105 protein-coding genes and 6 tRNA genes (1 of these 111 running past the window's edge) are annotated in these 115,343 nt (G+C 45.4%); 93 read left to right on the plus strand and 18 right to left on the minus strand.

What is annotated here, in order from left to right; genetic code table 11:
- Window positions 1-122: 122 nt before the first annotated feature.
- Genes ACODJP_RS08260 through recN form a run of 3 tightly spaced genes read left to right on the plus strand, consistent with a single transcriptional unit; the run spans window position 123 to window position 3,681 of the window.
- Window positions 123-1,154: a DegT/DnrJ/EryC1/StrS family aminotransferase gene (locus ACODJP_RS08260; protein ID WP_422480406.1), complete on the plus strand. Its 1,032-nt coding sequence runs from the start codon at window positions 123-125 to the stop codon at window positions 1,152-1,154.
- 9 nt (window positions 1,155-1,163) lie between these two features.
- Complete coding sequence (locus tag ACODJP_RS08265; protein WP_422480408.1) at window positions 1,164-2,033, plus strand: NAD(+)/NADH kinase; 870 nt, start codon at window positions 1,164-1,166, stop codon at window positions 2,031-2,033.
- Complete coding sequence (recN, locus tag ACODJP_RS08270; protein ID WP_422480410.1) at window positions 2,026-3,681, plus strand: DNA repair protein RecN; 1,656 nt, start codon at window positions 2,026-2,028, stop codon at window positions 3,679-3,681. The genes ACODJP_RS08265 and recN overlap by 8 nt, the downstream gene beginning before the upstream one ends.
- A 25-nt stretch (window positions 3,682-3,706) precedes the next feature.
- Here the strand turns inward: recN and ACODJP_RS08275 are convergent, their stop codons facing one another.
- On the minus strand, window positions 3,707-6,052 hold the full coding sequence (locus tag ACODJP_RS08275; protein ID WP_422480412.1) for a DUF3536 domain-containing protein: 2,346 nt from the start codon (window positions 6,050-6,052) through the stop codon (window positions 3,707-3,709).
- Window positions 6,053-6,201: 149 nt separating this feature from the next.
- On the opposite strand from ACODJP_RS08275, the gene ACODJP_RS08280 reads away from it, so the two are divergent.
- Together ACODJP_RS08280 and ACODJP_RS08285 are read left to right on the plus strand one after the other, a co-directional pair.
- On the plus strand, window positions 6,202-6,939 hold the full coding sequence (locus ACODJP_RS08280; protein WP_422480414.1) for a DUF4912 domain-containing protein: 738 nt from the start codon (window positions 6,202-6,204) through the stop codon (window positions 6,937-6,939).
- A gap of 2 nt (window positions 6,940-6,941) precedes the next feature.
- Window positions 6,942-8,552, plus strand: a complete 1,611-nt coding sequence (locus ACODJP_RS08285) for a glycoside hydrolase family 57 protein (RefSeq protein ID WP_422480416.1) — start codon at window positions 6,942-6,944, stop codon at window positions 8,550-8,552.
- A gap of 6 nt (window positions 8,553-8,558) precedes the next feature.
- Here ACODJP_RS08285 and ACODJP_RS08290 read toward each other — a convergent pair whose 3' ends face one another.
- Complete coding sequence (locus ACODJP_RS08290) at window positions 8,559-8,798, minus strand: hypothetical protein (protein WP_422480418.1); 240 nt, start codon at window positions 8,796-8,798, stop codon at window positions 8,559-8,561.
- 268 nt (window positions 8,799-9,066) lie between these two features.
- Between ACODJP_RS08290 and mraZ the strand changes: the two genes are divergently transcribed.
- The 15 genes from mraZ (at window position 9,067) to ACODJP_RS08365 (ending at window position 24,033) form a co-directional block, all read left to right on the plus strand.
- Window positions 9,067-9,528 (plus strand): division/cell wall cluster transcriptional repressor MraZ, encoded by a 462-nt coding sequence (gene mraZ / locus ACODJP_RS08295; protein ID WP_422480420.1) that lies wholly within the window; start codon window positions 9,067-9,069, stop codon window positions 9,526-9,528.
- Between the two features lies 1 nt (window position 9,529).
- Window positions 9,530-10,471, plus strand: a complete 942-nt coding sequence (rsmH, locus tag ACODJP_RS08300) for a 16S rRNA (cytosine(1402)-N(4))-methyltransferase RsmH (RefSeq protein WP_422480422.1) — start codon at window positions 9,530-9,532, stop codon at window positions 10,469-10,471.
- Window positions 10,464-10,784 carry a hypothetical protein gene (locus tag ACODJP_RS08305; protein WP_422480424.1) on the plus strand — a complete coding sequence of 107 codons (321 nt, stop codon included), beginning with the start codon at window positions 10,464-10,466 and terminating at the stop codon, window positions 10,782-10,784. The genes rsmH and ACODJP_RS08305 overlap by 8 nt, the downstream gene beginning before the upstream one ends.
- A gap of 4 nt (window positions 10,785-10,788) precedes the next feature.
- A complete protein-coding gene (locus ACODJP_RS08310) occupies window positions 10,789-12,162 on the plus strand; it encodes a UDP-N-acetylmuramoyl-tripeptide--D-alanyl-D-alanine ligase (protein ID WP_422480426.1) in 1,374 nt (457 codons plus the stop codon).
- Between the two features lie 8 nt (window positions 12,163-12,170).
- Window positions 12,171-13,205: a phospho-N-acetylmuramoyl-pentapeptide-transferase gene (mraY, locus tag ACODJP_RS08315; protein ID WP_422480428.1), complete on the plus strand. Its 1,035-nt coding sequence runs from the start codon at window positions 12,171-12,173 to the stop codon at window positions 13,203-13,205.
- 26 nt (window positions 13,206-13,231) lie between these two features.
- Window positions 13,232-14,428, plus strand: a complete 1,197-nt coding sequence (locus ACODJP_RS08320) for an FtsW/RodA/SpoVE family cell cycle protein (protein ID WP_422480430.1) — start codon at window positions 13,232-13,234, stop codon at window positions 14,426-14,428.
- A complete protein-coding gene (locus ACODJP_RS08325) occupies window positions 14,421-15,314 on the plus strand; it encodes a hypothetical protein (RefSeq protein WP_422480432.1) in 894 nt (297 codons plus the stop codon). The genes ACODJP_RS08320 and ACODJP_RS08325 overlap by 8 nt, the downstream gene beginning before the upstream one ends.
- A gap of 165 nt (window positions 15,315-15,479) precedes the next feature.
- Window positions 15,480-16,724, plus strand: coding sequence for a cell division protein FtsA (ftsA, locus tag ACODJP_RS08330; protein ID WP_422480434.1), 1,245 nt, complete (start codon window positions 15,480-15,482; stop codon window positions 16,722-16,724).
- 33 nt (window positions 16,725-16,757) lie between these two features.
- On the plus strand, window positions 16,758-18,008 hold the full coding sequence (gene ftsZ, locus ACODJP_RS08335) for a cell division protein FtsZ (protein WP_422480436.1): 1,251 nt from the start codon (window positions 16,758-16,760) through the stop codon (window positions 18,006-18,008).
- A complete protein-coding gene (locus ACODJP_RS08340) occupies window positions 18,008-18,925 on the plus strand; it encodes a tyrosine recombinase (protein WP_422480438.1) in 918 nt (305 codons plus the stop codon). Before ftsZ ends, ACODJP_RS08340 begins: the two co-directional genes overlap by 1 nt.
- Before the next feature lie 32 nt (window positions 18,926-18,957).
- Window positions 18,958-19,920 carry a DNA-processing protein DprA gene (locus tag ACODJP_RS08345; RefSeq protein ID WP_422480440.1) on the plus strand — a complete coding sequence of 321 codons (963 nt, stop codon included), beginning with the start codon at window positions 18,958-18,960 and terminating at the stop codon, window positions 19,918-19,920.
- 36 nt (window positions 19,921-19,956) lie between these two features.
- Window positions 19,957-20,895, plus strand: a complete 939-nt coding sequence (locus ACODJP_RS08350; RefSeq protein WP_422480442.1) for a tyrosine-type recombinase/integrase — start codon at window positions 19,957-19,959, stop codon at window positions 20,893-20,895.
- Window positions 20,870-21,421 (plus strand): ATP-dependent protease subunit HslV, encoded by a 552-nt coding sequence (gene hslV, locus ACODJP_RS08355; protein WP_422480444.1) that lies wholly within the window; start codon window positions 20,870-20,872, stop codon window positions 21,419-21,421. Before ACODJP_RS08350 ends, hslV begins: the two co-directional genes overlap by 26 nt.
- Window positions 21,422-21,423: 2 nt before the next feature.
- Window positions 21,424-22,785 (plus strand): ATP-dependent protease ATPase subunit HslU, encoded by a 1,362-nt coding sequence (gene hslU, locus ACODJP_RS08360; protein ID WP_422480446.1) that lies wholly within the window; start codon window positions 21,424-21,426, stop codon window positions 22,783-22,785.
- Between the two features lie 15 nt (window positions 22,786-22,800).
- Window positions 22,801-24,033 (plus strand): hypothetical protein, encoded by a 1,233-nt coding sequence (locus ACODJP_RS08365; RefSeq protein WP_422480448.1) that lies wholly within the window; start codon window positions 22,801-22,803, stop codon window positions 24,031-24,033.
- Here ACODJP_RS08365 and ACODJP_RS08370 read toward each other — a convergent pair.
- The gene (locus ACODJP_RS08370) at window positions 23,984-25,693 is read right to left on the minus strand and encodes a peptidoglycan D,D-transpeptidase FtsI family protein (RefSeq protein ID WP_422480450.1); all 1,710 of its coding nucleotides are present in this window, start codon (window positions 25,691-25,693) and stop codon (window positions 23,984-23,986) included. The two genes, ACODJP_RS08365 and ACODJP_RS08370, sit on opposite strands and share 50 nt — an antisense overlap.
- A gap of 55 nt (window positions 25,694-25,748) precedes the next feature.
- Here ACODJP_RS08370 and ACODJP_RS08375 point away from each other — a divergent pair, with 55 nt between their 5' ends.
- Entirely contained in the window at window positions 25,749-26,873 is a 1,125-nt protein-coding gene (locus ACODJP_RS08375) for a peptidoglycan DD-metalloendopeptidase family protein (protein WP_422480452.1), read from the plus strand.
- A 161-nt stretch (window positions 26,874-27,034) separates the two neighbouring features.
- Here ACODJP_RS08375 and secA read toward each other — a convergent pair whose 3' ends face one another.
- On the minus strand, window positions 27,035-29,770 hold the full coding sequence (gene secA, locus ACODJP_RS08380; RefSeq protein ID WP_422480454.1) for a preprotein translocase subunit SecA: 2,736 nt from the start codon (window positions 29,768-29,770) through the stop codon (window positions 27,035-27,037).
- 112 nt (window positions 29,771-29,882) lie between these two features.
- Between secA and ACODJP_RS08385 the strand changes: the two genes are divergently transcribed.
- Genes ACODJP_RS08385 through ACODJP_RS08410 form a run of 6 tightly spaced genes read left to right on the plus strand, consistent with a single transcriptional unit; the run spans window position 29,883 to window position 37,325 of the window.
- Window positions 29,883-31,004 carry a UDP-N-acetylglucosamine--N-acetylmuramyl-(pentapeptide) pyrophosphoryl-undecaprenol N-acetylglucosamine transferase gene (locus ACODJP_RS08385; RefSeq protein WP_422480456.1) on the plus strand — a complete coding sequence of 374 codons (1,122 nt, stop codon included), beginning with the start codon at window positions 29,883-29,885 and terminating at the stop codon, window positions 31,002-31,004.
- Window positions 30,997-31,512 (plus strand): CvpA family protein, encoded by a 516-nt coding sequence (locus tag ACODJP_RS08390; RefSeq protein WP_422480458.1) that lies wholly within the window; start codon window positions 30,997-30,999, stop codon window positions 31,510-31,512. The genes ACODJP_RS08385 and ACODJP_RS08390 overlap by 8 nt, the downstream gene beginning before the upstream one ends.
- Window positions 31,513-32,691, plus strand: a complete 1,179-nt coding sequence (locus ACODJP_RS08395; protein WP_422480460.1) for a hypothetical protein — start codon at window positions 31,513-31,515, stop codon at window positions 32,689-32,691.
- Window positions 32,688-33,884, plus strand: a complete 1,197-nt coding sequence (locus tag ACODJP_RS08400) for a two-component system sensor histidine kinase NtrB (RefSeq protein WP_422480462.1) — start codon at window positions 32,688-32,690, stop codon at window positions 33,882-33,884. Before ACODJP_RS08395 ends, ACODJP_RS08400 begins: the two co-directional genes overlap by 4 nt.
- Window positions 33,881-35,242 (plus strand): sigma-54-dependent transcriptional regulator, encoded by a 1,362-nt coding sequence (locus ACODJP_RS08405; RefSeq protein WP_422480464.1) that lies wholly within the window; start codon window positions 33,881-33,883, stop codon window positions 35,240-35,242. The genes ACODJP_RS08400 and ACODJP_RS08405 overlap by 4 nt, the downstream gene beginning before the upstream one ends.
- The gene (locus ACODJP_RS08410; protein WP_422480466.1) at window positions 35,229-37,325 is read left to right on the plus strand and encodes an ATP-dependent DNA helicase; all 2,097 of its coding nucleotides are present in this window, start codon (window positions 35,229-35,231) and stop codon (window positions 37,323-37,325) included. Before ACODJP_RS08405 ends, ACODJP_RS08410 begins: the two co-directional genes overlap by 14 nt.
- A gap of 56 nt (window positions 37,326-37,381) precedes the next feature.
- On the opposite strand, the gene ACODJP_RS08415 is transcribed toward ACODJP_RS08410, so the two are convergent.
- The gene (locus ACODJP_RS08415) at window positions 37,382-37,645 is read right to left on the minus strand and encodes a co-chaperone GroES (RefSeq protein WP_422480468.1); all 264 of its coding nucleotides are present in this window, start codon (window positions 37,643-37,645) and stop codon (window positions 37,382-37,384) included.
- Window positions 37,646-37,808: 163 nt separating this feature from the next.
- Between ACODJP_RS08415 and ACODJP_RS08420 the strand changes: the two genes are divergently transcribed.
- The 3 genes from ACODJP_RS08420 to ppdK all read left to right on the plus strand — a co-directional run bounded on the left by ACODJP_RS08420 (window position 37,809) and on the right by ppdK (window position 42,211).
- Entirely contained in the window at window positions 37,809-38,345 is a 537-nt protein-coding gene (locus tag ACODJP_RS08420) for a hypothetical protein (RefSeq protein ID WP_422480470.1), read from the plus strand.
- A gap of 196 nt (window positions 38,346-38,541) precedes the next feature.
- Window positions 38,542-39,411 carry a sigma-70 family RNA polymerase sigma factor gene (locus ACODJP_RS08425; protein WP_422480472.1) on the plus strand — a complete coding sequence of 290 codons (870 nt, stop codon included), beginning with the start codon at window positions 38,542-38,544 and terminating at the stop codon, window positions 39,409-39,411.
- A 100-nt stretch (window positions 39,412-39,511) separates the two neighbouring features.
- On the plus strand, window positions 39,512-42,211 hold the full coding sequence (gene ppdK / locus ACODJP_RS08430) for a pyruvate, phosphate dikinase (protein WP_422480474.1): 2,700 nt from the start codon (window positions 39,512-39,514) through the stop codon (window positions 42,209-42,211).
- 99 nt (window positions 42,212-42,310) lie between these two features.
- Here ppdK and ACODJP_RS08435 read toward each other — a convergent pair whose 3' ends face one another.
- Window positions 42,311-43,654, minus strand: a complete 1,344-nt coding sequence (locus tag ACODJP_RS08435; RefSeq protein WP_422480476.1) for a dicarboxylate/amino acid:cation symporter — start codon at window positions 43,652-43,654, stop codon at window positions 42,311-42,313.
- A gap of 328 nt (window positions 43,655-43,982) precedes the next feature.
- Here ACODJP_RS08435 and ACODJP_RS08440 point away from each other — a divergent pair, with 328 nt between their 5' ends.
- The 8 genes from ACODJP_RS08440 (at window position 43,983) to ACODJP_RS08475 (ending at window position 51,603) form a co-directional block, all read left to right on the plus strand.
- The gene (locus tag ACODJP_RS08440; protein WP_422480478.1) at window positions 43,983-45,011 is read left to right on the plus strand and encodes a DctP family TRAP transporter solute-binding subunit; all 1,029 of its coding nucleotides are present in this window, start codon (window positions 43,983-43,985) and stop codon (window positions 45,009-45,011) included.
- Window positions 45,012-45,077: 66 nt separating this feature from the next.
- Window positions 45,078-45,617, plus strand: coding sequence for a TRAP transporter small permease (locus tag ACODJP_RS08445; RefSeq protein WP_422480480.1), 540 nt, complete (start codon window positions 45,078-45,080; stop codon window positions 45,615-45,617).
- Between the two features lie 15 nt (window positions 45,618-45,632).
- A complete protein-coding gene (locus ACODJP_RS08450) occupies window positions 45,633-46,916 on the plus strand; it encodes a TRAP transporter large permease (protein ID WP_422480482.1) in 1,284 nt (427 codons plus the stop codon).
- 239 nt (window positions 46,917-47,155) lie between these two features.
- Window positions 47,156-48,142: a phosphate/phosphite/phosphonate ABC transporter substrate-binding protein gene (gene phnD, locus ACODJP_RS08455; RefSeq protein WP_422480484.1), complete on the plus strand. Its 987-nt coding sequence runs from the start codon at window positions 47,156-47,158 to the stop codon at window positions 48,140-48,142.
- Window positions 48,143-48,231: 89 nt separating this feature from the next.
- The gene (gene phnC / locus ACODJP_RS08460; protein WP_422480486.1) at window positions 48,232-49,014 is read left to right on the plus strand and encodes a phosphonate ABC transporter ATP-binding protein; all 783 of its coding nucleotides are present in this window, start codon (window positions 48,232-48,234) and stop codon (window positions 49,012-49,014) included.
- A complete protein-coding gene (gene phnE / locus ACODJP_RS08465) occupies window positions 49,011-49,832 on the plus strand; it encodes a phosphonate ABC transporter, permease protein PhnE (RefSeq protein ID WP_422480488.1) in 822 nt (273 codons plus the stop codon). Before phnC ends, phnE (ACODJP_RS08465) begins: the two co-directional genes overlap by 4 nt.
- The gene (gene phnE, locus ACODJP_RS08470) at window positions 49,829-50,656 is read left to right on the plus strand and encodes a phosphonate ABC transporter, permease protein PhnE (protein ID WP_422480490.1); all 828 of its coding nucleotides are present in this window, start codon (window positions 49,829-49,831) and stop codon (window positions 50,654-50,656) included. Before phnE (ACODJP_RS08465) ends, phnE (ACODJP_RS08470) begins: the two co-directional genes overlap by 4 nt.
- Window positions 50,657-50,901: 245 nt before the next feature.
- Window positions 50,902-51,603, plus strand: a complete 702-nt coding sequence (locus ACODJP_RS08475; RefSeq protein WP_422480492.1) for an SGNH/GDSL hydrolase family protein — start codon at window positions 50,902-50,904, stop codon at window positions 51,601-51,603.
- A 223-nt stretch (window positions 51,604-51,826) separates the two neighbouring features.
- Here ACODJP_RS08475 and ACODJP_RS08480 read toward each other — a convergent pair.
- A tRNA-Thr gene (locus ACODJP_RS08480) sits at window positions 51,827-51,898 on the minus strand.
- 177 nt (window positions 51,899-52,075) lie between these two features.
- Between ACODJP_RS08480 and ACODJP_RS08485 the strand changes: the two genes are divergently transcribed.
- The 7 genes from ACODJP_RS08485 (at window position 52,076) to ACODJP_RS08515 (ending at window position 56,613) form a co-directional block, all read left to right on the plus strand.
- Window positions 52,076-52,264, plus strand: coding sequence for a hypothetical protein (locus tag ACODJP_RS08485; protein WP_422480494.1), 189 nt, complete (start codon window positions 52,076-52,078; stop codon window positions 52,262-52,264).
- Window positions 52,264-53,277: a tRNA (adenosine(37)-N6)-threonylcarbamoyltransferase complex transferase subunit TsaD gene (gene tsaD / locus ACODJP_RS08490; protein ID WP_422480496.1), complete on the plus strand. Its 1,014-nt coding sequence runs from the start codon at window positions 52,264-52,266 to the stop codon at window positions 53,275-53,277. The genes ACODJP_RS08485 and tsaD overlap by 1 nt, the downstream gene beginning before the upstream one ends.
- 11 nt (window positions 53,278-53,288) lie before the next feature.
- Window positions 53,289-53,819 (plus strand): adenine phosphoribosyltransferase, encoded by a 531-nt coding sequence (locus tag ACODJP_RS08495; protein ID WP_422480498.1) that lies wholly within the window; start codon window positions 53,289-53,291, stop codon window positions 53,817-53,819.
- A gap of 150 nt (window positions 53,820-53,969) precedes the next feature.
- Window positions 53,970-54,040: transfer RNA gene (locus tag ACODJP_RS08500), tRNA-Gln, on the plus strand.
- 9 nt (window positions 54,041-54,049) lie between these two features.
- A tRNA-Glu gene (locus tag ACODJP_RS08505) sits at window positions 54,050-54,121 on the plus strand.
- A 75-nt stretch (window positions 54,122-54,196) separates the two neighbouring features.
- Window positions 54,197-55,834: an ABC-F family ATP-binding cassette domain-containing protein gene (locus ACODJP_RS08510; RefSeq protein ID WP_422480500.1), complete on the plus strand. Its 1,638-nt coding sequence runs from the start codon at window positions 54,197-54,199 to the stop codon at window positions 55,832-55,834.
- A 14-nt stretch (window positions 55,835-55,848) separates the two neighbouring features.
- Window positions 55,849-56,613, plus strand: coding sequence for a type III pantothenate kinase (locus ACODJP_RS08515; RefSeq protein ID WP_422480502.1), 765 nt, complete (start codon window positions 55,849-55,851; stop codon window positions 56,611-56,613).
- Window positions 56,614-56,644: 31 nt separating this feature from the next.
- On the opposite strand, the gene ACODJP_RS08520 is transcribed toward ACODJP_RS08515, so the two are convergent.
- Window positions 56,645-57,880, minus strand: coding sequence for an aminopeptidase (locus ACODJP_RS08520; protein WP_422480504.1), 1,236 nt, complete (start codon window positions 57,878-57,880; stop codon window positions 56,645-56,647).
- A gap of 35 nt (window positions 57,881-57,915) precedes the next feature.
- Window positions 57,916-59,109: an aminopeptidase gene (locus tag ACODJP_RS08525; RefSeq protein ID WP_422480506.1), complete on the minus strand. Its 1,194-nt coding sequence runs from the start codon at window positions 59,107-59,109 to the stop codon at window positions 57,916-57,918.
- Between the two features lie 135 nt (window positions 59,110-59,244).
- Here ACODJP_RS08525 and ACODJP_RS08530 point away from each other — a divergent pair.
- Together ACODJP_RS08530 and ACODJP_RS08535 are read left to right on the plus strand one after the other, a co-directional pair.
- A tRNA-Gly gene (locus ACODJP_RS08530) sits at window positions 59,245-59,315 on the plus strand.
- Between the two features lie 274 nt (window positions 59,316-59,589).
- A complete protein-coding gene (locus ACODJP_RS08535) occupies window positions 59,590-59,832 on the plus strand; it encodes a DUF3276 family protein (protein WP_422480507.1) in 243 nt (80 codons plus the stop codon).
- Here ACODJP_RS08535 and ACODJP_RS08540 read toward each other — a convergent pair.
- Window positions 59,822-60,376 (minus strand): ribonuclease HII, encoded by a 555-nt coding sequence (locus tag ACODJP_RS08540; protein ID WP_422480509.1) that lies wholly within the window; start codon window positions 60,374-60,376, stop codon window positions 59,822-59,824. The genes ACODJP_RS08535 and ACODJP_RS08540 overlap by 11 nt on opposite strands.
- A 138-nt stretch (window positions 60,377-60,514) precedes the next feature.
- On the opposite strand from ACODJP_RS08540, the gene ACODJP_RS08545 reads away from it, so the two are divergent.
- The 13 genes from ACODJP_RS08545 (at window position 60,515) to rnc (ending at window position 69,576) form a co-directional block, all read left to right on the plus strand.
- Window positions 60,515-63,355, plus strand: coding sequence for a chromosome segregation SMC family protein (locus ACODJP_RS08545; protein ID WP_422480511.1), 2,841 nt, complete (start codon window positions 60,515-60,517; stop codon window positions 63,353-63,355).
- Window positions 63,356-63,390: 35 nt separating this feature from the next.
- Window positions 63,391-64,722, plus strand: coding sequence for a signal recognition particle protein (gene ffh / locus ACODJP_RS08550; RefSeq protein ID WP_422480513.1), 1,332 nt, complete (start codon window positions 63,391-63,393; stop codon window positions 64,720-64,722).
- Window positions 64,723-64,744: 22 nt separating this feature from the next.
- Window positions 64,745-65,011: a 30S ribosomal protein S16 gene (gene rpsP, locus ACODJP_RS08555; RefSeq protein ID WP_422480515.1), complete on the plus strand. Its 267-nt coding sequence runs from the start codon at window positions 64,745-64,747 to the stop codon at window positions 65,009-65,011.
- A 15-nt stretch (window positions 65,012-65,026) separates the two neighbouring features.
- Window positions 65,027-65,260 (plus strand): KH domain-containing protein, encoded by a 234-nt coding sequence (locus ACODJP_RS08560; RefSeq protein WP_422480517.1) that lies wholly within the window; start codon window positions 65,027-65,029, stop codon window positions 65,258-65,260.
- Complete coding sequence (gene rimM, locus ACODJP_RS08565; protein WP_422480519.1) at window positions 65,260-65,763, plus strand: ribosome maturation factor RimM; 504 nt, start codon at window positions 65,260-65,262, stop codon at window positions 65,761-65,763. The genes ACODJP_RS08560 and rimM overlap by 1 nt, the downstream gene beginning before the upstream one ends.
- Window positions 65,760-66,521 carry a tRNA (guanosine(37)-N1)-methyltransferase TrmD gene (gene trmD, locus ACODJP_RS08570; protein ID WP_422480521.1) on the plus strand — a complete coding sequence of 254 codons (762 nt, stop codon included), beginning with the start codon at window positions 65,760-65,762 and terminating at the stop codon, window positions 66,519-66,521. The genes rimM and trmD overlap by 4 nt, the downstream gene beginning before the upstream one ends.
- Window positions 66,499-66,852 carry a 50S ribosomal protein L19 gene (gene rplS / locus ACODJP_RS08575; RefSeq protein WP_422480523.1) on the plus strand — a complete coding sequence of 118 codons (354 nt, stop codon included), beginning with the start codon at window positions 66,499-66,501 and terminating at the stop codon, window positions 66,850-66,852. The genes trmD and rplS overlap by 23 nt, the downstream gene beginning before the upstream one ends.
- An 84-nt stretch (window positions 66,853-66,936) precedes the next feature.
- Complete coding sequence (locus tag ACODJP_RS08580; RefSeq protein WP_422480525.1) at window positions 66,937-67,302, plus strand: YraN family protein; 366 nt, start codon at window positions 66,937-66,939, stop codon at window positions 67,300-67,302.
- On the plus strand, window positions 67,303-67,788 hold the full coding sequence (locus tag ACODJP_RS08585; RefSeq protein WP_422480527.1) for a hypothetical protein: 486 nt from the start codon (window positions 67,303-67,305) through the stop codon (window positions 67,786-67,788).
- Entirely contained in the window at window positions 67,785-68,291 is a 507-nt protein-coding gene (coaD, locus tag ACODJP_RS08590) for a pantetheine-phosphate adenylyltransferase (RefSeq protein ID WP_422480529.1), read from the plus strand. The genes ACODJP_RS08585 and coaD overlap by 4 nt, the downstream gene beginning before the upstream one ends.
- Before the next feature lie 55 nt (window positions 68,292-68,346).
- Window positions 68,347-68,535, plus strand: a complete 189-nt coding sequence (gene rpmF, locus ACODJP_RS08595) for a 50S ribosomal protein L32 (protein ID WP_422480531.1) — start codon at window positions 68,347-68,349, stop codon at window positions 68,533-68,535.
- Between the two features lie 35 nt (window positions 68,536-68,570).
- Window positions 68,571-68,813 carry an acyl carrier protein gene (acpP, locus tag ACODJP_RS08600; protein WP_422480533.1) on the plus strand — a complete coding sequence of 81 codons (243 nt, stop codon included), beginning with the start codon at window positions 68,571-68,573 and terminating at the stop codon, window positions 68,811-68,813.
- A 13-nt stretch (window positions 68,814-68,826) separates the two neighbouring features.
- Complete coding sequence (gene rnc, locus ACODJP_RS08605; RefSeq protein WP_422480535.1) at window positions 68,827-69,576, plus strand: ribonuclease III; 750 nt, start codon at window positions 68,827-68,829, stop codon at window positions 69,574-69,576.
- Here rnc and ACODJP_RS08610 read toward each other — a convergent pair.
- The gene (locus ACODJP_RS08610) at window positions 69,552-70,937 is read right to left on the minus strand and encodes a CCA tRNA nucleotidyltransferase (RefSeq protein ID WP_422480537.1); all 1,386 of its coding nucleotides are present in this window, start codon (window positions 70,935-70,937) and stop codon (window positions 69,552-69,554) included. The genes rnc and ACODJP_RS08610 overlap by 25 nt on opposite strands.
- Before the next feature lie 189 nt (window positions 70,938-71,126).
- Between ACODJP_RS08610 and ileS the strand changes: the two genes are divergently transcribed.
- The 3 genes from ileS to ACODJP_RS08625 are packed head-to-tail and all read left to right on the plus strand — an operon-like array spanning window position 71,127 to window position 75,470.
- A complete protein-coding gene (ileS, locus tag ACODJP_RS08615; RefSeq protein ID WP_422480539.1) occupies window positions 71,127-74,261 on the plus strand; it encodes an isoleucine--tRNA ligase in 3,135 nt (1,044 codons plus the stop codon).
- A gap of 13 nt (window positions 74,262-74,274) precedes the next feature.
- Window positions 74,275-75,219, plus strand: a complete 945-nt coding sequence (locus ACODJP_RS08620; protein WP_422480541.1) for a hypothetical protein — start codon at window positions 74,275-74,277, stop codon at window positions 75,217-75,219.
- The gene (locus tag ACODJP_RS08625) at window positions 75,219-75,470 is read left to right on the plus strand and encodes an FmdB family zinc ribbon protein (protein WP_422480543.1); all 252 of its coding nucleotides are present in this window, start codon (window positions 75,219-75,221) and stop codon (window positions 75,468-75,470) included. The genes ACODJP_RS08620 and ACODJP_RS08625 overlap by 1 nt, the downstream gene beginning before the upstream one ends.
- Here the strand turns inward: ACODJP_RS08625 and thiI are convergent.
- The gene (thiI, locus tag ACODJP_RS08630; protein WP_422480545.1) at window positions 75,465-76,631 is read right to left on the minus strand and encodes a tRNA uracil 4-sulfurtransferase ThiI; all 1,167 of its coding nucleotides are present in this window, start codon (window positions 76,629-76,631) and stop codon (window positions 75,465-75,467) included. The two genes, ACODJP_RS08625 and thiI, sit on opposite strands and share 6 nt — an antisense overlap.
- 1 nt (window position 76,632) lies before the next feature.
- Window positions 76,633-77,808, minus strand: a complete 1,176-nt coding sequence (locus tag ACODJP_RS08635) for a cysteine desulfurase family protein (protein ID WP_422480547.1) — start codon at window positions 77,806-77,808, stop codon at window positions 76,633-76,635.
- Window positions 77,809-77,887: 79 nt separating this feature from the next.
- Here ACODJP_RS08635 and ACODJP_RS08640 point away from each other — a divergent pair, with 79 nt between their 5' ends.
- On the plus strand, window positions 77,888-78,925 hold the full coding sequence (locus ACODJP_RS08640) for a 3-dehydroquinate synthase (protein WP_422480549.1): 1,038 nt from the start codon (window positions 77,888-77,890) through the stop codon (window positions 78,923-78,925).
- On the opposite strand, the gene ACODJP_RS08645 is transcribed toward ACODJP_RS08640, so the two are convergent.
- Window positions 78,922-81,417 carry a helicase-related protein gene (locus ACODJP_RS08645; protein ID WP_422480551.1) on the minus strand — a complete coding sequence of 832 codons (2,496 nt, stop codon included), beginning with the start codon at window positions 81,415-81,417 and terminating at the stop codon, window positions 78,922-78,924. The two genes, ACODJP_RS08640 and ACODJP_RS08645, sit on opposite strands and share 4 nt — an antisense overlap.
- A 12-nt stretch (window positions 81,418-81,429) precedes the next feature.
- Window positions 81,430-82,734 carry a histidine--tRNA ligase gene (gene hisS, locus ACODJP_RS08650; protein ID WP_422480553.1) on the minus strand — a complete coding sequence of 435 codons (1,305 nt, stop codon included), beginning with the start codon at window positions 82,732-82,734 and terminating at the stop codon, window positions 81,430-81,432.
- Window positions 82,735-82,834: 100 nt separating this feature from the next.
- Here hisS and ACODJP_RS08655 point away from each other — a divergent pair, with 100 nt between their 5' ends.
- A complete protein-coding gene (locus ACODJP_RS08655) occupies window positions 82,835-84,088 on the plus strand; it encodes a poly(A) polymerase (protein WP_422480555.1) in 1,254 nt (417 codons plus the stop codon).
- Window positions 84,089-84,173: 85 nt separating this feature from the next.
- Here the strand turns inward: ACODJP_RS08655 and ACODJP_RS08660 are convergent, their stop codons facing one another.
- The gene (locus tag ACODJP_RS08660) at window positions 84,174-85,034 is read right to left on the minus strand and encodes a hypothetical protein (RefSeq protein WP_422480557.1); all 861 of its coding nucleotides are present in this window, start codon (window positions 85,032-85,034) and stop codon (window positions 84,174-84,176) included.
- A gap of 117 nt (window positions 85,035-85,151) precedes the next feature.
- On the opposite strand from ACODJP_RS08660, the gene rsxC reads away from it, so the two are divergent.
- From rsxC to ACODJP_RS08735, 15 genes are all read left to right on the plus strand, one after another.
- The gene (gene rsxC / locus ACODJP_RS08665) at window positions 85,152-86,462 is read left to right on the plus strand and encodes an electron transport complex subunit RsxC (protein ID WP_422480559.1); all 1,311 of its coding nucleotides are present in this window, start codon (window positions 85,152-85,154) and stop codon (window positions 86,460-86,462) included.
- Complete coding sequence (locus ACODJP_RS08670) at window positions 86,462-87,568, plus strand: RnfABCDGE type electron transport complex subunit D (RefSeq protein WP_422480561.1); 1,107 nt, start codon at window positions 86,462-86,464, stop codon at window positions 87,566-87,568. Before rsxC ends, ACODJP_RS08670 begins: the two co-directional genes overlap by 1 nt.
- A complete protein-coding gene (locus ACODJP_RS08675) occupies window positions 87,565-88,122 on the plus strand; it encodes an FMN-binding protein (RefSeq protein ID WP_422480563.1) in 558 nt (185 codons plus the stop codon). Before ACODJP_RS08670 ends, ACODJP_RS08675 begins: the two co-directional genes overlap by 4 nt.
- Window positions 88,122-88,751, plus strand: coding sequence for an electron transport complex subunit RsxE (rsxE, locus tag ACODJP_RS08680; protein WP_422480565.1), 630 nt, complete (start codon window positions 88,122-88,124; stop codon window positions 88,749-88,751). The genes ACODJP_RS08675 and rsxE overlap by 1 nt, the downstream gene beginning before the upstream one ends.
- A 6-nt stretch (window positions 88,752-88,757) precedes the next feature.
- Complete coding sequence (gene rsxA, locus ACODJP_RS08685) at window positions 88,758-89,348, plus strand: electron transport complex subunit RsxA (protein ID WP_422480567.1); 591 nt, start codon at window positions 88,758-88,760, stop codon at window positions 89,346-89,348.
- Between the two features lie 6 nt (window positions 89,349-89,354).
- On the plus strand, window positions 89,355-90,152 hold the full coding sequence (locus tag ACODJP_RS08690; RefSeq protein ID WP_422480569.1) for an RnfABCDGE type electron transport complex subunit B: 798 nt from the start codon (window positions 89,355-89,357) through the stop codon (window positions 90,150-90,152).
- Window positions 90,153-90,155: 3 nt separating this feature from the next.
- Window positions 90,156-92,120: an alpha-amylase/4-alpha-glucanotransferase domain-containing protein gene (locus ACODJP_RS08695; RefSeq protein WP_422480571.1), complete on the plus strand. Its 1,965-nt coding sequence runs from the start codon at window positions 90,156-90,158 to the stop codon at window positions 92,118-92,120.
- Window positions 92,117-93,215, plus strand: a protein-coding gene (gene prfB, locus ACODJP_RS08700; RefSeq protein ID WP_422480573.1) for a peptide chain release factor 2 whose coding sequence is annotated in 2 segments (ribosomal slippage) — window positions 92,117-92,185 and window positions 92,187-93,215 — 1,098 coding nt in all. Because the reading frame shifts where the segments join, the coding sequence is not laid out codon by codon here. The genes ACODJP_RS08695 and prfB overlap by 4 nt, the downstream gene beginning before the upstream one ends.
- 51 nt (window positions 93,216-93,266) lie before the next feature.
- Window positions 93,267-94,520 (plus strand): PEGA domain-containing protein, encoded by a 1,254-nt coding sequence (locus ACODJP_RS08705; protein WP_422480575.1) that lies wholly within the window; start codon window positions 93,267-93,269, stop codon window positions 94,518-94,520.
- A 20-nt stretch (window positions 94,521-94,540) separates the two neighbouring features.
- Entirely contained in the window at window positions 94,541-95,416 is an 876-nt protein-coding gene (gene ftsY, locus ACODJP_RS08710) for a signal recognition particle-docking protein FtsY (RefSeq protein ID WP_422480577.1), read from the plus strand.
- Window positions 95,413-96,483 (plus strand): hypothetical protein, encoded by a 1,071-nt coding sequence (locus ACODJP_RS08715; RefSeq protein WP_422480579.1) that lies wholly within the window; start codon window positions 95,413-95,415, stop codon window positions 96,481-96,483. The genes ftsY and ACODJP_RS08715 overlap by 4 nt, the downstream gene beginning before the upstream one ends.
- Complete coding sequence (locus tag ACODJP_RS08720; RefSeq protein ID WP_422480581.1) at window positions 96,483-97,718, plus strand: ABC transporter permease; 1,236 nt, start codon at window positions 96,483-96,485, stop codon at window positions 97,716-97,718. The genes ACODJP_RS08715 and ACODJP_RS08720 overlap by 1 nt, the downstream gene beginning before the upstream one ends.
- Window positions 97,711-98,397, plus strand: coding sequence for an ABC transporter ATP-binding protein (locus tag ACODJP_RS08725; protein WP_422480583.1), 687 nt, complete (start codon window positions 97,711-97,713; stop codon window positions 98,395-98,397). The genes ACODJP_RS08720 and ACODJP_RS08725 overlap by 8 nt, the downstream gene beginning before the upstream one ends.
- Window positions 98,394-99,617: an ABC transporter permease gene (locus ACODJP_RS08730; protein ID WP_422480585.1), complete on the plus strand. Its 1,224-nt coding sequence runs from the start codon at window positions 98,394-98,396 to the stop codon at window positions 99,615-99,617. Before ACODJP_RS08725 ends, ACODJP_RS08730 begins: the two co-directional genes overlap by 4 nt.
- A gap of 20 nt (window positions 99,618-99,637) precedes the next feature.
- The gene (locus ACODJP_RS08735) at window positions 99,638-100,561 is read left to right on the plus strand and encodes a ribonuclease Z (RefSeq protein ID WP_422480587.1); all 924 of its coding nucleotides are present in this window, start codon (window positions 99,638-99,640) and stop codon (window positions 100,559-100,561) included.
- 10 nt (window positions 100,562-100,571) lie between these two features.
- Here the strand turns inward: ACODJP_RS08735 and ACODJP_RS08740 are convergent, their stop codons facing one another.
- A complete protein-coding gene (locus ACODJP_RS08740; protein ID WP_422480589.1) occupies window positions 100,572-101,684 on the minus strand; it encodes a hypothetical protein in 1,113 nt (370 codons plus the stop codon).
- 98 nt (window positions 101,685-101,782) lie between these two features.
- On the opposite strand from ACODJP_RS08740, the gene ACODJP_RS08745 reads away from it, so the two are divergent.
- The 4 genes from ACODJP_RS08745 to mmsB all read left to right on the plus strand — a co-directional run bounded on the left by ACODJP_RS08745 (window position 101,783) and on the right by mmsB (window position 106,458).
- Window positions 101,783-102,298, plus strand: coding sequence for a hypothetical protein (locus tag ACODJP_RS08745; protein WP_422480591.1), 516 nt, complete (start codon window positions 101,783-101,785; stop codon window positions 102,296-102,298).
- A 220-nt stretch (window positions 102,299-102,518) separates the two neighbouring features.
- Entirely contained in the window at window positions 102,519-103,616 is a 1,098-nt protein-coding gene (locus tag ACODJP_RS08750) for a sugar ABC transporter substrate-binding protein (RefSeq protein ID WP_422480593.1), read from the plus strand.
- A 112-nt stretch (window positions 103,617-103,728) separates the two neighbouring features.
- A complete protein-coding gene (locus ACODJP_RS08755; RefSeq protein ID WP_422480595.1) occupies window positions 103,729-105,255 on the plus strand; it encodes an ATP-binding cassette domain-containing protein in 1,527 nt (508 codons plus the stop codon).
- A gap of 9 nt (window positions 105,256-105,264) precedes the next feature.
- Complete coding sequence (gene mmsB / locus ACODJP_RS08760) at window positions 105,265-106,458, plus strand: multiple monosaccharide ABC transporter permease (RefSeq protein ID WP_422480597.1); 1,194 nt, start codon at window positions 105,265-105,267, stop codon at window positions 106,456-106,458.
- A gap of 69 nt (window positions 106,459-106,527) precedes the next feature.
- Here the strand turns inward: mmsB and ACODJP_RS08765 are convergent, their stop codons facing one another.
- On the minus strand, window positions 106,528-107,850 hold the full coding sequence (locus tag ACODJP_RS08765; protein WP_422480599.1) for a DUF1015 domain-containing protein: 1,323 nt from the start codon (window positions 107,848-107,850) through the stop codon (window positions 106,528-106,530).
- A gap of 113 nt (window positions 107,851-107,963) precedes the next feature.
- Between ACODJP_RS08765 and ACODJP_RS08770 the strand changes: the two genes are divergently transcribed.
- The 9 genes from ACODJP_RS08770 to ACODJP_RS08810 all read left to right on the plus strand — a co-directional run.
- A complete protein-coding gene (locus ACODJP_RS08770) occupies window positions 107,964-108,308 on the plus strand; it encodes a hypothetical protein (protein ID WP_422480601.1) in 345 nt (114 codons plus the stop codon).
- 17 nt (window positions 108,309-108,325) lie between these two features.
- Window positions 108,326-108,706 (plus strand): chorismate mutase, encoded by a 381-nt coding sequence (gene aroH / locus ACODJP_RS08775; protein ID WP_422480603.1) that lies wholly within the window; start codon window positions 108,326-108,328, stop codon window positions 108,704-108,706.
- 152 nt (window positions 108,707-108,858) lie between these two features.
- Window positions 108,859-109,779, plus strand: coding sequence for a hypothetical protein (locus tag ACODJP_RS08780; protein ID WP_422480605.1), 921 nt, complete (start codon window positions 108,859-108,861; stop codon window positions 109,777-109,779).
- A 43-nt stretch (window positions 109,780-109,822) separates the two neighbouring features.
- Window positions 109,823-109,896, plus strand: a tRNA-Thr gene (locus ACODJP_RS08785).
- Window positions 109,897-110,013: 117 nt separating this feature from the next.
- Window positions 110,014-110,095: transfer RNA gene (locus ACODJP_RS08790), tRNA-Tyr, on the plus strand.
- A gap of 54 nt (window positions 110,096-110,149) precedes the next feature.
- Window positions 110,150-110,602 (plus strand): YkgJ family cysteine cluster protein, encoded by a 453-nt coding sequence (locus tag ACODJP_RS08795; protein ID WP_422480607.1) that lies wholly within the window; start codon window positions 110,150-110,152, stop codon window positions 110,600-110,602.
- A gap of 10 nt (window positions 110,603-110,612) precedes the next feature.
- A complete protein-coding gene (gene dnaG / locus ACODJP_RS08800; protein ID WP_422480609.1) occupies window positions 110,613-112,415 on the plus strand; it encodes a DNA primase in 1,803 nt (600 codons plus the stop codon).
- A complete protein-coding gene (gene rpoD, locus ACODJP_RS08805) occupies window positions 112,408-114,543 on the plus strand; it encodes an RNA polymerase sigma factor RpoD (RefSeq protein ID WP_422480611.1) in 2,136 nt (711 codons plus the stop codon). Before dnaG ends, rpoD begins: the two co-directional genes overlap by 8 nt.
- 24 nt (window positions 114,544-114,567) lie before the next feature.
- A protein-coding gene (locus ACODJP_RS08810) for a zinc ribbon domain-containing protein (protein ID WP_422480613.1) crosses the window boundary here: on the plus strand, window positions 114,568-115,343 show its 5' portion. 31 nt of this gene lie beyond the right edge of the window; 776 of the gene's 807 nt are visible here — the first part of the coding sequence; it begins with the start codon at window positions 114,568-114,570; its stop codon lies beyond the right edge, outside the window.

Genomic DNA, 115,343 nt, shown 5'->3' on the forward strand with positions numbered 1-115,343 from the left:
ACACGGAAGTCAAGCCCTCCCACGCCGATGGTACTGCGTTCGTCGCGGGAGAGTAGGTAGCTGCCGGACCTTTTTTTGTTTATTCACTTGCGCAACTTGCGTAACTTACTTATCCTAACATCATGATTATCCAACTGGAAAAACCCACATTGCGTAGAAAAGATATGGATGCTGTCTTGCAAACCATGGCTGATGAGAAAATCGGTCCAGGAGAGTTAACTCAACAGTTCATAACTCTTTTGAAAAACTATATGGGTGATGTAGATTTTGTTTTCGCTTTACGCGATAGGTATCATGCACTCTCTTATGCCTTAACAGCAATTGGAGTAGGTAAAGGTTCTGTTATCGGAGTAAGTGCACTCTCTCCTAAATTCTATGTAGATGTAGCGAACACCTTAGGTGCTACTTTGCAGATATTCGATGTCGATCCCGAAACTGGTGTTCTCTCATTTGAAGAGATATCGAGATACGATACCAGCATGCTTTCAGCTTTACTTCTGTATGAACCATATGGGAATATACCATCAGACTCAGCTTGGAATTCATTAGGCCTCCCTATAGTTGAAGATATTACTGAAAGCTTTGCAAGCGTCTACAATCTTCGTAAAGCTGGTTCAGTCGGTAATATTGTCGTCTGTTCATTTGAGGAATCATGCATAGTATCTACCGCTGGCGGTTCTGCAATCTTGACCGATGATGCCGAAATCGGGTCTTCTCTCGAGACATTGCTCGAATATAGTTATCCCTATCTCGCATTACCGAGTATGAATGCCGCACTAGGAGTAGTACAGTTATCCCAACTTGATAAGAATCTGAAGAAACGGCGATCGATTCTCGATACTTACCGTAATGCCCTTATGAAAACACGTCATACACAATTCGGAATTCAGGATATAGATTTTGAGATTAATGGCTACGGCTTCGTCGCCATCTTGGATTCAAAACCCTCTATAGCTCAGCAGTTCGCATTGCGATACGAGGTCGCTACAGAGATGGCTTTTCCCCAAACAGTAATATCGGATTCATTGGAAGCCTTTGAAAGGTTCCCGTATGCAATTCCTTGTGCAACACGAGGGGTCAGGTTTCCACTTTATCCTTTCTTAGGTAATCAACAAATTATACAGATAGAAAAGGTCATTTCCCATCTGCCGTAGGAGGCGTACATGATACAAGTACAAGCCAGGAATATCCGAAGGGTAGTCATTCTGGCCAATAAGAACAAAGTTGAAGCCGAAACCTTGGTCTCAGATATCCAAAACTATCTGGATGAATTGGGAATTCCCAATGATTGTATCTACACAGTAGATGCGGATGAATCTATTGCTTTGCATACAGATTCTGATCTCGCTATCTGCCTTGGTGGTGATGGTACTGTACTCTCATGTGCACGGTTACTGCATCCCTATGGAATTCCTATGTTGGCTGTGAATTTGGGGACCTTCGGTTTTATAACTGAAGTCTGTAAGGATGAGTGGAAAGAGGCATTTGAACATTACCGCTCGGGAACTGCCGAAGTATCCAGACGATTGATGGTGAGAGTTTCCGTGTTTCGTGACGGGAATCGGGTATTCCAAGGACATGGTTTGAATGAGATGACTATTGCTGCGTCTGGTATTTCAAAAATGGTATCGCTCGATCTGCTGATCAATGGAACGAATGCGGGAAAGATCCGTAGTGATGGAATTATCGTGGCGACCCCTACCGGTTCTACTGGATATAGTCTCGCAGCCGGCGGTCCAATCCTGGATGCTGATCTGGATGCACTGATCATCAACCCAGTATGTCCATTCACTTTATCGAACAGACCGTTGGTTATTGCAGGTGAGGATGTTGTTGAAGTGGTCGTAAGAGAGAAGCAGAAAACTCAAATTTCACTCACTGTAGATGGACAGGTCTTCTTCCCATTGATTGAGGGAGATCGGGTAGTAGTTGAGAAAGCCCGTTCAAAAGCCCTATTGGTTGTCTCTCCTATGAGAAATTACCATGAAGTCATCCGTGATAAGCTGAACTGGTCAGGAGGCATGCATGCTTGACCGTATCGATATCGTTAATCTTGCTTTGATCGAGGATATTCACATCGATTTTCATGAAGGTTTCAATGTACTCTCAGGAGAGACCGGTGCAGGTAAATCGATAATTCTAGGAGCCATGAGTCTTCTCATGGGAGAAAAGGCAGATGGTTCCTTGGTAAGGACGGGAGCCTCGGAAGCAAGTGTTGCTGCAATGGTCTCGATTGCACAGAACCATTCAATCTTATCTACATTGGTAGACAAGGGAATCGCCCCAGAGGATGGGAGTCTTCTCATTAGGCGTGTGGTGAAAAAAAGTGGCCGAGGATCTATCTATATCCAGTCCATACCGGTGACTAGAAGCGATTTATCTGAAATTTCCGATGTGCTGTTTGATATGCATGGGCAACATGAACACCAGTCTCTCTTAAGTAGTGATAGACAGAGAAGGGTTCTCGATAGTTATGGGAATTTAGGAGAAGATCTCCAAGCATATGCATCAGAGTACAGGATTTTAGAGGAGTTACATCAGGAATATCTTCGTGTACAGCAGGAATTGGCGCAAGCATCGAAAGAGGAGGATTATCTCTCTTTTGTGGTGGAAGAATTGGAAAAAGCTCAACTGAAATCGAACGAAGATGAAGAACTTGAGGCTGAAATCGGTGTGTTGAGCCAATATGAGACGATTCATGAAAGTCTTGAGTTGGTACATGACAATCTGAAGAACTCAACAGGAGAAGGTGCGGTAAATACCCTTGCCCTGGCAGTTCAGGCAGCGAAAAAGGCTGCTAGATCTGACATTTCCCTCGAAGAGTTATCCAGCCGATTGGAAACATCACTTTTAGAAGTCCAGGATATTGCAGAGTCTATCCGTGATCGGTTGTCCACTATGAGTTTCAGCCAAGCACGATTGGATGAACTGCAATCCAGACTTGCCCAGTTGCAACGATTGAAGAAGAAATATGGTCCCTCGTTGGAAGCTGTGATCTCATTCAGGGATGCTTCCAAAGCAAAATTACAGCAAAGTTCCGTTGCAGATGACTATATGCATGATCTATCGAAGAAAATCGAAGTCCAAGAAACATTAGTTGGTCAACTGGGACTGCGGTTACGGGATAAACGGATAGCAGCCGCTAACAGACTTCAGGAGCAGATAGCAACGCGACTTTCACACCTTGGGATGCCTCATGTAGTATTCTCTATCGATATCACAGAACGACAACGTACTGTCCATGGATCCGATCAAGTCGATTTCCTGTTTTCGGCGAACTTGGGAGAGCCAAAGAGGAGTCTCAAGGAGATCGCCTCTGGTGGTGAACTCTCGCGTGTGATGCTTGCAGTGAAGACGGTTCTTGCACAAGATGATGATGTGGAGACTTTAGTCTTTGATGAGGTGGATGCTGGAATTGGGGGTGCTGTAGCTATCGCTGTGGGTGAACAAATGGCAGAATTGGCAACTACCAGACAGGTCATAGCAATTACTCATCTCGCATCGATTGCGGCAAAGGCCGACAAGCATTTTGTGGTACACAAGGAGACGGATGCTGGAAGGACATTCACTAAGATACGACCGGTAGAGAACGATGAACGAGTACAGGAAATAGCGAGGATGCTCAGCGGTCATGGCAATGACGAGAAAGCCATTGCCCATGCCCGCTCCCTATTATCGTAAGCACCCTTTAGCTTTTAGTCCCGTATCAATCAGCCGAGAAATTCAGTGCTATATGCAGGTTATCCAGTAGATTCATGGTGAGAGGGGTAGTGTAGTCCCTTCTCTTCGTTCCAATGATATATGGATAGAGCGCTTCTTGTGCTTGTGTTATGATTGGTTGGATCTGTTGCTCCCGAGCCACATTCAAGACTTCAAGAAGATACGATCCCCGCTCATAGGTGAAACCTTCATTGTGGATAAGAACCGAAACCCTTGCCAATTCTTGGGAGAAGATGCTGTGTACTATATCGTACTCTTTCTGTCGTCCCTTTCGCTTAATAAACCCCAGTAGGTGGGATATACTCTCGCGCTTATGTTCCCATGGCAAGGTGTCAGGTGTTGTAAATATTGACCGCAAAGCCCTGAGACATGTTCCCATATTTTCAATATACAGAGTTTCTGAAGGTGCCGTCCGGCCATTTTTTACCAACATGGAGTAGTGGCGAATATCATTGGCTATATGATCCAGTTCTTCATCGGAAATCCGACTCAACGAGTGGTCTATCCATGTATATACCTCATCAAGCATCCGAGGAGGTATGTGGGAAGTCGAGAAAGTATATTCACAGGTGTGCTCCGAAGCGTTGTCGGTTATCTCCATTTGGACCTTATAACCGTCATCGGGAATGATATCTACATGGGCGACAATAGTATCCTGTTTCAATGTAGTGGTATCGAGTACCTCGAATGTGAATGAGCCATCATTTTCAGAACGGTAGGCTGTTAGGGCGTACTTTCCGTATGTGGTCTTCTGGTCTTCTGAACGGGCAAAATTCTTATTCATCAAGAAATAGGCACCGGCTTCAGCTTCCCCTCCGACCCCAGTCGCATAACTTTTGGCGATAGTTCTGCCAGAACCTTCTGAGCGTTTGTTGCTCTTGGCTTCTTTTAGCAAAGGGTAGACCATTTTTTCCAAGTCCGTTTCGGAGAAGCGCTGGTATAGCTCTATGGTACGTACAGCGTAATTGATGTTTTGTCTCGGTTCTATTCCAGAAAGATCGCTGAAGAACCAACCGCAGGATGTAAAGATGTAGTGTTTATATTTCTGGCCTTCCAACAATTCTGCAAGCATGCGGTGATCTTCTATTGTTACTCCAGTACGTGCTTCCCAACGGGAGATGAAGTTTTCTATCGATTCATGCTTGGAAAGGACAGCGGCATAGTCTTGCAGCAAATCATCCCCTTTCACCTTTTGCAGGAACAATTGATCGACCTTTTCCTTGAACAAAGTGTCCACAGTATCCCCTAGGACGGTAAATGCTTGTCGAAGAGGAGTTCTCCACTTTTGGTTCCATCCCTGTTCGCCACCGGTATGGCATCCACAATCCTTGTACCACCGTGAAACCCCATGTGAACAACTCCAGCTGGTTCCTCTATTGTCCTCACCATCATGCAATATCGCTTTCAGGGTTGCAGGATGACGCTCCAGATACGTTGCATAGTTAGAGAGGGTAAAACGGTCATTGTCATTTACTTTTCGGATAAGCGCAGCTAGCGCCATATCCCCGAAGGGTTCATGGTGTCCATATATTTCGCCATCTGTAGCGGTATGGATTAATGAAGGATGCTGGTCCTTGGCGATATGCACCAATTCCTTGTACATCGCATCAGCATCCCGGAGCATATGCCCAAAGCTGATCGAAGAGGCTAATTGTGGATGGTAGAAAAAGGCTGAGACCTTTCCCCCCTGTTCTCCTTCCAGTATATAAGGTGTATCGAAGGGCACCGAATTTCCATCGACTTGCCTCATCTTACCATCGGTTGTCTCCACTTGGGAACACTGCCATGGTGAGAGGATAATAAAAGAGATTCCCGCCTCTGATAGCAAGTCGACCACCATGGGGTTTATCGCCGTCTCTGGCAACCAAATTCCCTCTGGTTCTCTGTCAAATCTTCTTACAAAGTCGTCTATTCCCCAAAGTATCTGTATCCGAGCATCTTCTCTCGTAGAGAGGGGTAAGATGGTGTGGTTATATGATTGGGCTATCGCGTTTCCATGTCCAAGTCGTTCTATGCTTCTCTTATCTGCTTCAATAATCTTCCTGTAGGTTGCCTCATGGTGTTTTTCCAGCCAACTGAGGATGGTCGGTCCGAAATTGAAGGATATATATTCATAGTTGTTCACTATATCTCGTACATGCCCATAACCATCGAGATACCGGCTGAATGCATTTGCCCGATAGCAATCGTCATATATTCTCTCATTCCAATCGGAGTAGGGTTTTGCCGATGGTTGTTTAGGTATAATATCGACCAATGGATTCTCTCTGGGCGGTTGGTAGAAATGTCCGTGAAGAATCAGGTCGCAGTGGGTTTCCCAAGTATTTTTCATGTTCCTATAGTACCATATTAGTCCTTCACTGGTAATAGGGCCTACACGTCCAAAGGGGTGTTGTGTTGACTAATTGTTTCAATTTCTCTACGATTAAATTGCTTGTATATGATACGAGTTGCATTTCAGCAGACCAGGGAGCGTTTTTCATGATCACACCCAACATTGAAGCCTTATCTCTTGGAGAGTTGCGGTATATAGCGCGCAAACAAGGAGTTGAGGATGCTGAGATGATGGACCGGGAAGACCTTCTGGAGGCTCTTCAGGAGCTCTATGAAGAGAATGAAAGTGGCATAACGGGGGAGGGCGTGTACTATTCTCCCTCTACACAGCGACGGTTCATGAATACATTGGTCGAACATGAAGACCATAATGGCAACAATGCTCTACCTGGAGTAGAACAACTTCCGGAAAGTTATTCGGAAACACGGATACACTTGCTACTCAAGAATCCCTATTGGGCACATGCCTATTGGAGTGTCTGTACGCAAGATTTGTTGAAACTGGACCAGACATGCGAATCATTTGAGTTCTTCTTGCGTGTGACCATGCATGAATCAGCCGACCAAAGATTACCGGAAGACAGTTACGATATTGAGATTGGTAAAAGCGATACAAGTTGGAATATCAACCTTCCGGAGCGAGGGCGCGTATATAGCGTCTCATTGCATTACCAGGATCTTCAGGATGGCACGGGTTTACTTTGCCAGTCTGATACGATAGCGACTCCGAAAAGCTATTGGCTCGATCATGCACAAAATCTTGCTCAAGATGATGAGAAATTCTCCCTTTTGTTCTCACCGCTTGTTACCAAAGGTGGTGTAATGGTCGATAATCCCCTTCTCAACGAAGTCGTGGAACATATGGACGCAAGGGTGGGAGGTTGATCATGGCAAAGAACTCTATTGGACTCATACTGAATGCACATATGCCCTATATCCGTCATCCCGAATATCCGAGATTCCTAGAAGAAGATTGGCTATTCGAGGCAATTAGCGAAACCTATCTGCCCATGCTACGAATGTTTAAAAAATTACGTTCAGAAGGGGTGCCATTCAAACTTACTTTCTCCCTTTCTCCAACTCTTTGCAGTATGCTCACAGACCCGATTCTCCAAGGTCGTTTTACCGATTATCTTAGGTTGCACCAGGAATTGGGTGAGAAAGAGATTGCGCGGTGTGGAGCTGAAGATACCGAATGTAAGCAACTTGCCCAAATGTATCTTGAAAACATCACTAAGAACCTAGAAGAATACTTTGAAACATATCAATGTGATATATTAAGTGGTTTTAGAGATCTCGAAGAGTCGGGACATCTAGAGCTCATTACAACTACGGCCACCCATGCCTTTCTTCCCCTTTTCAGTGAATATCCCTCCGCGGTAGGAGCCCAAGTCGAATTGGCTGTCCAATCGCATATAAACTATTTCAAAAAGCGGCCAAAGGGTTTTTGGCTTCCCGAGTGCGGTTACTATCCTGGAGTTGAGGAATATCTGCAAAGGGAAGAGATAGAATTCTTTCAATTGTCGGCACAATCGCTCGTCCTCGCTGAAGAACCAGTTGAGCGCGGTAACTACGCTCCCGTAGCATGTCCAAATGGTGTTTTTGGGTTTGCCCGCGATTTCCATCTGACCAATTTGGTCTGGTCAAACTTGGAGGGCTATCCAACTGACCCCGCGTATAGAGAATTCTATCGCGATATCGGTTATGACCTTCCTATGGATTATATTAGACCATATATCCATGAGCCAGAGGTACGGGTTTTTACCGGTTTTAAATATTTTGCGATCACCGGAAAGGGCGTCCATAAAAATTTCTACAGACCAGAAGAGGCCAAGAAACGGGTTTCAGAACATGCCGCGAATTTCTTATACACAGCGCGTAAGAAGGGTGAGGATCTTGATAAAATTCTCGATCGCGATCCTTTCTTTACCTTGGCATTTGATGCCGAGTTGTTCGGGCATTGGTGGTTCGAAGGTGTCGATTGGTTGGAAGCCGTATTACGAAAGGCCGCCAAATCAGATGATATCACGTTCGAAACACAGTTGGACTACCTGAAGCGTTATCCAGAGTCCCAAGTCTTGCAACCATCGTTCTCCAGCTGGGGTGAGGGTGGCTATAGCGATGTATGGACCGATGGTGCCAATGTCTGGATATATCGTCATCTGCACAAGGCTATAGAGCGTATGGAGGAGTTGGCTTTACGGTTCCCTGACCAGAGTTCCCTCAAAAAACGGTTCTTGAACCAAGCAGCAAGGGAAGTTCTCTTGGCCATGGCTTCCGATTGGCCATTCATTATCCACAATGGAACATCGGCAAATTACGCTGAGAAGAGACTCCGGAACCATCTTGGTAATTTCAATGTAGTATATGAAAACATGTGCAAGAATGCGGTAAATACCGAGTGGTTGGTGAAGGCTGAGAAGAAAAATATCGTATTCCCCGATATCGATTATAATATGTTCAATCTCCAAAGTACAAGGAATCGATACAACGGTTAAGATTTGCTATTGACGGAGATTGCGCCCCCACCTCTTTAAGATTGCCGCAGCTTCTTCTAGATCCAGCCTCTCGTAGAGCGCTGGGTTTGATTGGGCTTCGTCTGCATAATCGTTATCCTTATCCCAATCATCGATGGGGTCGGTGATGAAGCAGCCTGCCGCTTCGATGCACACAATCCAATCATATCCACCTTTTTTTGACCGCCGTCCATAGTATGAACTGCCAACTATATCTTTCTCGTACATAAACGATCTCCTGGCTGTACAGTACCCACTTTTTGCATCTTGGGCAACAGGTGAGTTTTATTCTGTTTTTATACAGATATTGTATATATTGTCAAAATAAATACACCTTTTGGGCTACATCTGTATAGTATTTACATGTATTGCAAGAGAAACCATCCCATATTCCGTCGTATTCAAGGTTGTTCCCTGGTGGGAAGAAGGGTATAGTTTGTGGTAAGAAGTGGTAAAGATTCCCAGATTGTGCCACTTTTAATGAGGATGGTGGGAAATGTTGACGGGAGAGTATCGCAACACAATTGATGAAAAAGGGCGGATCCTTATTCCTTCCAAGCTCCGTGCGGCGCTTGGAGACAACAATGCCCTGATCATTACCCGTGCTGTAGAAAGCTGTCTTTGGCTCATGTTGCCTCCCTTCTTCGAGAACATTCGGAAAAAGATCATGGACGGTCCTGGTGCCATGTTCGATGCGAACCTACGACTCTTGCAACGTCGGATTATCGCTCCTGCAATGGAATGTGAGATCGACAAGTCGGGTAGATTGCTCATTCCACCGCAACTACGTGATGGTGTAGGGCTTGCAGTGAAAGAGGAGTCGGTTCTCTTGGGAATAAGCACCTACCTTGAACTCTGGAGTGTCCCTTCCTATGAAAAATTCCTTAGTGATAGTGAACCTTCCTTCTCCGCTGCATCTCAAAGCTTGAGCTCCCTTTTGCAAGATGGGGGGTACTGATATGGATTACGTCCATACATCAGTACTTGCCCAGGAAGCCCTCGAGTACCTCAATCCGATGGGTCCAAACCCCTTGATGATCGATTGCACTCTTGGTGAGGGTGGTCATTCATTCGCTTTCTTGTCCACATATCCTCAGTTAAGGGTTATTGGGTTGGATAGGGATCCTGTCATCATCGGGAAGGCAAAACATCGGTTGTCAATCTTTGGAGATCGATTTGAGGCAGTCAATACGTGGTTCGACGACTACTTGGCAAACTATGAAGGAGAAGCCCCAGCGATAATCCTGTTTGATCTGGGGATATCGGTATTCCACTATGAAGAGTCAAAAAGAGGATTCAGTTTCAACAAAAGTGAAGATCTCGATATGCGTCTGGATACCTCTTCTTCGATCTCGGTGGCAGAATTGATCAATACCTATCCTGAGAAGGAAATAGCCGACATCATCTACAATTATGGTGAAGAACGGTATAGTCGGCGCATCGCTGCAGCTATATGCAATGCAAGAAAAACGCAGGCAATTATCCGGTCCGATGAACTGGCTGATCTGATACGCCGATCGGTTCCCTCCTCCTATCGTTACGGCCGTATCCATCCCGCCACAAGGAGTTTCCAAGCTCTCCGTATCGCGGTGAACGGTGAATTGGATCGGATAGTTCCTGCTGTAGAACGAGCCATAGATTTATTACGAACTGATGGAAGGGTTGGAGTGATCAGCTTCCACTCGTTAGAAGACCGTCCCGTCAAATACTTGTTCAGAAGAAAAGCCGACGGGTGTATTTGTCCTCCCGAAGCTCCACGATGTACCTGTAATGGGAAACCGGCTATCAAGATCATAACCAAGAAGCCGGTTGTTCCTACCGAACAAGAGTGTAAGGAAAATCCTCCTTCACGGAGTGCGAAATTTCGGGTAGCACAAAAATTGGAGACTAGCGATGAGTGAAAACGACCAAGGAATCATACATACAGCAAGTATCAGCATAAAAGAGAAGGCTATGGCTATTTCCATGCTTGTTGCGATTTTCTTAGCTCTCGTTGTTCCGGTATCGCAATCGGCACGGCGTCGGGAACTGCAACTACAACAGAACCAGATTGCGTCCCAGTCGGTACTTATAGATGAAGAGAGACGACTGCTCCAATCGCAACTTACCGAGATGAGTCTACCGGAAGTCACACTACGACAATCGGTATTACAGGGACTTTCGCTCGAGAAGATCTTCTTCGATGAAGCCAAGATCGTAGTGGTGCAGGAGTGAGATCATGAAAAAAATGGACTGTAGAAAATTAGCGAAGATGGCAGAAGGATCTATTCTGGGTGATGGCCACTTTCCTCCAATCTCATCCATCACGATCGATTCAAGGAAGGCTGGCTCGGGTTCGCTATTCGTCGCACTCTCTGGACAATTACAGGATGGTCACGACTATGTAATCGATGCATTTGCCAACGGAGCTTCTTGTGCGCTCGTCTCATCAAAACATGCTCATCGAATAAAGGCCAAAATTACAGATCCCTCTAAGGTGCTAATTGTAGTAGAAGATACACTTTCAGCATTACAGCAAATGGCCAAGGCTCACGTTACTGAGCATGGATCGGTAAGACGAGTAGGAATTACCGGGAGTTGTGGTAAGACAACAACCAAAGAGATGGTAGCATCTATCCTATCGCAGATGGGAAAAACAGCAAAGACACCAGGAAATTTCAATAGCGAGATAGGATTGCCTATTTCAGTTTTCGAGATTGATGGAGAAACACAATACGGTGTATTTGAAATGGGTGTCGATCATGTCGGTGAGATGGATAGGATGATCGATATCTGGCGTCCTGAGGCCGCAATCATCACTAATATCGGAATTTCTCATGTTGGGAAGATGGGTTCCATGCAGGTGATTGCAAAAGAGAAGAGCAAATTGTTTCATCCCGATATCAGCGCACCATTTATTGCAGAAAACAGCTCTTGGTCACGCTATATTGAAAAGTTGAGAAAGATAAATCCTCTTCCGTTCGGTATAGCAAGTACAGAAGGTGTCGGTGAAATCGAATCCTTGGGGTTAGATGGTTGGAAGATTGTCTATCATAACCAAGCGATTCATATACGTGCAGTCGGTAAGCATAATCTGATGAATGCCTTGGCTGCCATTTCCTTAACCCAGACCATGGGTGCCAATGTAGATGATGTGATTGGTGGCTTAGAAAGATTCTCTTCTGTCCCTGGACGTAGCAGGATTGTAGGTGGTCCCGTTACGGTAATCGAGGATTACTATAATTCGAGTGTCGATTCGACAGAAACTATCCTCGACTACATGGGTACACTTCCCTGGAATGGTCGTAAGTTGGCTGTCTTGGGGTCCATGAAGGAATTGGGAGCATCATCCGATGCAGCTCACCGTCAGGTTGCAAGAAAACTTATTAGCTGTGGGCTTGATGATATCTACCTCTATGGAAGCGAGATGGAGAGTGCCTGGCAGGAGTTGAAAAAGTTGGGTTTCGATAGACATCTGTTCTTCACAGATGATTACGAAGTCTTACAAAGAAAGATGTTGGAAGATACCCGCAAAGGGGATCTCGTATTGGTGAAAGGCTCAAGGGCTATGGCAATGGAACGGTTGGTTCCAGTCATATCTTCAATTGCCTAGGGGGCTCGATGCAGACACGGATGGTACTCACAGCATTATCGGCTCTCTTGGTTTCTTGGGTCCTTTCCATGGTACTCGGATACCTCTATATCGGTCGGATGAAAGCCCATGGTGTCAGTCAGCCGATCAATCCGGATGGACCGAAATCTCATTTCGCCAAGGTCGGGACTCCCACCGCTGGAGGATTGTTCTTTCTCATTGGCACTACGGTCTCGGTCTGGTTGTTTGGAACTATGAGCGAGCCATATACCTATATCCCATTAATTGCTATGTGGGCATTCGCGATTGTCGGACTTATGGACGATATCGCTAAGCTTACAAAAAAAGAATCCCAGGGTCTCAGATCTTCCCGAAAGTTGGGAATGCAGATACTTACTGCAGCACTCATTTTGTGGTTACTCTCAAAAAGTTCCGGTCTGGTATCGACTGTCGTCGCCCATCCTTGGAATCCTGCGATATCATGGGATATTGGTGTGTGGTATCCCATCGCGTTCCTGTTCTATATGGTCATGTTCGTAAATGCAGTGAATATCACCGATGGGCTTGATGGTCTAGCTACTGGGGTATCGTTCAGTCCGCTTATCCTTCTCGCCATACTAGCTGCCCTTTTTGGGACTGGGATGCATGGAGAATTCATCCAGAATCCAATCAGTGCCGGAGGTTCCGATTTGTTCATCGTTTTATCGGCTTCCTTTGGTGGACTATTAGCTTTCCTATGGTACAACGGACCGAAAGCCCAGGTCTTCATGGGGGATGTTGGTAGCCATGCAATTGGAGCTTTGATTGCGATTTCCGCATTGCTGATGAAAATTGAGCTCACCATCCTTGTTGCTTCGGGAGTATTCATAATTGAATGTGTCTCCTCATTTATGCAGATAATTTCGATTCGTATGTTCAATAAAAAGATATTCAAGATGGCGCCTATGCATCATCATTTTGAGAAGAAGGGGGTATCGGAGAGTAGGATTGTAACCCGGTTCCAGATTGCCAGTGCCGTCCTTACGGCCTTCGCTGGCATTCTGTTCATGATTAAGTATCGGTGATTCTCTCTTTCCGTAGAGCAATCGCAATGGCAACGTACCAATACGATGACATCCAGACACAACCGACTGTTGCTTTCAAGGGAAAACAAAGCGAAATTCAAGGGTCTTCCTTGGGTGCGTTTCTCTTCGTCTGTGTCACGATTGCCTTGGTCGCCTATGGATTGATCACCCTCTATAGCGCATCGTATGATGAAGCGCTTAGGAACAATCTCCCCTCTGGATACTATTTCATTAGACAAGCGATATTCGCCTTATTGGGATTCACTGCATTTGTGGTGATTCGCTATTTCCCCATGCGTTGGATACAAGTTGCCATTCCCTGGTTCCTGGTGCTGTCGATCCTCTTGATGATAATTACCTTGACCACAGGTTTTGGTATAGAACGTTTGGGGGCAAAAAGGTGGCTGCAAATTGGGCCACTACCATCTTTTCAACCTTCTGAGCTTCTTAAAGTATCCATGGTTCTTTTTCTTGCTACCATGATGACAAAATGGAAAAGACAAGACAGTACGAAGGTTCCTTTGTTTGTTACCGCCATTGGTGCAATCGTGATCTCTGCATTACTCATTGTCATGCAACGTGACTATTCAACTGCATTGGTCTTTCTCCTCGTCTCACTTGCGATGCTTCTTGCAGGAGGAATTAGGTTCCGCTACATTGGAATCTTCGCTTTTGGCATGGGAATACCTGCAGTAGTATTCCTTTTCTTAGAGCCGTATCGGATCAGAAGAGTCGTGAGTTTTCTCTTTCCCTCAATTGATCCGACAGGATTGAATTGGCAAGTACAAAATTCACTCAAAGCGATTGGTTCGGGAGGTATTTTTGGAAAAGGGTTGGGAAATGGGACGTTTAAACTTGGCGTAATCCCAGAAGTCCAGAGTGACTTTATCTTCGCTTCCCTTGCAGAGGAGTTGGGGTTTATCGGTGTTCTGCTTTTCTTTCTCCTCTTCATTGCTTTCGCAGTATTAGGTTTTTCCACTGCCTACCGTTATGGACGGAAGAAAGAATATTTCATAGCCTATACTTCATTTGGGATCACATTCATGATCGTATGGCAAGCTTTGGTAAATCTCTCTGTAGTGACATCGTTGCTTCCTCCCACGGGAATTCCGCTTCCGTTCTTCAGTCAGGGGGGTACAAATCTGTTTATGATCCTGTGTGAATGTGGACTTCTCTACAAATGTATGATCCAAGACGAGAAGGAGAGCTCCTACTATGGATAATGCCTACTTGCATGGATTCGACTACGACTCTCATCGAAACAGTCTTCGCGAACCGAACTATGCTGGGCAGGTCTTTGCAGCTGATGGAAATAGAAGAGGACGTCACAAGACAAAGACCCTCACCTTGGTTACTTTGATCGTTCTTGTGATCTTGGGATTGTTTTTCTTCTCGTTGCGATTTATTCCCCTTTTCGATATTGAATCTATTTCTTTCACTGTCACCGGTGGTTTTTCACATATTCCGAGACAAGCCCAAGAAATGGCAGATGGGATTGTCGGAGAATCCTTGATGACCGGGGAACCAAAACGGTTAGAAGAAGAACTTTCCTCACTAGCCGTTGTCTCTCATGCTAAGGTAAAGCGGGGGCTCTTCTCCTCAATCTCAATCGATTTGCAAATCGCGCAACCTGCGACATTTGTTGCGGTAGTGGATGAATCTGATTCAGTCGAAGGGATTTATATCGTGGAGAACGATACCTTGCTCCCCATAGATATCGAAGATTTCAAGGCCTATGGTAATAGAGTCTTCGTTGTCGAGGTCGGGTCGTCCTACGGAGAACACCTGAGATCCTATGGGCTCGATGAAGGTATAGGACAGGCAATTGCCCTTGCTTCGGGGATGGGAATGGATGAGGATGGAAGATTTCGTATCATCGGCAGAGTGAAATACGAAGAAAGTCTTGGAAAGACCTTCGGACATATGGTCTTGGATATGCCGGCATACAATAGTAAACTGTATATTCGTGAACCGGTTTCCGAATCACGGTTGCACGATGCCCTGCGATTGATTAGACTGGAACATGAGCATGATTGGACTCGCAATATTGCCCTTATAGGCCAGTTGCGATATGATTTGTATGCTCAGTCGTTGGTGAGTAGAAATTGACTCGGCAACGGAACAACTGGAGAGGTCGCAAGACAATAGAACTTCTCCTAAGCGATTGTAGGGAACGTAAGGTACCATACCTCGTCCTTTTGGACGGTTCGGGTCGTAGAGCTCTCCTTTGGGCTTACTCCGGGGTATTGAGGCCTTCCATTCGGAGGTATTACTTTGGGCACAGATAGGATCATGATGGGACTGGATATTGGAAGCTCTTGGGTACGTGCCGTGATCGGAACGGTTGGTGCTGATGGGACCGTCATGGTTGACAGTATGTGCGAACGGCCTTCGGAGGGCGTTCGTGGTGGTGCAATCGTCAATATCGAGCAGACTATAAAGACCATCACTTCGGTGATTTCAGAGGCCGAATTGCAGGCCGGAGCCGATATCCAGCAGATTATTATTGGAATCGGTGGAGACCATATTGAAGGAATCCCATCCCAGGGTGTGGTAGGAATCAATGCCAAGGATCAAGAGATTAAACGGGAGGACATATTCCGCTCCCTTGAGGTAGCCCGTGCTTTTGAGATGCCTTTGGATAGAGAAATTCTCCACACACTGGTTCAGGATTTCCGTGTCGATGGAAGGGATGGGATCAAAGATCCTATCGATATGCTTGGCCATCGGCTTGAAAGTAGGGTCTTAGTCGTCACAGGCTCCTCTTCTGTCTGCCAGAATGAACGCAAATGTATCCAGAGAGCGGGATTTCAGGTCCAAAGGCTGGTCGCTCAACAGTTGGCCGATGCAGAGGCTGTCCTCAGTCTAGAGGAGAAGGAGATGGGTACAATTCTCATCAATATCGGCGGTGGGACTACGAATATGATTGTCTACGCCAATGGTGCTCCTGTCTTCACTGGTGGAGTCAACCTCGGAGGATCCCATGTCACGAGTGATATTGCCTACCTGTTAAATAAACCCAAAGTGATTGCCGAACAGGTGAAGTGTGAATATGGGAATTGCCATATACCTTCGGTATCGGATGAAGATGCAGTGCTCATTCCACAGATAGGTGGATTACCCTCTATAAAGATGCCAAAGAAGGAATTGAGCAAGATTATCGAGCCGAGAATGGCGGAGATATTCTCACTCTTGCAGGTGGAACTTGAAAAGAAACAGGTCAGAGGATCATTTGGTGGTGGCGTAGTATTGGTCGGAGGTGGCGCACTCCTCTCCGGTGCGACAGAATTGGCATCAGAAATTTTCCGATTGCCTGCTAGGATCGGTTTCCCGGAAGCTTTGCATGGATTGGACCGGACCTACATTAATCCGCGGTATACCACTACTTTGGGATTAGTAATGACTGAAGCTAGACGGATCAGGGACCAGTATGCTTCTGGTGGTACCAAAGTTGAACATACGAAAAGGACCGGTTCCTTCGGAAAGAAAGTACGCGGTTTCTTCCGTACCATATTCTAGGATTTGCGAGAAACTCGCTGGAGGATACTATACATGGATTTCGATATGCTAGAAGATTTGCTGCAGAATGAACAGACTCCACCTACCGATATAAAAGTCGTCGGAATCGGCGGTGCTGGAGGCAATGCGATCAACCGGATGATTGCCAGTGGACTGAAGAAAGTCACATTCGTTGCTATGAATACCGATATCCAGGCTCTTCAACGATCAAATGCCCAGATCAGAATGCCCTTGGGTAGGGAGCTTACCGGAGGTCTCGGAGCTGGGGGAGTTCCAGATGTAGGTGAAAAAGCTGCCGAAGAGAGTCGTGAAGAAATCAAAAAACTTCTCACCGATACGGATATGGTGTTTATAACCGCCGGAATGGGTGGTGGTACCGGTACCGGTGGTGCATCGGTAGTGGCAGAGATTTCACGTGAGGTGAACGCCCTTACTGTTGCTGTAGTTACCACTCCATTCGCTTTCGAGGGTAAAAAGAAACTCCAGCTTGCACTTGAAGGAATAGAGAAATTACGCAAACAGGTCGATACCTTGATTCTCATTCCTAACCAGTATCTCCTAAAGGTTGTGGAAAACAACACGCCGATTAAAAAAGCTTTCCTCCTAGCAGACGATGTCTTGCGACAGGGAGTTCAGGGAATTAGTGAACTGATTACCGAACCTGGGGAGATCAATATTGATTTCGCCGATGTAAAGACGGTAATGAAAGGGCGTGGTGACGCTCTCATGGGAATCGGTGTGGGTGAGGGGACTACCCGGGCTGTGGATGCCGCACGTGCCGCTATCAATAATCCATTGCTCGAGAATGCAAGTATTGATGGAGCTAAATCGGTATTGGTAAACCTCGCAGGTGGTGATGGTCTCACTTTGCAAGAGTACCAGGATGTAGTCGAATTGATTACTGAGAATTGCGCAGAGGATGCTTTAATCATTGCAGGACAGGCATACAATCCTGAGTTGGGGGAAAAGATCAAGGTAACGGTTGTAGCAACTGGTTTTGAACGTCCACACGAAGATTTCGAGGAACAGATCGAAGTGATCGACTATAAGAGAAGAAAAGCCGAGGGACCGACTCTACAACCAAAGCAGCCTCCACAGGGTGAAAGACAGCAACCTGCAGCATCCGCGAGGACAGGGAAAGACGAACAAGATGAGGAAGTCATCACCGTCAATCGTTGGCAGGACCTGCAACAGCAATTGGGAAACCGACAGCAATCGAACGATTATAGTTTTCCTGCTGTACTCCGATACCAGCGGGGTGAGGATGGGGATTCCCAAGGATAATGCATCCTATTGATTCGGCATTGCTAGAAGAGTTTCGGGATTATCTCGTTGTTGACAGACGAGTTTCGTCGGCAACGATTGCGGTATATACTGCAGAGATCACACGGTATCTTACATTTCTTCGTTCCCGTAAAATTACTGTTGAAGAGGCATCTGCGGAGCACATAACCTCATTTTTGATCCAGCGCTCTACACAAGACGGTATTTCCCAAAGGACCCAGGGGAAAAATATGAGTGCGCTCAAATCTTTTCATCGATACCTCAACGATGTCTCCATCAGAGAGGATGATCCCACTGTTTTGATTGATATGCCGAAAATGCCCCAAACCTTGCCAATAAGTGTATCGTACGATGCGGTGGATGCCATACTGGCGGTTATTGATACGACCGATAGCGCTGGATTGGGTATACGGGACAAAGCATTGTTTGAATTGGTCTATTCCTGTGGATTGCGCGTATCGGAAGTATGTAGCCTCCAGATATCGGACTATCTTCACGATGATCGATTACTCAGGGTTGTAGGCAAGGGCGACAAGGAGCGCATGGTTCCTGTCGGTGACTATGCACAGAAAGCGTTAGATACCTATCTTATGGAATCACGCCCCAAATTATTGGGTGTCCATATTCATGAGAGATCTCTCTTTATCGGGAGACGAGGTAAGGGGCTCACCCGTGCGCTTGTCTGGAAACGTTTTAAATCTTATTGCGAACTAGCTGGGGTAGATGCAAAGGTACATACGTTGAGACACTCATTTGCCTCTCATCTTCTCAGAGGTGGAGCTGATCTGAGGATTGTCCAGGAATTGTTAGGCCATAGTGATATCCGAACTACCCAGATCTATACACACTCCGACACCGAAGATCTATTGCAGACCTACAGGAGATTCCATCCGGAGGGAGAACCGGACAAGAAGTGAAGTAGTGTTCCTCTTGCAGACGTTAATCAGGCATGGATGATAGAGAAAAGTATATTGCGATTTCCTGCCTGCCGAAGTTGAATACAGCCCAGCGACTTAAATTGGTCTCTCTTCCAGTGGATATCGATCAATTGTTGTCATTGGATGCCGATATACTTAAAACTGTCCTTGATATGAAGGATATTACGTCACTAAAACGCAAAGCAGCTCCTCAGTGGTATGAAAGTTTCCTCTCCTGGTATGAAAAACCTGGAAATCGGGTTACGTGTTATGGAGAACCCGCATATCCAAAATCTTTGCTGCATATCCAAAATCCGCCATTTCTCCTTTGCCACAAAGGTCCTCTTACTTTTAGAGAACCCTCTTTATCGATCGTAGGTACGAGAAATGCATCGGAAAGAGCATTGATCGCAGCGTTCTCTTTAGGCTTGGAATGTGGTGATTCTGGTACTCCAGTAATCTCTGGTTTTGCGAGAGGAATAGATAAGGCCTCTCATGAAGGATGTATAGCCGCAGAAGGGAATACCATGGCCGTGTTGGGTGGAGGGTTGGGGAATTTGCCGATCCGTGATGAACTCTTGATCGATCGGATATTGGAAAACGGCGGATCCTGTGTGAGTGAGTTTCATCCTTCCTCAGCACCCATTGCATGGCGCTATCCTTTGAGGAATCGGATTATCTCCGCTCTCTCACCCGTTACGATTGTTATTCAGGCTCCATGTGGTTCTGGAGCTCTGCTTACGGCTGATCTCGCTCTTAGACAGGGGAGGGATGTTATGGTGCATGAGGCAGGAGTTATGGGCAACGGTAGTGCTGGGACGAAAAAGCTTTCGGAAGATGGAGCTATAGTGGTAAGGGGGCTTTCAGATATAGCGAAGCATGCAAGTGTCGAATACAAAGCCTCAAGAACAGTCATTGTATCAAGTCGGAATGACCATGGATGGTATCCTTTTCGATTGGGGTGCCATACCTTTGGGTTCGCTGACTTTCCATAATTGTAATGACAGCTGTGAGCATGATATACTAAGCATATGGGACACTCGTTGCATACCAATAGAGCTGTAGTAGAATCGTATCTTCTTTATTTGAAGGAGATTAGAAGACTTTCTGAATTGACTGTGACTTCTTACAGACACGATTTGAAGCTGTATTTGGATTTTCTTGCACTACGAGCAATAGATATCCATGAGGTTACCTCCCATGACGCAAGACACTATAGTGCGAGAATAATTCAAGAAAAAAAATATTCTATCACTTCGGTTAACAGGATGCTCTCGACCCTTCGAGGGTTGTACCGTTTCCAGATCAAACAAGGCAATTGCACCATAAATCCCTTTGCTCGCATAGAGGGAAATACCCGCTATAGACGGTTGCCGCAAGTCCTCTCTAGGAACGATATGGTGAGAATCCTCTCCATACCTGTGATTACGTTTGACGATCTTCGCAATTCAGTGATGTTCCACCTGTTCTATTCAACCGGTTGCCGTCTATCGGAACTGCTTTCTGCCGATATCGAGGATTTGGACATTCAGCAAGAACGGTTGTTGGTGAAAGGGAAAGGAAACAGAGAGCGATATGTCTTTTTGAATCCCTCGACTATTATCCTTCTACAACGATACCTCAAACAGAGATCGGAATTCCTTTTATCGTTGAAAGATTCCGAAAAAAGCGATTCAGGGGCAATTTTGATAGGAAAACGGGGGAAACGGTTGTCGGCTTCGAGTGTGCATAGTATCTTTGGACAATATAGGTTGAAGCTAGGCTTGCATGCTCGGTTCACACCCCACATGATCCGCCACAGCTTCGCTACACATTTGCTTGATAACGATTCAGGTATACGGATAGTCCAAGAACTGCTTGGCCATGCGTCGATATCAACAACCCAGATATACACACATATATCTCACGGGCGGTTGCGATCCGTATATGAGAAGAGTCATCCACATGGAAGGAAGAACGATGGAGATTAGAGGAACAACGATCATAGCTGTCAGAAGGAATGGCCAAATTGCTATTGCTGGAGACGGCCAAGTTACCGCTGGAGATGCGATACTGAAAGGGAATGCCCGTAAAGTTCGTATGATGATGGATGGAACAGTATTGTCCGGATTCGCTGGAGCTACTGCCGATGCCTTCACCTTATACGAAATTATCGAAAAGAAGTTGAAGCAGTACCATGGAGATCTCACCCGTGCCGCAGTAGAGATGGCTAAAGAGTGGCGTATGGACCGCAATTTGAGAAAACTTGAGGCAATGCTCTTAGTTGCCGATAGGCAAAAGACATTTTTAATTTCCGGTGTCGGAGATGTCATTGAGCCTGAGCACGATGTGATTGCCATAGGTTCCGGTGGTAATTTTGCGCTTGCGGCAGCCCGAGCCTATATGGATGGCTCTCAACTTACTGCAGCTGAAATCGCCCAAAAATCGTTGGAGATAGCGAGTGAGATCTGTATCTATACCAATGGTTCCATTCTTGTTGAAAAGCTTGAGGAGTAGTTATGAATTTGGATGAAATGACCCCCACTGAGATTGTGCGGGAGCTTGATAAATATATAATCGGACAACAGGAAGCAAAACGGACTGTTGCTATAGCACTACGTAACCGTGCTAGAAGGAAACGTCTTCCCGAAACTATGAGAGATGAGGTTTCACCTAAGAATATCATCATGATGGGACCAACTGGTGTTGGTAAGACGGAAATCGCTCGGCGAATTTCACGTTTGTCCAATACTCCATTCGTAAAAGTCGAAGCAACGAAATATACCGAAGTTGGATACGTTGGAAGAGATGTCGAATCGATGGTGAGGGATCTTATGGGAACCGCTGTCCAGATGACCAAGAAGGAGTTGGCTGAGGCAAGAAGAGCCCAAGTTGAGAAACAGGTTGAGGAACGCCTTCTCGATCTTCTGTTGCCAGCGGAATCAAAACCGAAACCGGGACCTTCAGATCAAGGGACGACAGCATTGGAAGACGCTACCAAAAATACCAGAGAGAAGTTCCGTCAATTTCTTGCAGAGGGACGTTTTGAGGATCGAGAGGTGGAGATTACCATCTCCCCGAAGGGGCCTGCCCAAGGCATTGAACTTCTAGCCGGTGGTAATATGGAGGATCTGGAGAATACTATTCAAAGTCTGGGTAGTATCTTTGGCAATCGTGGTAAAAAGAGGCGAGTTCCTATCAAACGTGCTAGGGAAATCTTGACCGAAGAAGAGACCGAGAAGAGTGTCGACCAGGAACAGGTAGTTGAGATAGCAAAAGAGCGCACTGAGCAGATGGGAATCATCTTTATTGATGAGATCGATAAGGTTGCCGGCAACAAAGGTGGTCATAGTGGTCCAGATGTCTCTCGTGAGGGAGTACAGCGGGATATCCTGCCAATTGTTGAAGGAAGCAAGGTCAGTACCAAATGGGGTATGATAGATACTACCCATGTCTTGTTCATTGCAGCAGGTGCGTTCCATGTATCTAAACCTAGTGATTTGATTCCTGAGCTTCAGGGGCGATTCCCTCTACGCGTGGAGTTGGATGAATTAACCAGTGCCGATTTTCTCAGAATATTGCAGGAACCTGAGAATGCGATCATCAAACAATATATCGAACTGATGAAGACAGAGGATGTAGAGCTGGTTTTCACCGATGGTGCTTTGTCAAGAATAAGTCAGATTGCATACTCTGTTAATTCCAATACAGAAAATATCGGTGCTAGAAGACTCTATACGATTATGGAACGCTTGTTGGAGGATATCTCCTTTAATGCCTCCGAAATGTCAGGACAGACATTCACCGTGGATGAGTCCTATGTAAATGAACGGCTTTCGGATATACTGGAAAACGAGGATCTAAGTAGATATATCCTTTAGGGAGGATTGCGAGATATGAAATACATCACGATTGTCGCTAAGGATTTTGAAGAGGCTGTCAAAAAAGCCCGTGACCAATACGGGCCGGCTCTCCGTATCCATAGCCGTCGTGACGTCATTGGGAGGGGTGGCTTCCTATGGTTGGGAAAGCGAACACACGTTGAACTCACCTGTTATCTTGTAGATCCAGTTAAACAAGAGTCACCATCAAGTGAAATAAAAACTCCGCTAACCGAGGAAACTACTTCCCCTGTCGATCAGGAGGAAGTGTCCGAAGGGTTCGAAGATCCAAAGAAAGACGATCGGGAAGAGCTAGACGGGATATCTGATGAGCCATCGGTAGAGGCTGATGAAATCCAATCATCTCTCAAACATGAGCAGTTGTTAGAACATGCACATGTATTGCTACGGGAAAACGACTTCTCTGAAGGCTTTACCAGTGAAGTCTTAGACATGCTCCGTAGTTCCCTCGATGAATTCGAACCAGAGGAGCCCTTAACTGAAGAGTTCGAGCTCATGTTGGTTGATAAGATCGTGTCACTGGTGACAATAGACCATGAAACACAACTGCGGCCTCCTAAGATTTTCATTCTTTTGGGTCCCACAGGCATAGGGAAGACCACTACAACAGCAAAAATCGCAGCTCTGTATAACCTCCAGCAAGATCCTGAATTCCATAAGAGTGTCCATATGATAAGTATAGACTCGTTCAGGGTGGGCGCCTTCGAACAATTGGCAGCCTTTGGATCGTCTCTTGGCATACCGGTGGGAAAAGTCTCAGATGAGCAGGAGTTCTATCATGCGCTCTCAACGGCAGCAGGTGCGGACCTCATACTGGTCGATACGATAGGGAAAAGTCCAAGAGACAAGGATTTGGCCATAAAGATGAAGGCTTTATTGTCTGTTCCCGATAAGGACGAATGTGGATACTATCTAGCGATTTCCGGAGCGATGAAGACACAGGATGTCGCCAGAACAATAGATCAGTACACTTCATTCGGAATAACGAGCATTATCATCACAAAAATGGATGAGACCGAAACAGTAGGTAATGTACTCAGTGTCTGTCATGATCGGGGACTTCCCATCCTTTTCTTTACGGATGGTCAACGGGTTCCCAAGGATATCCACAAGGCATCAGCCTCTACCATGCTCGGTCAATTGCGAGGTTTTTCACTCGACTTTCAACATCTTTGGATTAATCAGGCCGGTCCTGACCCGGTAGTTGATCCTGGGACCCAAGAGTAACGCGCTCCATATCCGATGATTTCAGCCGTCCCAATCTGACCATATCGGCAATGATTGAGCCAATTGCTGGTGCGGCGATATTGCTTCCCCAAATAGTCGATCCCTTAGGATTCAAAACCCCAATATAGATGATATATTGCGGATCTTGGATCGGCACCAGTGCGAGCGTACTAGCCATGAAATTATCCTGATCGTAGGTTCCTGTAACCGGATCGGCCACTTGAGCAGTCCCTGTCTTGGCACCGACTCGGACACCCGATACCGCTGCCTTGGTCGCGGTTCCTCCCTCCTGGGTGGCCAACTCCATTCCCGTAAGAATCCGATTTACCACTTCCGGCTTAATCACATTTCTCCTGGCTATAGTAGGCTGGTTTTCCATAATTTTTCCACCCGACTGATCAACGATCGAACCTATGATATACGGCTTTATTACATTGCCGTCATTTGCCAACGCAGTAGCAGCTGTGGCGATCTGCAGAGGAGTAACGGCGATCTCCTGTCCAAACGATATGGTAGCCTTGCTTCTGCCGGACCAATTTTCCACCTCAGAAACTAAGCCTGCAATAGATCCTGGCATTCCAGCATCCCATGCAGTTCCGAAACCGAAATCCATAAGGGTGTTCCTGAAATCCTCACTGTCGGTTTGAAGAGCCCAGTGGGCGACGGCACCATTACATGAATATTTGATCATTGTTTCCGGTTCTACAGAACCATGGGCGGATACACATTGAATGGTTGTCTCATTGCCGTTTGGCATGGTGAAGGTGTAGGATCCATCGCAATAGAAAGGTTCCTCGAGATCAGCCTGGTCGGCTTGGAGTTCAGCAGCCAAAGAGAATACTTTGAAAACCGAGCCTGGTTCATACATGGAAGTAACTACCTTGTTCTGACGTTGCTCAACTTCTGATAATTGATATGAATTAGGATCGTACCAAGGAAATGTTGTGGCTGCAAGGATTTCTCCAGTTTTTGCTCCCATTACTATTCCCACGATACTATCAGGATAGTGGGTACGGTCAATGGTGACGACTTGGTCATCTAAGAGATATTGGAGATCCATATCGAGTGTTGTGGCTATCTGGGCTCCATAGGAGATTGTCTTACCAATTTCAGGGTATGGGAGTAAGTAGGTTTCGTATGCGAGCTCCAAGCCCTCTATACCCCGATTTTCGGTATTGGTGAATCCGATAACCTGTGCTCCATGGTAGTGTTGGGGAAAACTTCTTCCGTAACGTTTCTCCAAGAGTACTCCTTCTAGATCTGAGGCTTTCACGACAGCTGTCAATTGCTCATATTCTGTTAGCGACAGTCTTCTCTTCACCAGATAGTAGATGGAACGACGAGAGGCCTCTTCAATGATGTTTTGTGCGTCCAAGGAGAGAATTGGGGCGATGACTTTGGCCGTAGTGGTAAGATCTCCAATTTCCCTCAACAATAATGCGCATGAGTAGTATGGAGTTTCAATGGCGAGGATAGTACCATGCTTATCCACTATCGTACCTCGTACTATTCTCTCTGAAACTATAGGATTCACATAGTCGTGTTGCCCAGGTACAGCTGTCATAACGATGAAAAGGATACGTATTAGCACTATCGCAGAGACGATTGCGGTTATAATCGGTAGTAAGAGGGGGATTACACGTTTTTCTCTGGATACCATGGTGCAAATATAGTAATATGTAACAGCATCGTTGTCGAGAGCAGGTGATAATAGTATGGGTTTTACGGATAAGCATAGTTACGATGATATGGGCCGTGGCGGCAATTCACGACGTCAAGGCAATGAGAGGATGGACAAAAGGAGTCTACGGATCATTGTTTCCGTTGTCATTGTCGGTGTGTTGTTGTGTGCAGCTGTAATTATTCTTTGGTTGCTCTACTTTTCCACCACGGAACCACAACAGCGGCGATCCGAGGAATCACTCATAGTCGAACCCATTGAGACCGATAAGCCTAACCAATCGGAAGAAATTGTTACCGATGCACCAATTTCTACCAATGCCCCTGACCAAATCGCTACAGGTGGTGATACATTGGCAAGGAATTCAGTCGTTCAGATCGATACACCTGTGCAAACTGTAAGGACACAAGATCCTGCTCCTTCATCACGTGCTGTATGGTATACAGAGCATGAGGTAAAGGAGAATGAAACGATCGATTCTATTACAGAACAGTATGGGGTCTCTAGGGAAACGATTCTCAGCGTGAATGCGATAAAGAATCTTTCTTCAGTCCAACCAGGAGTTATATTACGTATACCCGACCGCAACGGTCAGTTGTATACCGTCCAATCGGGAGATTCTCTCAGCATCATCACAAACCGTTTCAATCCCTCGTTAGGCTGGAAAACCCTTCAAGAGATCAATGGGCTGAAATCCGAAGTCATCTACCCCGGCCAGAAACTCTTCATTCCCAGTGCTCAGGTAGAGGATGACGGTTCTTTCGCTTATTATGATCGTTTCGTCCGACCAGCAGAGGGACGAATTACCGGTCTTTATGGACAAACTGTAGTCTATGGAAATTCTGAAGAAATTGTTGTGCTTCAGGGTATCTGGATAGAGGGTCCGGCTGAGTCGCCCGTCAAGGCGTCGGCTACTGGTGTGGTTGTCGATGCTGGTAACAATCCTGAAGGTATGGGGCGTTTTGTCGTACTATCACATGAAGATGGTTATAGAACCAGTTATGCCCATCTGGATCAAATCTCCGTAAAAGTGGGAGATCCTGTAAGACAAGGAGATGCCATCGGTATCATGGGATCGACAGGAAGCATCGGGAAACGGGCACTCTATTTCTCAATCGAACAAGATGGTACAGCCCTCAACCCCGCGAACTTCTTCTAGTGTTCTGTAACAGTATAAACTGGTGGATGCTCTTAGAGCATATCGGACGGAGGGCAAGGACAAGGAAGCGAAGAAGATATTGAAATATCTGAGCTGACACGAACACCGTCCATCTGTTCGATGAACCCCAAGAAAAGCAAAGATCAGGATGTTACAGATTACTAGTCATTCCTTCCGTGACAGTGTTTGTATTTCTTGCCACTACCGCAAGGACATGGATCGTTGCGTCCGACTTTTGGAGTAGTCCTTCTCACTTGTACGGGAGCTTGTCCTGGTTGCGCACCTTGAACCCTTCCCGTTTGTCCTGGTGATCCAAATTGGGATACCGCTCCATGGGTTTCTACAATTCTTCCCGGAGTGGGCCTTTGGGAACGATTTTGAGTTTCGGAACTTTGGATCTTCACACGTACCATGAGAACAGCAATGTATGCCCTGATCTCACCGATCATCCTATCAAAGATATCAAACCCCTCTAGTTTGTATTCCAAAAGGGGATTCTTTTGAGCATAGGCACGGAGATATACAGCTTCCCGAAGTGCTTCCAGCTGATCCAGATGATCTTGCCAACGCATATCTATCTGTCGTAGATACTGGAATCGTAGGAAATCATTGAACGGTTTCTCTCCGGTTATGGCAATCTTCTCTTCGATATGCTTTTTCAAAGCTGAGAACACTACGTTCTTAAGCGAATCCGATGCTAATGGGAGTAAAGCTTGACTATCGAATTCAGGAACATAATGGAACCGTTCCTCAAGAGCCTCATTCAATTTCGCTAGGGTGGCCTCTACTTGTTTAGGATCGATCTCTATAGTGTTGACGATATCTGCGACGATCTCTTCGCAAGCATCGAGTCCTCTGGAAATGAGATCCTCCGCCATGAGAATGGAATCGCGTTGTCCGTAGAGATAGTTCCTTTGCTCGTTAAGCACATCATCATACTCAAGAAGGTGTTTTCTTATCTCAAAATTCTGTTCTTCGACCCGAGTCTGGGCTTTCTCGATAGCACGACTGACCAAGGCATGCTCGATAGGCTCAGCTCCCATGCCAATCCGGCCTAACATGGAACGGACTGAATCCTTTGCGAATAGTCTCATCAATGTATCGTCAAGGCTCAGGAAGAATCGAGATACACCCGGGTCTCCTTGACGACCAGATCGACCGCGCAACTGGTTGTCTATGCGCCGTGATTCGTGTCGTTCGGTTCCTAAAATATAGAGTCCTCCAAGACGTTTGACCTCCTCGTAGGCTTCCTTCCATTTTGGATAGACGATCTGTTTTGCCTGTTCATACTCTTCTGGTGTCGCTTCAGTTCCGCATACTGCCCGGATTCTGGCATCCAGAGAACCTCCAAGTTTGATATCGGTACCACGACCTGCCATATTCGTAGCTATCGTCACAGCCCCTTTTGCTCCTGCATCCTCGATAATCAAAGCTTCTCTAGCATGGTTCTTCGCATTTAAAACTTCATGTCTGATACCCCGTCTACGCAGCATGGCCGACAGCTGTTCCGATTTCTCAATCGTTACAGTTCCTACGAGAATTGGTTGGCCACTAGCATGCACAGTCTCGATCTCATGGCAAATTGCCCCTAGCTTATACTCTTCGTTGAGATACACAAGGTCCTGCAAATCCTTCCTAACGATAGGAAGATGGGTAGGGATAACCACGACATCCAAACTATAGATCTTCTGGAATTCGGCAGCTTCGGTATCTGCGGTTCCTGTCATTCCAGAGATCTTATCGTACATACGGAAAAAATTCTGGAAGGTGATAGTGGCTAGGGTTTTATTCTGTACCTCTACCCGAATACCCTCTTTAGCTTCTATCGCCTGGTGTAATCCGTCACTATAGCGGCGTCCATGAAGAATACGGCCAGTGAATTCATCTACGATCTCTACTTTGCCATCGGCTACCACGTAGTCGGCATCAAGGTGGAAAAGTACATGGGCTTTCACTGCTTGGGTCATATAATGGACATATTCGAAGTTCTCGCCCTCATAGAGCGATCCTTCAATTACCGAGTTCCTTTGCAACAATTGTTCAATATGATTGAGACCTTGGTTAGTGAAGGTGATACGTTTCTGTTTCTCATCCACCTGGTAGTCACCTTCGGGAGTTTCCGGATATTCACCTGTTTGGGGATCTTTGGCACATTCGTCCAAGAGAGGGACAATCTTGGAAGCTGCTCTGATTTTTAACGTGTCGTCAGAGGCTTGTCCACTGATGATCAGCGGTGTTCGTGCCTCATCAATGAGGATAGAGTCAATCTCGTCTATTATGGCATAATGGTGTTGCGGTTGGATCTTATCCCTGGCATCCCACTTCATATTGTCACGAAGGTAATCGAATCCGAATTCGTTATTTGTTCCATACGTGATATCGCATGAGTAGGCGTTTCTTCTGGCCTCATTGTCAAGATCACTTACTATTGCACCAACCGACAATCCGAGGAAACGATAGATTGGCCCCATCCACTCACTATCACGTTTAGCGAGGTAATCATTGACCGTAACGATGTGGACACCCTTGCCCTCGAGTGCATTCAGATAGGCGGCAGGCACACAGGTAAGCGTCTTTCCCTCTCCAGTCTTCATTTCCAATATCGTGCCCTCATGCAAAACTAGCGCACCCATGATCTGTTCATTGTAATGTCTCTCATGAAGTACCCTGTCGGCAGCCTCTCTTGCGAGAGCGAAGGCTTGAGGTAGAATTGAATCCAAGGATTCTCCTTCGGTAAGTCGTTGTTTGAATTGTCCAGTGATGGCGGGAAATTCCTCGTCGGAAAGACCTTTCGCCCAATCGGCGAATCCATTTACCCGATCCACCAGTGGCGTCAGACGCTTTATATCCTTCTCCTGTTTGGTTCCGAATAGTTTCTGTATAAGGCTTTTTGCCATGGGAATCCCTCTATCTCAATAAATTTGCTCGATAAAGTATACCAATTATGATTGCGTGTGTATATCGCCTCAGGTAGACTATATGGGTACGTAATCGTTGCAGGAGGAGTTGGTGAAAGTCTGTTTTACCGGAGGCGGGACGGGAGGACATGTGTTCCCTGTATTCGCCATAGATGAGCAACTAGGACGACTATTGGAACGACAGGGAGAACCGTATGAACGGTTTTGGCTCGGTAGCCGGATGCCATTAGAAAAACATTGGGTCCTCTCTGCCTCGATACCACATATCGCGATCAGATCGGGAAAATTGAGACGGTACTTTTCCTGGCGTTTCATCCCCGATATGATGGGAATTGTTGTCGGCTTCTTCCAGTCCGTTTATTTCTTGTCCAAAGAAAAGCCCGATGTGCTTTTCTCGAAAGGTGGTTATGTCTCCGTTCCTCCCGTGTTGGCAGCCAAGATTCTCGGTATCCCATCGCTTACCCATGAATCCGATGCGATCGTGGGATTGGCTACAAGGATCAATGCACATTTGGTGGAAACCGTTTGTATTCCTTTTGAAGAGGTCAAAACTCAGTTTCCCGCTAAGATGCATCATAAATTGGTAGCAACCGGTGTGCCAAGCCGTCTTTCTGCTGACGATGCTGACGCCAAGAGAGCTTTTGAACGGTATGGGATTCCCATAGGCCGTCCTTTGATAGTAGTCTTGGGTGGGAGTCAAGGGGCATTGCAGATAAATGAAATGGTCTGGGAACAGCTCGATAGACTCTTGGAGATCGGTTCTGTCGTCCATCAGTCGGGAGAAAAGACCTATCGGAATATCCGTCGGGAAGGGTACCATATCATGCCGTTTATTGATGATGGCCTAGGTGATCTTTTGGCAGCTGCGACAGTGGTAATCTCACGATCTGGAGCAACGGCTTTGGCTGATTTTCTGGAGTTCTGCTTACCTATGGTCCTCATCCCACTTGGAATGAACGCCTCCAGAGGCGAACAGATGGGGAATGCGCAAAGAATCGTTTCGGCTGGTGCTGCGATTCTCATAGAAGCGGAAAAAGCCACTGGTGAGAATCTTGTTTCTCTTGTGGAAAATATCGTTTACGATCATGATATGCGTGAGAGAATGGTCAAAGGTGCCAAGTCGCTGCGTCCACAACCTGCAGCTCCTGTCATCGCTTTTCAGATTGTGCGCTGTATGACCGGTAAAGAAAAAAGGAGAGTCACAGATGACTGAATGGGGATTTGCATTAGGTCCGTATGTATTCAATGTGGTGGATGTCATAATCGTCGTAATCGCATTCATGGCTGCCGTTGTCGGGACAGTTAGGGGATTTGCCCTCGAATTTTCCTCAAGGGCAGGTTTTCTCATTGGTTTTGTCATAGCATTGCTATTTTCCCGATTGGTTTCTTCATTGTTGATGGAAAATTTTGATTTGCCTCCCTTGGTTGCTACATTGATTGCATTTGTCATTCTCTTCATCATCGGTTATATCCTCATGATGATGGTCGGTTCACTACTAGACAAGACCTTGGATGCCTTGGGGTTGGATTGGCTGGACAGATTACTTGGTCTGGTCTTGGGAGTAGTTGAAGTTTTTGTAGTAGTCGCTTTCCTTGTCTATCTGCTCGAATTGCAGCAAGTGGTGGATGTCTCTGCATACCTTGACCCCAGTGTCCTTACAACCAAACTTATCAAACCGCTGACGCCGGTGGGGGTGGATCTTGTGAAGGGAATACTGTAGATGTTCGAAGTACTCATGCCGTATAGGCAAGATTCTGCAACATTGATGGCGCAACAGATCGCAGGTGGCGTCTTTCCCCAAGCCTTGCTCATTACTGGGCATAGGTACAGTGGTCGATTCCGGCTTGCCATGGAGGCTGCACGCGCGCTTTCCTGTAGGGAAGGTGGTCAAGCGGCATGTGGATGCCAATCCTGTAGAGCCTTTTCTTCCTATGGTATGTCCAATGTCGTATATGTCGGCAACAGAAACCACATGAGCAGGATTGAAGCTGCATTGGCTATCATGGAGGACTCTGGGAGTGAGTCAAACAGGACATTTCTGATACAGACTGTACGCATGATGTTGCTACAATTCCATCCAGCGTTATTGGATGGCAAGGATACCAAATCATCCTCTAATTTTGAAGCTGCCTCGACGGTAAGTGAGGTGCTTTTTGATCTGGAGGAGGCTAGGGAGGACCAGCTTTCCGAACTTGTTCAGAAATTAAGGACAACTCTCAAGCCACTGTACAATCATGTGAGAAAGAGTAGCGCACTCGGCATTGGACAGGTGAGATCAATTCAGGAATGGACTGTCCAGACCAGCTTCTCTGACCAACCGAGGTTCATTGTCCTAGAAGGGGTCGAAGAGAGTACCGAAGGTGCCCGTAACAGTCTGCTGAAGCTACTTGAGGAACCTCCCCGACAAACCTATATTATGATATTGAGTGAGAATCCCTCACGATTACTCCCCACGATACTATCCCGACTGCAACGCCATCATGTCCGTCCTCTGGATTCACAAACCAAGAATCGCGTATTGTCCGATCTTTTTTCCACCAATGGTGATGATTACCAATCGGTGGAACAGTTCATGTTGGAGAAGGCTTCGGTGCCATGCAAGGATCTCGAAAATCTGGCACAGCGCTATGCAGATAGTGTATTGGATCATACCCCATTTGATCGTAGCGAGTTAGATAGTCTCTGTAGCGAACTTGACGAGCCTGTGAGACTAGAGTATTTTCTCACACAGTTTCAGGAGGCTGTACGCGCTCGATTCCTTGGTGGAAACTGTAGTACATCCGTCGTCTCCACCTTGTTGGAAATTTCAGGTTCTTTCGCCCAAAAGGCCTTTATCTTCAATCAAAATAGTAAGGTATTGGTCGAATCCCTCTATTATCGGTTACGGGAAGTAGTATGAATAATTTCATTCGACGAGCTTTTGACAAAATCGAAAAACTCAGCACAGATGAAATCAAGACATTGGTCAGGTACCAGGCCAGTGAGAATGAATTGTTGGGTAATATACTCCAAAAGATCGATCTGGGAGTAGTGATTACCAATGGCATGGGAAGAGTTCTTACCTGTAATGACGCGGTAAAACACTTGCTCCCGATATCCCGACAATTCACTGAGGGTACATCCTTACGGTATGTTCTTGCGGATGCAGATATTGCCAAGTTCATGCTCTCAGCCCTCGACACGGTAACCGATGACCGAGAGATAGAAGAGGAATTCCATTTACAACATGGGGATAAAGTAAGGACGCTCTTTATTCAAGCCTCCTCATACATAAGTAATCTCGATCCATTTTTCCAACATGACAATGGAAAGCGGGTATTGTTTATTGTACAGGACATTTCTGAGGAGAAGCGACGTGAGGCAAGATTGCACCGTTCGGAAAGCTTGGCGTCATTGACTACGGTTGCAGCCGGGGTTGCCCATGAAATTAAAAATCCGTTGGCCTCTATCGGTATACATCTGCAGCTTCTGCGGAAAGCCTTCCAACGTAAGAAAACTCTCACATTGGATGATGCAAAGCGTTATCTAGATGTGATCGATGAGGAAATTGAACGATTAAACGGGATTGTCGTTGATTTTCTCTTCGCTGTTCGACCGATGGATGTCCATCTACGCTTGGAACAAGTCAATAGGGTGATTGATGATGTAATCAATTTTGTCGGATACGAGTTGTCAGAACATGCAATTTCGATAACCCGGAATCTTCAGGAATTTCTACCTAAATTGCGACTAGATGAGAATTTGATGAAGCAGGCTCTGTTGAATATTATCAAGAATGCTATGAACGCCATGGAGCCAAATGGAGGGATTCTCACTGTTACGACTAAACTAAGTGGTGACAATGTAGTACTGAATATCTCAGATACGGGTAGTGGAATGGATGAAGCAACACTATCGAAGATCTTCGAGCCCTATTTCACAACCAAAGACACAGGTAGCGGTCTCGGGTTAACAATGGTGTTCAAAGTTGTCAAGGAACACAATGGAGAGATCTCGGTCTCATCGAAAAAAGGGGAGGGTACCTCCTTCACTATCACTTTACCAGTTCCAACAAGTGAACGATTGGCTTTGGAGGCGGCCCATACTTCATGAATAGGACAATACTCATAGCTGATGACGAGAAAAATATTCGCAATGGACTACAGTTGGCTCTTGAAGACGAAGGGTATTCCATACTTCTGGCCTCAGATGGAAAGGAGGCCTGGAATCTCATAACCGAAAACAATGTCGATATGTTGATTACGGATCTTCGTATGCCACATATGTCTGGGCAGGAATTGCTCAAGCGGGTTTCTTCCAATTATCCTACCATGCCAGTGGTTATTCTAACTGGTCACGGCACTATCGAGGCTGCTGTAGAGGCTATGCGAAATGGCGCTGTGGATTTTATGACCAAACCACTGAACTTAGACAGACTGTTTCTTCTCATACGAAGAGCTTTCAGCAATCTAGACCTCCACGATCAGAACGCCGCCCTAAAAAAAGAGTTGGCTGAACTGAAGCGGCAAAGCGGTTATAGTAAGATTATCGGAAAGAGTGAACCGATGGTCAGACTCATGGAGACGGTCAAACAGGTTGCCGATGCCACAGCAAGTGTCTTGGTTACCGGTGAGAGTGGAGTGGGTAAGGAACTGGTCGCCGATGCTCTTCATCAACTCTCAAGTCGCTCTAACGGACCGTTCATTAAGGTAAGCTGCGCCTCCTTCGCAGAGACTCTTTTAGAGGATGAGCTTTTCGGTCATGAAAGGGGTGCCTTCAGTGGGGCTACTGCTGCCCGGAAGGGCCGATTCGAACTTGCCAATGGTGGAACCCTCTTCCTAGATGAGATAGGAGAAATTAGCCAAGGAACCCAAGTCAAACTTCTGCGTGTTCTTCAAGAGCGGCAATTCGAGCGATTGGGGGGCGAAAAGACCCTTACTGTTGATGTTCGGCTTGTAGCTGCGACCAATCGGGACCTGCGTGCTGAGGTGGATGCTGGACGTTTCCGTGAAGATCTTTATTATCGTTTGAATGTAATTCATATGGAGGTTCCTCCACTTCGGGAAAGGAAGGAGGATATTCCATTGCTCATGTCCCATTTTCTAGAAATGTACAATGAGAGGAACAAGCGACAGGTAGAAGGTTTTTCTCAAAGGGCGAAGGCAGCCATGTTATCGTATGATTGGCCTGGAAATATTAGAGAATTGGGCAATTGTGTTGAAAGTGCGGTAGTCTTGGCCTCGGAGAAGATTATCGATCTGGACGATCTTCCCGGTGCCGTGAAGAATGCGAGCTCGGAGGAACGGGTGGTCATTCCCGTGGGAACGACCATGGAGCAGGCTGAAAAAGCCCTAATTCTGGCAACTATCGCCAGTTGCGGTGGGAACAAGTCAAAAGCAGCCGATATACTCGGTGTAGCAAGGAAGACATTGCATCGAAAGGTACAGGAATACAAGCTTGGAGAACAGTGAGATTTATCAGGTATTCGACGCTGATGGCATACTTTCAAAACGTTTTACAGGGTATGAATTCAGGGATGGGCAGTTGGAAATGGCTCTTACGGTTGCAAGGGCCTATGAAGAACATGCGATTGCTGCAATTGAAGCCGGAACTGGCATCGGCAAATCGTTCGCCTATTTGGTTCCAGCCCTTCTTTGGGCAATCGAGCATCCCAAGGAACGGACTGTCGTAGCCACATCTACTATTAATCTACAGAAGCAGCTTTTCGATAAGGATATCGTTCAATTGTTCTCATTATTGGAAAAATCTTGTCCTATAGCCTTGGTCATGGGGCGCAGCAATTATCTGTGCCTTCGTCGGTTGGAAGAAGCTGCAGACGATACACCGCTCATAGCTCGGGATCCGCTCAGTGAGATTGGTAGTATAGTTGCTTGGAGTGCAGAGACGGAGACGGGTTTGAAAACAGATTTCCCAGGGAGGATTCGTGCCAAGGTATGGTCGGAGATTTGTAGCGATGCCGATCTCTGTCTCGGGTATAAATGTTCATACTTCCGGGATTGTTATTTCATGAAGTCACGTAAACGTGCAGCCGAATCCAATATTCTTATCGGTAACCATCACCTTCTATTTACCGATGCACGATCAAGAATGATAGATGGGATAGATTACGATGAGGATGCCGTCCTACCGCCTTTCCAGCGTCTGGTAATAGATGAGGCCCACAACATCGAGCACAATGCAACCGATTTTTTCACCACAACCTACAGTGGACATGAGATGGTCAGGTCGATCGGACGTCTGTCTCGACAGAAAAGACATGCGAAAGCTTTATTGGATGAGTTGGCTCCCTATGCACAAGATGATAGCCTCCCTGGAGAAATAACCACCGAACTCTCACTTTTGACCGAGGCGATTGGATACTTGGATACCTATCTACTGGGACTGATGCAGCAATCACGTGTGTTCAATCTCCTCATTACACCTGCTATGCATGGTTCGTTAGGAGATTTTGTCCGCTTATCTGAATCTGTTACAGCACACACGGAGAGATTGGATGCCTTAGTTAAGCAACTGGTCCAAACAGGAAAAATTCCCGAGGAGTTGGATTATCGCGTACGAGAGATGGTTGTGCATGTGAGGAGAATTCAATCAGGCGCACAGGCTCTGACTCTGTTTATCGATTTTCCTCGTTGGACCCAAGATGTCCATTGGTTCGAGCTTGTGGATACCGGTAATGCGACTAAAGGTGTCCAGGTCCATATTTCACCTCTATCGGTTGCCAGGCCATTACAGGAATCGTTGTTCAGTAAACTCTCGACTGTTATATGCACGAGTGCTACCTTGGATTTGCATGACCAATTCACCTATTGGGGATCGAGGGTGGGACTACCTATTCTCGATGAACGACCCTATTTCACTGCAGTACACCACTCCCCATTCGATTTCAAACAGAATCTTCTTCTGCTTACACCAAATGATGCTCCTGTATTTTCTGAAAAGAATCCCGAAGCATTCTTCTCGTATTGCAGTAATACGATCAGAGATGCCATCTATGCTTCCGGAGGTGGTGCTCTTGTCCTTTTCACCTCATATGCCATGTTGAGAAAAGTCAGCGAACAGTTATTACCCGATATGGAGAAGGCGGGTATTTCTTTGATGAGACAAGGTGATGAGGATCGTAGTCATCTCTTGAATCGATTTATGGTCGATAAGGACAGTGTTTTGTTCGCGACAGATTCATTTTGGGAAGGGGTTGATGCACCGGGTGATACTCTCCGACTCGTCATAATCGTGAAACTACCATTCAGGGTGCCCACTGATCCCGTCTTTAAAGCTCGACAAGAAGCTCTGGATTCAGTAGGAAAGAGTGGGTTTTTCCAGCTTGCTCTTCCTGAAGCTACCATGAAGCTGAAACAGGGATTCGGTCGTCTGTTACGCAATACGGTTGACAGTGGAATCGTGTTGATACTCGACAGTAGGGTGGTGAACAAACAATATGGTCGATGGATGTTGGAAGCTTTGCCGCAGTCATATCATCCTGAGACTGCAACGGAAGGAGTTCCTGCAAAGATAGAATCCTTCCTCTTTAGTTAGAAAAAAGAGGTTGCCGTCACGGCAACCTCCTAATCCCACGTTGGTGTACGAGGTATCTAGCTGATTACAGCGAGAACATCGGACATGTGGAGAATGAGATACTCTTGGCCATCCGCCTTGACAGAAGTGCCGGCATACTTGTCATACATGACTTTGTCGCCCTTCTTCACGGTAATGGATTCGTCATCACCAACAGCGACTACATCGGCGATCTGGGTCTTTTCCTGAGCAGTCTGCGGGATGAAGATTCCTCCGGCAGTCTTTTCCTGGACCTCTTCCATTTTGACAAGTACTCTGTCTCCCATCGGTTTGATAGTCATAAATTCCTCCTGTATGATATTATCTCTCATATTATTTGGATACTGAGATGAAATCCTCTAGAAATATACGCACAAAGATGCGTACGGTCAAGCAAATGAATGAATTTGCTTTACTATCTTTGCCTGCCTTTCCGTTTCGTTTTTCTCTTTGTATATTGGGTGTGTGAAAGGGAAAGATATGGTAAATCAGACAACAGACCAACGATACAGGAAAGCTCTGAATATCTGCAGTACAAATCTATCGGAGATAGAAGGTGGCAGTCCTCGGGATGCTGCGCTCTGTTTCTTTCGCATGGGTGTAGTATTAAGTAGATTGGGAGATATTGGTGGTGCGATTCGCTGTTTCAATGATGCCTTTATCCTACGTGATATTTCCGGTTTAGAGAGGTCTTCCCACCATTGGAGAACTTTCCATGATACACAAATGGCAATATATATCTTGGGTAAACGGAAAAAGACCTTGGTTTCGATCGCCGAGGGAGACATGGTGCATGATCTGATTAAGAATCGTTGGAATCAGCTCAACAGGGAAATCGAACAATCAGAGATTCCCTTTGCTGGTAAGGATATGCGAGCTTGGTACCGTACAATAAAGATAGATTTCCCCTGGGAAATGGAGGATATGGAAGATCTAGTCGATGCCGAAGTTGACCAAGAATTCGATATTCACGAAGAAGAATGGGTCAAAATTACCCAGTAATCAACCATTTTAGGGTGAGTGTGACATTTTGACACGTCTGACCTGTAGTCTCTGGTTCCAGAAAGACTGACATTGCCTGACATTCCTTCTTATAAAAATATGCAAAATATTAACATATAACAAAATATAAAATGTTTCTCTTTCTTGTATGTAGTTGGCATGAAAAATGCTTCCTATTCAGTAGGAGGAGTTGCATATGATCCGGAACAAGAAAGTTTTGAACGAGTATGACCAGTTCGAGGACGAAAATATCCTCTCCATGTATTTGAAAGAAATCAACCGTATTCCTCTTCTCACACGTGAGGAGGAAGATTCATTGGCAAGAAAAGCCGCGGAAGGCAATGAATTTGCCCGTAAAAGAATGATTGAATCGAACCTAAGGTTCGTTGTTAACGTTGCAAAAAAATATCAAAACCAGGGATTACCCCTGATTGACCTTATTAATGAAGGGAATATCGGTCTCATGAATGCTCTAGAGAAGTATGATGTGGATCGTGGTTACCACTTCATTAGTTATGCTGTTTGGTGGATCAGACAAGCTATCCTAAAAGCTATCTGTGAGAAATCAAGGACTGTGCGTTTACCGCTCAATAGAGCGAATGAATTGGTACAAATCCAGAAGGCTCAACGCAAGCTTATGCATGAAAGTGGAGAGGAACCAACTCTGGAAGAGCTTGGCGAGGCAATGAAGATGGATCCCCAATTGGTAGGAGATTTGCTCTCCATCAGTCGTGAGATGGTAAGTCTTGATGCTCCTGTCTATGGCGATCCCTCCAACTCGACTGTAGGGGACTTTATTGAGGATGACTATCGTTCCGCTGAGGATATCCTGATGGACAAAACCTTGAAGGATGATATCAATGAAGCATTGCAGATTCTAAGCGATAAGGAGCGTGAGATCATCGAGATGAGATTTGGTCTCAATGGTGCCATTCCCATGTCCCTCAAAGAGATTGGAGAGCTTTATAATCTGACGAAAGAAAGGATTCGCCAGATAGAGAAAAAAGCGTTGGAAAGGATGAAACAACCGACGCGCTTGAAGGCGCTTGAATCATATACGGCATGATGCCAGAAACCCTCCTTGCATTGACAGGGAGGGTTTTCTCATATACATTGATATATCGTGAATTGATTATAGAAAATGAATTTAAGGGGGTACTTCATATATGTCGAAGGACGTGACAAAGTACGTGTATTTTTTTGGAGAAGGTAAAGCGGAAGGTTCCGCATCGATGAAAGATCTACTTGGAGGGAAGGGTGCGAATCTGGCCGATATGACGTCAATCGGATTACCAGTTCCTCCAGGATTCACCATCAGTACGGAAGCCTGCGCGTACTATAGTGCGAATGACAGTACGTATCCTGAGGGGTTGCGTGAAGAGGTCCTTAAGCATCTGGACCACTTGGAGAAGGTTATGGGAGCCAAGCTCGGCGACAGTGAGAACCCCCTTCTTGTCTCCGTTAGATCTGGGGCTGCCCAATCTATGCCTGGTATGATGGATACGGTCCTCAATTTGGGGATGAATCCAGATTCTGCCAAAGCCCTTGCGAAAAAGACCAACAACGAACGTTTCGCTTGGGATAGTTACCGGAGATTTATGCAAATGTTCGGTGACGTTGTCATGGGTGTTCCCCACCATGAATTCGAAGAAGCCCTCCAGTCGGTTAAGACAGAGCGAAACTGTGAATTCGACACTGATCTCGATGTGGAAGACATGAAAGAGGTTATTGATCGATACCGGGCTCTCTATAAGCGCTATATCGGAGAAGATTTCCCTACTGATCCTATTGACCAGCTATTCAAGGCTATCAATGCTGTATTCGGCTCTTGGAACAATGATCGTGCCATCAGATACCGGCAGATGAACGATATCAGAGGGCTTCTCGGAACTGCAGTGAATGTCCAGTCGATGGTATTCGGTAATATGGGAGCTACGAGTGGTACTGGAGTTGCCTTTACCCGGGATCCTTCTACAGGAGAGGACAAATTCTACGGCGAGTATCTCATGAATGCTCAGGGAGAGGATGTCGTCGCAGGTATCAGAACTCCCCAGACTATCGATACGTTGAAGTCAGTCAACGAGAAGGTGTACCAACAGTTGGTCGATATCCGTGATCTTCTGGAAAAACACTATAAAGATATGCAGGACATCGAATTCACAATTCAAGAGGGTACATTGTACATGCTCCAGACCCGTAACGGAAAGCGGACTATTTTCAGTTGGCTCCGAAGTCAGGTCGAAATGGTGGAATCGGGTCTTATTTCCAAGGAGACTGCCGTTGGTCGAGTACCTGCAGGTGAATTCAACAAATTGTTCGCTCCCGTTCTTGACAGTGATGATATCGACAAACAGGGCGTTCAGGAAGTAACAAAAGGACTGAATGCCAGTCCTGGTGGGGCCTGTGGACAGGTCTATTTCTCCGCCGAGAAGGCTGAGGAGATGGCTGCTCTTGGAAAAGATGTCATTCTTGCTCGCGTAGAGACCAGTCCCGAAGATATCGGTGGTATGGCAGTAGCCAAAGGTGTTATTACAACCCGTGGTGGTATGACCAGCCATGCAGCTGTTGTTGCCCGGGGAATGGGATGTCCCTGTGTCTCGGGAGCTGGAGATATATCCATTAATTATAAAGATGGCTCCATGAAAGTAGGCGATAAAGTAGTCCGTGAAGGTGATTTTATCTCCATCGACGGTTTTACCGGTCAGGTCTACTTCGCACACATCCAAGTAAAACCCTCAGAAATCGTTCAAGTTCTCAATGGAGAAATGAAGAGCGATGAGTCGTTGTTGTTCCAAAACTACAACAAATTCATGGGATATGTTGATGAAATTCGTAAGTTAAGAGTACGTACCAATGCAGATACTCCTGCTGATACCCATATGGCTGTACAATTGGGTGCAGAAGGTATCGGATTGTGTAGGACAGAACACATGTTCTTTGGTGGTCAGAGAATCATCAGTGTGAGAAAAATGATCTTGGCCAACAACAAGGTTGAGCGCGAGAAGGCACTCGCCGAACTGTTGCCCATGCAGAGGCAAGATTTTGAGGAGATCTTCACAGAATTGAATGGTCTTCCCGCAACGGTTCGCTTGCTTGATCCTCCATTGCACGAATTCCTTCCAAATGATCACACTAGTAGACATGAAATGGCTCTACAGTTGGGTATATCGGTTGAAGAAATTGCTCAAAAAACAACGCAGTTGCATGAATTCAATCCTATGCTCGGTTTTAGAGGATGCAGACTTGCTATTGTGTACCCTGAAATCCTCCATATGCAGGTGAGGGCTATCATTGAGGCAGCTCTCAATGTATCTGAGAAGGGCACAGAGGTCCATCCGGAGATCATGATTCCTCTGGTTGGACACTATAAGGAATTCGAATACACCAAGAAACATGCTATTGAAACCATTGAAAAGGTGTTTGCGGAAAGGGGCAAGAAGATTGCTTATAAGATTGGAACCATGATCGAGGTCCCAAGAGCAGCGATAACTGCAGATGAGATTGCTAAATCGGCCGAATTCTTTAGTTTCGGAACCAATGATCTGACACAGATGACTTGTGGTTTCTCCCGTGATGATGCGGCGAGCTTCCTAGGACCTTATGTGAATGACACCGATAAGCAATTTTATGAATATGATCCATTTGCAACCATTGATATTGATGGTGTCGGGAAATTGGTCAAAATAGCTTCTGAGTTAGGGCGTTCGGTCAATCCGAAGATCAAGCTAGGTATCTGTGGTGAGCATGGAGGAGATCCAAAGACCATAGATTTCTGTCAGAAAGTGGGATTGGACTATGTATCCTGTTCGCCATTCCGTGTTCCAGTTGCACGTTTAGCTGCGGCGCAGGCTGTATTAAAGAAGTAGCTAACGTACAGCATTCAAACATTTCTCACAACAAGAGGGGACGTTTCAAACGTCCCCTCAATTATTAGATTAGTGTCGATCTCGATAAAATAAGTACTATCAACTCGCTGTATCAGCTTTCAGATCCTGATTTTTGAAAGCTTCCCGATCGAACTCACCGAGTGAATTGGCGACGATGACTGATGTAGTCATGTCACCAGCCACATTGGTCATGGTCCTGAACATATCCACAATAAAATCGACACCGGCAACCAAACCAACAGCTTCAACCGGAAGACCTACCGTTGTAAGGGTTATAACCGTGAATGCAGTCGCTCCCATGGGAACTGCAGCGCTCCCCAGACTTGCCAGTACTGAGACAACCACGATCAATACATACTGCGATATGCTGAGATCAATACCAAATGCATTGGCAGCGAATACTGCCACCATGGCTGGAAAGATTCCTCCACAGGCATCCATATTCATCACGGCACCGAGTGGACCGACAAAATTCGCCACGCGGGAATTCACCTTAAGTCGGTTTGTCATCGTATCGATTGTCATAGTCAATGAACCTAGGCTGGAGCGACTGGAAAAAGCTAGAAGAAGAGCTGGACTAGCTGCCCTAAAAAATCTGATAGGATTGATTTTTGCAAACGTTGTAAGCAGTCCTCCGTATACCAATCCCATCTGGATAAGACAGGCAATCACTACGGCGATAACAAAAAGCCCAAGCTGTACCAATACTGACATGCCGGTGCTGCTAAGCCAATAAGTAGTTAAACCTAATACACCATAAGGAGTCAGTTTAAGCACATTCCTGGTCAATTGCATGACAATTTGTAGGAAGCTCTCCAGAATATCTTGGAATGGCTTTACGGCTTCTGGTTTTTTAGTCTTTACTCCGATTGCTGCGACCCCAATGAATAGCGAGAACACCACAAGCGGAATCATATTCATTTCAGCGGCAGCCTTCACAAAATTCGACGGTATGAAATTCCTGAATTGAGAAAATACATTGCTAACCGTATTGGGTTCACGAGAGGCCAATTCCGGGATAACCATGCCTGAACCGACTGAGAAAATACTTGCAATCACCAAACCGATGATTCCCGCTATTGTAGCGGTGAAGAGAAAAATTCCAATAGTACGGGATCCCATTTGCTTCAGTTCATCGGTACTACTTAACTTCAACAAACCTGCGATAATACTTGTTGGTACAAGAGGTATAATCAACATTCTTAATAGGTCTACATATCCGTATCCTACAAGTGACACCCAGCGTCGGACGTTCTGGTTGGCTTCAGCAGTGGCTAGGAAAAAGAGCGCCATACCGAACGCTGCCCCTAGAAGTAGAGCAATGAAGACACGAGTTGAGAAGGGTAGGTGAAACTTTCGTTTCAACACAACCAAGACGGCTAAAAGTAAGACAAATCCAAAAATCCAAAGGAATGTGGACATAGTTACCTCCAATGGTAAAGTTTACAAAATCTATAGATATAGTATGATATAAACACAACCCATCACTCGTCAAGGGGATGTTTATAACAAAAGGAGAGTTTCTCAGGACTAGATAGTAAGAAGGTAAGAATTAATTGAATCATGCTAAATGGAGATAATATAATGCTAATATTGTTTGCAACTATACATCAACAAAAGTTTTACTTTGTTAGAAAATATGACAAGACATAAAAATTAGACAATTTAACTTACCAAATCATAAAAATAGTCTTTGACTGTTGCATTTTGTTGTAATACGATACCGGTATATCACACATAGGAGACGCATATGAAAAAACTATTTCTTATCGTTCTTTTGGTACTTTTGGTTCTCCCGTTGATGGCAGCACCTTTGACCATCAAACTCGCACACTTAAACCCACAAGATCCTTTTGATGTCCCTTCAGCAGCAATGGCCGCTACATTCAAAAGTGAAGTGGAAGCGAATTCCAATGGACAGATTATTGTAGAGCTCTACCCGAATGGAGTATTGGGAAAAGAACGTGAGACCATGCTTCAGGTTAAGGCTGGAATCGTACAATCTTTTATATCCTCCTCTGGTGGTCTTTCTACCTTCTATCCTCTCATCGATGTTACGAACCTACCTTTCGCCTTCTCTAGCTATAATGTCGGTTATGAAGTATATGATGGCGATTTTGGACAAGAGTTGGCTGCCGATATCGAAAAACAAGCAGGATTTAAGGTCCTTGGTTTTGGCGAATCGGGTGGATTTTTTGCAATCACGAACTCCCGACGTGAAGTCCGGACTCCTGCCGATATGAGAGGCTTGAAAATCCGAGTAATGAGTGTTCCCTTACACCAGGAAGTGGTTAAGTCTTTAGGAGCTTCTCCGACTGTTGTCGCATGGGCTGAAGTCTATACATCCTTACAGACTGGGGTCGTCGATGGACAGATGAATCCTATCTCTATAATCAATATGGCGAAGTTCTATGAAGTCCAGGACTACATTACTCTCACAAACCATCTGTATGCTCCCTACGTTTGGGTCATGAATCCACGATTCTATAATGGACTTACCGCGGACCAGAAAAAAATTGTTGACGATGCAGCTCGAACTGCAATTCTTGCAGGACGTGGTGTAAGTCGTGTTATCGATTCATCAGATAAGGGTCTTCCCGTACTCTTAGAAAAAATGAATGTATATGTTCCCACAGCCGCAGAAATGAAGCAGTTCCGTGATCTTGCAATTCCTGCAGCTCGCGCATTCTTGGAAAGAACCTATAAATCTCAGGGTAAATACTGGGTGGATCGTTTCCTCTCAGCTGTCGAAGATGCCGAAGCCAAGTTGGGCTACTAAGAATTTTCGCTTCTAGACCATGTGGTGGTACCGAGTTCATGGTGCCACCACAGAGGAGTTTCTTCTATGGATTCACAAGAAAACAAAGCAATCGGCATGTTATACCGCATATCCGATATCCTGAATAAGATAGTTAGCCAACTTTGTGTTATTACGATAGGAGGGATGACTTTCGTCGTATTGTTGGGGGTCTTGTTTCGCTATGTCTTCAGGATTCCTCTCAGCTGGTCAGAGGAATTATCCCGGTATCTGATGATATGGGCAGCGGCACTGGCTATAAGTATCGGTATACGTGAGAATGAACATGTAGGACTGACCATTCTACTTGATGGAGCCAAATCAAAAGTAATGCGCATGATTCTCGGTAGCATCATTTTTGTTGTGGTGTTAGGTTTTCTCCTCATCATGATCTACTACTCCATCCAAATGACTATTGAAGCCAAGTTCCAGATTTCTATGGGTTTGGGTATAACTATGGTATTACCGTCATTGGCAATTCCGGTCTCCATGATCTTGGCCGTTATCCAATTGGTGTTAACGCATATTATAAACTTATCTCGAGGCTATGCCCCCGAGTCGCATGAGAAGAAAATCATCGACATTTAGAAAGAGGAGTCAACTATGTTCTTATCTATAATCATTGTTTTCGCTACACTCCTTCTTTTAGGGATACCAATTGGTTTTACTATTGGAGTTGCAGGTCTGGTCGGGCTGTATATGATGATGAACGATGTGGCTATGTTCACGATGGCTCCATTGCAGTTTTTCAGCGGTCTGGACATGTTTACGCTTATGGCGATGCCATTTTTCATTCTCGCTGGTGAGATCATGAACCGGACCGGAATAACCAACCGATTGGTAAAATTTTCCAATATTCTGGTGGGAAATGTGAGAGGAGGACTTGCACATGCCAATATCATAGCAAGTGTCTTTTTCGCCGGTATGACCGGAGCCGCTGTAAGTGATACGGCAGCTATCGGGACGATGTTGATACCCGCTATGGAAGAGGATGGCTACGATCTCGACTTTTCGGCTGCGGTAACGGCAGCCTCATCGATTATCGGGCCTACGATACCACCATCGAATATGATGGTTATCTATGGCTCCTTGATGAATGTTTCTATCGCTGGTCTGTTTGCTGCTGGTTTCCTTCCTGGAATCGTACTGGCAATCTTGTTGATGATAATCTCTTCCATCATTAGTTACAGGCGTGGTTATCCCAAGAGCCCCAAAACGACATTCAAAGAGAAAATGCTCGGTTTGAAGGATGCAATACTTCCTCTACTCATGCCGATCATAATTCTGGGTGGGATACTATCCGGAGTTTTCACTCCTACCGAAGCGGCAGCTGTTGCTGTAGCCTACGCGATGGTGGTTGGATTCTTCATTCTCAAGAGTATCAAGGTGAAAGACCTTCCTTCCATGTTCATTACGACCGCAAAGATTACAGGCGTGGTATTCCTTATCATAGGGACCGCTAGTATATTGAGCTGGGTACTCGCTATTAACCAAGTACCACAAATGATAGCTGACTTCCTATTAGCAGCGACAGGAAGCCCTGCAATGATCTTGTTCCTGATCATTATTCTAATGCTTGTGGTAGGTATGTTCATGGATATCGCTGCAGCGTTGATTATATTAGGCCCAATTTTGCATCCTATCGCAGTCGGGTTGGGGATGAGTCCTATCCACTTCGGTATTGTCATGGTACTTTCGCTCAATATCGCATTGATGACTCCACCGGTTGGAGCGTGTCTATTCGTTGCTTGTAGCATTACCAAGCTGAAACTCTCAACTTTGAGCAAAGCGATTCTGCCGTTTATCATTGTTGAAGTAATAGCGTTATTTATCATTGCTTATGTTCCGATAATCTCGACATTCCTTCCTACATTGCTTGGATTCTGAGAGTAGGGTGCAGAATCCCTTTATAGGATAAACAAGACACTGGTTGCGAAGCCGGTGTCTTGTTGGTACCAATAGGTAACCTTGCGATTGTTTTTCTTGCATTGGGCTACTTTCGGGTTTAAAATCTAACTAATGTATCAGATGTTTTTTCACTCTGCAAAATCTGTGGCAGGATTTCCTGTGTGATGAGTGAAAAAACGTTGATATTATGCAATTTTTTTTCAAAAAAGGAGAATCGTATGAAAAAATTGTTCCTGGTTTCGTTATTGCTTCTCGTAGCGACTACCTTCGTATTCGCTGCTGGACAGCAGGAGGCTCCGGTAGTAGAAGAGGAGTGTACCAATCGCGGGTTGCTCGATACCTTGTATTGTGATGAAAATTTCGATTTAGTAGCCGATCCACCAAAGGATGAAAGCAAGTGGTTGGATCCCGATACCTTAATATTCGCCTATACCCCAGTGGAAGATCCTGCGGTTTATCAAGATATCTGGCAGCCGTTCCTTGACCATTTGGCCGAAGTAACAGGAAAGAAGGTCAGATTCTTCTCTGTCGATTCGTACGCTGCACAGGTTGAAGCAATGCGTGCAGGACGTCTTCATATAGCAGGAATCTCAACTGGTCCGACTCCTTTCGCTGTCAATTTGGCCGGTTATGTTCCTTTCGCAATTATGGGTGGAGCTGACGGTCAGTTCGGTTATACCCTCCAGGTCTACGTACATGCCGATAGCGATTTGTATGAGCTACAGGATATCAAGGGTAAGCGGGTTGCTCATACCAGTCCCACTTCGAATTCCGGTAACATGGCTCCTTCGGCGCTATTTCCCGATTATGGTGTTACCCCTGGTGTAGATTATGAAATCGAGTTCTCCGGTAGTCACGAAAACTCTGCGCTTGGTGTAGTTGCAAAAGACTACGATGCGGCTCCTGTTGCATCAGAGGTTGTAGATAGAATGGCTGAAAGAGGTCTTTTCGATCCTGCTGATGTTCGCATTATTTTTGAAACAGATCCTTTCCCCACCACATCTTATGGCTACGCCCATAATTTGCACCCCGACTTGGTTGCCAAGATCAAGGAAGCTTTCTTCACCTTCCCGTTCGCTGGAACCCCACTTGGTGATGAGTTCGCTGTAGACGGCTTCATTGAGATCACCTATCTCGACCAGTGGGCGCAGATCAGGAAGATAAATGAGATGAACGGTATTGAATATACGTTCGAGGGCCTGTAGGCTCTGTTTTGAATAATTGAATGTGTACTACAAAACCGGTGTCGTTAGAGACACCGGTTTTACTGATACGCCAAAGAAGGTGAAGGACTATGCTTGAAATAAAGAATTTGGTGAAAAGCTACGGTAGTGGAGAACAAGTTCTCAAGGGGTTGAACTTTTCTACGGGAGATAAAAAGCTCACAGCTATTATCGGCTCATCCGGTGCAGGAAAGAGCACTATGTTACGATGTATTAACAGATTGGTGACTGCGGACTCTGGAGAAATTCTACTCGATGGAGTGGATCTATTGAAGTTGAGAGGAAAGCAGCTGCAGCATGCGCGACGACAGATAGGGATGATCTTCCAGGGTTACAATCTTGTGGATCGTCTTACCGTAATGGAGAATGTCCTTTCAGGAAGGCTCGGTTATGTCTCCCTTCTTCAAGGTGTATTTCGAAAATTTCCAGCTGATGATGTTGATCACGCATATCAGATGCTCAAACGTGTAGGTTTATCACAGTACATCAATAAACGCTGTGACGAACTTTCAGGTGGTGAGCGTCAGAGAGTAGGGGCTGCCCGAGCTCTCATGCAAAATCCCAGTATCCTTCTTGCGGATGAACCAACCGCTTCCCTAGATCCCAAGACCTCCGAATTGATCATGGAACTTATTGCCAATCTGGCTGAGGAATTGGATCTTCCGGTACTTATCAATCTCCATAATGTTGGACAAGCAAAGCACTATGCTTCCCGTATCGTAGGATTACGTGGAGGGGTCATTGTTTTCGACGGCAAACCCGACGAACTGACTCATGACCATCTTGAGCATATATATACCGGTAAAGCTGAGCTCAAGGAACAGAAGGAGAATGAATCGGAGTCTACAAGATGATGCAAGACAAACATACAATGCCGCCCGATAATCTCTATAGATGGAAGAAACCGAGTTTTATCAAGAATCCTTGGTTACGCTATGGGTTGATAATTATTAGTGCAGTATATCTTTTCTATGCATTCAGCACTCTGAGCCTAGATATCCAACGTGTCATGCGCGGTATTCCCCGGGCAATGCAGATTTTTTCCAGTGCTATTCCACCAGACTTTGCAGCAAGAGGATCTCTAATTGTTACAGGGTTCATTGAGAGTCTTCAAATTACTGTAGTGGCAACTTTTGCTGGAGTTTTGTTGAGTATCCCATTTGGGTTTATGGCAGCGAAGAATATTTCTATCCGTCCTGTCTATTGGCTGGGTCGGGCAATCATCATCGTTTCCCGAAGTTTGCATCCGATCGTACTCGGTGTCCTATTTGTGAAAGCGGTAGGCTTCGGAGCTTTCGCCGGTGTGCTCACCTTGATAATCTATACGATAGGTTTTGTCGGAAAATTGATTGCTGAAGCAATTGAAGAGATCAAATATGGACAGATCGAAGCTATCCGTTCAACAGGAGCTGGTTACTTCACCATTCTGGTCTATGCGGTATTTCCCCAGATTCTTCCTCGGTTGATTGGTCTGACTATGTATCAATTTGACATCAACCTGAGGGCTTCGGCCGTTATCGGCTTGGTTGGAGCAGGTGGTATCGGAAATACGCTCAATTCAGCATTCGGTAGATATGATTATGGTACTGCATCTGCAATCCTTCTGGTTATGATTGCTGTCATTCTTGTTGTGGAAGCAGCGAGCGGAAAACTGAGGAGGTTTACTAGATGAGTTCTTTGACATCAGGACCGCTGAAAGAATTGGGAAAAGAATCCTACAAATGGGAGCGCTATACACCTAAACAGAGGTTTTTACGATATTTCGCCTACCTCGCTGTAGCTGTAATCCTTTATTGGACTATTAGTTCAATCGATATTTTCTGGCCGTGGGTGTGGTCAGCCCCAGTTGAGATCCAGGACATGATCTATCGGATGATCCCCCCAAATCCCGGAGCTTTGCCAGAAATAATTCCAGCTCTGATCGAGACCATAAATATTGCGACTATTGGAACGGTATTTGCAGTCTTGATTTCATTACCGATAGCCTATTTTGGTGCAAACAATGTTTCTCCCAATAAAGTGACGTTGGCAATCGCCCGGATTATCATAGTATCCTCCAGATCGATCGATACTCTGATTTGGGCATTGCTTTTTGTAGCGATTCTAGGCCCAGGCCCAATGGCTGGAGTCTTTGCGATAACTTTCCGTGCTATTGGATTCCTTGGTAAATTAATTGGTGAAAGCATCGAGGAGATGGATTGGGGACCTATAGAAGCCCTTCAATCTTCCGGAGCTTCCAAAGGCCATATTATCAGTTATGCGATTGTTCCCCAGGTATTGCCAACTTTCTGGGCTGTTGCTATTCTCCGTTGGGATATTAATATCCGTGAATCAACAGTTCTCGGCATGGTTGGTGCTGGTGGTATCGGAATGCTGTTCCAGGTTGCTATAGACCTCTTCCGATGGAGAGATGTATCCATGGTACTCTTCTCCATAATTGTTGTCGTACTATTTGGAGAAATTGTTACTAGTATGGTCCGAAAGAAATTGATCTAACTATTCATGCTAAAGCTTAAAAGACTCCTCCTGCTGGGAAGCAAATACCCTAGTTAGAGGAGTCTTTTCATGCGTGGTGGCATGGGGCAAGGATATTGCCTGAGCCCTTAGTTTGTGCATAGTTAATTCTTACCAGATAACAATAGCTGTAGATTCTGATTGTTTTTGGTATATTCATTCTATTGCTTTCATGTTTTACCTTTACTAGCCTTTACATACATACCTATGGTGGAGGCAATGTATCTATGAAGATGGATAAGAAGAAAATTCGTATATTTGGTGACTCAATTTTGAAAGGGGTGGTGTATAGCGAAAAGGAAGATCGGTATATTCCAATTAAAAACAATGGGTTCGATCGTTTAGGGGATCTTCTTGGAGTTGAGTTCCAAAATAGCGCTATGTTTGGTTGTACGGTTACCAAGGGGAAGGATTTACTTCAGAGAGCTATGGCCAATGGGTTGCATTGTGATAGTGTATTGCTTGAGTATGGAGGAAATGATTGTGATTTCCTCTGGGATCAAGTCGCGGCAGATCCTGATGCCAGTCATCTACCGAAAACTCCATTGGAGGAGTTTGACTTGACGTTGAAACATATGATATCGCAACTGAAACGAGTGGATATAGTTCCTATACTCATGACTTTACCACCGATCGATGCAAAACGTTATCTAGGCCATATCTGTCGAAATGGGTTGGATAAGAACCGCATTCTCCACTGGCTTGGGGACATCCATAACATAGAACGATATCAGGAACTCTACTCCCTTCGGATAGCGACTGTAGCCTTGGAGACACATACGCAGATGATTGATATCAGAAGTGGTTTTCTAGCGAGAAAGGATTGCAGCTCTCTCATATGCAACGATGGTATCCACCCAAATGAGGCTGGACATGCATTGATCATGGATTTGTTAGCCGATTTTCATGTAATGAAGATTCCTGCATAGCCAAACGAAGTGGGTGCAGGAAATAAACGTTGAGATACCGCGCCTCTCGGTACGAAGCATGTGGCAATACCTTATCTTACAAGAGCTTGACCTGGAGTAGTGATATTTTCATTGAAAAGGTTACTAGTGGCGAACGAGATTAGTGTTGCAATTTTGGAGACACTTTTTGGAGACGCAATTTTAATAATTACATACCAAGCAAACAATTAAAGGCTAAAAATTAAGCCAAAAGTGGGATTCGAACCCACGACCTGCGCATTACGAGTGCGCTGCTCTACCCCTGAGCCATTTTGGCATTGTCATAAGACCGGTAAACACTACCGGATTTTGCTGTAAAATGCAAGGGGACCGAGGTTTTGAGAGGGGTTCTTGGAAGTGACGGGCTTGACCAAAGCTAGGATACAAACTACCTTATATCGACGGAGCATATCTCCGATTGGAGTGCATTCTGAATAAGAAATTTACCCGGCATATGCCGGAAACCTCGGTTCCCGAGGAGCGAGTTGTTGCAATACGGATAAAGGCTAACCGCAGTGCTCGTGCAGGAGTTCCCTGGACGCCTGAGGTTGCCGATTTTTATATGGAGTTGTATCCCGATATGATGGAGAAAGGATACTCGTTAGATGATCTAGCTGATGCGTATTTTGGAGAATTCTGGTAATGAAGGTTCTCGGAATAGAGACCTCGTGCGATGAGTGTTCGGTAGCAGTTGTCGAAGATGGTGTTTCCATCCTCAGTAATATTGTAGCTACACAAATCGAATTGCACACCCCTTACCAGGGAGTGGTCCCTGAAATCGCATCCCGACTCCATACCGAGTGGATATCACAAGTAGTGCAATCAGCTCTGAATGAAGCGGATATGGTCGTTGCCGATATTGATGCTGTTGCAGTGACCAATCGTCCAGGACTATTGGGATCCTTGTTGGTGGGAGTCAACTTCGCAAAGGGTTTTGCGGCAACACTTGATGTTCCATTTATTGGAATCGACCACATAAGAGCCCATCTCTATGCTTCACAGATTGAACATCCTCTTGATTATCCATACCTTGGAGTTCTGGTCTCTGGTGGCCATACCGTAATCTGTAAGGTCAACGGATATGACGATATCGATGTCTTGGGTACGACGATTGACGATGCTATAGGCGAAGCCTTCGATAAAGTCGCTAAACACCATGGGTTTGGGTATCCTGGTGGAGTGGTGATAGATAGGCTGGCTAAAAATGGAGATTCCAAGGCTTTCCTATTCCCTGGGCCAGCATTGCAAAAAGGAAATCATCCCTATGATGTGTCATACTCTGGGTTGAAGACAGCAGTAATCAACCAACTTGATCAGTTTTGGGATGGTACGTCGGCCAAATCTCCGGAAAATATTGCAGCCTCCTTTCAAAGGACAGCTATAGTCATCTTGATGAAACGGGTACGCAAGGCACTCGATGATACTGGACTCACCCGCTTGGCAGTTGGTGGAGGCGTTGCGGCTAACAGTCTTCTGCGAAGTGAAATGAAAGCTTTGACAGGAATTGAAGTGGCGTTTCCATCAATGGAATTATGTACCGACAATGGTGCGATGATTGCAGGATTGGCCTATCGTTATCTAGTAGACGGTATTACCAGTGATCTCAGTGTCACTGCTTCGGCTCGTGTAACAGCCTTCAAGAAAACTTATCCTTAGGGGGACTCGTCATGGGAACATTTGATTTGGATTCGGCAATAAGAAAAGTTCACGATTTTCCACGTGCGGGAATCTTGTTTTATGATGTCACTAGTATCCTCACAACACCGGAAGCTTTTCAGTATTGTGTGGATAAAATGGATGAGATCTACGCGGAGCAGAAAATTGATGCAGTAGCTTGTATCGAAGCCCGTGGATTCGTCTTTGCTGCTCCTTATGCCTACAAGAAGGGTATACCGCTTGTATTGGTACGGAAAAAAGGGAAATTGCCAGGAAAGACACAGGAACGCAAATATAATCTGGAATATGGTCAGGATTATGTCTCAATCCATGAAAGTGATGTCCATGCTGGGGAGAGGATCCTTATAGTAGATGATCTGATCGCTACTGGAGGAACAATTGAAGCCGCGGCTAGTTTGATTGAGGATATGGGAGCTACCGTAGCGGGAGTATTCGGTGTAATCGGATTGCCTTTCCTCGATTATGGGAAGAAATTGGATAAGTACGAAATCCGGACTCTGATCGACTACGATAGCGAATGAAGAAAACAAAGGCTTAGTTGCTTAACCGAACGAGGGCAGGGTGTGCCTTCTAGGCCTAGCCTGTGCATTAGGGTATTGTTACCTTTCATTTTCCTATAAGGGTTGACAAATATCCTCAATTTCTATAAATTCAAGCAGGATTTATAACGTTGGGATGTAGTGTAATGGTAACACTGCAGATTCTGGTTCTGCCTTTAGGGGTTCGAATCCCTTCATCCCAGTCTCCTAACGGTCCCTTCGTCTATCGGCTAGGACGGGAGATTCTCAGTCTTCAAAGAGGGGTTCGATTCCCCTAGGGACTATAGCCAAGCCAGCCCAACCTCGGGCTGGCATTTTTCTGTGATAGCAGGTACTATCGAATCTAGAAAGGATTATTCATGATAACAGCTTCAAATATTTCGCTAGCTTTCGGAACACAGGTATTGTTCAAGGAAGTAAACATCAAATTCACCCCTGGTAATTGCTATGGAGTCATAGGAGCCAATGGCGCCGGAAAATCGACTTTCCTGAAAATTCTTTCGGGTGAGCTTGAAGCCGACACCGGTGACGTCATAGTAACTCCGGGAGAACGTATTGCAGTCCTCAAACAGGATCACTTTGCATTCAATGATCATACGGTATTAGAGACTGTGATCATGGGCTATGAACGGCTCTATGAGATCATGGTAGAGCGAGATAAGATCTACGCCAAAGAGGACTTTACCGAAGAGGATGGTATAAAAGCAGCTGAATTGGAGGGAGAGTTCGCCGAACTTGGTGGATGGGAAGCCGAAGCCGAGGCAGGTGTTATGCTCGATGGACTTGGTATTTCTGATACTTTGTTACAGAGCAAAATGGGCGATATCGAAGACAATATCAAAGTGCGTGTTCTTCTTGCCCAGGCATTGTTCGGAAATCCCGATATTCTCCTGCTTGACGAGCCTACAAACCACTTGGATCTTGAATCGATCCATTGGTTGGAAAACTTCCTTGCCAATTTTAACAATACGGTCATTGTTGTATCCCACGATAGGCATTTTCTCAACACTGTCTGTACCCATGTTGCCGATATAGACTATGGAAAGATACTCCTCTATGTCGGAAACTATGATTTCTGGTATCATAGCAGCCAACTTGCCGCTAAGCAGATGAAGGATGAGAAGAGAAGGCGTGAAGATAAGATTGCTGAATTGAAGGAGTTCATCCAACGGTTCAGTTCCAACCTTTCAAAAGCACGCCAGGCTACCAGTCGTAAGAAATTGATCGATAAATTGACAATTGACGATATAAAACCTTCATCTCGAAGATTTCCCTATGTCGCTTTCAAACCAGAACGTGAGCCTGGGAAAAACATCCTCGAAGTTAAAGGTCTGACAAAAACCATTGATGGTGAAAAAGTCTTGGATAACTTTTCCCTCATGGTGAATAATGGTGATAAAATCGCATTTGTTGGACCGAACCATTATGCGAAAACGGTATTTTTTGAGATCATAGCTGGTAGGATGGAGCCCGATAGTGGAACCTTTGAATGGGGTGTTACCACCAAGCAAAGTTATTTTCCCAAAGACAATAGTGCTTATTTCTCGGAACATTTGAGTATCACCGACTGGTTACGTCAGTATTCGGTCGAGAAGGACGATACCTTTGTTCGTTCATTTCTCGGTCGTATGCTTTTCTCAGGTGATGAATCACTGAAGGATTGTACTGTTCTCAGTGGTGGTGAGAAGGTTCGATGTGTCCTCGCTAGGATTATGCTGGAACAGGGTAATGTACTTATTCTCGATGAACCAACGAGCCATCTTGATCTTGAGGCTATAACGAGTCTGAACGATGGATTGATCGATTTTACTGGTGTATTGCTCTTCAATAGTCATGACCACCAGTTTGTCGATACGATAGCGAATAGAATCATTGAATTTGCTCCCGATGGCAATGTTATCGATAGGATAATGGGTCTTGAGGAGTATTTGGAGAACGAGGATATCCGTGCACTGCGAGATTCCTATTACCATGGTCATAACGGGGTGACTATCTGACAAGGAGTAATGCGATGTTGCTGGTAGTTGATATTGGAAATACCAATGTTGTGATGGCTATGCATGATGGAAATACATGGGTAGCAAACTGGCGGATATACAGCGACCAGAAGAAGACCAGCGACGAGTATTTTGTCATTGTGGAGAGGATGGTGAGCCATGGAGGTTTTACTCCATCGGATATCGACCGATCCATCATCAGTTCGGTTGTTCCGAATCTCACACGTTCTTTCCAAAAGGTCATCCGAACCTTAAGTGGGAAAGAGCCTATGATGGTTACCCATGATTCCGCTCCTTCATTGAAACGAGAAAGTATTCCGAAAGAATTGGGATGTGACCTGTTAGCAAACGCTGTCGCTGCACATGATCTGTATCCTGACCATCTCTGCATGGTACTTGATTTCGGTACAGCATTGACATTGACTACAGTTACGGAAGAAGGTGAAGTATTGGGAGCTGCAATAGCGCCCGGTCTTGTAACTGCTGTAAACTCACTTTTCCATAATACAGCCCAGATTCCCCAAGTACAGCTCAAATTGCCTGAACGTGCGATAGGACGAGATTCAGATGCCTCCATACGGAGTGGAATCATGTACGGATACGCAGGTTTGGTGAAAGAGTTGGTCAGTAGGTCGGAGCAGGAGTTGGGCAAATCGGCCAAAGTCCTCGCAACTGGAGGACTTTCCCGCACTATTGCCCCTCTGATAGGGCGGATAGACCATCTTGAACCTCTGCTCACATTGGAGGGCCTCAGAATCATGGCCGATGCCAATCATTGAAGCCCTCACCACGGGGAATTTACCAATCTGTTTAATTTCCTAGAACAAATCTTCCCTGTCTCATGATTTGTACTTTCTTGTTCTCTCTAGTTGTAGCGACGATATCCATATCTGGAGAACCTACCATGAAATCGGTATGTACCAGAGAGCGATTACAACCAGCACCAAGGAGTTTTTCATCCGAATTAAGCGTCTCATAGTTGGCTAGGCAACTTGGGTATCCAGCTCCGAGGGCAAGATGACAAGATGCATTCTCATCGAAGAGGATTGAATGGAACACATGCTTTGCCTTGGCAATAGGTGAGTCCTCATCAACAAGCGCGACTTCACCCAGATATCTAGCACCTTCATCGGTATCTAGGAATCGGTCCATGATCGACTGTCCTTTTTTTGCAGTACAAGAGACTACCTTGCCATCCTTGAATTCAAGAACGACATCTTCAACTAGAGAATCCATTACTGATACTGGACGGGTTGTAACTACTCGACCATTGGCAGTCAATCTATCGGGGGTAGAGAAAACCTCTTCAGTGGGAATATTTGCAAGGAAAAATCCACCATTCGGCAATGGGTCGCCTCCGCCCATCCAGCGATGCTGTTCTGTGAATCCAATGGTTAAATCGGTCTTGCTGCTTTTGAAATGTAATGAACGGATTTCAAGACTATCCAGATATTTGCCCCTAGCCAACAAGGTATCTGCATGTTCTTGCCAGGCAGTTATGGGATCCGGTGTATCGAGCCGTAGAATCGGAGCCATGATCTCCCACAGATCTTCAACAGTTGCATTCTCTCCTAGGATTTGCTTTGCCCATTGTGGCCCCGGTGCACAAACTACACACCAAGGGTGCTCATGTCGCATGCGACTGAGTTGGTATAACCGTCCCGAATTTGCCTTGCCAGCTTTGTATGCCCCTAATTTGGCGGAGTCAGCGTCAGCAAGCCAATGCCGATCCTCAGTATTATCGATCCGTATATATGCCCAATCTTTTACCATCATTTCGTAGTCGATGTTCTTGGCGAAATCGGGAACTTGCGATAGTTGTTCGATACTCTGGCTATCGGTTCTCTTTCTTACTAAACGAAGATCATCTATCTCGATTTGTACGAGCAGCGCTCCAGATTCGTAGGCAGCGATAGCAACTTGTTGGGCGAATGGGTAGTTCTCTGGTCCAGTCTTGATCTGGAGGCATTGCCCTGGGTAGAGGGCGACTCCCGAATTTACGATAAGCTCAGCATAAGCTCTTTCCATGGTCTTGATGTCTTTCATATAGTTCCCCTTAAATATTTATCTGAATGCAGGAATTAGATCAGAAACTGGCCATTATGCATGATGATGATCTCATCCCCGTCTATTAACCGTGCTGTAAACGATAGATTGTCATCACCTATAGGCAAACGGACTCTCAGATTACTTACGTTGCAGCCAGTTTGTTCCTGTAGCTCCAATTCATCGGAATAGGTATCGAGAGCTTCAAGGTGGAATGCTTCTCCCATTCCCAATGTAATAGTAGAGGTATGGTTCTCATCGAATCCCGCATATCCGAAAACGTCGGCAATATGTGTCAAAGCGGAACCTTTTTCAACTAAAGAGCATTCTCCCATTCTCGATGCACCTTCATCCATTCCTAGAGCTATTTTCAGCAACTCTTTGCCAGAAGCGGCATCGAACGAGACAATACGACCCTGAGAGAATTCAAGTACCGCACCCTCAACCATTCCTCCGAGCACGGGGAATGGTTTTGTGGTACGGAGTATCCCGGTGGTGGTGCTGCGATCGACTAACATGCTCACTCTATCGAGGGGAAGATGAGGAACAAAAGCCCTTCCGTTCTCTAGTTTTCTTACTCCTCCACGCCAACGGGATTCGAGTACAGGAGCCAGAGTCAGTCGGGTTCCTGTCTCATTGCGGATTTCGAAGGTTTCCACCTCAAGTCGATTGAGATTTGCCAGACGGCTATCAAGCAACGAAATATGTTCGCGCCAAGCATGTTGGGGATCTTTGTCTTCAATTTTGAATACTGGTGCCAATACATCCCATAATTGTTGCTCTGTCGCATGATTGCCCAGGAGCCTACGGGCCCAAACAGGGCCTGGAACAGCGGCTATCGACCAAGGCGCAACCTGTCTGTCCAATTGAGGTGGAGCAAGATTACCTACTTTCTGCAATAAAGCAAAATCCTGTGCTATTTGTTGCGGATCAGCAGAAAAATCCCAATCACGGTCTTCAGTGTCATCCAGTCTAAGCAAAGCGGCACGCAATGGTGGAAGGGGAGATTGTTCATGCTCAATCGGCGAAACCGTGATGACCTCTCCTGGCGAGCCCTCTTCGATTGGAACGATATGCACCGGTTGTAAGGTCGTTTCACTGGCAATCTGTGCAAGATCCCTGGCGAAATCCAGATGACCCGGGTTAGTATTAATTGAAAGGGATTCTCCCTCTTGGATGTTCATCACTACACTAAGTAGGATTTCCATATATGTCGTACGATAGTCCATATTACTCCTCAATGCTTCATAGTACTATAATTTCACTCTTTCGACCAATAGATACACTACCGAATATTTTACTCGGGGGCCTTGACCATACTACGGGATTCAGGTATATATAGGTGCATCAAGAGACAGAAGCGTGCGCCTGTGGTATAGTGGTATTACCTCAGCCTTCCAAGCTGAAGAGGCGGGTTCGATTCCCGTCGGGCGCTTATACGGAGAGCCTGGCGAAGCCAGGTTTTTTCATTTCCAAACGAAGCGAGGGCAGCGGGACCACGAAGTGGTCACATTGCTGAGCGAGTGCAGGGAACGAAAGGAACTTGCATTTCCAAACGAAGCGAGGGCAGCGGGACTACGAAGTGGATCCAATACCGAACGAGTGCAGGAAACAAAAGCTCGCTTGTATTGCTGAGCGAGTGCAGGGAACGAAAATTGAAACCTTTCATGTCCGATGCTATGTATGTAATAATCCAAAAGAGGTGAGTAATGGGAGTCCGTGGAGAAGTTTATTCGACTAGATTGGTTACCAAAGACAGGACCTACTTTTTCAATGTAAAAGAGAATGTCTATGGCGATCTGTTCTTGAATATCGTTGAAAGCAAGGGTACTGAGGGCGGTGAAGGAAAATTCATTAGACAATCTATCCTCGTGTATCAAGAAGATCTAGGAGAATTCGTGAAAGAATTCCAGAAGACACTCGATTTCCTCAAACAAAAGACTAAAAGGTAAAAGTCATCCGATGAATAGGACTGGGGCCATGAATATTGCATGCCTCCAGGTGCGCCTTCGTCGGATAGCCCTTATGCTTGGCAAAACCCCAAAAGGGATACTTCTGATCCATCAATAGCATCAAATCATCCCTAGCGGTCTTGGCCAAGATCGAGGCCGCCATAATCTCAAAGACCGAATCATCGCCTTTTACGATTGCTTGGCATGGTACTGGCAAGTTTGGTGTCCTGTTACCATCAACTAAAACCATATCAATTCCTATGCCGCTTCTTGCAATCTTCATGTATGCCCGCTGCATCGCACAGAGGGTAGCTTGTAGAATGTTTATCCTGTCGATCTCCCCTCTGCTAGACCAAGCTACTGCCCAAGCGATTGCTTGGTTTTTGATCATTGTTTCAGCGGATTTACGTCTCTTAAGTGAGAGCTTCTTTGAATCCGCTAGGATTTCAAAAGGAAAATCCTTCGGCAAGACTACTGCGGCGGCACAGACCGGACCGGCTATAGGGCCCCTTCCGGCCTCGTCAATTCCACAAATAAGCATCATAAGGCGATAGTAGGCTTGGTGATGTAATTTGTCAATTCATCATAGGTATGGTATACTCGCGATGGTGGACTGACGGACTCTCGCCCATAAACGGGAGTTTCCAGCCGCGTGAAGTGACTATAAGCATGGGAGTTCCGGTTGTTCCTCAAGAGCCTAGAACTATATGGATTCAAATCTTTCGCCGATAAGACCCGTCTGGAATTTGCCGACGGGACTACTTCATTGCTTGGCCCAAATGGTTGCGGTAAAAGTAATATTGTAGATGCCATTAAATGGGTCTTGGGAGAGCAGTCAACTAAAACCTTGCGTGCGGGAAAGATGGAGGATGTCATCTTCAACGGAACCGAGAGCAGAAAACCACTCAATGTAGCGGAGGTGACCTTGCTTGTCGATAATGCGAGCGGGATACTTCCTACAGAACACAGTGAAGTTGAGATCAAGCGTAGGCTCTACCGCAGTGGAGAGAGTGAGTTTTTTATAAACCGAAGCCAAGTCCGGCTGAAGGATATTCGTGAACTTTTTTTTGATACCGGAGTAGGCAAATCAGCCTACTCAATCCTTGAGCAAGGGAAGATCGACCAAATCCTCAGCCATAAACCTGAAGACCGCCGCTATATTTTTGAAGAGGCAGCTGGAATTACCCGTTATAAACTACGGAGTATTGAGGCTGCAAGAAAGCTGGAGCGGACAGAAGAGAATATTGAACAGGTAGAAACCTTGCTCGGAGAGATCAAACGGCAATACGATTCCCGGAAAGCCCAAGCCTCCAAAGCAGCACGTTATAGGGAATTGGAACAACAACAGGCCTCTATTGAAGTTGATGTACAACTTTCTACTGTTAAAAGTTTTTTGCTCCTTCGTGACTCAAGAAACGATCAGCTGCAGAAGGCGAGGCTGGCGTATGATGAACTGAAAGAACAGATTTCCATAGATACCGAACAAGTCGAAAGTGAACAGAGTGAATTACGTCGGCATGCTGAAACACGGGTAGCGATTCAGACACGTATCCAGAGACTGGAGGAACAGCTGATAGCGAAGCGTGACCAATTGGAACTCCTGCAACAACGCTATCAAGATTTCTTGAGAAGCAAGGATGAGGCTGATGCCCGGGCAGGTCAAATTCTGGAGAGGATAGATCGCGATGAATTCGAATTGGAGAGCCAACGGGATTACAAGCAACAAATAACTCAGACGATAGAGGATCTAGGTGAGAAGATTACTCAGCATGTGCTTCAGATGGGAGAAACACAAGAACTCATCAAAGAGCATGATGTGGAGATCGGAGGTCGGGAATCGGAGATTCTCGTAGAAGATTCGAAACAACAGGAATTGGGTGCTAAACTCCAAGAAATCACTGATCTGATTGTCGTAGAATTAGATAGGAAACTTTCTGAGAGCGGATACTCGATTCAAGCAAGGAGATCGTCCGAACAAGCATTTCTCGAACGATTGGAGCGTATGAGGAACTCCTTGGCTGAAAGGGTGGAATTTGGGAAGACTATCGGTCCATTGCTGAAGAATAAGACTACTGATCCGACCGATATTGTTAAAGAGTGGAATAGATTCCTGCAAGAGATTTCTCGTTCGATAGAAGCCTTGGCAGAATTATTTTCATCATACCGAAATACCATACCTAGTTTTATCGATGAACTGTTGGCTCCAGAGGGCATCATCACTCAAAAACACGGCATCGACGGTGAGCTTGCTGCTTCGCGTTCCCGTTCTATAGCACACCGTGAGGCTATTAAGACCTTACGTGAAGAAAATCATGGATTGGCCGAGTTACTGGAACAGTATAGAGAGAGACTGACCCAGTTGAAGGTCTCGCTAGGAGAACATCAAGCCCGGGTCGCAAGTTCAAAATCACTCATAGAGAGTCTTGAGAAAAACATTACCGAACAGCGATACCTCCACTCCGATGCTGAACGTGATGCACAGGTTGCAGCCCAGAGAGTCGAAGAAGCCATAGAGCAGATGTCTCTAGTACGTGAAGACCAAGTCCGCATAGAGGAGGAGAAAGATTCCCTTGATGGGCAGTTGGTCGAAATTGTAGAGGTTATTGAACGGGAAAACGAGAGACTCAGTGGTGAGCGTCAGAAAATAAACCAACGGTATACTGAACTGAATGAATTGCGTGGAAGTATCGATAAATACACCTTTCATATTGAGTCCTTGGAAGAACAGATTCAAGGTGTCTATAGGAATTTTTTCGATACCTATGGAAAGAGTCTGAAAGAGTTTGATGCCCGTCTGGAGGAAGATTTAGGCGATCTGGGGCAATTGCGCGAGCAATTGGCATCCTTGAAGAAACAGATCCAAGGTATGGGCTATATAAACCATATGGCAGAAGAGGAATTCGCAGAAATCAAGGAGCGGTACGACTTTTTGAATCAGCAAATGACCGATCTTATGAAGGCGAAGAATGATCTGACTCGTGTTATTGAAGAAATTAAGAAACGTTCAGAAGAGTTGTTCCTCGACTCATATCATAAGATCCGTATCAATTTCCAAGAAATGTTCCATCGAATGTTCGGAGGAGGACGGGCTGAATTACGTCTTATGGATCCTGAGAATGTATTGGAAAGCGGGATCGATATCCTTGCACAACCCCCAGGAAAGAAGCTAGATCGACTCGCACCACTTTCGGGAGGAGAAAAATCGTTGACCGCGGTAGCACTATTGTTCGCAACCTACAAGGTGAAACCCTCCCCATTTTGTATTCTGGATGAGATCGATGCGGCATTGGATGACCGAAATATCGGGTATTTCCTCAGTGTATTAGAGGATTTCGCATCTTCTTCGCAATTTATTATCATCACTCATAACAAGCATACCGTAATGGGTTCACGAACACTTTTAGGGGTTACTATGCAAGAGAGGGGAGTTTCCAAGGCAATCAGTTATCGCATGGGTTGGGAAGCTGATGAGGAGGTAATTTACGATGCGCAGGTTGACACTCCCTCCAATAATACAGTATAAATCTTTACCGTAAAGCAGATAGATTTGGATGTGTAATGTTTGATTCAATAAGCGAGAAATTTACTGGTATCGTCAGGTCGTTCAGCGGCAAGGCGAAAATCACCGAAAAAAATATTCAAGACGCGGTCGAAGAGATCAAGATTGCGCTGCTCGAAGCAGACGTAAATCTTCGTGTGGTCAGACGTTTTATTAACAAGACGATGGAAGAGGCTACTGGCGAGAAAGTCCTCAAATCCATCGATCCTGGACAACAGTTCATCAAGATCGTCTATGATAGGATGGTCCAACTGTTGGGAGATGAAGAGAGCCAACACATAAATCTCAAAGGTCCCGACACTACCAGCGTGATCCTCATGATGGGGCTCCAGGGTTCGGGTAAGACTACTACTGCTGCTAAACTCGCCGCTCGTTTCAAAAAACAGGGCCGTCGTCCGATGTTGGTTGCTGCCGACTTGGTCCGTCCTGCAGCTGTTCTACAGTTACAGGTACTTGGTGAAAAGATCGATGTTCCTGTTTTTGCACAAGAGTCCAAAGACCCTGTGGCTGTTGCCAAACATGCGCTTGCGGCAGCCAAAAAAGAACAGTACGATATCCTGATCGTTGATACATCGGGACGTATGCACCTCGATGAGACGATGATGGATGAGATCAAGAAGATCTATCAGGCTGTCTCCCCAGATGAGACACTGTTTGTTGCAGATGCGATGACCGGTCAGAATGCTGTCACTATTGCCCAGGAATTTGAAGAGAAAGTAGGAATATCAGGGGTTGTCCTCAGCAAGTTCGATTCCGATACCCGTGGTGGTGCAGCCCTTTCATTGCGTTCTATCGTTGGAAAACCGATCAAATTCATTGGTGTAGGTGAGAAGCTTGAGGATTTGGACCCGTTCTATCCTGATCGGATCGCTTCAAGGATCTTGGGAATGGGAGATGTCGTCTCTCTCGTAGAGAAGGCTCAGGAGACCATTGACCAAGCTGAAGCAGAACGTATGCAGGAGAAGATGAGCAAAAACACCTTCGATCTGCAAGATTATCTGGACCAGCTCGACCGTATGAATAAAATGGGTTCTATTGACAAACTGATCGATATGATCCCAGGCGCAAAGGGAAATGTGAGTGAGGATGATATTGATACCGAAGAAATGAAGCGGGAAAAAGCGATCATCCAATCCATGACCTATGCGGAGAGGACAAATTACCGTATACTGGGACCGACACGCAGGAAGCGGGTTGCTAAGGGTAGTGGGACATCGGTAAACGAGGTCAACAGGCTCTTGAAAAAGTTTGAGAAAATGCGACTTACTATGAAGAAGTTCGCAAAAAATAAAAAATACCAAGCTTCAATGTTGAAACACATGGGTATGTAATTGCGTTGAGCAGGAGGAAGTTGTGAGTACGAGTATCAGATTGAAGAGGTTCGGATCGAAAAAGAGACCATATTATCGTGTGGTAGTAATCGATTCACAGGCTGCGCGTGACAGTCGTTCGATTGAAGAGGTTGGTCAGTACCATCCCATCGAGGCTGAAGACAAGCAGGTTGTCCTCAAAGAGGATCGCATCAAAGAGTGGATTGCCAAAGGTGCACAACCATCGGCAACTGTGAAAAAGATTCTCAACAAACATAATATCACAGTCGACAGAACCCCTCAGAAGTAATTGGAGGGTTTTACTGTGGAAAAGGATCTTGTTGAATACATTGCTAAATCACTTGTCGACCAACCGGATGACGTCTCGGTGAATATCATTGAGGGGGAGCAATCGACCATCCTTGAGCTCAAAGTCGCTCCGGATGATGTCGGTAAGGTTATCGGTAAGCAGGGAAGGATAGCCAATGCGGTACGTGTCATTCTTAGCGCCTCGGCTGCTAAGAGCGGAAAACACGTACAGCTGGAAATTTTGGACTAATGGATTATTTGGCGACAGGGGTCCTCAAGGGCCCCCATGGCATACACGGTTTCATAAAATTGCACTCCTATTCCGACGAATATGAACACCTGATGAATTTGGGTGTTGTTTTGTTGCGAAAGGATGGCAAGGAAAAGAAGCTTACTCTTCAAGAGATTAAACCTGCTGGGAAAGAGTTGCTTGTAAAGTTCGAAGGACTCGATACTCCGGAGACTGTCCGAACCTACAACGGTTGGGAAATCTGGATACCTCGTGATTCTGCCGCAAGACTCGAAGAGGGCGAATTCTATGTCGCCGATCTTGCAAGCTGTTCTCTAGTAGTCGATAAGAAGACAGTAGGAAAGGTTGTGGGTGTGATCGATGGTCCGCAGGCACTTCTTCTCGAAATAGAATCCATTCTGGATGGGAAGAAATATCTCGTTCCATTCATGGAGCACTATATAGGGACCGTTGACTTGGATAGGAAGGAGTTGGAGCTATTGGCTCCTGAATTGCTTTCATGAATTTTGATATCGTTACCTTGTTTCCGGAAATTGTTGATTCGTTCTTTACCAGTTCCATTATGGCCAAGAGTGTTCTTGCCGGAACTGTTTCATACAATCTGGTCAATTTCCGTGATATGGCTATCGATAGACACAAGACATGTGATGATGCTCCTTATGGCGGTGGGGCGGGTATGGTGATCAAGCCTGAACCTTTGGGTAGGGCTCTTGATTCTATCGATGCAAAGAATAAGCGTGTCGTTTATCCTACACCCAGCGGAAAGCCTTTTACCCAACAGTATGCTACTGAATTGAGCAAGGAAAAAGATCTTGTGATCATCTGTGGAAGGTACGAGGGTATTGACCAAAGGATCATAGACCTGTATGTTGATGACGAGATTTGCATAGGAGACTATGTGATTTCGTCCGGAGAAGTTGCGGCATTGGTGATTGTCGATGCCGTGTACCGATTGTTGGAAGGTGTAATCAGCGGTGAATCGCTGGTTGAGGAGAGTTTTACCGACGGATTGTTGGAATATCCTCAATACACACGACCCGAAACCTATTGCGGAATTAACGTTCCTGAGATATTATTGTCGGGTCATCATGCACGCATTGACCAGTGGCGCATGCGCAAACGGTTGGAGAAGACTCTTCTGAACCGACCTGAATTGTTGGAAAAAGCGGAACTGGACGAGGTTGCGAAAAGAATTGTAACTGAATTGAAACCATATGTTGCGAAGGGGACTGAAGAAGATGGATGTGATCAAGGCGATTGAGTCAGAACAGATGAAAGATAACGTGGCAAATTTCCACGTTGGAGATACCGTGAAGGTTTACTTCACTATCAAAGAGGGTGACAAGGAGCGTATCCAGGTCTATGAAGGTTTGGTCCTTGCATTTAAAAATAGCGGAATCCGCAAGACTTTCACCGTAAGGAAGAATTCCTATGGTGTAGGCGTTGAAAGGATTTTCCCTCTCCATTCTCCACGAATTGAGAAGATAGAGGTCATTAGACGTGGTCGGGTCAGAAGGGCAAAGCTCTACTATATCCGCTCCAAGATCGGAAAGGCCGCGAAAGTACCCGAACTTATTATCAAAAAGAGATAATAGTGTTTTGCACTGCTTTCCAGAGGACGGTTGCCTGCGGCTACCGTCCTTTTATCTGTGTCCAAATATGATTGGAGCACAATTGTGGGATGGCAGAAATACAATACAGAAAAAGGACGCATTGGTGAATCGAGGGTATGTGATTACCTTAAACGTAACGGATATTCCATTCTCGAAAGGAATTTTAGGGTTCCAGGAAGTGAATTAGATATCATAGCGCTAGATAAAGCATGTACTACCTTAGTCTGTATTGAAGTGAAGCGTTGGAGCCGTCCCTATTATCCCGAGGACGATATCCGGTATGCGGTATCTCCTAGAAAGATCCATAGACTTAAAAGGGGCTTAGCTAGCTTCATTGCATCTAACCGGCAATTGCGTTATGATTTCATCCGTATCGATGTGATTCTCTTATATGGAGGGGAATTGATACATATCGAAGGGGAACCGTGAATGACAAATGGACAGGATACGGGTGCTGCGGGCACCAACCCAAAGAAATCGAGTAAGAAGAACGAGAATAAACGAAGACGTCGGAGACAGCAATCCAAACAAGGATTGAAAACCGCAGGTTCGAACGGGGCGCAACCAAAAGAAAAATCACGAAAGCCGAATAAGAGTTTTCCAGCCATCGTCGTGCCCAAAGTGAAGGAACCGGTACCCGATTGTGCTATATGCGGCAAACCTATTGAAGGTATAGCACAGGCAATCTGTGGTCCACAGCCAGATTCTTTCAACCATTTTGATTGCGTATTGCGCAAGATAGAAGAGGATGAGCACGTCTTACCAAAACAAAAAGTATCCTACATCGGCAAAGGCGTCTTTGCCATAATAGAGACCGATGAAGAGGGTAAGTTTGTAATTGTAAAACGTATTCCATTCGAATCTTCGGAGACATTTACTGCTATGAAACGGTATGTGGAGGAGCTGAAAAGATGAGTGGAGGGAAGCCAGGGAAAATCAAGGCCATGTTGCCAGGAACTTTCGATCCTCCTACGAACGGTCACTTAAATCTCATAAAACGATCGGCTCGGTTATTCGATTCGCTAGACGTAGTAGTTGCCGATAATATCAGCAAGAAGTGTCTTTTTACTGCCGAGGAGAGAATGGACATGCTCCAATCCATGCTTGCTCCCTACGGTAATGTACGTGTTGTTACATGGAATGGTTTGGTTGTTGACTATGCGAAGAAGGAGCAAATTCACGTCATGGTCAGAGGTGTAAGAGCTTTGGTTGATTTTGGTTATGAATTTGAATTGGCCATGACCAATAAACAGTTGAATCCGGACCTAGAGGTCCTATTCATGCCAACTGATCCAAATTATTTCGTGCTCAGATCTTCAGCTATCAAAGAGATGGCGGCGTTCGGTGCCGATATAAGCAAAATGGTTCCGAAAGCGGTAGCGGAAAAGCTCAGAAACAAGGTCAAGTTGTTGACATAACAGTTGCTTTTCGTTATTCTCACAAAAGCAGATTTACGATTGAAGGGGTTAAAATATGGCGGTACCAAAATATAAGACTTCGAAGGCGAGAGCAGCCTCCAGAAAAGCAGCTAACATGCGGCTTGCCACTCCCACACTTTCCGTGTGTGGTACTTGTGGTAACATGGTGGTTCCCCATCGCGTTTGCCCGAAGTGCGGTTTCTACCGTGGTAAGCAGATTATTGATCAAGAAAAGATGGCTTAAGCCGCATTTGGCGAAAGTATTCAGGAGGAAACAACATGGATTCGAATACCGTATTTGAGAAAGTAAAGAGTTTGATTGCCGAGAAATTGGAAATTGAAGATAGCAAGATCACACTTGATTCTTCTTTCCGTAAGGATCTTGGAGCCGATAGTCTCGATACCTACGAATTGGTTTATGCAATCGAGGAAGAGCTGGGAGTATCGATTCCTGACGAGAAGGCTAACGAATTCGAAACAGTGCGCGATGCTGTAGATTTCTTGGCTAAGATGTTGAAATAGACACATTACAGATATGTCTGTTTTCCCAAAGACATTGTCATACGGTAAAGCTCCTGAGATTTCTCCTGAGAGAAAACGGGAGCTTTCCTTATTTCAAAAACAAGCAGAAATTAAATTTAAGAATCTTGAGCTGTTGAATCTTGCCTTTTGCCATCGATCCTATGCGAACGAGAGCAATGGGGAAGTGGATAACAATGAAAGACTCGAATTCCTCGGAGACAGTGTACTTGGTCTCATAGTCGCCAATTGGCTCTTTATTCATTTGCCAGATTCCGACGAAGGAGATTTCTCCCGAATAAAATCCTTTGTGGTGAGCGAGGAAAGCCTAGCCATCGTTGCCAAGAAGCTCCGTGTGGATAATTTCATCCTTATCGGGAAGGGAGAAGAATTTTCTGGTGGCCGTAATAAGAAGGCTTTGCTTGCCGACTGTATGGAAGCGATTTTCGGGGCGTATTTTTTGGATTCAGGTTTCAAAGCTGCGACTGAATTGGTACAAAACCTTCTTGTTCCTGAGATCAAGGTTGTCTTGGCAAATAAACATCGCAAGGATTACAAGACGTTGCTCCAAGAATATGCCCAAAAACGATATAAGACCTATCCGAAATATGATGTGACTAAGAAGACGGGACCAGAGCATGACAATACGTTCTGGGTCAAGGTAACGGTACATAAGAAAACTTATGGACCTGCTCCAGGGAACAATAAAAAAGAGGGTGAACAGGCCGCGGCAAAGATCGCCTATGATGAGCTTGTAGGGGAATGATTTCTTGAGGGATGGAGAATTCTCTGTTCATAGAACTTTAGAGCAATGGTACCAAGCTTTTCAAATTCATTCTCTGTTGGATCGTCTAAGACTGTCTCCAAAAGTTGTTTGAGAATTACGCCCATTATTGGACCCTTTGGTATACCCAATCGGAATAGATCTTCTCCATTGATAGCCAAATCCTTAGTTGTCAGGGCTGTACTCTGTTTAAGCACCTGGTCGATCCGATTTTGGAATTCTACGAGATTCTCGACATGGGTTTGTCCATGGATTGCCTTCTGATCTGCCAATCTCAAGTCAAAAAGGTCGGCTATAGCATCGGTACCAACGCGATTTATAAACCTCCGTACAGCCCCATCGGTCCAATCCGGGGTATAGTGGAACATATGGTTTCTAATCAAATTCAGAACTATATTGCGCTCTTCATTGGAGAATTTTAATCTTCTTAGGATATTTCCTGCCATGTTCTCCGATTCGATTTCATGTTGATAGAATATAGTCTCTCCCGATTCAGTAACTCTCTTTGTGGGCACTTTTCCAATATCATGCAATAGTGCGGCTAGGCGGACAAGAGGCTTGGATTGCGGAGCCGAATCGCATGCAGCTATCCCATGTTGGAGTACATCGAGGCGATGGGCTCCTTTTTGCGATATATTATCACCCATTGCCAGTTCTGGAAGTACAACCTCCAACGCCAAAGTATCATGCATTACCCTGATCCCTAAGGAAGGTCTAGGAGATTCCATCATTTTCATGATCTCCGTACGGATACGTTCGGCTGATACAGAAGCCAGTCTATGAGAAAGCGAGGCCATGGCAGAGCGTGTTTCTATTTCAATAGAGAATTCGAGTTGTGCCGAAAAACGGCAGGCTCGTAAAATGCGCAAAGCATCTTCCTCAAATCGTTTTCGAGGGTCTCCTATTGCACGAATACTCTGTGATTTCAGATCATCCATTCCATGATGGAAATCGATAACCTTGCCGTTGGTGGCATCTACCGCCAAGGCATTTATGGTAAAGTCTCTTCTTCTCAAGTCCTCTTCGAGAGATCGTACGAATTTAACAGAATCGGGATGCCTGTTGTCAGCGTACGTGCCGTCAATACGAAATGTGGTTACCTCAAAGGAAGAACCTTTGAATAGGACTGTAACCGTACCATGCTTGATTCCAGTCGGAATGACTGACCGGAACAACCGCATCACTTCATCGGGTTGTGCATCGGTTGCGAAATCGAAATCATTGGTTTTTCTCCCCAGAAGATGGTCGCGCACAGCTCCTCCTACGATATAGATGGAGAAGCCCGCTTGGGTGAAGCGGTCTGCGAATTGTCTAATAGACCGTGAAATGGGGAAAGTTGCCATGGCATCATGCTACCGGTCGCATGATACTATTGTCAATACAGATTGAATATAACGCATAAAATGTCTATAGTTGTCCCTATGGTTCATATCTCGTCCCTCGGGACGAAGTGGGAGGCAATGCCTCTTGGCTCTAGAAATCATCCTAGGGTATAGATACCTTTCATTCTTATTGGTTGAGGAGTTCCAGCAATGTTCAATCCGGTCGATCCGAAAACAGATTTCCCCAAGATGGAAGAAAACATCCAAAAATTCTGGGAAGATAATGACATCTATCAAAAAACGGTAGAGAACAGAAGTGCAGATAACGAATATGTGTTCTACGATGGTCCTCCGTTCGCTACTGGCCTTCCTCATTTCGGACATCTTGTTCCTGGTACAATAAAAGATCTCTATCCCCGTTACCAAACCATGAAGGGTAAAAGGGTCAACAGGAGATTCGGTTGGGATTGCCATGGATTACCGGTAGAATATGAGATTGAAAAAACCCTAAATATAACCGGTCATAAAGCTGTCGAAGAGTACGGAGTAGCGAAATTCAACGAGGAGTGCCGTTCGATCGTTCTACGCTATACATCGGAGTGGAAGGATACCATCAATAGAATGGGACGTTGGGTTGACTTCGAGCATGGGTACCGGACTATGGATACCGACTACATGGAATCCATCTGGTGGGTTTTCAAGACACTCTATGAAAAGGGCCTTATCTATGAAGGCTACAATATCCTTCCTTATAGTCCAGCACTAGCGACTCCTCTTTCTAACTTTGAGGTAAACCTTGGAGGATACCAAGATGTCGTCGATCAAGCCGTAACCGTTCGTTTCAAGGTAGACGGGATGGATGACACCTACTTCCTTGCTTGGACCACGACACCTTGGACCCTTCCTTCCAATCTGGCGTTAGCACTTGGACCGGATATTGATTATGTGAAGGTGAAGGACCTTGAGGAACAAGTCTACTATATCTTGGGGGAAGGGCGGTTGAGCCATTATTATCAGGATCCCTCGACCTATGAGATCGTCCAACGGTACAAAGGTACTGAATTGGCGGGAAAGACCTACGAACCACTATTCCCATTCTTTGCTGAGTTAAAGAAGGAGGGCGCATTCATTACGGTTCTCGGCGATTACGTTACCGTAGAGGACGGTTGTGGTATCGTCCATACAGCTCCTGGCTTCGGTGAAGATGACTACCAGGTACTAAAAGGTACCGGTATCCCAGTTGTTTGCCCGATTGACGACGATTGTAAATTCAATTCAGATGTTCCCCTTTGGGAAGGTATTTTCGTAAAGGATGCCGATTCCGGAATCATCAAATGGCTTAAGGAGCACGGTAAGTTGGTTAAAAGGGAGAATTATCTTCACAGCTACCCATTTTGCTACCGTACCCACAAACCATTGATCTATCGGGCAATGGCATGCTGGTATGTCGATGTCACCAAGCTTAAGAGTTCGATGCTGAATGCGAACGATCAAATAACATGGATGCCAGCGCATCTGAAACATGGTAGATTCGGTAAATGGTTGGAAGGAGCAAGGGATTGGGCGATAAGCCGTAACCGTTTCTGGGGTAACCCTATACCTGTATGGAAATGCGATGGATCTGACCATGTGGAAGTGATCGGTTCAATAGATGAGTTGGAGAAGAAGAGTGGAGTACGGGTTGAAGATCTCCACAAACATTTTGTAGACGACATCACTTGGCCTAGTCCGGACGGGAAGGGTACGATGCGTCGTATACCCGATGTCTTGGATTGCTGGTTCGAATCCGGCTCCATGCCCTATGCCCAAAATCATTATCCTTTTGAGAACAAGGAATTTGTTGAAGAGCACTTTCCAGCCGATTTCATCTGCGAAGGATTGGATCAGACCCGGGGTTGGTTCTATACCTTAGTCATTATCGGTGCCGCACTGTTCGACAAGCCCGCATTCCTCAACTGTGTAACTAACGGAATTGTTCTTACAGCTGATGGAAAGAAAATGTCCAAATCGTTGAAGAATTATTCCGATCCAATGGAGATCGTGAATCAATATGGTGCCGATGCACTCAGATTCGCATTGATGAATAGTGCAGTAACCAGAGCAGAAGATTTAAAGTTCTCTGAAGATGGGGTAAAGGAAGTACTCAAAACCTTGATAATCCCGCTATGGAATGCCTACTCCTTCTTAGTCACCTATGCGAATATTGATGGTTACGAGCCATCCGAGACTCCGTTTGAGCAACTCGATAATCCCATGGATAGATGGATAGTATCGGCAAGCGAGGCTTTGGTACAGGAAGTTACCGAAGCTTGGGACCATTACGAAACCCAGCGTGCCTGCGGTGCGATCGTCTCCTTCATTGATTCCTTGAACAATTGGTATATCCGAAGAAGTCGCCGTCGTTTCTGGAGGTCGGAAAACGATACTGATAAAAAGAAAGCCTACGATACGCTCTATAGAGTTCTTATGACGGTAATCCATGCTGCGGCACCGGTAATACCATTTACGACAGAAGAGATTTATAGAAATCTTAGATCGGAAGGAATGCCGGAATCGATCCATTTGGGCGATTTTCCCATGTACGACGAAAGTCAACGTGATAGGGATCTTGAACGGAAGATGGGTTTGACCAGACAAGCCATCACCATGGGGCGGTCATTGAGAAGTATCCACAATCTGAAGATCAGGCAACCATTACAGAAATTGTTCTTGGTAACAAGAGATAAGGAAGAGAGAGAAATCCTCGACTCTATGCGAGATATTGTAGAAGAAGAGCTGAATATCAAGGAAATTTCTATCCAGGCCGATGAAAGTGGACTTGTCTCCTATCTTGCCAAGGCAAATTTCAAGGTTCTAGGGAAACAGCTCGGCAAACACATGAAGGCTGTTGCAGCACAAATCCAAGAATTCCCAAGTGAAACTATTGCAACAATCTTGGATGGCCATACAATCCAACTTTCGTATGATGAGGGAACTATAGATATTGGCATGGATGATATCATAGTCCAAAGATCTGAAATGGAAAATATGAAAGTCTTGAATGAAGGACAACTCACCGTTGGATTCGATACGACCATAACACATGATTTGTTACTAGAAGGAATTGCCCGCGATATCGTGCGAGCAGTCCAGAACCTTCGCAAGGAGCAAGGATTTGATGTAGCAGACCGTATATCCTTACGGGTATCGGGAGACGCCTTGGTTTCCGAGTCATTCAGTACTTTCAACGAATATATTGCCCGTGAGACATTAGCAGACGAGACACTCTTCTCGGATAGCCCAGAATCGGTTGAAATTCCCTGTGGAGATACCGTGGCTCGGATCCAAGCACTAAAGATAGTGTAGGAGAAGACAATACATGGGTAGCATGCGGACAAAACATACGGTAGTCGCTAGGATCGTGGCATCTGTTGCGATCTTGGCTACCTTTGTCTCCTGCGTGCACCGTCCAATTACGGATGACTACTATTTCCAAGCAATGGGAGATCCGCAAGAAATCGTAGTTACGATGGATACCACATCACCTGAAAAACTTCCTGGTAGATTCCTGGAATCCGACCCATCTTTTGGGGAGCTACTATCGAGGGTAGATCGACTCTCTGTTGCCCTATACGATGAAAGCGGTATAGCGGATGATGATGGGGTATATTCTGCGGAAGACTTAGCAAATTACCATTTCTACGGTATAGCAGAGGGTAATATTCCTGCATTTTTAACCAATAGTATGCTACTTTGGGACGATGCATGGGAGAAAATTGAAGAGGGCAGAGTTCGGTACTATCGCAATGCATGGTTGGGTTTGGATGTATATGCTCCGAGGAGAGACCTGCTTCTCTTTGCTGATGCCGATTATATGAAGGCCTACCACACCATCTATAAAGAAAGGACCACAAAGATTCCGGCAGGGCTCGCCCAAAGAATGGCGAACTCCTTGTTCGGGTTCTATATCGGAAATCCTCAGGCAATGGTGGATGTTGGATTGGCTATTCCCCAAACGGTTCTTGCCCAAACTGAATCAATGGTACTGGTCGTTGAGGAGGATCTGAATGGTAAGTTGTCGCTTGGCGGCATTATTACCATGAAGAGTCCAAAACTTGCAAATTCTCTTTCCATTCTCTTGAAAAGTTCGTATATTTCAGACAAACGGCGAAACAAGGAACCTTTTGGAGATTTGACTAATCTGTTCGTACTGGAGAATGCTGCAGTGTCGATCAATGGCATGGAGTTGTCCCAAGAACAGTATGAGTCCTTTTCCGCTATGTTCGGTTCACTTGCAACACTTTCAACAGGAGAGAAACGGTAATGCCAATCTATGAATACATCTGTGATTCCTGCAATCATCAATTCGAAATCCAGCAGAGCATGAATGACAATGCTTTGACAGAATGTCCCCAATGCTCAGGGAAAATACGACGTGTATTCGGTCTCAACTCGGTCATTTTCAAAGGCAGCGGATTTTACTGCAATGATTCGAAGAAAAGTTCCAGCGACAAAGCCTCTGGCGAATCTTCCTCATGTGCTAGCTGCGCAGCAGCATCCGGTACCTCCTCATAAGTTGAATATCTCTGCCTTTTCCACAGCCTGGTCAAGAAGTTCCTCGATTTCCATGGCCTGGTAAGTAGCTGTCTGCTGAACTTTGTCGGGTCTTACCAAGGGATGTTTGGGACTGAAAATGGTGCAGCAATCCTCGAATGGCAAGATTGAAGTCTCATAAGTGCCGATCATTCGACTCGTCTCAATAATCTCTCCCTTATCCATTCCAATCAAAGGTCTGAATACAGGAAGCTCGGACATACTATTGGTGAATGCGAGGCTTTCGAGAGTCTGGGAGGCTACTTGGCTGAGGGATTCTCCCGTGACTACAGCCAGACAATTTCTCTTTATCGCAAGCTTGTTGGCAATTCGCATCATGCATGCGCGCATCATGAGCGTGTTTTCCTCTTCATGGCTATGGGTCTTTATATGGAGTTGTACATCGGTAAAGGGAACGACATGTAGCGTTATACCACTACAATACGGACTAAGCAGCTTCGCTAGGGTAATTACCTTCTCTTTGGCCTCATCGGAGGTATAAGGATAGGCATGAAAATATACAGCCTCCTGTCGTAGCCCCCGTTTTGCCATACGGTAAGCGGCTATAGGACTGTCTATTCCCCCTGATAGCATGAGCATTCCTCGTCCAGCGGTCCCCACCGGTAACCCTCCTGGTCCAGGAACCGGTGATGCATACAGGTATGCCTGGTCGCGAATCTCAACATGAACGATCCTATCGGGATGGTGGACATCTACGGTGAACTGTGGCTGTGCCATAAGAATTTCATGTCCGAGTTCTCCTGAAATATCGTAGGATTTGAGAGGGAAGCTTTTATCGGAACGAACGGTCTCAACCTTGAAGGTTTTTGCTCCTTCAAGAAAGGAGGAACGACTTGCCAAGGTCAATGCAGCTGCCTTGATGGATTCCATATCCTTCTGACATTTCAAAGCTGCTGAGTATCCAACAACTCCGAAAGTAGTCGATAGTGCTTGTTGGACGACCTCAGCTGGTGCAGCATCATCTATCTCAATGAATAATCTGCCTTTTTGTTTCTTGAAAAAATTCTTATAGGGTCTTAATTTATATTTGATATTATCCTTCAACTTACGTTCAAAAAAATCACGATTCATACCCTTGAGCGATATTTCACCAAGACGAACCAAATAGAGTGTTGTTGTCATGTCATCTCTTCCTTATTAAAGATCCCATCAATGCTGCCTGCCGCACTAATGTAGCGGAAAGTTCATCTATCTGGGTAATTTGCGTATCTGGACCAAATGAGATACGGATCGCAGACGCCGCATCCTCGGGAGTAATTGATGCACCTGCCAATATTCCCTCACCCTTCTTTGGTGCATTATTGGAACACGCTGAGCCACTGGAGATACAAAATCCGCGATCATACATTACGCGGGTGAATACTTCTGAAGGGATTCCCTTTACCGCCACCGATAAGATAGAAGGGGCGAATGGAAGACCGCACGTAGTGCTTGGGCTCAACAGTGAAAACCTATCTCCATGCTTCAGAAGATTCGATTCCAAATGGGTGCGCAAGGTAAGTGCATGAGCGTATGTGGTATCAATCGCTGCAATAGAATCGGCCAATGCGGTATTCATGGCCGCTATCGCTCCAATATTCTCGGTCCCAGCTCGGTAACCGTTTTCCTGATTACCCCCTCTGGAAAGAGGTTCAAGATTTCCGGATTTAAGATATAGGATACCGGTACCTTTGGGACCCTGGAATTTATGAGCACTAAATGAAGCCGAATCGATATCGAGAGAAGAAAGATCGAACGGAATTTTCCCGACTGCTTGCACTGCATCACAATGTATATGGATTGATCGTCCGGTTGTCTGCTCGAAAGCCCGGATAGTTTTCGCAATGGATGGGATATCCTGTACTGTCCCAAGGACATTGTTCACCTGCATGATACAGACCATCTGAGTCTTGTTATCCAATACTTGAGCCAATGCTTCAGGGTCTACATACCCTTTTGGAGCTTTGAGGAGTATAACTTCGAAACCCTTGTTCTCAAGCAATCTGCGATACTGGAGAATACTGTCGTGTTCTATTGCGCTAATGATGATCCTTCCGGGACTTCTTCGCCAAAGCAAGGACTGCAATACGATACTATTGCTTTCAGTGGCGCCTGATGTATAGACGATTTGTTTCGATGAGACCTTCAACAACGATGCACTTTTTTTGCGTTCTTGTGCTAGGAATTTGGCAGCCTCTACTCCCTCCTTATGGAGAGCTGACGGATTGCCGCGGTAGCTTCGTACGGTATCGGTATAGGCTTGGATCGATCGTTCACTCATTGGTGATGTTGCAGCCCAATCAAAATAGTATGGATTCATAGAGGCATCATGGGCTAAAACGGGAGCTTTTGCAATAACTTGCCTTGTCGACGTTTTTGTTTCGGAGTATAACAAGAGTATGCAAAAGCTCAATTCCTGCGTATTGGGAGATAGAGTCTCTCATGTTCATGCAATAGAATCGGTAGAAGAAATTATCGGGTACTATGGGGACCGAGACACCGGTGTGCTTTGGGTATGCGATACCAATACCCGTAAGTATGTTCCCAAAGGAGTCGCCTGTATCGAGCTTCCCTGTGGAGAGCTGGCTAAAAGATGGGAAAGTATCGAGGCCATTATCACAGAGGCTTTGCGCAACTCCCTTGCGAGAGATAGTCGATTCATAGCAGTCGGCGGGGGTGTAATTTGTGATATGACAGCATTCGCCGCATCTATCTACATGAGAGGATGTTCGGTGAGTCTTGTACCGACAACGCTGTTGGCGATGGTCGATGCATCGTTGGGAGGTAAGACTGCTATCGATTTGCTGGGTGCTAAGAATTTGGTGGGAACGTTTTATCCTGCCGATGATATCTTTCTCTTTGCGGATGCCCTACAAACGCTACCTGACGCAGAGTTTAAGAATGGGTTGGGGGAGGTGCTCAAACATTCCCTATTGGCAAGCACTACGGAACTCAAGGATTTTTTGCAGAAGAATCGAATCTCTCTCTTGGATCGTGATAGGAAAACCATGGAAAATATGATCTGGAATTCACTAGAGGTGAAACGTTCCTATATCGAACGAGATCCAACCGAAAAGTTGGGAATTCGTGATGCATTGAATCTTGGTCATACATTCGCACACGCTCTTGAGTCTATCGGCAATATGAGTAGATGGTCACATGGTGAGGCAGTAGCTTGGGGCGTCGTAAAAGCTCTGGAGACGGGGCTACAGTTGGAGATTACTCCCAGATCGTTCTCAGATACTTACACTGCTCTTTTCTCCGACTATGGATTTCATACCGATCTTCAGATAACTGATACCAATGCTTTTATACAAGCTCTGGCTAGTGATAAGAAGAGAAGACAATCACAAATCCGCTTCGTGCTCATGGAAGGGCAGGGTTTGCCTATTACGCAACCGGTACCTCACGATCTTATACAAACGATAATTTCCTAGATATCGAATAATCGCAAATACTTCTCAAAGAGCTTTTTTGCCAAACGTAATTCTTGTTGGTGGGCTTTTCCATCGATCTCATCGACCAATTGCCCTAAGGCATACAGGGAAGAATCTAAGGCTTCAAATCCGCTACGAGTGCTACTGAATCGATACATACCATTTCCTTGTGCATTGAACTGGATGAATCCCAATTGACGATTCTTTTTCGGGAGACGGCAAAGTGCAAGTATCCACTCCAGATTGTCTATTAGCGGACGAGGATCGGCTGCGGTGAAGACTCCGGAAGGTGGAGACTCTAGAATTCCCTTCTCTGGCTCGATTTTTCCATTAAGATCCAAGATAGAGAAGAACTTATCGCCATAATGGATATACTGGCCTTGGAATTCCAATGCAGCGGGGAAGTTTTTTGGCTGTCGGGAAGAACCTTTGTTCGCGATTGCCAGGTAGGAAAGATCCTGCAAGGGAATAATCGCTATCCTACGTTTCCCCTTTGGGGCACTAACTAGAGGATATTCTCTCTTGAAAACCGAAACGCTCTCCCTACTGGAACGGGTACTAGTATCCCTGCGCTCAAATTTGTCCCGCTTTCCTGATGGCTCTCCTTGATCGGAACGCATACCGATAAGTCTCTGGCGTAGTCCGGGAGAGATGGTATCGAGCCACTCTTTTCTCAATGGTGAGACAGTTCGGGCATACATCCTGCTTGTTTGTACGATTTCTCCAGCAAGAAGGAACTGGGGCATCTCTTTGAACCATGCCGAACCGGGGTGGATATAGATTTGGTCAGTGGTAAGGCTTTTATACATATTTCGTTTAGACTTTATACACACATATTGGAGCAAGCCGGCAGCCAGACAGCAAAGATAGTCTTTCGTAGAGCCACCATGGCCAATCGGAATTCCAAAATCGCCTACTATTTGGGAAAGTTGTTCAACGATATGGTGTATTTCCTGCATGGAGGGGAAGTCCAAAAATTTTTTCTTGCACCATGCTTCACGGGCATCATTGGATGGTAACGCTCTAACATGGCGATAGATATCTAGATATGATATAAAGTCGCCCTCTTCAGAATTGAACGATTGATGAGCTTTGCGTGCTTCGTCTTCCATTCCTGGAGGTAGGATGAATGGTGTTTTTGAGGATAGGAACGAGATCGCAATAATCACCTCTTCCAATACCGAAGGGTAGTGGAGCATAGCCTCGACAATCACACGAGCGTGTCGCGGCAGGAGGGGGAATCGTACCATGTGTTCCCCAATTTTCGTAAGCCTTCGATCCAAATCTATGGCTTCAATGAATTTCAAGGTTTTCTCTGCGCTGGCGATGGCACTAGTCTTGGGTCTTGTGATAAATGGGAAATATTCGTAATCGTAGATACCGAGTTCACTCATTCTGAGTACTACCTCAGAGAGATCGGTCCGGAGAATCTCCTCCAATCCGAATTGCTGGCGTGAGGAAAAATCGATTTTCGAATAGAGCCTCACACAAACTCCGGGAGCTGTCCTTCCCGCTCTTCCAGCCCTTTGTTCACAGGAGCTACGGCTAATGGGTAAGCTGATCAAGGAGGATGTGAAATTCTTTTGATTGTAATAATTTATTTTTGCAATTCCAGAGTCGATCACTAGGGTGATTCCATCTATGGTAACACTTGTTTCGGCAATATTGGTTGCAATGACAACTTTAGTCTTCCCCTGTCCTGTAGGCACGAATACCCGTTCTTGTTCCTCTTTTGAGAGTCGACCAAAAAGCGGTAATACCATCAATCTCTTGCTGAACGAGCTTTTCAGAAGATGTTGCATACAAGTCTTGATATCGAATTCACCAGGAAGGAAGATCAATACATCCCCTTCGGATTCTTTAATATGGTTGAAGACTGTGGAAACGATGAGATCAAACATCTCCTCCTGATCATTGGGATTTTTCAAGGGCTTGTATCTGATGTCTACGGGATGAATCCTGGCATCTATACTGATGATAGGGGCTTTGTCGAAAAAATCGCTGAAAATTTTGGTATTGATAGTTGCTGAAGAAACGATGACCTTGAAATCCGGGCGTTCTTGAAGTACCCGTTTTAACAAGCCGAGGACAAAATCAATATTCAGGCTTCTCTCATGAGCTTCGTCAACGAGCATGACCGAATAGGATGACAACAATGGATCTGCTTTGAGTTCCATGAGTAGAATTCCATCGGTCATCACCTTGATGCGCGTATTACGTTCAGTCGAATCGCTGAATCGCATCTTGTACCCGACATAGCCTTCTTTGGCATCCAGTTGCTTGGTAATGAATTCCGAGACAGATAGGGTCGCAATCCGTCTTGGTTGAGTAACTCCTACAATACCCTGGTTCGTATAACCGGCCTCATGGAGAATAAGGGGGATCTGAGTGGTCTTTCCCGAACCAGTGGGGCTTTCTACGACGATGACCTGATTTTTATCAAGGGCATCCAAGATTTCTTGCCGATGCTGGTACACCGGAAGATGTTTCATGGTGAGCAATGGTTATTTCCTTTTTATCTGCTTTACTACCTGCTCTACAGTCAAACCTGGAAAATCCTTCCTGCTGTCCAGATGCCTAAGTGTACAACTTCCGCTCTGAATATCCTCTTCTGTGAACAGGATAGCAAAAGGGATATGGTTCTGCTGTGCATATTTGAACTGGGCGACCAGTTTCTTTTGTGCGAGATAGGTATCGCAGCGTACACCGGCATTTCGCAATCTAGCGGCAAAGACTTGGTAGTGGGGACGAAGATGTTCGTCCTGATTTAGAATGATGACATCGCTGGATGCAATGTCCTGTAACAAGGGGCTACCCAACTCTTCCAATGCCGCCAAGAGCCGGTCCAAACCAATGGAAGAGCCTACACCGGGAAGATGCTCTTTCGTGTAGAGTGTAGCTAGATCGTTATACCGTCCGCCTGAGCAGATGGATCCGATCTCCGGTAGATCATCTAGGAACGTCTCGTAGACGACACCGGTATAATAGTCCAAACCCCGCGTAATCGATGGGTCAATGGAAAATCTATCGGCTATCCCCAACTCTTCCAGGACAAAGAAAATCGTGTTCATCCTCTCGGTATGTTCAGTCTCATTGCCAGCGAGGGCACTGAGTTTGGCAAGAGTTTCCTTTGGAGATCCGGAAGGATCGGTAGTGATATAATCGAGGATTTTTCGAGCAAGTGAACTATCACCCACCAACATTTGAAGCTGCTCTAGTACCGCATCTTCACCAATCTTTCGAAGCTTGTCCACAGTCCGCAGGATTTCCACAGAATGTTCTATACATCCGATGTGCGTGAGGAATGCGTTGAACAATCCTCTATGGGCAACTTTTATGGAGAACCGCTGGAGTCCGAGAGCCGAAAGAGCACTGTGCATCATTCCCAGGATTTCACTATCCGCATAGGGGGAATCTATACCTACTATATCGAAATCACATTGGAAGAATTCCCTAAACCGTCCTTTCTGAGGATTTTCACCACGCCAGACTTTAGCGATATGAAAACGCTTGAAGGGGAGAGGGATTTCATTTGTATGGGCAGCCATGTAGCGTGCGAATGGGACGGTTAGATCGAATCTGAGAGCGACATCACGACCACCATTGTCAGCAAAATGGAATATCTGCTTATCAGTCTCTCCGCCACCCTTGCCGAGAAGGACCTCAGTATATTCCAAGACTGGGGTATCGATGGGTACGAAACCATGGAGGGAGAAATCATGTTCCAATGTAGCTATAACTTGTTTTCTGATAATTTCCTGGGAAGGCATCGAATCCCTGAAGCCTTTCAATACTTTTGGGTGGATCATGCGAAACAGCTCCTGTTGCATTTTTGGTTGAGATGGTATACACCATATAGTGTAAACAAATCCTTTGGAAACTGCAATAAGCCGGAATGGAACACTATTGATGCTGATACGCTATAAGAAAGATAAGGATGGTGCAAATGTTCCTGTCGCCGAGGTTTATCGAGCGAACGAACATGGAATCGATTCAAAGGGCATAGATCTCGATGCTGTATGGGCTGTACGGAAACTGAAGCAGTCCGGAGCCGAAGCATATGTGGTTGGTGGAGCAGTAAGGGATCTCCTGCTTGGAAGGAAACCCAAAGATTTCGACATCGCTACATCGGCCTCTCCCCGACAAGTCCAAAAGATCTTCTGGAATGCAAGGATAATAGGCAAGCGCTTCAAGTTGGTCCATTTGGTGTTCAAGGATAAAATTCTAGAGGTCTCCACGTTTCGCTCTGGTGAAGATGGTAGTGAAGATGGTTCCTCCATCTATGGAACAGTTGAACAAGATGCAAAACGTCGTGATTTCACGATAAATGCCTTATATTACGATCCAACCGATGGGCAGATGCTGGATTTCAACAAGTCGATGCAGGATATCAAGCGGAAGAAGATCAGATCGGTATTACCATTATCTACCAGTTTTATTGAAGATCCTGTACGGATGATACGAGCGATTAAATATTCGGTCACTACGGGTTTTTCCCTCCAATTTGATGTGAGAAGGGCTATGAAAAGAAATGGAGCGGAGTTAGCACGTGTCTCCAGTTCCCGTCTGACTGAAGAAGTCTCTAAGATCCTCTCTTCGGGTGATTCGGCACAGATTATCTCAGAACTGCATCGCCACAAACTATTGGTCTACCTATTACCCTGTGTTAGTGTGTTTAGCCAGTTGCCACTGGTTTTCGCATCGCTAGCTAGCTTGGATGAAAAAGTTCGTAAAATGAAAGAAACGGATGATCTCGCAGATGATGGTATAAAAGGCGAGATGTTGGCCGCATTGCTCAGACCTATCGTAAACCATGCACCACCGGAGATGCTTCCTGAAGATGCATTCAAAGAGATGTTTAACCAGGTCAAGACTCTAATAAGTCCGATGACACCTCCTAACTACGACGTTGAGAAGGCTACTGTACTCCTTTTAGCTGAGACCGATATTATTGTCCCAAAAAATTGCCTAAAGGCGAGAAGACCCATGAGACAGCCGGGAACGATGGGATTTAAGACAAGACAGCCGAGAAAAGGAGATGGTTCCAAGAGATCGAGAAAATCGCAATCGGGTGGATCAAACCAGAACAAGGGCGGTAGTACTACACAGAAACGAAAAAGGCGTCCCAAGCGGAAAGCCGGAGGCGATGGGACGGACCACTAGTGTGCTCGAATATCGAAAACCTTTCGATGAGCTTGGAGCAGAGATAGGAAAGAAAGCAAGTAAAGATTTGGAATATTTCGAACCTCTATGCCCATTCTTCAATTTCAATATTTACACCAGCGACGAATATTCCGCCATACTTTTCTAAGGAATCGGCTATATATTCCTGCAATTCTGCTAATGTCGTGGATATCTGGTGTTTCATGGGGACGCGGAGCTTCACCGTAAGGTTGTACCCTTCAGGCTCGATTTTCATCCCTACCTTCTTTACCTTTATCATATTGTCGAATTCATCTAAACAGTGTATCACCATCTGGGTGAGGGCAGCTTCGCTCATCGTAATTTTCCCATACTTGCTGAATTCGGGTCTGACGATGGTCTTTTCATACGCTCGCTGTTTCATCCAAGGGAGTTTGGTCTTATTCTTGAAGAATACACGCATTGAATCATAGACAATTTGGGGATAGTTTCGGGTTATCTCAATAGTTGGCACTGGGATAACATGTTTACCTTCGGAGAATCTGATGCGCATAGCCATCTCGATCTCTTCTTTTGAGGCGATATCCTCTATGCGGAAAATTCGTTCCGGCTCTGGCAATTTCAGTCTTGCCGCAATCTTATGAACCATTTTTTCCGAGGTCCCGATTATCAGCAATCGGTGGTATTTCTCTTTTTGCAAGGCGGTCATGGTTTCACGTTGATGATCGTCTTCATCAAACAAGGCGGTGCGGACCGCTGTAAGAAAGTTCTGTTCGCGTTTAGCCGAGCGACCTGCGATTATGCGGTCGCCTCGGATGAGTAGTCCATCATCAATAATCAAATCGATATTATGCTTTTCTGCAACCAATTTGGAGCGGAAACTCTTGCCTGTGCCGCTTCTTCCGACCAGAGCATAGACTTTTACCCCTTTTAATTTCCAAAAAGCATAACGGAATATGCGGTTCATATTTACTGTTATACAGTTTTTCCTGTAATATATGAAGACGTTTGAACAATAAGCTTACAAATCCCCTCTCGAGGGGAGAGGTTTTATCGTGTCTTTGACATAAAGGAGTAACACGGCATGGAGAGAATACCGACGTTCAGCAAGGGTGGTGTGCATCCAGACGATAAGAAGGTATTGAGCAACGGACAGGCGATTGAACGATTGCCGATGCCAGCGGAACTCATCGTTCCTCTCTCACAACATTTGGGAGCACCGGCATCTCCGTTGAAACAAAAAGGCGATACTGTCGCGGTAGGAGAAAAAATCGGAGAAGCATCTAGCTTTATTTCAGCCGATATCCATTCCCCGGTCAATGGAACCATTACCGATATCAGAAAGATCACATTGGCCAACAGTGTCATCACAGATGCCTTCGTCATCACCCCAGATGAAGAGAATCCTCTCAAGGAATGGGAAGTGCAGCCTTACGATCAGCTATCCGTAAAAGAGATGCTCGATATCGTAAAGGACATGGGGGTTGTCGGAACTGGTGGAGCCACCTTCCCAACCCACGTGAAGTTGATGGTTCCGAAGGGCAAATCTGTTGAAGCCTTGGTGGTAAATGGGGTGGAATGTGAACCATATCTGACCGCTGACCACCGGCTTATGCTTGAACAGACCGATATGGTTTTGCGGGGCATCATGCTTGTAGCGAAGATGACAAACCCGAAAAAGATCATCATCGGTGTGGAGAATAATAAAAAGGATGCTATCAAGGCACTTAAGGATGTGGTAGCTGCGAATGGATACCCCATAACGGTCATGCCATTGAAAGTCAAATACCCGCAAGGTGATGAGAAGCAGTTGCTGAAGGCTACTATTAATCGTGAGATCCCTTCTGGGAAGCTCCCCCTCGATGTTGGCGCAGTAGTATTGAATGTCGGAACTGCATTTGCGATCTATGAGGCGATCGTGCTGAGGAAACCACTTATAGACCGCGTGGTCACAGTGAGCGGTGAAGCCATGTCGACCAAACGTAACCTACGCGCTCCGCTAGGAGCGAAGGTAGCCGATCTTATTGCCTTCGCAGGTGGACTGGACCATGATCCGGACAAGTTTATTTCTGGCGGTCCCATGATGGGTTTTGCTTTCTATGATGACCAGATTCCTGTAATCAAGGGGACAAGTGGTATCCTTGCCTTGGATAACGGGCCTTCTCAAAAGACTCCCGTCTCTCCTTGCATATCTTGTGGACGCTGTGTCGCCGCATGCCCCATGGGGTTGCAACCGACCAAATTGTACCGACTTATCGACAACCGTATGTATGCTGAGGCTATGGCCATGAATTTAATGGATTGTAAGGAATGTGGTTGTTGTTCCTACTCCTGCCCTGCGCACTTGCCGCTGGTTCATGGTATGAAACTCGGAAAACGTTTGGGGAGGAAATAATGGACATACCGAAAACAATAGTTTCATCTTCACCACATTTGCATGCACCATCGAGCACTGCCTCGATCATGTGGGATGTCTCGATCGCGCTGACTCCTGCGACTTTGTGGGGTGTCTATGTATTTGGACTTCGCGCATTGGCTATCGTACTGGTGTCGATCGCATCAGCGGTATTGGTGGAATACCTTCTCAATAGACTCAGCAAAGAGTCTACTATTGCAGATGGTTCAGCATTCCTGACAGGCTTGCTTGTAGGAATGAATATGCCTGCCGATGCGGCTTTCGCGGTTCCCGTGATAGCTTCGGCGTTTGCCATTTTCGTTGTGAAGTGGACATTCGGCGGTCTTGGATCCAACTGGATCAACCCGGCACTCGCCGGACGGGTATTCGTATTCTTTTCCTTCACGGGATTGATGAATACCTATCGCATGCCGAAGACACTCGGTCAAATAGACTCTTTGGGTTCTGCAACCATGCTAACAGAGATGAAACTTTCGATTGGTGAAGGGACGGTTTCTGGACTCACCAGTGCTGGCGTACTGGCTGAGAATGGCTATCCATTCACCCAGTTCGCAGCTTCTGTAAGCTCATGGTTCCAAAATACGCTCGGAATCGGACTCTCTCCCTACACTATAGATGCCTTCTTCGGAAACATGGCTGGGTGTATTGGAGAGGTATCGGCTTTCCTTCTGATTCTTGGAGCTGTCTATTTGTTCATTAAGAAAATTATTACCTGGCAGACACCTGTCTCATTCCTTGTCACATTCAGTCTATTCGCATGGATTTTTGGTGGATTCAGGAATGGTCTCGGGCTTTTTCAAGGTGATTTCGTTCTTCAGTTGTTCAGTGGTGGTATGATTTTGGGAGCCTTCTTCATGGCTACCGATATGGTCACAAGCCCCACAACAAGCAAGGGTATGGTAATCTTTGGTACGGGAATTGGATTCTTTACATTCCTGTTCAGGTATTTTGGATCCCTACCCGAAGCGGTATCCCTTGCAATTATCCTTATGAATATCTTCGTTCCTACCATTGAAAGGTATATTTTGCCCAAGCGATTTGGAGAGATAATTAAAGAACCAAAGAAGAAGGAGGCGAAAGCATGAGACAGTTCGCACGTGTTGGCATTACACTTTCGCTCATCGCAGCAATTGCAGCGACTGCTTTGGCAATGGTAAATGAATTTACCGCCCCAAAGATTGCAGCCTATGAACTACAGGTAGTTCAGAACGCATTGGTCGAAGTATCGGGTGGTTTTGAATTGGGAGATAATACTACAGATACGGGGGATGATTCTATACGGGAAGTATATCGGCTTCTTGGTGAAGATGATTCTGTTGCCGGTTATATTCTCCAACTTGTGGGCTCTGGCTACGGTGGAGAGATGGTAATCATGGCCAGTTATGATACTGGAGGGTCTGTCATTGATGCGAGACTTCTTGCGAATGCCGAAACTCCCGGTCTCGGAAAGAAAGCTGAAGTTCCCTCCTATATGGAGAAGTTTCAAGGCACAGGTGGTTCCTCGCCAGTACCAACAAAGAAGGATGCTCTGGATAAAGCCGATGCAGATAGTATCAGTGGCTCTACCGTTACCTTCACTGGAGTGGCAAAGACCATTTCCTATGGCTCGGATTACGTAAAGACTTTGGGAGGCGAATAATGACAGGAGAAAGGAAATTGGTCTTGACCAGAGGTATGTTCAAAGAGAATCCGGTATTCATTCTGATGCTGGGACTCTGCCCGACACTCGGAGTCACCACACAGGTAATAAATGGCCTCGGAATGGGTGCTGCGGTAATATTTGTATTGGTGTTCTCAAACATTTTCGTGTCTCTTCTAAAAAATGTAATTCCCAATAGTGTCAGAATCCCTTCTTACATAGTTATCATCGCTGCATTCGTGACGATAGTTGAGATGTTCATGCATGCGTTCGCTCCAGCGATCTATAAGTCGCTCGGTATCTTCTTACCTCTTATTGTGGTCAATTGCATAATTCTGGGGAGAGCAGAGGCATTCGCGAACAAAAATACGGTAATGGATTCCTTTTTGGATGCTATCGGTATGGGAGTTGGGTTTACCCTCGCTGTGACCTTAATTGCATTCATCAGGGAGGTGTTCGGATCCGGTACCATCACACTTATGGCAATCGGTGGTTTCGATGGAGTCATTGAGATTCCCCTGTTATATACGTACCCGGTACGTATCTTCTCATTAGCAGCAGGAGCCCTGTTGCTCATGGGATACCTGAAGGCGTTTTTCGAATGGACCGCGAATAGGAAAAGGAGGTAATCGGCCATGGCATATGTTGCATTGTTTATAACCTACATATTTATCAATAACTTCATCCTTACCCAATTTTTGGGTCTTTGCCCCTTCATTGGTGTGTCGAAAAACAGCGAATCTGCGATTGGTATGGGAATGGCAGTCACTTTTGTTATGGGAATCGCATCGATCATCACCTGGTTGGTTTACAATCTATTGTTAATTCCCTTGCAGTTGGAGTATTTACAGACACTCTCCTTCATCTTGGTTATCGCTTCTTTGGTCCAGTTCGTTGAGATGATTATCCAGAAGAATTCGCCAGCCTTATACCAGGCATTGGGAATCTTCCTCCCTTTGATCACCACTAACTGTGCCGTTTTGGGTATAGCTGTCATGAATATTACAGAGGGATATAATCTGATGGAGAGCTTTACCGCAGGTATTGCTGCCGGTATCGGTTTTACGCTTGTATTGGTTCTGATGAGCAATATTCGGGAGAGGATGGATCTTCATCCGGTCAGGAGATCATTTAAAGGCGTTCCTATAGCGTTTATTTCCGGTGGTCTCATGGCTCTAGCCTTCATGGCATTCGATAAATCGCTTTTGACAAATCTTCTGGGGTAATAGTGTATGAATATTTTGTTTGCTTTTCTGATAATCGCAGCTCTCGGTCTTTTGCTCGGTATGGGCTTGGCTGTCGCTGCGAAGAAATTCGCTGTAAAGAAAGATGAACGGGCAGAGGAGATTCTAGCCATTCTTCCAGGAGCCAACTGTGGAGCTTGTGGTTTTCCTGGATGTTCGGGATACGCAGGAGCTCTTTCGGCCGGTAAGGCCGAGAATGGACTCTGTTCTCCCGGAGGAGCCAAGACTACAGCACTTGTTGCAAAGATTCTTGGGGTTGCCGCTGAATCTACCCAAGAGCGGATGGTTGCTTTTGTCCACTGTAGAGGTAATCATGAAGTGACAAAGCGTGATTACCAGTATGAGGGTATAGAGGAATGTACAGCTGCACATATGCTTTTTCAAGGGGAGAGTACGTGCAAATATGGTTGTCATCATCTCGGTTCCTGTATACGTGTCTGTCCTACCAATGCTATCTATCGTGATGAAAAAGGTAATGTGACTGTTGATCCAGATGCGTGTATCGGTTGTCGTAAGTGTACACTGGTCTGTCCCACAAAAGTAATTAGGATGATTCCTGCACGAGGATCTCATGCAATAGCTTGCAACAGCCATGACAAGGGTCCAGTCGTCCGAAAAATTTGTGAGGTGGGATGTATCGCTTGTAAGATTTGTGAGAAGAAATTTCCGGATTCGGGATGTACGGTTACCGATTTCCTTTCTGAAATCGATTATAGCAAGCCGATGACCCAGATCGCCGAGGCTGCTGCGGCATGTCCCACGAAGTGTATAGTGGAAGCAAAATAATTCATGCCATTAATACTGGGAGCATACAGTCAATTATCACCTGGAACGCCCTTGCCTGTCTTGGAGAGGGCGTTGGCCGAGGTGTATAAACCTGTACTGACCTATGTTTATAAGCATCCTGAACTCAGGATGCACTTGTATCTCCCGGGAACTATTTTGGAGTGGTTTGAGCAGAATCACCCAGAAATGAATATGCTGATCGCGGATCTGGTGAAAAAGGAACAGATAGAGCTGATCACTGGAGCATATCAGCAGCAGGTATTGCATCTGCTTCCCTCCAAGGATCGCTCAGGACAACTTGAGAGTACTACCACTTTTATCAGGAAGCGCTTTGGGAAGCGGCCACGCACAGCATGGTTTTTCAACCAGATTTGGAATGCTTCGTTTGTTTCCACAATGGCTATGGGAGTTATTGATCGTCTGGTGATCTCCTCATACGATCGGTTGCATGATCAGGTTGTGGCGACAGAACCGTTTATCATGCAAGACATGGGAAAGACCGTAGAAATTTTCCCTTACGATGATCGTCTCGATATTCTGTTCAGCCAGTTTGCAGATGGATCGATTGGAATTAAAGAATTTTCCGATTCCCTCTCATCCATGCGTTTTGACCAAGGAGATCATTACATTACCGTGATGTTGAATTTGGACAAATTGCTGCAAGCGATATCCATACAGACATTGGTACCACCTATCACGGAGATATTTGCTACTGTAGTTGAGCATCTCCAAGTACAGACCAAGAAACAGGATACTGTATTACTCTCCTCTATTCCGGTAGGAGATCTCCAAGCCCGCGGATATTTAAACTCGGGATGGTATGGGCGTGATTCCAGTTTGATTGATATCGGTTCTTTCAATGAGATGTTGATTAAATACGAAGAACTGAACCATATGTACGGCAGATTGTTGTATTTGGTAGACCTGGCTCGGTTGTATAGGAAGAATAAAGATACGAAAAAGCGAGTTGAATCACTTCTGGTTAAGGCAGGAAGCGGTGGCGCATTCGTACTCGATCCTTCTGGAGGCAGTTATCGTAACAGTTTCCGTAAACATGTCTATCGCCATATGAATGAGGCGGAAAGGATCCTCCATACGAGTGAAGCTATCCCATATCCCCGTGAGTTGGATATCGATTTCGATGGGCGAGATGAATTCGTATGGCTCGGAAAGAATATCGGTGTAGTGGTAGATCCAAAAGGCGGCACGCTCGCGGAGATAAATTATTTGCCTACCGGATGGAATTATGGGGATACTTTCACCGGTTTTGCGGCTGAATCGGACAGAGTTTCGTTTCCCTCAATCAGAGATGGTTCTTTCCAACGTTCCTTTAATGATGTCTTTCTTGCTCACGATTCCCGCATAGAACATTATGCAAAACATGTGCAAAAACAGACGTTTGATACTTCGGATTCAATCTATGAAATCGAAATACCCGATAAGACACAAAATGAAATTACGACCAGATGTACGTTAGACCATCTTCCGTTTGGTATCGGAAGTATTGGAATAAGCAAGAGATACCGGTTCAGAACACATACCATTGTGGTCGATTTTGAACTCGAGAATTGTGGGAAGCATCGGAGTAAAGGAATATTCGGTAGTGAATTAAATCTTTCGGTTGGAACAAAAGATAACCAAATTACTCCATACACCGTAGAGAAGAGCAGGAATCGAAACCTTGAGGAGGGTAGGGTTGTCGCCCCGAATCTCAAGAATATCAGGATTCCAGATCCCTTGAACAAGACGCTACTATCGTTTGCTTCCGATATCAGATTCACTTTGCATAAGGATGATTTCAAAGTGAAACTTGCCACAGTGATGGGTATGGAGGTATTGTATGAGTACACGCAGATACTGCCACTGTGGGAGTTCGATCTACATCCAGGAGAACGAATGTCCTGGACTATTGGATTCCGTATAGAACGGAGAGCACGTTCCAACAGTATCAACAAGGAGCAACTATGACCATTCAGAATCAACAGCTATTTGAAACGATCAAAGAAGAAGCCTACGATGTATGGAGGCGTCTTTGACCCCGATACATTGAAACGGAAGATCTCAGAACTAGAAAAGGAATCGATGCAAGGCGATTTCTGGGATGATAAGGCTCGGGCGGAGGCTTTGTTCGCTGAATTGAACGATTTGAGATCTACTTTGGATCCATGGACAGAAATCATCAAATCCATTGATGATGTTGAGGAATTGATAGAGCTCTATGCGGATGAGGATGATGAAACTATTGCCGAAGAGGTCGATCAGCAAATCAAACAGATAGAGACAGCATATAAGCCATTGCGGCTGAAGACACTGCTCTCGGGCAAGTATGATAAGAATGATTGCTTCCTCAGCGTCCATGCGGGTGCTGGAGGTACAGAAGCCTGTGATTGGGCTCAGATGCTTATGCGCATGTACATGCGGTGGTGTGAAAGGAATGGTCTCAAGTTGACTATTGTTGACCTCCTTGAAGCCGAAGGCGGAGTTAAATCGGTAACCATGCAGGTTAAGGGATCTTATGCCTATGGATACCTCCAAAGCGAAGCCGGAGTCCATAGATTGGTGAGGATCTCTCCATTCGATTCCAACAAACGTCGACATACCTCCTTTACCTCCGTATACGTTTCTCCTGTTATTGAGGATGATGTTGAAGTCAATATCGATCCCTCGGAATTACGGGTAGATACCTATCGAAGTGGTGGTGCCGGTGGTCAGCATGTTAATAAGACCGATTCCGCGGTACGGATCACCCACCTTAAGACTGGAATTGTTGTCGCTTGCCAGAATGAACGATCACAACATATGAATAGGGCTTTAGCCATGAAAATCCTTACCAGCCGCCTTTACGAGTACTATCGTGAAGAACAGGAGAAGGAGCATGCCCAATTTGCTTTGGAAAAGAAAGAAATCAGTTGGGGAAACCAGATACGTTCCTATGTTTTCCAACCTTATACCATGGTAAAGGATCATAGGACCAATGAACAAGTGGGGAATATCCAGGCTGTGATGGACGGAGAGATCTCACAGTTCATAGAAGCCTACCTTAAATGGCATTCGGAGGTTTGACAGATGGTGGGGAGGAAATCCACACTATGTATCCTCCTTATACTCTTCACGGTGGTCACGACAGTGCTTCCTGCTGTGACTCCGGTGAGGATAGGCCTACTAGGGGTAGACCTCACCGGAACATCGTCCAGCCATCTGCAGCAGATATTTTCGTTCGTTTCTTCTCAGGATAGTGGGCAGTTCACGTATGCATCCTATGAGGCATTGGTAGAGAACCGATTGGCCAAAACCCGAGCATTGGACGAACTTGTCCGTAACCATCGTCTGATTGAAGAATCGGATGGCGATAGTCTCGTGGTAGCTGAAAGAGATGATTCCAATGAAGAAGAACTTCTTTCTCAACAAGAATCGAATAATCTAGTCGAATGGATAATTATCGATGAATCGGACCCTCTGCGTACAGCTTTGGCTAGGAAAGACGGTATAGTTGCCGACTATATGATGAAAGCTTATAAAATCGATCTTCTATTGGTCTGTGTGGTTGAACACTTCGAGCCACTTTTGAGACTGAGGATTGAGGAATTTCGCTCTGACGGGATTACCCGTTTAGTCTATGAAGATCTCGTCATCCCGTCGGAATTGGCGACTTTGAAAGAACCATCTATGCTTGCGATTATGTCTGCTTATAGGGGATCCCCTATTGGTATGGTGCATCTCAACAGTACCCCTCCAGGGTTATCTGTCTCCGTGGATGACGGGGAGAATCAGCGTGTGCGAGATTCACTTATGGTACTCTCAGAAGGTGAGCATGTACTTGTTTTTTCAGCTCCCGGATATGAAGAGAAAACACAATCGGTGTCAGTAGAGTCTGGATCTGTCGAAAAGCTTAAAGTGGAATTGGAGAAGGTCGAAGGCCCTCCTGTTCTAATTACCAGCGATAGTGGATATACCGATATCACCATACCCCATGTCATAGACAAGCAAGTGCCGTTCATATGGGAATCTCAGCACAATCCTTTCGTGCTGTATGCGATAGAGGATGGAAAAAGGTTGGCGACGTATCAGTTCACAGAACCGATAGATGAGGTGAATATTTCTTTACAACCCCAATGGCTCGATCCAGTCTATGGAACAGCTCGAGCACAGGAAGACCTGTACGCGTCGCTAGGGCGCACATTGATACTCGGTGGACTGACAATTATTCTGGATAGCGTTTCCCGTTCGGTTGCCTCATATACCAATGACCTGAGAATGTGGCAACCGGCAATACTTGGTGCGGCTGGAGCAATGGCTGTATCCCTTTTCGATACAGGTGCAGGATTATTTGCATATTACCAAAAAACGAAGTATAGTTCTCGATACTAGATTCATGAGGTGCAGCAACGATGAAAAAGACTTTTGGCGCACGATTGAAAGCGCTTTTCGGCATACAGACCTTGGACGAAAACTTCTTTGAAGAGCTGGAAGACATGCTCATAGAAGGAGATTTGGGTGCCAAGACAGCAATGGAAGTATCTGATGCGGTACGTAAATTGGCCAAATCGGAAAAGAAGACTTCAGTAGAAGAGATGCAACAGCTTGTCAAACGATTGTTGCAGCAGAAGGTGAGAGCTTGGGTACCGTCGCTGGTACCGGGAAAGACAAATATCTTTCTCATCCTTGGAGTGAATGGTGTTGGAAAAACCACAACGATAGCAAAATTGGCGACCTATTATCAAAATCGGGGTAATTCGGTAATCATGGCTGCTGCGGATACATTCAGGGCTGCGGCAATAGACCAATTGGAATTGCATGCGCAGCGGACTGGGTGTAGAATTATTAAACATGCACATGGTTCGGATCCCGGGGCAGTCCTTTTCGATGCTGTTCAAAGTGCACATGCGAAAGGTGACCAATTGGTATTGGCCGATACCGCAGGAAGAATGCATAACAAGGAGAACCTATTGCGGGAATTGCAAAAGATCGACAAGGTCATCAAATCACGAATAGAAGATGAATCTTGTTACAAACGATTTCTCGTAATTGATGCGACTACGGGACAAAACGGCTTGAGCCAAGCCCAGTTGTTCCATCAAGCGATTGGTTTGGATGCAATTATCCTCACCAAATATGACAGTGCAGCAAAGGGAGGATCATTGATCCAGATAGGAGAAAAACTCGAGCTTCCCATCGCATTTGTCGGTCTTGGTGAACGCTATGGAGATTTGCGTGAGTTCGATACCGATGAATTTTTGGATTCATTGGTTGGAATCGGCACATGACCATGAATAGAGTTCCCCGTATTGTAGCAATAGGATTGCTTCTCTCTATCCTACCGCTTTACGGGGCTCTCTATCGTTCCAATAGTCTAGGCCAGCAGCTACAACTGCTTGATTCAGGCTCCGACACCTCCTCAATTACCTATACCTTGCACGTATCCTATGATCCTGACGGCAATGAGGAACGCCTGCTCTCAGAAGATGGTTCAATAATCAAAAGGACGAATATTGTCTCTGATGCCGAGGAAGCAGGTGCAAAAATTGTGACTGAAATAAAGTACTCGCCAAGTGGTGAGATCCTTGAGAATATCAAGACGATCTTTGAGCAAGGTCTTCCCCAAAGGATCGAGAGGCAAGTAACCGGAATTGAAAATAAGTACATTACCCTCCATGGTTATGAAGAGGGGCATCTTGTAGAGACCAAAGAATTAGTGGATGGAGAATTGCACAGGCTGACTACATACTATCGTGGAACCGATGGCATGTTGGCAGGTTTGCGAGTTGTTGCTCTTGATGAAGGGCAGGATACCTACTTTTCCCGGGAAGGCGATTCCACTGTATTTGCAGAGACTGATCAGGGAACCTTTTCAAAAGTTACTTTCCATCCTGGTAATCTTGTAGTCAAGGATGTATGGTCGGGAGAGGAACCTATCGTAATTACCGATGTCTCATACGATAACGTGGGACGTCTTGTAGTACAAGAGGTGAACGAAGGACAGACAATACGGAAGACGTATGGGCCTGATGGTATGTTGGTTCATGAAGAATCCTCATCTGCAGATGGTTCTACGAGAACCGTTTCCTATATCTATGATGCGAACGGCGTACTTGACCAATCCGTCGAAATTATCGAGGGCGACCAACTCAGAAGAATCGAAGCCTGGTATCGTAACGGAGTGGTACAAACCAAGACTGAATGGATTGATGGGCAACCTGTTACGGCAACAAGGTTTGTTGAAGACGGAACCTCGGTTGTTACTTTGTTCGAAGATGGACGACCCTATGTCGATATCACCTATGCTCCAGACGGGAAGCGGGTATTGAGCCTCGAGTATCGCAAGGAGCGTTGATGTTTAGTTGGAAACTCGCTTGGCGCTATGCGTTCTCCCGTAGTAATAGACACCGCAGCGCTATGGTCGTAATCATGGTTGGTATTGCTGTTGGCATGATGGCGATTATAATCATGCTCTCACTGATGAATAGCCTCCAGAGCGAATTACTCGATCAGGTGAAATCCGTAGAATCCTTTCATATTCAGGTAACATTTCCCCCAGATCAGGTTCCCCAGTCATCTTCTGACGAGATTGCTATGGAGCTTGGACAGATAGCCCATGTGTCCCACGTATTCCCATTTGTGAATACGCAAGTCTTGATCCAGAATCATTTGGCTGATCAATCGACCACAGCTAGATTGCGTATTATCGATTCAAGAATTTGGGAAGAGGGCAATCCTTTCTCCGATCGTGCTTCCTTTCTCAGCGGTACCAAAGCTGAAGGTTCTCAGATTGTTGTCGGTTCTTCGCTTGCGATCTCATTGGGTATGCGTCAAGGGGGTACTGTCGATATGACCGTTTTGGCATCCGGAAAGGCTGTTGTCCTAGCTCCGATGACGATACCAGTAACGCATGTGGGAACATTTCGGACCGGGCTGGCCGAATTCGATTCCTCTACCGTGATGATCGATTTTTCTGCGTTATCCAGTAGTATCAGCCCGAAGAGGGTTCTCTACGGATTATATCTTGATTCCAGGTATATTGATCGATCTGGTTCAATAATCTCAGCAATCCAAGAGCGATACCCCCAAGCCGATGTAAAATCATGGCAAGAGGTGAACAGCGCTTTTTATTCAGCCCTTACGCTTGAGAAAGTTCTGATGTATCTCTTTCTTTTTTTCATGTTCATCATACTCGGTGTGAATATGAAGAATGCGAGTTCTCGGCTCCTTCATGTAAAGCAGCGGGAGCTAGCAATCCTCCGGGCTGTTGGAGCTGAAAAAAAATTGGCTACGCAGGTTTTTCTTGGGCAGACTTTCATGGTCACTGTGTTGGGAGAGACGCTTGGAATTCTAGGAGGAGTGTTGGTGGGAACCCACATCAGTTCGGTATTTTCTTGGATGAATAGCCTTCAGTTTCTTTTTACGAAACGCGACAATCTGTTGTTGTCCTACCCATTCACCACACAGGTGAGAGCGTTGGAAATCGCTGTAATCGCGGTTTCTGTATTGATTTTGTCCTTAGTGTTCACCTATGCAGGTTGTAGGAGAATGCTTTCACGAGAACCTATGGAGATGTTGTACCATGACTGAAAAACCATTGTTGGAATTCACAGGGGTTTCAAAAACCTATATCTCGGGAGAGAGCCAGTTATCGATACTGCAACAGATAGATTTTTCCCTCCCTTCAGGTGTATCGGTTGCTATTACAGGAAAGAGCGGATCAGGAAAGAGCACCTTTCTCAACATTGCAGGAGGTTTGGATAAACCTACTTCCGGAGATGTTAATTTTCTCGGGAAAGCCTTGAGGCATATGCATGACAAGGAATTGAGTGAATTCAGAAATCGTCATATCGGATTTATCTTCCAATCCCATATCCTTCTGGATGACTTCAGTGCATTAGAGAACGTGTGTATTCCCTCGCTCATCAGGGGTGAACCGAAAAAAAATGTTTCTCGTAGGGCGGCGCAGTTGCTTGAGCGGGTAGGACTTTCGGATAGAATGGACCATCGACCGAATAAGTTGTCTGGTGGTGAACGGCAGCGGGTAGCCTTTTGTAGAGCGCTGGTAAATTCTCCTGAACTTTTAATAGCGGATGAACCTACCGGTTCGTTGGATGAGCAATCATCCCGTGGTATTGAGGAATTACTTTTTGATTTGGTGAGAGAACAGGGCAAAACATTGCTTCTTGTTACCCACGATATGCAGTTAGCGAGAAAATGTGCAGTTGTTTATCTCCTCCATAATAGGGAGCTGCAGGAATTGACATGAAAGCAAGATTCAGCGGATGGTTATTAAAAAATCTCCTCTCTTTGGGTAAAGATTCTACGTATGCCCGAATTCGACTCATCCGCTCAGCGCTTCTGATTGCTATTGTTATGATTCCATTAGTTTTAGCTCTCATCTTCATGGATGGTATGATGAAAGGAATAACTGAAAAATATATCCTTTTACAAGATGGGCATATGCAGATCTATCATCGTGACGTTCTTTTCACCGATCCTTCAGCTTTCAAACAAATCGATCAGCGGATCATTAGTGGTGACTATGTAGTATCCGGTTATGGTATCATCTATTCTCGTGACGCGACTGCAGAGGTTAGAATCAAAGGAGTCGATCCATCATATTTCAATGATAAAAGGAATTCACAACTCACTTTCGAATCAGATCCTTTCCCACAGGAGCAAGGAAGTATTGCTTCTGTCATTTTAGGAGCTGCTATAGCCGATAGTTTGGGAGTTGGGGTAGGTGATCGAGTCGCATTCATGGTGGTTCCCGATTCCTCTTCCATGGTAGTAAGGCCAGTATTAGCTACCGTATCTTCGATCTATACGAGTGGCTACCATGAATTGGATTCCTCATTGGTTTTCATGAACAGGGTATCGGCATTACGATATTTCCCTAAAGAAAAGAATTCTTATACAGAGATCCTCGTAGATGCATCAGCTTCAGACTTCCTTGGCGATATTCATAGCAAGGTCGATGAACATTTCAATACAAACGATACGTTCGCGACTTGGGATGAGTTCAATGCTACGGTTTACCAAAACTTCATCACCAGTAGGCAAGTCATACTGTTAGTTTTCATCATGATACTCTTAGTTGCAGGTGTCTATGTTGCATCCATCGCACAAGAACTGGTCCAGGATTCTGCCCAGGCAATCGCTCTCTATAAGGTATTGGGTGCTGGGAATCGACAATTGAGATGGGCATATTTCTTGACTGTTATGACGGTCACAGCAGTGGGTATGGTTATAGGTGTATCGGGAGGTTTGGTAGTCGGATCCCAACTCGGGTTTATTCTTGATTGGTTGGGGAGATCCGGGATCGATGGATTGCAATATTACCTCCTTGATTTTCCGGTTGTCATATCCTGGTCCGATATCTTGTTCATCTGTCTAACGATGTTCTGTATCTCGAGTACCACAGTTTTCCTCTCTCTGCGGAGAATTAGGAAAATTTCACCTTTGGAGCTGTTGCAACAAGATTGATTCGACGGTAGGCTATCGGCATGAATTTTGAAGTGTTTGTTCTTGGAACCAGTGGTATGATGCCTCTTCCCGGTCGTTTCCTCACCTCGGCAATGGTACGTCGAGAGGGAGAGTTGTTCCTTTTCGACTGCGGTGAGGGCACCCAGATATCACTCAAGATGTTGAATATCAAATGGAAGAAGATCTCCGCTATCTTCATCTCTCACATGCATGCTGACCATGTTACCGGCCTACCTGGCATGTTGATGTTGAGTTCTCAAGTTGACCGTAACGATCCTTTGATTATTTATGGTCCTTCTCGTCTACACGATTATATCAACCAGACTCGAAAACTTCTCGATATGTATATCAATTACGAAATCATTGTGAAAAGTGTCGAGCCTGGGATTATCCACGAAACGGAAGAATTTATGGTTGAGGCTTTTAAGCTTGACCACACGAAGCCCTGTTATGGCTATACCATGCGGGAAAAGGAACGTCCAGGAATGTTCCATCCCGATAAAGCAATCGAATTGGGTGTTCCCCGTGGTCCATTATGGTCACAATTGCAGAAGGGCCAATCTGTCACATTGGACGATGGTAGAGTTATAGAACCTGCAGAAATCATGGGACAGCCGAGAGGGGGTAGAGCTTTTTCTTATGTTACCGATACGCTCTATTCCAAGAAGATCGCGAATCATGTTAAACACGCGGATTTGTTGTTGTGTGAGGGCATGTTTGAAGAGGCTTTAGCCGACAGCGCCCGTGAAAAGAAGCATATGACAGCAAAACAGGCAGCCATGATCGCACATGATGCCGATGTCGCTTCCATGGGATTGTTCCACTATAGTCCGCGTTACACCAACTACGATCTCAAGATGCTCAGGCAAGAGGCTAGAGAAATTTTCCCTCCAACGTTCCTAGCAAAGGATCGGATGGTATTTGATATTCCATTGAAGGATTGAATGGATACGATTATGCTTCAGTGGAGTCAGGATCTGCTTCCAAGTCAATATCGTATCCGATCAGGCTATACCCGACTCTCTCAGAGGCGATATCTGCAGCAACCGAGGCTTCCTGGATGAGTTCTTCTGGGCCGATTCGACGGCTTTTACTGCTACTATAACCGATTTTAATCGCAGTTTCCGGATGTTGTTTTCTAAAACTTTCTAAAAGAGAAGCGAAATACCTTCTACACTGTTCGAAATCATGGAATGGCATAATAGCCGAGACGCGATGTTCTTCTATCAAATAGAAGAAGGAGACGATTCCCAATCTATTGAAAAGGTTTTGGACGATAGTAGCATCGACAGAATGAGGGTCAGTAGTGGTTTCAGGAAGATCTATAATCGCAAGGGAAAGATCATATCCCATGGAATCGGCTGCATCCAGTTCACTTTCCAGACGAGTTTCAAAGGTATCTTCTATAGTTTCAAGATCCTCCATTGCTAATGCACCATCCTCAATTGTCTCATCTATTGGGGCTAGCAACTCAGCGATCTGGCTATCTTTCTGTATGGGATATGGGTACTCACTAAACAAAACTGGACGACCTAACGTATGACGTTGCAGGTCTTCGGTTGGTATAATCTCCTGCTTGGGCATGACGACTGGCTCAGGAACCTCAATCTTCTCTTCTATATAAGCAGCAGGAGGTGCTCCTTCAAAAGGCGTAACTACCGGTTGCAGATCTTCAAGCCGGTTGGCGGTAAGCCTATCGGACTCCGCTGGAGGTTCTTTCAATTTCGCCGATACTGGCAGCTGTTGTTTGCCTACGATCTCGTTTTCATCCTCTTCCGGAAGATTGTACAATGGCATCGTGTACATATCTTTCTGGATTTCATCGGCAATATCCGTATTTCTCGGGATCGCAGGAGGTCGAATCGCCAATGCGATGAGCACGAGGATTAGACCAATGATGATTGGTAGGAGTCTTAAGAGCACTGTGTAAAGGAGTTCAACGGAAAAAGGAAGTACAGGCAACCCATAGATGATGAAAAGAAAGGATAGGCCACCCAACACAAGCGAAGTTGCAATCGCAGAGATGGCGATAATTCCCGCAGGGCTCTTTTCTCGATGTTTGTGCATGGGCCTTTGAGCTCTCCAATCGGCAACACCGGTATTGCTTTACAATACCACATGCTGTCTGTATGATATGTAATGCATTATAGCGTTTCGGATGGTATATGACAAGGAATTATATTTTTTTGTTTCTTTTTATCCTCTTGATATCCTCTTCTTTGCTTATAGGAATTGCGGGTCCCCAAGGTATGGTGGTAAACCGTTCCATCGAAAAACATCTAGAGATACGCCAGCATGAGTTGGATGTACAGCGTATCAAATTGGAAAATCTCAACCATCGGATGGATGAAATCTGGACTACCGGTTCCTTGTTGGATAACGCTCGGGCGATCGGTTATGTGCAACCTGGACAGACGGTCTATTTTTTCTTCGATGAAGACGGCAACCCACTACCAGATCATCAGGAAGATTCATTTACCGTTGAGCTGGGTGCTGTAGCCGAGAAAACTGGACAGGATCCTACAAAAGGACTCTCATATTTCCTCATATTTTTAATATCCATCATCTTTTCCCTTGTCCTGGTCATACTTATGCACCGATTCTTCGACGGTAGAAGAGAGACGGTAGTCTTGAAATTCAATGATGAATCGTTCCGGAGCCAGAGTAATCCTGAAAGATAGTTCTTCATCAGTCGTATCCAATTCTTTCCTACCCGTGAATGGGAAGTGTAAAATTATTTAAAAGGTCAATTTTTGATATGTAATTCCTCTTTTTGACATTGCAGTCTGTAATTGTCGGACTTACGATGTACTTGATAGTTACGAAACCGTTTTCTTTAAAGCGGAATCGTGCTTTGAAGGTCGATCGTATGACGACCAAAAATTCTTAAAGGAGTGTGCTATGAGAAAGTTTGCTTTACTTTGCATGATCTTGTTGCTCGCAGGATCAATGGTTTTCGCTCAAGGTGCCCAAGAAGGTGGAAAGGATTTCATCGGTCTTGCGATGCCTGAGACCCACGTTGAAAGGTGGCAGATGGATGGAGCTGCTTTGAAGGCAGCTGCCGAAGAGTTGGGATATACTGCTGAAGTCGCATATGGAGATGCAGATCAGACTAAACAGAACGCCCAGATCTCCGACTTTATCACCAAAGGTGCCGATCTATTAATAATCGGTTCTGTAAATGAGGGCGTTGTGACCGCTGTAGCCGATGCCAGGACCGATGGAGTTGAAGTCATTGCTTATGACCGACTTATCACTGGTTCAGACCAATACGACTACTATATTACCTTTGATAATTTCAAGGTTGGACAATTCCAGGGCGCTGCTATTGTTAAAGCCCTTGATCTTGCAAATGCTACAAAGGCTGATCCGAAGTACATCACTTTGTTTGCTGGATCTCCTACCGACAACAATGCATTCTTCTTCTTTGATGGAGCATTGAGTGAATTGAGACCTTTTGTAGAGAAGGGAGTCCTAAAGATTGTTGGACCAGCTCCACTAGTCTCCTCCGATACTGCCAATTTTACCAGAATAGCGACCGAAAACTGGAGAGCTGATCTTGCCAAGCAGAGAATGGAAAACCTCCTCAACGGCGATGCAAAGAATTACAAGCTCGATGCAGTACTCGCACCCAATGATACGCTTGCCCGTGCAATCATCGAAGCCTTGTTGACAGATGCCAAGTACATGAACGACCTTCCAGTCGTTACCGGTCAGGACGGAGAGTTGGCTTCAATTCAGTTCATTAAAGATGGAAAACAAGCCATGACCGTTTTCAAGGACACCAGAGATTTGGCAAAAGCAGCCATCAAGTTGGCTGATGCCATCCTCAAAGGTGAAGAACCCCAGATCAGTGGTGCCAGACTCGATACCGAAACCTATGACACTGGAAAGAAGGTCGTCAAGTCCTATCTGCTCGAGCCTGTCAATGTAACGAAAGACAATTATGTTGAAATCATGATTGACAGCGGTTACTATAAGGCCGACCAGATTCGTTAAGTTTTGTTCTTTTTACTTGTAACGCAATACCTTCCGACAGCATATTTTGCTGCCGGAAGGTTGTATGATTACTGGACTGGTCTGAGGGAAACGACCATATAGGTGGGTTGGCATGAGTGATGAATACATTCTCGAAGTACAGAATCTGACAAAGGACTTCCCCGGGGTGAGAGCTTTGGACAATGTTCAGTTCAAAGTCCGCAGGGGGGAAATTCATTGTCTGGTTGGAGAAAATGGAGCTGGCAAGTCGACATTGATGAATGTGGTCAGTGGGGTCTATCCAAAGGGAACATATGAAGGGAAAGTAGTTTTTAAGGGTAAGGAGACCCACTACCGTAGTACCAAGGATAGTGAATTGGATGGGTTGGCGATCATCCACCAGGAATTGACATTGAGTCCCTATCTTTCGATCTATGAAAATCTGTTTATTGGCCATATGAGGACGAAATTCGGAATAATCGATTGGGATGCATGTCTGAAAGATTCATATCCATTACTGAAACGTGTGGGACTGAAGGAAAAGCCCCAGACCATCGTGAGTAGGATGAGTGTGGGAAAACAACAGTTAGTTGAAATAGCGCGAGCAATTTCCCAAGATGCTGAATTGTTGATTTTTGACGAGCCAACCTCATCTTTGAATGATGATGAAAGCCAAAAACTATTGGATTTGATGTGTGAATTCCGCAAAGAGGGAATCACTTGCATCATGATTTCCCATAAGTTGGATGAAGTCCTCGCTGTGGCCGATTCTATAACCATACTTCGTGATGGACAGTCGATTGTGTCCCATGATCTAAGGGAGAGAGAAGTCTCCGAACAGGAAATTATCAGGGATATGGTAGGACGTGAACTGAAGAATCTCTTCCCAAAGAAAGAGCCCGACATTGGCGATGTGGTCTTTGAGGTTAAGAATTGGAGTGTATACCATCCCGATTATCATACTATGAAAATTGTCGATGATGCCTCCTTCTTCGTGAGGAAGGGGGAAATCGTCAGCTTTTGTGGCCCTATGGGTGCAGGACGTACCGAGATGATGATGAGTATTTTCGGTAACTCCTACGGTTTTGGAGCAACGGGAGATATCTTGTTGAATGGTAATAAAGTTACCTTCAGAAATCCAAAGGATGCCATTGAACAAGGAGTCGGATACGTCAGTGAAGATCGTAAGACTCTCGGTCTAATTCTTATCCAGGATGTGGTGACCAATATTACAAACTCGAGTCTACCAAAATTGGCGAAAAGGGGTGTACTCGATCAGGATATGCAATTGAAGAAAGCTGAAGAGTATCGGGATGCCTTGCAGATCAAAACACCTTCCATGTTCCAGTTGGTGAGAAACCTCTCAGGAGGAAACCAACAAAAAGTTGTTCTCAGTCGCTGCCTACTTGCCGACCCGGATGTATTCATCGTTGATGAACCTACCCGAGGTATCGATGTAGGCGCTAAGTTTGAGATCTACAGTATCCTGAACGAAATGGTCAAACAGGGAAAAAGTGTGATTGTCGTATCGTCCGAGCTAGCTGAGGCAATCAGCATGTCCGATAGGATATACGTGATGAATGATGGACGGATCAAAGGAGTCTTGGATCGTGAGGAAGCTACCCAAGAACGCATTATGCACATGGCACTCATAGATTAGGAGGAACACATGACAAACGGAGCTAACATAGAACATATCTCTTTCTTTGAATTGGCCAAGCAGAACATGCGTAAGCTTTCCATGTTCATTATGCTTGGTCTTATCATGATAGTATTCGCTATCCTGACCGGGGGTGTTAACCTCACTCCACGAAATATCACGAATATTTTTATCCAGAACAGCTATATCCTTATATTGGCCGTAGGCATGGTCTTGGTAATTATTATTGGCAATATCGATCTCTCTGTGGGATCTTTGATTGCATTTCTTGGTGCTCTAAGTGCAATGATCTACAATACTGGAATCGGATTGATACCGACTTTGGTATTCTCTCTCATCCTTGGAGCGGTTATTGGCAGTTTCCAGGCGTTCTGGATTGCTTACATGAAGATACCTGCGTTCATCGTAACATTGGCAGGAATGTTATTGTTCCGAGGATTGACCTACATTATCACCAATGTTACTCCTATTTCGCTGATTGATGACAATTTTAAGAAAATAGCCTCTGGTTCTATGAGAATCGACGGTTTCAATATTGGTGGTCTCGATGGACTATCACTTCTTGTAATGGTTGTTATAATAGTCTTGCTCGTTTGGAATACGCTTCACCAAAGAAATAGGAAAATTAAAAAGGGGTTTACTGTTCTTGCTTTCCAGTATGATCTGTTCAAGATGATAGGTCTTTCTGCGCTTATTATCTTTGTATTCACCAGATTCGCTGCTTATCGCGGTATTCCGACAGTAGGTTTAGTCCTGTTTATTGTAACGGCGATATTCGTTTTCATTACCAACAATACGGTTATCGGTCGTTATATTTATGCGGTAGGTGGAAACGCAAAATCGGCCAAGCTCAGTGGAATAAATTCCGAACAGGTCGTTTTTGTAACCCATGTTATCATGGGTGTACTTAGTGGTCTCTCCGGTCTTGTTTTTACTGCATACATGAACTCAGCCCTCCCACAAGCGGGTGATGGCTTCGAGCTTGATGCGATCGCTTCTTGTTTTATCGGTGGTGCGGCGGCCTCTGGTGGTATCGGTACTATTATCGGTGCAATTACTGGTGGTCTGGTTATGGGAGCGATCAATAACGGCATGTCTTTGATGAACATTGGAGCAGACTGGCAATATGTTGTGAAAGCTTCAATTCTCTTACTGGCTGTATTCTACGATATCTGGTCAAGAAGAAAGACTGGCCTCGGTTAATTCAAACAGGTTTAATGAAGAGTAGGGCGGGTCTATAAAACCCGCCCTAGTTTTTGCTCTTGTTCTGATTTAGATGTTCTTTATCTTGCGTCCTTCCATATAAAATCTTTTCTCATGAGCTTCTCCCATGCTGAATGTCTTACGAGGTAGGGCTCCATCTGCGATTATTGTATCGAAGAAAGTGCTCTTTTCTATGGCTGGTAAAAAAAGTCCAATATTCCCTCTTTTTGTACCAATATTTTTTGTTACGTCGGCGCCATGGATATAATCGACCGATATAGAGTTCTGATCAGACAGAAGTGAATCGATTACAGCTTGCAATGTACCTGCAGCTATGCTGGATTGTGGTTCTTGCAGAGTTACAATTGAAAGTCCGTCCTCATCAGCATAACCAAATTTCTGAAGATCACCTTTGGTGTCGAGAATCGACTCGATCTCATTGAGATTTTCAACGTTTTCAAAGATAAACGAACTACAATGCTTTCCTAATTCCTGAAGGAAATCTTCCTTGCTAATAGAGAAAAGGACTCGATGGATAGGTTCGAAAACCAAGCCTGGGTCGAATATATTTTCCAATTCAACCAATGCAAAGCGTGCTGGATGGTTTGCAATCTCTTCTGTGGTTAGTGTTTTCTTGATATCCTCCCAACAGGCTTTTGCGGTAGCAAGTGAATGGTTTCCATCTCCCATTGCGAAGAGTAGTGGGTTCTGAGGATCAAGCCCTGCATGCAGCGATTCGAAAGCCAATGAAAGATCATCGAGTCGGTCTTCGGAAACCTGGTAGGCAGTTACATGACCACCTCCCTCCATAAGGTCTGTATCGTATACTTTTTGTAATGTCTTTCTTTGATCAATGAGAGGTTCGATAATAGATTTCTTTTGATCGCTGATAAGAACGAGTATGTGGGGAAACTCCAATGGTGCGTCCTTTCGGATCTGTTTTCTAGGGGGAATCCGACTTAGTATCGTTCCCTCGGTCGCACGCACATAAGTTTTGGAATCTTCTGCGTAATCATAGTGTTCAAGATCCAACGCAACTATCAGACCCCATCTGCCTGGACCTTCTCCTGTTGTTCGATGGACCAGGAAAAAACTCTCCTTATATGTATCGAAGAGGTCCTCTTTCAAATATTTGGCCATAGTGGCATTAATTCGATCAATTCTCTTTTGAGGATCCTTTTCCTCAAGATATGCCTCTGGATAGATGAGTCTCAGTGTGGATGGATTGTCCCCTACGTAGTTTTCCACCCGCTGCCAATACTCAGGTTCTGAAGTGTATTGATCACAAGCGACTACAGCCCATTTTTTCAAGTCGACATTTTTTTTGGGAATCAAGATATCGGGAGTTCCTACTCCCAATCTTCTCAGTCTACCAATAGCGTTGTTTTCCATAGAAAATTCCTTTGCAAATTGTGTTTTGTCTTAATATTGTAGGTGAATAATGGCAAATCCGCAATATTTAATTCCTATATCAGCGTTAAGCATTCTTATGTTATAATCGTCTTATGTTGCGATTACGAAGAACTTTGGCATTTGGTGCCAGGGTCCATAATTATATCCTTTTGCTCTATTTCTTCTCCTTTATTCTATTCGCAATGCAATTATGGTGGGAAACTACTAGGCAGTTCTCATCTGCTGTCATGTTCATCTCGACTTTATTGGCGATTGTTGGCATTGCTTACGCGGTGATACTGATATTGATTGCCATTTTTCTTTGGCTGGTGGATAAGGTCTTCCCCTTCTGGGATTTTTTTTCCTCCCTAGTCAGGGGGGCAATGTTCCTAACCGGTTGGACGATTATCTCACTGTTCTCGTCCCTTTCGCATGAAGGAGTTGTCATACATTTTTAACGAGGAGTTACATTACCATGAATGATCGTCTATTTGCGGTACGTGGTGCAACACAAGTGGCGTTCGATGACAAGCAAACGATAGAGGCAGCTGTCATAGAATTATTCAAAGCAATCATAGAGACGAATAAATTGTCTTACGATGCAGTGGTATCGGTCCAATTCACGATAACACCAGATCTACATACCTATAATCCCGCGACAGCTCTCCGTAACTATGAAGGAACTTCTGCCCTCCCTCTTTTTTGTATGCAGGAGCCGATTGTCGATAATATGCTCGACCGGGCTATTCGTGTTCTTATCCATTACTATGCTCCAGCCGACCATTTCCAAAAACACGTGTATCTTCATGGGGCAGCTTCTTTGAGGCCGGATTTAGTCGATTTCCCAAAGAAGTGAACGATACATTGTCGTGCCTAAGGCAACAGTCGTGATTGAGTGCAGGGACTGTAAGGTTGAAATACCTTTCAAACCTTTCATAAGTCTCAACTCTTTTGTTGACATAAAATGATGTAAGTGTATGATATAAAAGCACACATAAGGAGTTTTCTATGAAAATGAGACTGGTAACTTCTCTCGTTCTCTTGTTGGTTTCTCTATCTCTCTTGTCAGCTGTTTCACCGAAGATTGAACAAGCCGATGCACTCTACTGGAATGACCGATTAGAAGAGGCGCAAGAGCTCTTACTTGACAGTCTGAATGTGGCTTCGGACGCGACTGAAAAGGCGGAGATACTTTGGCGTTTATCCCGTGTGACACTTGCGATGGGAGATGAGCGAGAAGTTTTGGGCGCTAGTGACGATGAATTGTTCGCAACGTATGAAAAGGCAGAGAAGTTTGCTATGGATTCCTTGGCATTAGCCGAGTTGCCGGATGCGATTGTTTATAAAGCTTCGAGTATAGGCCGTTGGGGAGAAACTAAAGGTCCGCTGAATGCTCTATCAAAGGCAAAACCCATGCGTGACGATTTTACCCACCTTATTGACGAGATGGGAATCAAAGATAGAACAATAAGCTGGTATGTGTTAGGTCAACTCTATTTCCAGTTACCTGGATGGCCTATCTCTTTCGGAGACTTGGATACAGCTATCTCCTATACACGGAAAGCCATAGATACCATTCCACCCGAAAATTTGTATCCCGGTCACTTTAAAGCACTTGCAGAGATGTTATGGAAGCGAGATTTAAGTACTTCTAAACGAAATTCAGAGTTGAAGTCGATGGAGAAGGACTGGAAAAAGAATGCTGGTAAAAGTACTGTGGATCAACATGCTTACTACGAAGGGGCAAATGGACCGGGGGCTACTCCCTTTTATTCCCCTGTGGCGTTGAATAAGATGAGTGATCGACAGGAAGCTGTGATGTTGCTTCAATACGCCGTGGCAAAATACAATGTATGGCCGTTCCACTCGAGAGCGGACAAACGTAATTTGGAAGAAATTAATGCCTTCTTGAAAGAATGGGGATTTTGACTTGACACTTAGGTCCATTTTTCCGTATTCTAGCACGGAAACCGCCACCTTAGCTCAGCTGGCCAGAGCACGTGACTTGTAATCTCGGGGTCGTCAGTTCGAATCTGACAGGTGGCTAAAGGATATATATGGGGGATTCTCATAGTGTATCCGAGGTGTTTTACTGGCATCTTTTTTTATGTTTGACTTGACTATTTTACCTCTATTGGGTAAGGTGACCGAGTCAAAAGCAACGGGGAGGTTCCCGAGCGGTCAAAGGGGGCAGACTGTAAATCTGTTGGCTCAGCCTTCGAAGGTTCGAATCCTTCTCTCCCCAAAAAACAGGTCTACTCCTTAGGGACGGACCTGTTTTTTCTTTGTTGGGGGTATGATGGGTTATTTCTACGATGAGGGGCTCCAGTTCACTTGCCAACCTGGTTGCCGCTACTGTTGTGGTGTTGAACCAGGTTATGTTTTTCTTACAAAAGACGATTTGACCCGATTGACAGACCACTTTGGGCTTTCTTCCAGACAATTCCTACAACGCTATTGCCGAAAGGTACCTATGGGTAGTATCTCTTATATAAGTCTTTTGGAAAAAGATAACCATGATTGTGTATTTCTTGCCAGTCATGGATGTAGTGTATATGAGGTGCGTCCGGTACAATGTGCGACGTATCCATTCTGGAATACGATAATACAAGATCGTCAATCGTGGGAACGTGAGGCATCTTGGTGTCCAGGCATAGGTATCGGAGAGCTACATGGTAAGGCTGAGATCGATCGTATGGTGAGCATGCGTGAAGGTGTCGAACCTGCCGTTTGGGAAGATTTTGTAGACTAATTGGGAGTGTATGGCAAAGATATCGGAATCGGTAATAGAAGAGATCAAGAATCGCGTCTCGCTGGTGGAGACTGTTTCACGATACCTCTCCCTTCATCGTAAAGGTGACAGGTATTGGGGACTGTGTCCATTCCATGATGAGAAGACGCCATCTTTTTCAGTTCTTCCCGATAAAGGATTCTTCCACTGTTTTGGTTGTGGGAAAAGTGGATCTCTTTTCGATTTTGTCATGGAGATGGAACACCTGAACTTTCCCGAAGCTATCAGGATGCTAGCTGAATCGGCAGGTATCGCATTGGAGGAGGAGAGTCCTCAGGATCGACAGAAGAGATCGGAAATCGATACCCTACGAGATCTTTATGAGAAGATTGCAGTCAGTTTCCATTATATCCTGATGAATACAGATTCGGGTTTACGTGCACGTGAATATCTGACTAAGCGTGGTTTTAAGAGTGATTCCATTGAGAAGTTTAACTTGGGATATGCTCCGAATGATCCTGACTGGCTTTTCGGATTCCTCCGAAGCAAGGAGTATAGTGAACAAATCCTTTCAAAGTCGGGTCTGTTCGCGAGAAACAATAGGCAGTATCCCCTTTTTCGAGATCGATTGATGTTTCCGATACGGGATTGGCAGGGAAGGGTAGTGGCCTTCGGGGGAAGGGACCTTTCAGGATCATCACAAGCTAAGTATATCAATACTCCAGAAACGATACTATATAAAAAACGGGAAATCGTTTATGGGATGCATGAGAGTATGAAAGAATTGAAGAGTTCAGGTTCCTGCATCCTATGTGAGGGATACTTCGATGTCATGGCGATGCATCAAGCAGGTATGGGAACCGCGATGGCACCCCTAGGTACCGCATTCACCGTTGAACAAGGTAAATTGATACGACGGTTTGCAGAGAAAGCCTACACACTCTTCGATAGTGATCGAGCTGGACAGACTGCAACGAAGAAAGCTTTGGTCACGTGTGAACAACTCGGTTTTGAATCACGCGTGATTACTCTTGAAGCAGCAAAAGATCCCGCGGAATTATTGGAAAGCGAAGGGCCGCAAGCTTTGACAAAAGCATGCCAGAACAGTAAAAGCGGGTTCGATCATCTTGTACATTCGGCGATTACCATGTATGATGGAAAGAAGGCGACTGGTAAATTGCAAATTTTTACTGAGGTAAAACCATATTTGGATGCCATTGGATCGGAGATAGTAAGACAAACCTATCTACGCGATCTGGCTGGCTATTTGCAATTGGATGAAGAGACTCTCATGCGCGATTACGTGAATCGGAGCGCCAATACAACCATACGGAGACGGGAGGAGCAAGAACGAAGTGGAAATGGATTCGATCCTTCGCGAGGAGGATGGAAACGGTCCACGGATTTGTATGCCATGTTGACATTGATGAACAACCGTCCACTCTTTCCTGCCTATAGGAACCGGTTACGCATTAATGATCTTATTGATGAACAGGCTGTCGAGCTATATACCGTGCTGGAAGATGCTTCAAGAGAAGGATCTTCGACATCGGATGAGGTTATTCTCCAGATGATAGGGGATGCAAGTCTCAAGAGTATCGTAGCCACAAGCTTCCAGACTGAAGAGTTCACCAATCAAGCTGAGCAGATTCTAGATGAATCCGTTAGACGTATCTCACTTCGGTCTTTGGAAAAAGTAAGAAAAAATGTAGAGAATTTGATTCGACTGGCAGAGAAGGATGGCTCTGTTTCTGTGGAGCTGTCACATTTGCTTCTGGAAAAGAAATCTTTGGATGAAAAGATTGCGAAAATGAGGAAACCAGAACATGTCTAGATTGGAGAATCAAGAATTTTACCTGGCATTGGTCGCCAAAGGAAAACGTAATGGGCATCTCTCGATTGAAGAGGTCCGTAAAGGTATTCCCCAAGAATTGAACGACGATGAACATTATATGGAAGAACTTTTGACTTCACTGGAGAACCTTCATGGAATTCTGGTGAGCGAAGAGGATATGGAGAAGGATTTGTTGAAGAACATCGAAGAAGAGCAGGCGGTAAAACCGCAAGACGCGATTGATCACGAGGAAGATTTGGATACTGAAGATCCTTTGATTGATGACGAGCTTGACGAAGATGAGGATGAAATTGAAGAGGATCTCGAAGATTCCATCATGGATGGGGATCTTGCCGATATCTCTGGATTACCGGCATCCCGTCATTCAGTTGACGACATGGACGATGACAAACTGATCGAAGACCATGAAGAGGAACTGGAAGACGAAGAGTCCGATGACGAGGAATTGGAAGAGGACGACGAAGAAGCCGATATAGAAAAGGAATATGCCAAAGCTGATATGGGATCATTCGATGACATCGGGGGTTATGAAAACCGTCGAAAATCGATTATGGACATTGAAGACGACAGTGAGCGCGATTCCAACCGTGATAGTGGATCACGTAGATCGAATGTCCTTGGATCGGATAAAGGTGATTCTTCGGTTGATGATCCCATTCGGCTCTATCTTCGTGAAATAGGTAGGGAAAACCTGCTGAATGCAGAACAGGAAGTTGAACTCTCGAAGAGAATGGAAGAGGGTGCCGAGATAATCAAAGAGGTCATCCTTAAATCTGGTGTTCTCATCTCAAGTTTCAATGACATTCTTGAAGTGGTCAACACCCGATTTGATGAAGAAGAACTTGAGTTTTCTCCTAAGGAATTGAAGGAGAAGATGAATGACCAAAAACGCTACTCCCAGTTCTATCGCGATACTTTGAAAGATGTCCAAGCTCCATTGAAATCATATATTGAGCTTAAGAAAAAAACTGTTGCCACTGGTGGGGAAATCCTCAAAGATGAGAATTTCTGTAAAAAACGGGTAACTCTTATGAAAAAACTCTCTAAGGTTGAGCTTCAACCCGAAGAGATCAGTGGTTTTACCGAAAGATATCTCTCTGCCGAACGGAGTATTTACGATCTTCAGAGAAAGAAAGCACGTATAGAGAACCAGCTTTGTGTCGGTAGTGTCCGTGAATTGCGACTTATGGGTAGAAGCCTTGCTGTCCCATCTCAGAGGACAGCGGTCGAGAATCGTCTTAACATGACTGCTGACAAGATCAAGGAATTGATTCGAGATGTCCAACTTACAGAGAAAGAGCTGAAGAACATAGAATACGAATTTGAAGAATCCTGTGAAGATATCATAGCCAACGCAAAAGAGATAATGCGGGGGCGTGAAATGATGAAGAGTGCAAAGGATCGATTGATACAGGCTAACTTGCGTCTTGTAGTGAGTATTGCCAAGAAATATACCAATAGAGGCCTTCACTTCTTCGATCTTGTGCAGGAAGGAAATATCGGTTTGATCAAGGCTGTAGAGAAGTTCGAGTATCGTAAGGGATATAAGTTTTCTACGTATGCGACTTGGTGGATACGTCAGGCGATTACCAGATCTATATCAGACCAGGCAAGAACGATTCGTGTTCCGGTACATATGATTGAACAGATCAATAAGGTTGTAAGGGAATCTCGTATGCTCATGCAAACCTATGGTCGAGAACCTACCGATGAAGAGGTCGCTGAAAAATTGGGCTGGACAGCACAGAAGGTGAAAGCTGTAAAGAATGTTGCACGAGAACCGATAAGCCTTGAGACACCCGTTGGAGAAGAGGAAGATTCCTTGCTAAGCGATTTTATCGAGGACAAGGATGTTGAAAATCCTGCAACACAAACAGCTTTTACTCTATTGCAAGAACAATTGCAGGAAGTTCTTGAGACTCTTCCACCCAGAGAACAAGAAGTTCTTAAGATGCGTTTTGGACTTGAGGACGGCTACTCATTGACATTGGAAGAGGTAGGATTGTATTTTGAAGTGACGCGTGAACGAATCAGGCAAATTGAGGCCAAAGCATTGCGTCGGCTCCGACATCCAAAACGGAGCAGAAGATTGAAGGATTTTATTTAGGACCAATAAGGCAGGAGAAGTTATATGCAGGAAGTGTTTGATAAGCTTCGCGACCTTCAGGGCGTACTCGCCAAGAAATTCGCCGTGCTTGAAGAGATCAAGGAAATACCCCGGACGCTAGAGACGAAGGAAGAATTGCTCAATCGTGGTAAGAAGACTTACATAGAGAAGCATGAACGCCTCGAGAAGACGGCTGAAGAACTCAAGTCTCTCCGATTTTCACTTGATGAGGCTGAGAAGGCACGGGAAAATTCGGAAAAACAGATGGAGCTGATTTCTACCCAACGCGAATTCGAGGCATTGGAGAAAGAGATCAAGGATGCTTCCATACGAGAGCAGTCCCTGAGGAAAAGCTTACTTGCGAAGGAAAAATATTTTTCTGAACTGCAGGAGCAGCTTGAAGAACACGAGCAACTCATGGAGATCCAAGAAGAAGAGGTAAAGACCGAGACCGAGAAGAAGGATTCTCTGCTTTCTCAAAAAGATCAGGAATTGAATGATCTGAAGAAACAGGAAGATTCCCTTACTCCTGGTATCGATGAATCTATCCTATTCAAGTTTGAACGGATTATTAAAAATAAAGCAGGTGTCGGAATCGTTCCAATCCATGGCATGGTATGTCAAGGTTGCCATATGACTCTTCCTATCCAATTCGTAAACGAAGTAAGGAAGGGTGATGATTTTAGATTCTGTCCATATTGCAGCCGCGTCCTCTATTGGGAAGATACCGAAGTATTTGATCAAAATGATCAGCCACTTGATGATTCTGAGATCGAAGAGGCAGGATTGGCTGACTTTGT

It is taken from the genome of Pleomorphochaeta sp. DL1XJH-081 (assembly GCF_049310885.1).
In the GTDB taxonomy this organism is placed as follows: Bacteria; Spirochaetota; Spirochaetia; order Sphaerochaetales; family Sphaerochaetaceae; genus CAYZJV01.

Excerpts from the sequence above, each read along its gene's own strand:
- ACODJP_RS08260 (WP_422480406.1), top strand. The coding sequence starts at position 123 with ATGATTATCCAACTGGAAAAACCCACATTGCGTAGAAAAGATATGGAT.
- ACODJP_RS08265 (WP_422480408.1), top strand. The coding sequence starts at position 1,164 with ATGATACAAGTACAAGCCAGGAATATCCGAAGGGTAGTCATTCTGGCC.
- recN (WP_422480410.1), top strand. The coding sequence starts at position 2,026 with ATGCTTGACCGTATCGATATCGTTAATCTTGCTTTGATCGAGGATATT.
- ACODJP_RS08275 (WP_422480412.1), bottom strand. The coding sequence starts at position 6,052 with ATGAAAAATACTTGGGAAACCCACTGCGACCTGATTCTTCACGGACAT.
- ACODJP_RS08280 (WP_422480414.1), top strand. The coding sequence starts at position 6,202 with ATGATCACACCCAACATTGAAGCCTTATCTCTTGGAGAGTTGCGGTAT.
- ACODJP_RS08285 (WP_422480416.1), top strand. The coding sequence starts at position 6,942 with ATGGCAAAGAACTCTATTGGACTCATACTGAATGCACATATGCCCTAT.
- ACODJP_RS08290 (WP_422480418.1), bottom strand. The coding sequence starts at position 8,798 with ATGTACGAGAAAGATATAGTTGGCAGTTCATACTATGGACGGCGGTCA.
- mraZ (WP_422480420.1), top strand. The coding sequence starts at position 9,067 with ATGTTGACGGGAGAGTATCGCAACACAATTGATGAAAAAGGGCGGATC.
- rsmH (WP_422480422.1), top strand. The coding sequence starts at position 9,530 with ATGGATTACGTCCATACATCAGTACTTGCCCAGGAAGCCCTCGAGTAC.
- ACODJP_RS08305 (WP_422480424.1), top strand. The coding sequence starts at position 10,464 with ATGAGTGAAAACGACCAAGGAATCATACATACAGCAAGTATCAGCATA.
- ACODJP_RS08310 (WP_422480426.1), top strand. The coding sequence starts at position 10,789 with ATGAAAAAAATGGACTGTAGAAAATTAGCGAAGATGGCAGAAGGATCT.
- mraY (WP_422480428.1), top strand. The coding sequence starts at position 12,171 with ATGCAGACACGGATGGTACTCACAGCATTATCGGCTCTCTTGGTTTCT.
- ACODJP_RS08320 (WP_422480430.1), top strand. The coding sequence starts at position 13,232 with ATGGCAACGTACCAATACGATGACATCCAGACACAACCGACTGTTGCT.
- ACODJP_RS08325 (WP_422480432.1), top strand. The coding sequence starts at position 14,421 with ATGGATAATGCCTACTTGCATGGATTCGACTACGACTCTCATCGAAAC.
- ftsZ (WP_422480436.1), top strand. The coding sequence starts at position 16,758 with ATGGATTTCGATATGCTAGAAGATTTGCTGCAGAATGAACAGACTCCA.
- ACODJP_RS08340 (WP_422480438.1), top strand. The coding sequence starts at position 18,008 with ATGCATCCTATTGATTCGGCATTGCTAGAAGAGTTTCGGGATTATCTC.
- ACODJP_RS08345 (WP_422480440.1), top strand. The coding sequence starts at position 18,958 with ATGGATGATAGAGAAAAGTATATTGCGATTTCCTGCCTGCCGAAGTTG.
- ACODJP_RS08350 (WP_422480442.1), top strand. The coding sequence starts at position 19,957 with ATGGGACACTCGTTGCATACCAATAGAGCTGTAGTAGAATCGTATCTT.
- hslV (WP_422480444.1), top strand. The coding sequence starts at position 20,870 with ATGGAAGGAAGAACGATGGAGATTAGAGGAACAACGATCATAGCTGTC.
- hslU (WP_422480446.1), top strand. The coding sequence starts at position 21,424 with ATGAATTTGGATGAAATGACCCCCACTGAGATTGTGCGGGAGCTTGAT.
- ACODJP_RS08365 (WP_422480448.1), top strand. The coding sequence starts at position 22,801 with ATGAAATACATCACGATTGTCGCTAAGGATTTTGAAGAGGCTGTCAAA.
- ACODJP_RS08370 (WP_422480450.1), bottom strand. The coding sequence starts at position 25,693 with ATGGTATCCAGAGAAAAACGTGTAATCCCCCTCTTACTACCGATTATA.
- ACODJP_RS08375 (WP_422480452.1), top strand. The coding sequence starts at position 25,749 with ATGGGTTTTACGGATAAGCATAGTTACGATGATATGGGCCGTGGCGGC.
- secA (WP_422480454.1), bottom strand. The coding sequence starts at position 29,770 with ATGGCAAAAAGCCTTATACAGAAACTATTCGGAACCAAACAGGAGAAG.
- ACODJP_RS08390 (WP_422480458.1), top strand. The coding sequence starts at position 30,997 with ATGACTGAATGGGGATTTGCATTAGGTCCGTATGTATTCAATGTGGTG.
- ACODJP_RS08395 (WP_422480460.1), top strand. The coding sequence starts at position 31,513 with ATGTTCGAAGTACTCATGCCGTATAGGCAAGATTCTGCAACATTGATG.
- ACODJP_RS08400 (WP_422480462.1), top strand. The coding sequence starts at position 32,688 with ATGAATAATTTCATTCGACGAGCTTTTGACAAAATCGAAAAACTCAGC.
- ACODJP_RS08405 (WP_422480464.1), top strand. The coding sequence starts at position 33,881 with ATGAATAGGACAATACTCATAGCTGATGACGAGAAAAATATTCGCAAT.
- ACODJP_RS08415 (WP_422480468.1), bottom strand. The coding sequence starts at position 37,645 with ATGACTATCAAACCGATGGGAGACAGAGTACTTGTCAAAATGGAAGAG.
- ACODJP_RS08425 (WP_422480472.1), top strand. The coding sequence starts at position 38,542 with ATGATCCGGAACAAGAAAGTTTTGAACGAGTATGACCAGTTCGAGGAC.
- ppdK (WP_422480474.1), top strand. The coding sequence starts at position 39,512 with ATGTCGAAGGACGTGACAAAGTACGTGTATTTTTTTGGAGAAGGTAAA.
- ACODJP_RS08435 (WP_422480476.1), bottom strand. The coding sequence starts at position 43,654 with ATGTCCACATTCCTTTGGATTTTTGGATTTGTCTTACTTTTAGCCGTC.
- ACODJP_RS08440 (WP_422480478.1), top strand. The coding sequence starts at position 43,983 with ATGAAAAAACTATTTCTTATCGTTCTTTTGGTACTTTTGGTTCTCCCG.
- ACODJP_RS08445 (WP_422480480.1), top strand. The coding sequence starts at position 45,078 with ATGGATTCACAAGAAAACAAAGCAATCGGCATGTTATACCGCATATCC.
- ACODJP_RS08450 (WP_422480482.1), top strand. The coding sequence starts at position 45,633 with ATGTTCTTATCTATAATCATTGTTTTCGCTACACTCCTTCTTTTAGGG.
- phnD (WP_422480484.1), top strand. The coding sequence starts at position 47,156 with ATGAAAAAATTGTTCCTGGTTTCGTTATTGCTTCTCGTAGCGACTACC.
- phnC (WP_422480486.1), top strand. The coding sequence starts at position 48,232 with ATGCTTGAAATAAAGAATTTGGTGAAAAGCTACGGTAGTGGAGAACAA.
- phnE (WP_422480488.1), top strand. The coding sequence starts at position 49,011 with ATGATGCAAGACAAACATACAATGCCGCCCGATAATCTCTATAGATGG.
- phnE (WP_422480490.1), top strand. The coding sequence starts at position 49,829 with ATGAGTTCTTTGACATCAGGACCGCTGAAAGAATTGGGAAAAGAATCC.
- ACODJP_RS08475 (WP_422480492.1), top strand. The coding sequence starts at position 50,902 with ATGAAGATGGATAAGAAGAAAATTCGTATATTTGGTGACTCAATTTTG.
- ACODJP_RS08485 (WP_422480494.1), top strand. The coding sequence starts at position 52,076 with ATGCCGGAAACCTCGGTTCCCGAGGAGCGAGTTGTTGCAATACGGATA.
- tsaD (WP_422480496.1), top strand. The coding sequence starts at position 52,264 with ATGAAGGTTCTCGGAATAGAGACCTCGTGCGATGAGTGTTCGGTAGCA.
- ACODJP_RS08495 (WP_422480498.1), top strand. The coding sequence starts at position 53,289 with ATGGGAACATTTGATTTGGATTCGGCAATAAGAAAAGTTCACGATTTT.
- ACODJP_RS08510 (WP_422480500.1), top strand. The coding sequence starts at position 54,197 with ATGATAACAGCTTCAAATATTTCGCTAGCTTTCGGAACACAGGTATTG.
- ACODJP_RS08515 (WP_422480502.1), top strand. The coding sequence starts at position 55,849 with ATGTTGCTGGTAGTTGATATTGGAAATACCAATGTTGTGATGGCTATG.
- ACODJP_RS08520 (WP_422480504.1), bottom strand. The coding sequence starts at position 57,880 with ATGAAAGACATCAAGACCATGGAAAGAGCTTATGCTGAGCTTATCGTA.
- ACODJP_RS08525 (WP_422480506.1), bottom strand. The coding sequence starts at position 59,109 with ATGGACTATCGTACGACATATATGGAAATCCTACTTAGTGTAGTGATG.
- ACODJP_RS08535 (WP_422480507.1), top strand. The coding sequence starts at position 59,590 with ATGGGAGTCCGTGGAGAAGTTTATTCGACTAGATTGGTTACCAAAGAC.
- ACODJP_RS08540 (WP_422480509.1), bottom strand. The coding sequence starts at position 60,376 with ATGATGCTTATTTGTGGAATTGACGAGGCCGGAAGGGGCCCTATAGCC.
- ffh (WP_422480513.1), top strand. The coding sequence starts at position 63,391 with ATGTTTGATTCAATAAGCGAGAAATTTACTGGTATCGTCAGGTCGTTC.
- rimM (WP_422480519.1), top strand. The coding sequence starts at position 65,260 with ATGGATTATTTGGCGACAGGGGTCCTCAAGGGCCCCCATGGCATACAC.
- trmD (WP_422480521.1), top strand. The coding sequence starts at position 65,760 with ATGAATTTTGATATCGTTACCTTGTTTCCGGAAATTGTTGATTCGTTC.
- rplS (WP_422480523.1), top strand. The coding sequence starts at position 66,499 with ATGGATGTGATCAAGGCGATTGAGTCAGAACAGATGAAAGATAACGTG.
- ACODJP_RS08585 (WP_422480527.1), top strand. The coding sequence starts at position 67,303 with ATGACAAATGGACAGGATACGGGTGCTGCGGGCACCAACCCAAAGAAA.
- coaD (WP_422480529.1), top strand. The coding sequence starts at position 67,785 with ATGAGTGGAGGGAAGCCAGGGAAAATCAAGGCCATGTTGCCAGGAACT.
- rpmF (WP_422480531.1), top strand. The coding sequence starts at position 68,347 with ATGGCGGTACCAAAATATAAGACTTCGAAGGCGAGAGCAGCCTCCAGA.
- acpP (WP_422480533.1), top strand. The coding sequence starts at position 68,571 with ATGGATTCGAATACCGTATTTGAGAAAGTAAAGAGTTTGATTGCCGAG.
- rnc (WP_422480535.1), top strand. The coding sequence starts at position 68,827 with ATGTCTGTTTTCCCAAAGACATTGTCATACGGTAAAGCTCCTGAGATT.
- ACODJP_RS08610 (WP_422480537.1), bottom strand. The coding sequence starts at position 70,937 with ATGGCAACTTTCCCCATTTCACGGTCTATTAGACAATTCGCAGACCGC.
- ileS (WP_422480539.1), top strand. The coding sequence starts at position 71,127 with ATGTTCAATCCGGTCGATCCGAAAACAGATTTCCCCAAGATGGAAGAA.
- ACODJP_RS08620 (WP_422480541.1), top strand. The coding sequence starts at position 74,275 with ATGGGTAGCATGCGGACAAAACATACGGTAGTCGCTAGGATCGTGGCA.
- ACODJP_RS08625 (WP_422480543.1), top strand. The coding sequence starts at position 75,219 with ATGCCAATCTATGAATACATCTGTGATTCCTGCAATCATCAATTCGAA.
- thiI (WP_422480545.1), bottom strand. The coding sequence starts at position 76,631 with ATGACAACAACACTCTATTTGGTTCGTCTTGGTGAAATATCGCTCAAG.
- ACODJP_RS08635 (WP_422480547.1), bottom strand. The coding sequence starts at position 77,808 with ATGAATCCATACTATTTTGATTGGGCTGCAACATCACCAATGAGTGAA.
- ACODJP_RS08640 (WP_422480549.1), top strand. The coding sequence starts at position 77,888 with ATGCAAAAGCTCAATTCCTGCGTATTGGGAGATAGAGTCTCTCATGTT.
- ACODJP_RS08645 (WP_422480551.1), bottom strand. The coding sequence starts at position 81,417 with ATGAAACATCTTCCGGTGTACCAGCATCGGCAAGAAATCTTGGATGCC.
- hisS (WP_422480553.1), bottom strand. The coding sequence starts at position 82,734 with ATGATCCACCCAAAAGTATTGAAAGGCTTCAGGGATTCGATGCCTTCC.
- ACODJP_RS08655 (WP_422480555.1), top strand. The coding sequence starts at position 82,835 with ATGCTGATACGCTATAAGAAAGATAAGGATGGTGCAAATGTTCCTGTC.
- ACODJP_RS08660 (WP_422480557.1), bottom strand. The coding sequence starts at position 85,034 with ATGAACCGCATATTCCGTTATGCTTTTTGGAAATTAAAAGGGGTAAAA.
- rsxC (WP_422480559.1), top strand. The coding sequence starts at position 85,152 with ATGGAGAGAATACCGACGTTCAGCAAGGGTGGTGTGCATCCAGACGAT.
- ACODJP_RS08670 (WP_422480561.1), top strand. The coding sequence starts at position 86,462 with ATGGACATACCGAAAACAATAGTTTCATCTTCACCACATTTGCATGCA.
- ACODJP_RS08675 (WP_422480563.1), top strand. The coding sequence starts at position 87,565 with ATGAGACAGTTCGCACGTGTTGGCATTACACTTTCGCTCATCGCAGCA.
- rsxE (WP_422480565.1), top strand. The coding sequence starts at position 88,122 with ATGACAGGAGAAAGGAAATTGGTCTTGACCAGAGGTATGTTCAAAGAG.
- rsxA (WP_422480567.1), top strand. The coding sequence starts at position 88,758 with ATGGCATATGTTGCATTGTTTATAACCTACATATTTATCAATAACTTC.
- ACODJP_RS08690 (WP_422480569.1), top strand. The coding sequence starts at position 89,355 with ATGAATATTTTGTTTGCTTTTCTGATAATCGCAGCTCTCGGTCTTTTG.
- ACODJP_RS08695 (WP_422480571.1), top strand. The coding sequence starts at position 90,156 with ATGCCATTAATACTGGGAGCATACAGTCAATTATCACCTGGAACGCCC.
- ftsY (WP_422480577.1), top strand. The coding sequence starts at position 94,541 with ATGAAAAAGACTTTTGGCGCACGATTGAAAGCGCTTTTCGGCATACAG.
- ACODJP_RS08715 (WP_422480579.1), top strand. The coding sequence starts at position 95,413 with ATGACCATGAATAGAGTTCCCCGTATTGTAGCAATAGGATTGCTTCTC.
- ACODJP_RS08720 (WP_422480581.1), top strand. The coding sequence starts at position 96,483 with ATGTTTAGTTGGAAACTCGCTTGGCGCTATGCGTTCTCCCGTAGTAAT.
- ACODJP_RS08725 (WP_422480583.1), top strand. The coding sequence starts at position 97,711 with ATGACTGAAAAACCATTGTTGGAATTCACAGGGGTTTCAAAAACCTAT.
- ACODJP_RS08730 (WP_422480585.1), top strand. The coding sequence starts at position 98,394 with ATGAAAGCAAGATTCAGCGGATGGTTATTAAAAAATCTCCTCTCTTTG.
- ACODJP_RS08735 (WP_422480587.1), top strand. The coding sequence starts at position 99,638 with ATGAATTTTGAAGTGTTTGTTCTTGGAACCAGTGGTATGATGCCTCTT.
- ACODJP_RS08740 (WP_422480589.1), bottom strand. The coding sequence starts at position 101,684 with ATGCACAAACATCGAGAAAAGAGCCCTGCGGGAATTATCGCCATCTCT.
- ACODJP_RS08745 (WP_422480591.1), top strand. The coding sequence starts at position 101,783 with ATGACAAGGAATTATATTTTTTTGTTTCTTTTTATCCTCTTGATATCC.
- ACODJP_RS08750 (WP_422480593.1), top strand. The coding sequence starts at position 102,519 with ATGAGAAAGTTTGCTTTACTTTGCATGATCTTGTTGCTCGCAGGATCA.
- ACODJP_RS08755 (WP_422480595.1), top strand. The coding sequence starts at position 103,729 with ATGAGTGATGAATACATTCTCGAAGTACAGAATCTGACAAAGGACTTC.
- mmsB (WP_422480597.1), top strand. The coding sequence starts at position 105,265 with ATGACAAACGGAGCTAACATAGAACATATCTCTTTCTTTGAATTGGCC.
- ACODJP_RS08765 (WP_422480599.1), bottom strand. The coding sequence starts at position 107,850 with ATGGAAAACAACGCTATTGGTAGACTGAGAAGATTGGGAGTAGGAACT.
- ACODJP_RS08770 (WP_422480601.1), top strand. The coding sequence starts at position 107,964 with ATGTTGCGATTACGAAGAACTTTGGCATTTGGTGCCAGGGTCCATAAT.
- aroH (WP_422480603.1), top strand. The coding sequence starts at position 108,326 with ATGAATGATCGTCTATTTGCGGTACGTGGTGCAACACAAGTGGCGTTC.
- ACODJP_RS08780 (WP_422480605.1), top strand. The coding sequence starts at position 108,859 with ATGAAAATGAGACTGGTAACTTCTCTCGTTCTCTTGTTGGTTTCTCTA.
- ACODJP_RS08795 (WP_422480607.1), top strand. The coding sequence starts at position 110,150 with ATGGGTTATTTCTACGATGAGGGGCTCCAGTTCACTTGCCAACCTGGT.
- dnaG (WP_422480609.1), top strand. The coding sequence starts at position 110,613 with ATGGCAAAGATATCGGAATCGGTAATAGAAGAGATCAAGAATCGCGTC.
- rpoD (WP_422480611.1), top strand. The coding sequence starts at position 112,408 with ATGTCTAGATTGGAGAATCAAGAATTTTACCTGGCATTGGTCGCCAAA.